This window comes from Variovorax soli (assembly GCF_031454625.1).
GTDB classification, from domain to species: domain Bacteria; phylum Pseudomonadota; class Gammaproteobacteria; order Burkholderiales; family Burkholderiaceae_C; genus Variovorax; species Variovorax soli_A.
This window is the reverse complement of the sequence record NZ_JAVDRF010000006.1, coordinates 55751-166917: the sequence shown is the minus strand read 5'-3', so window position 1 is coordinate 166917 and position 111167 is coordinate 55751. Positions and strand designations below refer to the sequence as shown.

General features: G+C 68.1%; 114 protein-coding genes and 1 tRNA gene (2 of these 115 running past the window's edge). 51 read left to right on the top strand and 64 right to left on the bottom strand.

Annotation, left to right across the window (positions count from 1 at the left end):
- From lysS to J2739_RS15970, 8 genes are all read left to right on the top strand, one after another.
- Positions 1 to 84, top strand: the 3' portion of a protein-coding gene (lysS, locus tag J2739_RS16005) for a lysine--tRNA ligase (protein WP_309903354.1). 1449 nt of this gene lie to the left of the window's left edge; the window shows 84 of its 1533 coding nt (coding positions 1450-1533); its start codon lies beyond the left edge, outside the window; its stop codon occupies positions 82 to 84.
- Positions 85 to 178: 94 nt separating this feature from the next.
- Positions 179 to 874 carry an amino acid ABC transporter permease gene (locus J2739_RS16000; RefSeq protein WP_309903352.1) on the top strand — a complete coding sequence of 232 codons (696 nt, stop codon included), beginning with the start codon at positions 179 to 181 and terminating at the stop codon, positions 872 to 874.
- A 16-nt stretch (positions 875 to 890) separates the two neighbouring features.
- The gene (locus tag J2739_RS15995) at positions 891 to 1601 is read left to right on the top strand and encodes an amino acid ABC transporter permease (protein WP_309903350.1); all 711 of its coding nucleotides are present in this window, start codon (positions 891 to 893) and stop codon (positions 1599 to 1601) included.
- On the top strand, positions 1598 to 2341 hold the full coding sequence (locus J2739_RS15990; RefSeq protein ID WP_309903348.1) for an amino acid ABC transporter ATP-binding protein: 744 nt from the start codon (positions 1598 to 1600) through the stop codon (positions 2339 to 2341). Before J2739_RS15995 ends, J2739_RS15990 begins: the two co-directional genes overlap by 4 nt.
- Positions 2342 to 2354: 13 nt before the next feature.
- A complete protein-coding gene (locus J2739_RS15985) occupies positions 2355 to 3371 on the top strand; it encodes an isopenicillin N synthase family dioxygenase (RefSeq protein WP_309903346.1) in 1017 nt (338 codons plus the stop codon).
- Positions 3372 to 3505: 134 nt separating this feature from the next.
- Entirely contained in the window at positions 3506 to 3928 is a 423-nt protein-coding gene (locus J2739_RS15980; RefSeq protein ID WP_068680194.1) for a rubrerythrin family protein, read from the top strand.
- 79 nt (positions 3929 to 4007) lie between these two features.
- Positions 4008 to 5360: a (Fe-S)-binding protein gene (locus J2739_RS15975; protein WP_309903344.1), complete on the top strand. Its 1353-nt coding sequence runs from the start codon at positions 4008 to 4010 to the stop codon at positions 5358 to 5360.
- 5 nt (positions 5361 to 5365) lie between these two features.
- Positions 5366 to 5947, top strand: a complete 582-nt coding sequence (locus J2739_RS15970) for a DUF3501 family protein (protein WP_309903342.1) — start codon at positions 5366 to 5368, stop codon at positions 5945 to 5947.
- A 92-nt stretch (positions 5948 to 6039) separates the two neighbouring features.
- On the opposite strand, the gene J2739_RS15965 is transcribed toward J2739_RS15970, so the two are convergent.
- From J2739_RS15965 to J2739_RS15835, 27 genes are all read right to left on the bottom strand, one after another.
- Complete coding sequence (locus J2739_RS15965; RefSeq protein ID WP_309903340.1) at positions 6040 to 7230, bottom strand: trans-sulfuration enzyme family protein; 1191 nt, start codon at positions 7228 to 7230, stop codon at positions 6040 to 6042.
- A complete protein-coding gene (locus tag J2739_RS15960; protein WP_309903338.1) occupies positions 7227 to 8600 on the bottom strand; it encodes a cystathionine beta-synthase in 1374 nt (457 codons plus the stop codon). The genes J2739_RS15965 and J2739_RS15960 overlap by 4 nt, the downstream gene beginning before the upstream one ends.
- A gap of 37 nt (positions 8601 to 8637) precedes the next feature.
- On the bottom strand, positions 8638 to 11157 hold the full coding sequence (locus tag J2739_RS15955; RefSeq protein WP_309903336.1) for an ABC transporter permease: 2520 nt from the start codon (positions 11155 to 11157) through the stop codon (positions 8638 to 8640).
- Between the two features lie 99 nt (positions 11158 to 11256).
- Positions 11257 to 11721 carry a hypothetical protein gene (locus J2739_RS15950; protein ID WP_309903334.1) on the bottom strand — a complete coding sequence of 155 codons (465 nt, stop codon included), beginning with the start codon at positions 11719 to 11721 and terminating at the stop codon, positions 11257 to 11259.
- A 58-nt stretch (positions 11722 to 11779) separates the two neighbouring features.
- On the bottom strand, positions 11780 to 12631 hold the full coding sequence (locus J2739_RS15945; RefSeq protein ID WP_309903332.1) for a formate dehydrogenase accessory sulfurtransferase FdhD: 852 nt from the start codon (positions 12629 to 12631) through the stop codon (positions 11780 to 11782).
- On the bottom strand, positions 12628 to 13017 hold the full coding sequence (locus J2739_RS15940; RefSeq protein ID WP_309903330.1) for a hypothetical protein: 390 nt from the start codon (positions 13015 to 13017) through the stop codon (positions 12628 to 12630). Before J2739_RS15940 ends, J2739_RS15945 begins: the two co-directional genes overlap by 4 nt.
- Positions 13014 to 14234, bottom strand: a complete 1221-nt coding sequence (locus J2739_RS15935) for a formate dehydrogenase subunit gamma (RefSeq protein WP_309903328.1) — start codon at positions 14232 to 14234, stop codon at positions 13014 to 13016. The genes J2739_RS15940 and J2739_RS15935 overlap by 4 nt, the downstream gene beginning before the upstream one ends.
- 16 nt (positions 14235 to 14250) lie before the next feature.
- Positions 14251 to 14505, bottom strand: coding sequence for a hypothetical protein (locus tag J2739_RS15930; protein WP_309903326.1), 255 nt, complete (start codon positions 14503 to 14505; stop codon positions 14251 to 14253).
- Positions 14502 to 15122, bottom strand: coding sequence for a formate dehydrogenase FDH3 subunit beta (fdh3B, locus tag J2739_RS15925; protein WP_309903324.1), 621 nt, complete (start codon positions 15120 to 15122; stop codon positions 14502 to 14504). Before fdh3B ends, J2739_RS15930 begins: the two co-directional genes overlap by 4 nt.
- A gap of 97 nt (positions 15123 to 15219) precedes the next feature.
- Positions 15220 to 18225, bottom strand: a complete 3006-nt coding sequence (locus J2739_RS15920; RefSeq protein ID WP_309903322.1) for a formate dehydrogenase subunit alpha — start codon at positions 18223 to 18225, stop codon at positions 15220 to 15222.
- A gap of 13 nt (positions 18226 to 18238) precedes the next feature.
- Complete coding sequence (locus J2739_RS15915; protein WP_309903320.1) at positions 18239 to 18463, bottom strand: formate dehydrogenase; 225 nt, start codon at positions 18461 to 18463, stop codon at positions 18239 to 18241.
- 113 nt (positions 18464 to 18576) lie between these two features.
- A complete protein-coding gene (locus J2739_RS15910) occupies positions 18577 to 19194 on the bottom strand; it encodes a TorD/DmsD family molecular chaperone (RefSeq protein ID WP_309903318.1) in 618 nt (205 codons plus the stop codon).
- 55 nt (positions 19195 to 19249) lie between these two features.
- On the bottom strand, positions 19250 to 21364 hold the full coding sequence (locus tag J2739_RS15905) for a 4Fe-4S binding protein (RefSeq protein WP_309903317.1): 2115 nt from the start codon (positions 21362 to 21364) through the stop codon (positions 19250 to 19252).
- A complete protein-coding gene (locus tag J2739_RS15900) occupies positions 21288 to 21890 on the bottom strand; it encodes a DUF3306 domain-containing protein (protein ID WP_309903314.1) in 603 nt (200 codons plus the stop codon). The genes J2739_RS15905 and J2739_RS15900 overlap by 77 nt, the downstream gene beginning before the upstream one ends.
- The gene (locus J2739_RS15895) at positions 21883 to 22470 is read right to left on the bottom strand and encodes a DUF3305 domain-containing protein (protein WP_309903312.1); all 588 of its coding nucleotides are present in this window, start codon (positions 22468 to 22470) and stop codon (positions 21883 to 21885) included. The genes J2739_RS15900 and J2739_RS15895 overlap by 8 nt, the downstream gene beginning before the upstream one ends.
- A gap of 68 nt (positions 22471 to 22538) precedes the next feature.
- Positions 22539 to 22958 (bottom strand): FHA domain-containing protein, encoded by a 420-nt coding sequence (locus J2739_RS15890; protein ID WP_309903311.1) that lies wholly within the window; start codon positions 22956 to 22958, stop codon positions 22539 to 22541.
- A 143-nt stretch (positions 22959 to 23101) separates the two neighbouring features.
- Positions 23102 to 24031: a ChbG/HpnK family deacetylase gene (locus tag J2739_RS15885; RefSeq protein WP_309903309.1), complete on the bottom strand. Its 930-nt coding sequence runs from the start codon at positions 24029 to 24031 to the stop codon at positions 23102 to 23104.
- A complete protein-coding gene (locus J2739_RS15880) occupies positions 24028 to 25590 on the bottom strand; it encodes a glycosyltransferase family 39 protein (protein WP_309903307.1) in 1563 nt (520 codons plus the stop codon). The genes J2739_RS15885 and J2739_RS15880 overlap by 4 nt, the downstream gene beginning before the upstream one ends.
- A complete protein-coding gene (locus J2739_RS15875) occupies positions 25587 to 26636 on the bottom strand; it encodes a glycosyltransferase family 2 protein (RefSeq protein WP_309903305.1) in 1050 nt (349 codons plus the stop codon). The genes J2739_RS15880 and J2739_RS15875 overlap by 4 nt, the downstream gene beginning before the upstream one ends.
- A gap of 195 nt (positions 26637 to 26831) precedes the next feature.
- Positions 26832 to 29069, bottom strand: a complete 2238-nt coding sequence (locus J2739_RS15870) for a LamG-like jellyroll fold domain-containing protein (RefSeq protein WP_309903303.1) — start codon at positions 29067 to 29069, stop codon at positions 26832 to 26834.
- A gap of 205 nt (positions 29070 to 29274) precedes the next feature.
- Entirely contained in the window at positions 29275 to 32169 is a 2895-nt protein-coding gene (fdhF, locus tag J2739_RS15865) for a formate dehydrogenase subunit alpha (protein ID WP_309903301.1), read from the bottom strand.
- Positions 32166 to 33965, bottom strand: a complete 1800-nt coding sequence (locus tag J2739_RS15860; protein WP_309903300.1) for an NADH-ubiquinone oxidoreductase-F iron-sulfur binding region domain-containing protein — start codon at positions 33963 to 33965, stop codon at positions 32166 to 32168. The genes fdhF and J2739_RS15860 overlap by 4 nt, the downstream gene beginning before the upstream one ends.
- Before the next feature lie 90 nt (positions 33966 to 34055).
- Positions 34056 to 35012 carry a LysR family transcriptional regulator gene (locus J2739_RS15855; protein WP_309903298.1) on the bottom strand — a complete coding sequence of 319 codons (957 nt, stop codon included), beginning with the start codon at positions 35010 to 35012 and terminating at the stop codon, positions 34056 to 34058.
- Between the two features lie 10 nt (positions 35013 to 35022).
- Complete coding sequence (apbC, locus tag J2739_RS15850; RefSeq protein ID WP_309903296.1) at positions 35023 to 36114, bottom strand: iron-sulfur cluster carrier protein ApbC; 1092 nt, start codon at positions 36112 to 36114, stop codon at positions 35023 to 35025.
- 101 nt (positions 36115 to 36215) lie between these two features.
- A complete protein-coding gene (locus tag J2739_RS15845) occupies positions 36216 to 36755 on the bottom strand; it encodes a DUF1697 domain-containing protein (RefSeq protein WP_309903294.1) in 540 nt (179 codons plus the stop codon).
- Positions 36756 to 36773: 18 nt separating this feature from the next.
- Entirely contained in the window at positions 36774 to 37241 is a 468-nt protein-coding gene (locus J2739_RS15840; protein WP_309903291.1) for a GNAT family N-acetyltransferase, read from the bottom strand.
- Between the two features lie 46 nt (positions 37242 to 37287).
- Positions 37288 to 37956 (bottom strand): YceH family protein, encoded by a 669-nt coding sequence (locus J2739_RS15835; RefSeq protein ID WP_309903289.1) that lies wholly within the window; start codon positions 37954 to 37956, stop codon positions 37288 to 37290.
- 114 nt (positions 37957 to 38070) lie between these two features.
- On the opposite strand from J2739_RS15835, the gene metG reads away from it, so the two are divergent.
- The 3 genes from metG to J2739_RS15820 are packed head-to-tail and all read left to right on the top strand — an operon-like array spanning position 38071 to position 42106.
- Positions 38071 to 40161, top strand: a complete 2091-nt coding sequence (gene metG, locus J2739_RS15830; protein WP_309903287.1) for a methionine--tRNA ligase — start codon at positions 38071 to 38073, stop codon at positions 40159 to 40161.
- Positions 40162 to 40189: 28 nt separating this feature from the next.
- On the top strand, positions 40190 to 40405 hold the full coding sequence (locus J2739_RS15825) for a hypothetical protein (protein ID WP_309903285.1): 216 nt from the start codon (positions 40190 to 40192) through the stop codon (positions 40403 to 40405).
- A gap of 27 nt (positions 40406 to 40432) precedes the next feature.
- Positions 40433 to 42106, top strand: a complete 1674-nt coding sequence (locus tag J2739_RS15820; RefSeq protein ID WP_309903283.1) for a SulP family inorganic anion transporter — start codon at positions 40433 to 40435, stop codon at positions 42104 to 42106.
- A 3-nt stretch (positions 42107 to 42109) separates the two neighbouring features.
- On the opposite strand, the gene J2739_RS15815 is transcribed toward J2739_RS15820, so the two are convergent.
- Entirely contained in the window at positions 42110 to 42583 is a 474-nt protein-coding gene (locus J2739_RS15815) for an outer membrane protein assembly factor BamE (RefSeq protein ID WP_309903281.1), read from the bottom strand.
- 238 nt (positions 42584 to 42821) lie between these two features.
- Between J2739_RS15815 and J2739_RS15810 the strand changes: the two genes are divergently transcribed.
- From J2739_RS15810 to J2739_RS15775, 8 genes are all read left to right on the top strand, one after another.
- Entirely contained in the window at positions 42822 to 43028 is a 207-nt protein-coding gene (locus tag J2739_RS15810; RefSeq protein WP_309903279.1) for a DUF3460 family protein, read from the top strand.
- A 108-nt stretch (positions 43029 to 43136) separates the two neighbouring features.
- Positions 43137 to 43934 carry a segregation and condensation protein A gene (locus tag J2739_RS15805; RefSeq protein ID WP_309903620.1) on the top strand — a complete coding sequence of 266 codons (798 nt, stop codon included), beginning with the start codon at positions 43137 to 43139 and terminating at the stop codon, positions 43932 to 43934.
- 23 nt (positions 43935 to 43957) lie between these two features.
- Positions 43958 to 45535: an L-aspartate oxidase gene (nadB, locus tag J2739_RS15800; RefSeq protein ID WP_309903277.1), complete on the top strand. Its 1578-nt coding sequence runs from the start codon at positions 43958 to 43960 to the stop codon at positions 45533 to 45535.
- A gap of 142 nt (positions 45536 to 45677) precedes the next feature.
- A complete protein-coding gene (gene panD / locus J2739_RS15795) occupies positions 45678 to 46079 on the top strand; it encodes an aspartate 1-decarboxylase (RefSeq protein ID WP_309903275.1) in 402 nt (133 codons plus the stop codon).
- Positions 46080 to 46162: 83 nt separating this feature from the next.
- A complete protein-coding gene (gene panB / locus J2739_RS15790) occupies positions 46163 to 47047 on the top strand; it encodes a 3-methyl-2-oxobutanoate hydroxymethyltransferase (RefSeq protein ID WP_309903273.1) in 885 nt (294 codons plus the stop codon).
- A gap of 12 nt (positions 47048 to 47059) precedes the next feature.
- Positions 47060 to 47890, top strand: a complete 831-nt coding sequence (gene panC / locus J2739_RS15785; RefSeq protein WP_309903271.1) for a pantoate--beta-alanine ligase — start codon at positions 47060 to 47062, stop codon at positions 47888 to 47890.
- A 9-nt stretch (positions 47891 to 47899) separates the two neighbouring features.
- Positions 47900 to 48538, top strand: a complete 639-nt coding sequence (gene queE, locus J2739_RS15780) for a 7-carboxy-7-deazaguanine synthase (protein ID WP_309903269.1) — start codon at positions 47900 to 47902, stop codon at positions 48536 to 48538.
- A 40-nt stretch (positions 48539 to 48578) separates the two neighbouring features.
- The gene (locus J2739_RS15775; RefSeq protein ID WP_309903267.1) at positions 48579 to 48962 is read left to right on the top strand and encodes a 6-carboxytetrahydropterin synthase; all 384 of its coding nucleotides are present in this window, start codon (positions 48579 to 48581) and stop codon (positions 48960 to 48962) included.
- 18 nt (positions 48963 to 48980) lie between these two features.
- Here J2739_RS15775 and nadA read toward each other — a convergent pair whose 3' ends face one another.
- The 6 genes from nadA to J2739_RS15745 form a co-directional block, all read right to left on the bottom strand.
- Positions 48981 to 50105, bottom strand: coding sequence for a quinolinate synthase NadA (nadA, locus tag J2739_RS15770; protein ID WP_309903265.1), 1125 nt, complete (start codon positions 50103 to 50105; stop codon positions 48981 to 48983).
- Positions 50106 to 50108: 3 nt separating this feature from the next.
- Positions 50109 to 50987 carry a carboxylating nicotinate-nucleotide diphosphorylase gene (nadC, locus tag J2739_RS15765; RefSeq protein WP_309903263.1) on the bottom strand — a complete coding sequence of 293 codons (879 nt, stop codon included), beginning with the start codon at positions 50985 to 50987 and terminating at the stop codon, positions 50109 to 50111.
- A 40-nt stretch (positions 50988 to 51027) separates the two neighbouring features.
- The gene (locus J2739_RS15760) at positions 51028 to 52023 is read right to left on the bottom strand and encodes an NAD(P)H-dependent glycerol-3-phosphate dehydrogenase (RefSeq protein WP_309903261.1); all 996 of its coding nucleotides are present in this window, start codon (positions 52021 to 52023) and stop codon (positions 51028 to 51030) included.
- 28 nt (positions 52024 to 52051) lie between these two features.
- Positions 52052 to 52516, bottom strand: a complete 465-nt coding sequence (secB, locus tag J2739_RS15755; protein ID WP_309903259.1) for a protein-export chaperone SecB — start codon at positions 52514 to 52516, stop codon at positions 52052 to 52054.
- A gap of 110 nt (positions 52517 to 52626) precedes the next feature.
- On the bottom strand, positions 52627 to 52887 hold the full coding sequence (gene grxC / locus J2739_RS15750) for a glutaredoxin 3 (RefSeq protein WP_309903257.1): 261 nt from the start codon (positions 52885 to 52887) through the stop codon (positions 52627 to 52629).
- Positions 52888 to 52906: 19 nt separating this feature from the next.
- Positions 52907 to 53314: a rhodanese-like domain-containing protein gene (locus tag J2739_RS15745; protein ID WP_309903255.1), complete on the bottom strand. Its 408-nt coding sequence runs from the start codon at positions 53312 to 53314 to the stop codon at positions 52907 to 52909.
- Between the two features lie 73 nt (positions 53315 to 53387).
- Here J2739_RS15745 and gpmA point away from each other — a divergent pair, with 73 nt between their 5' ends.
- The 3 genes from gpmA (at position 53388) to J2739_RS15730 (ending at position 56483) form a co-directional block, all read left to right on the top strand.
- The gene (gpmA, locus tag J2739_RS15740) at positions 53388 to 54131 is read left to right on the top strand and encodes a 2,3-diphosphoglycerate-dependent phosphoglycerate mutase (RefSeq protein ID WP_309903253.1); all 744 of its coding nucleotides are present in this window, start codon (positions 53388 to 53390) and stop codon (positions 54129 to 54131) included.
- A gap of 103 nt (positions 54132 to 54234) precedes the next feature.
- Positions 54235 to 55677, top strand: coding sequence for a S41 family peptidase (locus J2739_RS15735; RefSeq protein ID WP_309903252.1), 1443 nt, complete (start codon positions 54235 to 54237; stop codon positions 55675 to 55677).
- A gap of 44 nt (positions 55678 to 55721) precedes the next feature.
- Positions 55722 to 56483, top strand: coding sequence for a HesA/MoeB/ThiF family protein (locus J2739_RS15730; protein WP_309903250.1), 762 nt, complete (start codon positions 55722 to 55724; stop codon positions 56481 to 56483).
- 78 nt (positions 56484 to 56561) lie between these two features.
- On the opposite strand, the gene J2739_RS15725 is transcribed toward J2739_RS15730, so the two are convergent.
- On the bottom strand, positions 56562 to 56768 hold the full coding sequence (locus J2739_RS15725; protein ID WP_309903248.1) for a hypothetical protein: 207 nt from the start codon (positions 56766 to 56768) through the stop codon (positions 56562 to 56564).
- A gap of 299 nt (positions 56769 to 57067) precedes the next feature.
- Here J2739_RS15725 and J2739_RS15720 point away from each other — a divergent pair, with 299 nt between their 5' ends.
- Positions 57068 to 57472, top strand: coding sequence for a response regulator (locus J2739_RS15720; protein WP_309903246.1), 405 nt, complete (start codon positions 57068 to 57070; stop codon positions 57470 to 57472).
- Between the two features lie 74 nt (positions 57473 to 57546).
- On the opposite strand, the gene J2739_RS15715 is transcribed toward J2739_RS15720, so the two are convergent.
- On the bottom strand, positions 57547 to 58179 hold the full coding sequence (locus J2739_RS15715; RefSeq protein ID WP_068680104.1) for a response regulator: 633 nt from the start codon (positions 58177 to 58179) through the stop codon (positions 57547 to 57549).
- Positions 58180 to 58286: 107 nt separating this feature from the next.
- On the opposite strand from J2739_RS15715, the gene J2739_RS15710 reads away from it, so the two are divergent.
- From J2739_RS15710 to J2739_RS15685, 6 genes are all read left to right on the top strand, one after another.
- Positions 58287 to 59663, top strand: a complete 1377-nt coding sequence (locus J2739_RS15710; RefSeq protein ID WP_309903244.1) for a CHASE3 domain-containing protein — start codon at positions 58287 to 58289, stop codon at positions 59661 to 59663.
- Positions 59664 to 59834: 171 nt separating this feature from the next.
- Positions 59835 to 59996, top strand: a complete 162-nt coding sequence (locus J2739_RS15705) for a DUF1328 domain-containing protein (protein ID WP_083944504.1) — start codon at positions 59835 to 59837, stop codon at positions 59994 to 59996.
- 56 nt (positions 59997 to 60052) lie between these two features.
- Complete coding sequence (locus tag J2739_RS15700) at positions 60053 to 60427, top strand: hypothetical protein (protein ID WP_309903242.1); 375 nt, start codon at positions 60053 to 60055, stop codon at positions 60425 to 60427.
- Between the two features lie 38 nt (positions 60428 to 60465).
- A complete protein-coding gene (locus tag J2739_RS15695) occupies positions 60466 to 60846 on the top strand; it encodes a hypothetical protein (RefSeq protein ID WP_309903240.1) in 381 nt (126 codons plus the stop codon).
- Entirely contained in the window at positions 60836 to 61285 is a 450-nt protein-coding gene (locus J2739_RS15690; RefSeq protein ID WP_309903238.1) for a hypothetical protein, read from the top strand. Before J2739_RS15695 ends, J2739_RS15690 begins: the two co-directional genes overlap by 11 nt.
- A gap of 11 nt (positions 61286 to 61296) precedes the next feature.
- Positions 61297 to 61845 carry a ferritin-like domain-containing protein gene (locus tag J2739_RS15685; RefSeq protein WP_309903236.1) on the top strand — a complete coding sequence of 183 codons (549 nt, stop codon included), beginning with the start codon at positions 61297 to 61299 and terminating at the stop codon, positions 61843 to 61845.
- A 135-nt stretch (positions 61846 to 61980) separates the two neighbouring features.
- Here the strand turns inward: J2739_RS15685 and J2739_RS15680 are convergent, their stop codons facing one another.
- The 17 genes from J2739_RS15680 to serA all read right to left on the bottom strand — a co-directional run bounded on the left by J2739_RS15680 (position 61981) and on the right by serA (position 79881).
- The gene (locus J2739_RS15680; RefSeq protein WP_309903619.1) at positions 61981 to 62745 is read right to left on the bottom strand and encodes a DUF429 domain-containing protein; all 765 of its coding nucleotides are present in this window, start codon (positions 62743 to 62745) and stop codon (positions 61981 to 61983) included.
- Positions 62746 to 62822: 77 nt separating this feature from the next.
- The gene (locus tag J2739_RS15675; RefSeq protein ID WP_309903234.1) at positions 62823 to 63245 is read right to left on the bottom strand and encodes a BLUF domain-containing protein; all 423 of its coding nucleotides are present in this window, start codon (positions 63243 to 63245) and stop codon (positions 62823 to 62825) included.
- A gap of 5 nt (positions 63246 to 63250) precedes the next feature.
- Positions 63251 to 63982 (bottom strand): GTP cyclohydrolase I, encoded by a 732-nt coding sequence (folE, locus tag J2739_RS15670; protein WP_309903233.1) that lies wholly within the window; start codon positions 63980 to 63982, stop codon positions 63251 to 63253.
- Positions 63983 to 64052: 70 nt separating this feature from the next.
- Positions 64053 to 64811, bottom strand: a complete 759-nt coding sequence (locus J2739_RS15665; RefSeq protein WP_309903231.1) for an endonuclease/exonuclease/phosphatase family protein — start codon at positions 64809 to 64811, stop codon at positions 64053 to 64055.
- Entirely contained in the window at positions 64808 to 65275 is a 468-nt protein-coding gene (nudB, locus tag J2739_RS15660; RefSeq protein ID WP_309903229.1) for a dihydroneopterin triphosphate diphosphatase, read from the bottom strand. Before nudB ends, J2739_RS15665 begins: the two co-directional genes overlap by 4 nt.
- 18 nt (positions 65276 to 65293) lie before the next feature.
- Positions 65294 to 67099, bottom strand: coding sequence for an aspartate--tRNA ligase (gene aspS / locus J2739_RS15655; protein ID WP_309903227.1), 1806 nt, complete (start codon positions 67097 to 67099; stop codon positions 65294 to 65296).
- A 30-nt stretch (positions 67100 to 67129) separates the two neighbouring features.
- Positions 67130 to 67750 carry a DUF502 domain-containing protein gene (locus J2739_RS15650; RefSeq protein WP_309903225.1) on the bottom strand — a complete coding sequence of 207 codons (621 nt, stop codon included), beginning with the start codon at positions 67748 to 67750 and terminating at the stop codon, positions 67130 to 67132.
- A 15-nt stretch (positions 67751 to 67765) separates the two neighbouring features.
- Positions 67766 to 68119, bottom strand: a complete 354-nt coding sequence (locus J2739_RS15645) for an FmdB family zinc ribbon protein (RefSeq protein WP_309903224.1) — start codon at positions 68117 to 68119, stop codon at positions 67766 to 67768.
- Positions 68120 to 68234: 115 nt separating this feature from the next.
- Positions 68235 to 69683, bottom strand: coding sequence for a high affinity choline transporter 1 (locus J2739_RS15640; protein WP_309903222.1), 1449 nt, complete (start codon positions 69681 to 69683; stop codon positions 68235 to 68237).
- 16 nt (positions 69684 to 69699) lie between these two features.
- Positions 69700 to 71265, bottom strand: coding sequence for a ubiquinone biosynthesis regulatory protein kinase UbiB (gene ubiB, locus J2739_RS15635; RefSeq protein ID WP_309903220.1), 1566 nt, complete (start codon positions 71263 to 71265; stop codon positions 69700 to 69702).
- Positions 71262 to 71816, bottom strand: a complete 555-nt coding sequence (locus tag J2739_RS15630; RefSeq protein WP_309903218.1) for a ubiquinone biosynthesis accessory factor UbiJ — start codon at positions 71814 to 71816, stop codon at positions 71262 to 71264. The genes ubiB and J2739_RS15630 overlap by 4 nt, the downstream gene beginning before the upstream one ends.
- Positions 71817 to 71863: 47 nt before the next feature.
- Positions 71864 to 72913: a Tim44 domain-containing protein gene (locus J2739_RS15625; protein ID WP_309903216.1), complete on the bottom strand. Its 1050-nt coding sequence runs from the start codon at positions 72911 to 72913 to the stop codon at positions 71864 to 71866.
- Between the two features lie 47 nt (positions 72914 to 72960).
- Positions 72961 to 73692 (bottom strand): bifunctional demethylmenaquinone methyltransferase/2-methoxy-6-polyprenyl-1,4-benzoquinol methylase UbiE, encoded by a 732-nt coding sequence (gene ubiE / locus J2739_RS15620; RefSeq protein ID WP_309903214.1) that lies wholly within the window; start codon positions 73690 to 73692, stop codon positions 72961 to 72963.
- A gap of 92 nt (positions 73693 to 73784) precedes the next feature.
- Positions 73785 to 74198, bottom strand: coding sequence for a gamma-butyrobetaine hydroxylase family protein (locus tag J2739_RS15615; protein ID WP_309903212.1), 414 nt, complete (start codon positions 74196 to 74198; stop codon positions 73785 to 73787).
- A 9-nt stretch (positions 74199 to 74207) separates the two neighbouring features.
- A complete protein-coding gene (locus tag J2739_RS15610) occupies positions 74208 to 74648 on the bottom strand; it encodes an HIT family protein (protein ID WP_309903210.1) in 441 nt (146 codons plus the stop codon).
- A complete protein-coding gene (locus tag J2739_RS15605) occupies positions 74645 to 78565 on the bottom strand; it encodes a DUF3683 domain-containing protein (protein WP_309903207.1) in 3921 nt (1306 codons plus the stop codon). Before J2739_RS15605 ends, J2739_RS15610 begins: the two co-directional genes overlap by 4 nt.
- An 86-nt stretch (positions 78566 to 78651) precedes the next feature.
- Positions 78652 to 79881: a phosphoglycerate dehydrogenase gene (serA, locus tag J2739_RS15600; protein WP_309903205.1), complete on the bottom strand. Its 1230-nt coding sequence runs from the start codon at positions 79879 to 79881 to the stop codon at positions 78652 to 78654.
- A gap of 234 nt (positions 79882 to 80115) precedes the next feature.
- Between serA and ugpB the strand changes: the two genes are divergently transcribed.
- The 6 genes from ugpB (at position 80116) to J2739_RS15570 (ending at position 87602) form a co-directional block, all read left to right on the top strand.
- On the top strand, positions 80116 to 81426 hold the full coding sequence (gene ugpB, locus J2739_RS15595; protein ID WP_309903203.1) for a sn-glycerol-3-phosphate ABC transporter substrate-binding protein UgpB: 1311 nt from the start codon (positions 80116 to 80118) through the stop codon (positions 81424 to 81426).
- Positions 81427 to 81586: 160 nt separating this feature from the next.
- Positions 81587 to 82468, top strand: coding sequence for a sn-glycerol-3-phosphate ABC transporter permease UgpA (gene ugpA / locus J2739_RS15590; RefSeq protein ID WP_309903201.1), 882 nt, complete (start codon positions 81587 to 81589; stop codon positions 82466 to 82468).
- Positions 82469 to 82519: 51 nt separating this feature from the next.
- Positions 82520 to 83368, top strand: coding sequence for a sn-glycerol-3-phosphate ABC transporter permease UgpE (ugpE, locus tag J2739_RS15585; RefSeq protein ID WP_309903200.1), 849 nt, complete (start codon positions 82520 to 82522; stop codon positions 83366 to 83368).
- Positions 83369 to 83387: 19 nt separating this feature from the next.
- On the top strand, positions 83388 to 84395 hold the full coding sequence (gene ugpC / locus J2739_RS15580) for a sn-glycerol-3-phosphate ABC transporter ATP-binding protein UgpC (RefSeq protein WP_309903198.1): 1008 nt from the start codon (positions 83388 to 83390) through the stop codon (positions 84393 to 84395).
- Positions 84392 to 85126, top strand: coding sequence for a glycerophosphodiester phosphodiesterase (ugpQ, locus tag J2739_RS15575; RefSeq protein WP_309903196.1), 735 nt, complete (start codon positions 84392 to 84394; stop codon positions 85124 to 85126). The genes ugpC and ugpQ overlap by 4 nt, the downstream gene beginning before the upstream one ends.
- 61 nt (positions 85127 to 85187) lie before the next feature.
- On the top strand, positions 85188 to 87602 hold the full coding sequence (locus tag J2739_RS15570) for a DUF3772 domain-containing protein (protein ID WP_309903194.1): 2415 nt from the start codon (positions 85188 to 85190) through the stop codon (positions 87600 to 87602).
- Positions 87603 to 87609: 7 nt separating this feature from the next.
- Here the strand turns inward: J2739_RS15570 and J2739_RS15565 are convergent, their stop codons facing one another.
- Positions 87610 to 87888 (bottom strand): hypothetical protein, encoded by a 279-nt coding sequence (locus J2739_RS15565; protein WP_309903192.1) that lies wholly within the window; start codon positions 87886 to 87888, stop codon positions 87610 to 87612.
- Positions 87889 to 87968: 80 nt separating this feature from the next.
- Here J2739_RS15565 and hemA point away from each other — a divergent pair, with 80 nt between their 5' ends.
- The 7 genes from hemA (at position 87969) to paeA (ending at position 94734) form a co-directional block, all read left to right on the top strand.
- On the top strand, positions 87969 to 89240 hold the full coding sequence (gene hemA / locus J2739_RS15560) for a glutamyl-tRNA reductase (RefSeq protein WP_309903190.1): 1272 nt from the start codon (positions 87969 to 87971) through the stop codon (positions 89238 to 89240).
- Positions 89241 to 89415: 175 nt separating this feature from the next.
- Positions 89416 to 90504 carry a peptide chain release factor 1 gene (gene prfA, locus J2739_RS15555; RefSeq protein WP_309903188.1) on the top strand — a complete coding sequence of 363 codons (1089 nt, stop codon included), beginning with the start codon at positions 89416 to 89418 and terminating at the stop codon, positions 90502 to 90504.
- Positions 90501 to 91355, top strand: coding sequence for a peptide chain release factor N(5)-glutamine methyltransferase (gene prmC / locus J2739_RS15550; RefSeq protein ID WP_309903185.1), 855 nt, complete (start codon positions 90501 to 90503; stop codon positions 91353 to 91355). The genes prfA and prmC overlap by 4 nt, the downstream gene beginning before the upstream one ends.
- A gap of 29 nt (positions 91356 to 91384) precedes the next feature.
- Positions 91385 to 91711, top strand: a complete 327-nt coding sequence (gene grxD, locus J2739_RS15545) for a Grx4 family monothiol glutaredoxin (RefSeq protein ID WP_309903183.1) — start codon at positions 91385 to 91387, stop codon at positions 91709 to 91711.
- Positions 91712 to 91733: 22 nt separating this feature from the next.
- Entirely contained in the window at positions 91734 to 92234 is a 501-nt protein-coding gene (locus J2739_RS15540) for a cupin domain-containing protein (protein WP_309903180.1), read from the top strand.
- A 97-nt stretch (positions 92235 to 92331) separates the two neighbouring features.
- The gene (locus J2739_RS15535) at positions 92332 to 93339 is read left to right on the top strand and encodes an AAA family ATPase (protein ID WP_309903178.1); all 1008 of its coding nucleotides are present in this window, start codon (positions 92332 to 92334) and stop codon (positions 93337 to 93339) included.
- A 75-nt stretch (positions 93340 to 93414) separates the two neighbouring features.
- Positions 93415 to 94734, top strand: coding sequence for a polyamine export protein PaeA (gene paeA / locus J2739_RS15530; RefSeq protein WP_309903176.1), 1320 nt, complete (start codon positions 93415 to 93417; stop codon positions 94732 to 94734).
- Here paeA and J2739_RS15525 read toward each other — a convergent pair.
- Positions 94731 to 95375 (bottom strand): lytic transglycosylase domain-containing protein, encoded by a 645-nt coding sequence (locus J2739_RS15525; RefSeq protein ID WP_405053895.1) that lies wholly within the window; start codon positions 95373 to 95375, stop codon positions 94731 to 94733. The genes paeA and J2739_RS15525 overlap by 4 nt on opposite strands.
- 58 nt (positions 95376 to 95433) lie before the next feature.
- Positions 95434 to 97179, bottom strand: coding sequence for a proline--tRNA ligase (locus tag J2739_RS15520; protein WP_309903174.1), 1746 nt, complete (start codon positions 97177 to 97179; stop codon positions 95434 to 95436).
- A 121-nt stretch (positions 97180 to 97300) separates the two neighbouring features.
- On the opposite strand from J2739_RS15520, the gene J2739_RS15515 reads away from it, so the two are divergent.
- Both J2739_RS15515 and J2739_RS15510 read left to right on the top strand, forming a co-directional pair.
- Positions 97301 to 97960, top strand: coding sequence for an RNA pyrophosphohydrolase (locus J2739_RS15515; RefSeq protein WP_309903617.1), 660 nt, complete (start codon positions 97301 to 97303; stop codon positions 97958 to 97960).
- Positions 97947 to 98495 carry a CNP1-like family protein gene (locus J2739_RS15510; RefSeq protein WP_309903172.1) on the top strand — a complete coding sequence of 183 codons (549 nt, stop codon included), beginning with the start codon at positions 97947 to 97949 and terminating at the stop codon, positions 98493 to 98495. The genes J2739_RS15515 and J2739_RS15510 overlap by 14 nt, the downstream gene beginning before the upstream one ends.
- A gap of 12 nt (positions 98496 to 98507) precedes the next feature.
- Here J2739_RS15510 and proB read toward each other — a convergent pair whose 3' ends face one another.
- From proB to rplU, 4 genes are all read right to left on the bottom strand, one after another.
- On the bottom strand, positions 98508 to 99638 hold the full coding sequence (gene proB / locus J2739_RS15505; RefSeq protein ID WP_309903616.1) for a glutamate 5-kinase: 1131 nt from the start codon (positions 99636 to 99638) through the stop codon (positions 98508 to 98510).
- Between the two features lie 16 nt (positions 99639 to 99654).
- Positions 99655 to 100707, bottom strand: a complete 1053-nt coding sequence (gene cgtA / locus J2739_RS15500; protein WP_309903170.1) for an Obg family GTPase CgtA — start codon at positions 100705 to 100707, stop codon at positions 99655 to 99657.
- A 68-nt stretch (positions 100708 to 100775) separates the two neighbouring features.
- Positions 100776 to 101033: a 50S ribosomal protein L27 gene (gene rpmA, locus J2739_RS15495; protein WP_309903168.1), complete on the bottom strand. Its 258-nt coding sequence runs from the start codon at positions 101031 to 101033 to the stop codon at positions 100776 to 100778.
- A 12-nt stretch (positions 101034 to 101045) separates the two neighbouring features.
- On the bottom strand, positions 101046 to 101357 hold the full coding sequence (gene rplU, locus J2739_RS15490; protein WP_309903166.1) for a 50S ribosomal protein L21: 312 nt from the start codon (positions 101355 to 101357) through the stop codon (positions 101046 to 101048).
- Positions 101358 to 101544: 187 nt separating this feature from the next.
- Between rplU and J2739_RS15485 the strand changes: the two genes are divergently transcribed.
- From J2739_RS15485 to J2739_RS15470, 4 genes are all read left to right on the top strand, one after another.
- Positions 101545 to 102537, top strand: a complete 993-nt coding sequence (locus tag J2739_RS15485) for a polyprenyl synthetase family protein (RefSeq protein ID WP_309903164.1) — start codon at positions 101545 to 101547, stop codon at positions 102535 to 102537.
- Between the two features lie 50 nt (positions 102538 to 102587).
- Positions 102588 to 102664, top strand: a tRNA-Pro gene (locus tag J2739_RS15480).
- 125 nt (positions 102665 to 102789) lie between these two features.
- Positions 102790 to 103089 carry a DUF2277 domain-containing protein gene (locus J2739_RS15475; protein WP_309903162.1) on the top strand — a complete coding sequence of 100 codons (300 nt, stop codon included), beginning with the start codon at positions 102790 to 102792 and terminating at the stop codon, positions 103087 to 103089.
- Between the two features lie 43 nt (positions 103090 to 103132).
- Entirely contained in the window at positions 103133 to 103540 is a 408-nt protein-coding gene (locus J2739_RS15470) for a PaaI family thioesterase (RefSeq protein WP_309903160.1), read from the top strand.
- A 46-nt stretch (positions 103541 to 103586) separates the two neighbouring features.
- Here J2739_RS15470 and J2739_RS15465 read toward each other — a convergent pair whose 3' ends face one another.
- The gene (locus J2739_RS15465) at positions 103587 to 103793 is read right to left on the bottom strand and encodes a hypothetical protein (RefSeq protein WP_309903158.1); all 207 of its coding nucleotides are present in this window, start codon (positions 103791 to 103793) and stop codon (positions 103587 to 103589) included.
- Positions 103794 to 103980: 187 nt separating this feature from the next.
- Here J2739_RS15465 and pbpC point away from each other — a divergent pair, with 187 nt between their 5' ends.
- The 3 genes from pbpC to J2739_RS15450 all read left to right on the top strand — a co-directional run bounded on the left by pbpC (position 103981) and on the right by J2739_RS15450 (position 108927).
- Complete coding sequence (gene pbpC / locus J2739_RS15460) at positions 103981 to 106176, top strand: penicillin-binding protein 1C (RefSeq protein WP_309903157.1); 2196 nt, start codon at positions 103981 to 103983, stop codon at positions 106174 to 106176.
- A 147-nt stretch (positions 106177 to 106323) separates the two neighbouring features.
- Complete coding sequence (locus J2739_RS15455; protein WP_309903155.1) at positions 106324 to 107481, top strand: alpha-hydroxy acid oxidase; 1158 nt, start codon at positions 106324 to 106326, stop codon at positions 107479 to 107481.
- 120 nt (positions 107482 to 107601) lie between these two features.
- Positions 107602 to 108927 carry an MFS family transporter gene (locus tag J2739_RS15450; protein ID WP_309903153.1) on the top strand — a complete coding sequence of 442 codons (1326 nt, stop codon included), beginning with the start codon at positions 107602 to 107604 and terminating at the stop codon, positions 108925 to 108927.
- 16 nt (positions 108928 to 108943) lie between these two features.
- On the opposite strand, the gene J2739_RS15445 is transcribed toward J2739_RS15450, so the two are convergent.
- The 3 genes in view from J2739_RS15445 to J2739_RS15435 are tightly spaced (at most 7 nt apart) and all read right to left on the bottom strand, a layout consistent with a single transcriptional unit that may run on beyond the window.
- The gene (locus J2739_RS15445) at positions 108944 to 110173 is read right to left on the bottom strand and encodes an AI-2E family transporter (RefSeq protein WP_309903151.1); all 1230 of its coding nucleotides are present in this window, start codon (positions 110171 to 110173) and stop codon (positions 108944 to 108946) included.
- On the bottom strand, positions 110170 to 110919 hold the full coding sequence (locus J2739_RS15440; protein WP_309903149.1) for a LytR/AlgR family response regulator transcription factor: 750 nt from the start codon (positions 110917 to 110919) through the stop codon (positions 110170 to 110172). The genes J2739_RS15445 and J2739_RS15440 overlap by 4 nt, the downstream gene beginning before the upstream one ends.
- A 7-nt stretch (positions 110920 to 110926) precedes the next feature.
- A protein-coding gene (locus J2739_RS15435) for a sensor histidine kinase (RefSeq protein WP_309903147.1) crosses the window boundary here: on the bottom strand, positions 110927 to 111167 show its final stretch. 824 nt of this gene lie beyond the right edge of the window; 241 of the gene's 1065 nt are visible here — the last part of the coding sequence; its start codon lies off the right edge, out of view — the gene reads right to left on this strand; it ends in the stop codon at positions 110927 to 110929.

The following is a 111167-nucleotide window of genomic DNA, read 5'->3' as shown; positions in this document are numbered from 1 at the left end:
ATCGACCGATTGATGATGCTGCTGACCGATTCGCCCAGCATCCGCGATGTGATCCTGTTTCCTGCATTGCGCCGGGAATCCTGAACGAGCCGGCGCCCGTCCCCGGCATCGGCTCCAGGTCCAGTTCCGCGGTCGCATCGCCAAGGACAACCCGGCAGGTCCAGCAGCGTCGCCGTTCATGCCGCTCTTCGACTACACCCTGCTTCTCACCGGGAGGTACCACGACATGCTGGTCGCGGGCTTCCTGCTCTCGCTGCAGTTGCTGGCCGCCTCGCTGATGCTGGCCCTGCCCATCGCGCTGGCGGTGGCGCTCCTGCGCCTGGCGCCGGTGGCCGCGCTGCGGGGGCTGGGCTTCGCCTATGTCGAGTCGATCCGCAACATCCCGCTGCTCGCGCACATGCTGTTCTGGTATTTCGGCGCGCCCGAGCTGCTGCCCGTGCCGATCAAGCAGCGCCTCTACGCCGGCCATATCGAGGCCATGAGCGCGGTGGTGGCGCTGGGCCTCTACACCGCGGCCTACATGGCCGAGGACATCCGCAGCGGCATCAGCGCCATTCCCGCCGTGCAGATGGAGGCCGGCCGCGCCCTCGGCTTCGGCTTCCTCGCGACCATGCGCCGTGTCATCCTGCCGCAGGCGCTGCGCGTCACCATCCCGCCGCTGATCTCGCAGAGCCTCAACCTCTGGAAGGGCACCAGCGTGGCCACCGTGATCGGCGTCGCCGAGCTGATGTACCAGGCCGGACAGGTGGAGAGCGCCACCTTCCGCAGCGCCGAGTCCTTCGCCTTCGCCACCGCCGCCTACATCACGGTGTCGATGCTGATCACCGGTGCGGCCAGCTGGTACCAGCACCGCTTTCCGCCGAGGGCGCTGTGAGGACCGGAGCCCCATCGTGATCGAGCTCGTCCGCGACTACTGGGTCTACTTCCTCATCGGCCAATACCCCAACGGCCCGCTGGGCGGCCTGGCGCTGACCGTGCTGCTGGCCGCGATGGGCCTGGTGCTCGCCCTGCCCTTCGGCCTGGTCCTGGGCCTGGCGCGCGTGAGCCCCTGGCGCTGGCTGCGCTGGCCCGTGACGGTGGTGGCCTTCGTGGTGCGCGGCACGCCGCTCCTGATGGTGGTGTTCTGGGCCTACTTCTTCCTGCCCAGCGTGACCGGCGTCAAGACCGACCAGTTCAGCACCATGCTGATCGCGCTGGTGGTCTTCGACGGCATCTACATCGGCGAGATCGTGCGCGCCGGCATCCTCGGGCTGCCGCGCGGCCAGCTCGAGAGCGCGCGCTCCCTCGGCCTGGGCTGGGGCCGCACCATGCGTTTCGTGGTGCTGCCGCAAGCGCTGCGCAGCATGCTGCCCTCGCTGGTGAACCAGTTCGTCTCCACCATCAAGGAGACCTCGCTGGGCTACATCATCGGGCTGTCGGAGGTGTCCTTCATCGCCTCGCAGATCAACACCCAGGTCTTCACCAAGCCGGTCCAGGTCTACCTGGTCCTGGGCCTCAGCTATTTCGTGATGTGCTTCGGGCTCTCGCGCTTCGCCTACTGGCTGGAGCGGCGCAGCAGCCGGCGCAGCACGGTCCGAACAGCACCGAAAGCACCCGCATGATCGAATTCGACAAGGTCGACAAGTGGTATGGCGACTATCACGCGCTGGTCGACGTGAGCGAGACCATCGCCCGCGGCGAGGTGGTGGTGGTCTGCGGCCCCTCGGGCTCGGGCAAGTCGACGCTGATCCGCACCATCAACCGGCTGGAGCCGATCCAGTCCGGCCGCATCGTGGTCGACGGCAAGGACATTCATGGGCGCGGCATCGATCTCAACGAGTTTCGCTCGCACATCGGCTTCGTGTTCCAGCAGTTCAACCTGTTCCCGCATCTCACGGTCATCGGCAACTGCACGCTCGCGCCGATCCAGCTGCGCGGCCTCTCGCGAGCGCAAGCCACGGAGCGCGCAATGGCCTTGCTCGAGCGCGTGGGCCTGGCGAACAAGGCCGATGCCTTTCCGTCGGAGCTCTCCGGCGGGCAGCAGCAGCGCGTGGCGATCGCGCGGGCGCTGGCCATGCAGCCGCCGCTGATGCTTTTCGACGAACCCACCAGCGCACTCGACCCCGAGATGGTGGGCGAGGTGCTGCTGGTGATGCGCGACCTCACGCGCGAAGGCATGACCATGGTGGTGGTGACGCACGAGATGGGCTTCGCGCGCGACGTGGCCGACCGCGTGCTCTTCATGGACGCCGGTCGCGTGCTGGAGCGCGCGACGCCCGACGACTTCTTCAATCGCCCGCAACACCCGCGCGCGCAACAGTTCCTTGCCGATATCCGCACGCCCTTCGCCCACGCGGTTTGATACGCTGGCTCGGATGAGCACACCGACGCCGCCTTCGCTTCCCGTGATCGACATCGCGCCGCTGGTCGCGCGGGCGCCCGAGCGGGCCGGGGTCGCCGAACGGATCGGCGAGGCCTGCCGTGCGCACGGCTTCTTCTATGTCACCGGCCATGGCATCGAGCCCGCACTCACGCGCCGCCTCGAGGATCTCAGCCGAGCCTTCTTCGCGCTTCCCGAAGCCACCAAGATGCAGTGGCGGATGGAACTGGGCGGCCGCGCTTGGCGCGGTTACTTCCCGACCGGCGGCGAGCTCACCTCCGGCCGGCCCGACTGGAAGGAAGGCCTCTACCTCGGCACCGAGCTGCCCGAGGACGATCCCCTGGTGCTGGCGCACACGCCGGTGCACGGGCGCAATTTGTTCCCGGACATCCCCGGCTTCAGGCAGACGGTGCTCGACTACATGGCCGCGGCCACGCGCCTGGGCCATCGGCTGATGGAAGGCATCGCCCTGAGCCTGGGCCTGGAGGCCTCGTACTTCGCCGACCGCTACACGGCCGACCCGCTGATCCTGTTTCGGATCTTCAACTACCCGACCCAGCCGGTGCCCCCCGGCCTGGACGTCGCATGGGGCGTGGGCGAGCACACCGACTACGGCCTGCTCACCCTCCTGCGCCAGGACGAGATCGGCGGCCTGCAGGTGCGCACCGGCGAGGGCTGGATCGACGCGGCGCCCGTCCCCGATGCCTTCGTGATCAACATCGGCGACATGCTCGACCGCATGACCGGCGGGCTCTACCGCTCCACGCCGCACCGCGTGATCCGCAACAGCTCGGGCCGCGACCGGCTGTCGTTCCCGCTCTTCTTCGATCCCAACTTCCATGCGCGCGTGAAGCCCATCGAGGCACTGCCCCGGCCTGCCGAGGTCGACGACAGTGCCACGCGCTGGGACCACGCCAACGTGCATGCCTTCGACGGCATCTACGGCGACTACCTGCTCGCCAAGGTGGCCAAGGTGTTCCCGCAGTTGCGCGAGGCCGTGCTGCCCGGCTGAACCCATTGCCTGCCTCAATGACCCTTATTGAGGCTTTGTATGGCGCGCCCCGCCGCATGGTGTAGATTGCAGGGGCGCCGCTGCCTCGCAGCGACGGTTCCACTTGCATGCCTAGCCAATCCCAGGAGACAGCCATGGACTTGAAAGGATCGAGAACCGAGCAGAACCTGAAGGACGCCTTTGCAGGCGAATCCCAGGCCAACAGACGCTACCTGTACTTCGCGAACAAGGCCGACGTCGAAGGCCAGAACGATGTCGCAGCGCTGTTCCGCTCCACCGCCGAAGGCGAAACCGGCCATGCACACGGCCACCTGGAGTTCCTCGAGCACGGCTCGGGCGACCCGGCCACCGGGCTGCCGATCGGCGACAGCCGCCTCAACCTGAAGGCCGCCGTCGCCGGCGAGACCCACGAGTACACCGACATGTACCCCGGCATGGCCAAGCAGGCCCGCGAAGAGGGCTTCGACGAGATCGCCAACTGGTTCGAGACCCTGGCCAAGGCCGAGCGCTCGCACGCCAACCGCTACACCAAGGCGCTCGAGGCGCTGGTCGACTGAGGCGCGCCGGCGCTCGCCGGGCAAGGGTTCTTCGCGAACTCCCCGCCCGTCGACGCCGCGCGTGCGGCCGCAGGCATCCATGACAAGTCGAGAAGGCAATCTCGAGGCACCGACGCGCCACCCGGTGGACTGGAAGAACCCGGAGTTCTACGACCAGGCCGCTTGCGAGCGCGAGATGACGCGCATCTTCGACATCTGCCACGGCTGCCGCCGCTGCGTCAGCCTGTGCCAGGCCTTCCCGAATCTCTTCGACCTGGTGGACGCGACCGAGGACGGCGAGGTCCACGGCGTCGATCCCAAGCACTACGGCAGCGTGGTCGACCAGTGCTATCTGTGCGACCTCTGCTACATGACCAAGTGCCCCTACGTGCCACCGCACCCCTGGAACGTGGACTTCCCGCACATCATGCTGCGGGCCAAGGCCATCAAGTTCAGGAACGGCGGGGTTCCAGCGGGCGAGAGGCTGCTCGCTTCCACCGATGTGCACGGCAAGTTCGCCGGCATCCCGGTGGTGGTGCAGACGGTCAATGCGCTGAACAAGACCAGGCCGATGCGCAAGCTGCTGGACAGCGCGCTGCACGTGCACCCGGATGCCTGGCTGCCCGACCTGGCCACCCAGCGCTTCCGCTGGAGCGCCCCCAAGGACGACGAGGCGCCGCCGGTCGTCGACGGCGAGCGTACGCCCGGCAAGGTCGCGATCTTCGCGACCTGCTACGTCAACTACAACGAGCCCGGCATCGGCTTCGACCTGATCAAGCTGCTCAGGCACAACGCCATCCCCTACACCATCGTCTCGAAGGAGAGCTGCTGCGGCATGCCCAAGTTCGAGCTCGGCGATCTCGAGGGTGTGGCCAGGCACAAGGAAGCCAACATCCCGGTGCTGGCGAGCTACGCGAAAGAGGGCTTCGCCATCCTCTCCGCCGTGCCGTCCTGCACGCTGATGTTCAAGCAGGAACTGCCCTTGCTGTTCCCCGACGACGCGGACGTCAAGCTGGTGCAGCAGGCCATGTACGACCCCTTCGAATACCTGGTGGCACGCCACAAGGACGGCCTGCTCAAGACCGACTTCAAGACTCCCCTGGGCAAGCTCAGCTACCACATCCCCTGCCATGGCCGAGTGCAGAAGATCGGCCGCAAGACCGAGGAGATGTTCAAGCTGATCGGCCAGATCGTTCCGCTGCAGCTCAACACGGTCGAACGCTGCTCCGGCCACGCCGGCACCTATGGCGTGAAGACGCCCTATCACCCGGTGGCAATGAAGATCGGCAAGCCGGTGTTCAAGGCCATGGGCAAGAACGAGCCCGACTACATCAGCTCGGACTGCGCGCTGGCCGGCCACCACATCGCGCAGGGCATGGCCCAGGAGGGGCTGCCCGCGGCCAGGCTGCAGCACCCGCTGAGCCTGGTGCGCATGGCCTACGGCCTGGAATAGCGACGATGACGATCACCCCCGACAGCCTGATGACGCTGGAGGCCTACGCGAAGATCCGCAAGTCCAGTGCCCCGGCGTTCATCGCCCACCGCAAGCTGCGCACGGTGCGCCTGGGTGAGCATGTGAGCGTGCAGTTCGAGGACGAAACCACCGTCCGCCGCCAGATCCAGGAGATGCTGCACATCGAGAAGATCTTCGAGGAGGACGGCATCCGCGGCGAGATCGACGCCTACCTTCCGTTGGTCCCCGACGGGAGCAACTGGAAGGCGACCATGCTGATCGAGTACACCGACGTGCACGAGCGCAAGCGCGAGCTCGCGCGGCTGATCGGCGTGGAGGACCGCATGTTTGTCGAGGTCGAGGGCCATGCGCGCGCCTACGCCATCGCCGACGAGGACCTCGACCGCGAGACCGACGAGAAGACCTCGGCCGTGCACTTCCTTCGCTTCGAGTTCGACGATGCCGCGCGCGCGGCGGTGCGCGCGGGAGCGCAGGTCAAGCTGGGCTGCGATCACACCCACTACCCGGCGATGACCGTCATCGCGCCCGAAACGCTGGCGAGCCTGGCGGGCGATCTGAGCGCCTGAACCTGCGTGGAGCCGAGCCGGCCGGAAGCGCCGGCTCAGGGCCGTCTGTGGGATAGCAGCGCCTGCTTTTCTTGGACGGCCCGTCGACGGCTTCAGACCTTCGCCAGCGCCTGCGCCAGATCGGCCTGCAGGTCCGCCAGGTCCTCGACGCCCACCGACAGGCGCACCAGCCCATCCCCGATGCCCAGACGCGCGCGCGTCTCGGCCGGGATGGTGGCGTGCGTCATGATGGCCGGATGCTCGATCAGGCTTTCGACGCCGCCCAGGCTCTCGGCCAGCGCGAAGATGCGCACCGCCTCCAGGAAGCGACGCGTGCCCGCGAGGTCGGTTCTCAGGTCGATGGAGATCATGCCGCCGAAGCCTTGCTGCATCTGCTGCTTCGCCAGCTCGTGCTGCGGATGCGAAGCCAGGCCCGGGTAATGCACCCGCGCGACCTGCGGCTGCGCTTCCAGCCACTGCGCCAGCGCCAGCGCACTGCTGCAGTGGCGCTCCATGCGCAGCGCCAGCGTCTTCACGCCACGCAGCGTGAGAAAACTGTCGAAGGGCCCGGCGATCGCGCCCACCGAGTTCTGCAGGAAGCCGAGGCGCTCGCGCAAGGGCGCGTGGCGCTCCTCGCGGCCCACCACGGCCACGCCGCCGATCACGTCCGAATGGCCGTTGAGGTACTTGGTGGTCGAGTGCACCACCACATCGAAGCCCAGTTCCAGCGGCCGCTGCACCCAGGGGCTCGCGAAGGTGTTGTCGGCCACGCAGAGGATGCCGCGCTCGCGGCAGATCGCGGCGATGGCGCGCAGGTCGGCCAGGCGAAGCAAGGGATTGGTCGGCGTCTCGACCCACACCATGCGCGTGTCGGGCCTGAGCGCCTCCAGCAGTCGCACGGGATCGGTCAGGTCGACGAAGCTGAAGCGGTGCCCCGCGCTGCGCGCCCGCACGCGTTCGAACAGGCGGAAGGTGCCCCCGTAGACATCGTCGCCCGAGACGATGTGGGCGTTGGCGTCCAGCAGCTCCAGCGTGGTCGAAATGGCGGCCAGCCCCGAGGCGAAGGCGAAGGCCGCGGAGCCGCCTTCGAGGTCCGCCACGCAGCGCTCCAGCGCCCAGCGCGTGGGGTTGTGCGAGCGGCCGTAGTCCAGGCCCTTGTGCACGCCGGGACTCTGCTGCACGTAGGTGGAGGTGGCATAGATGGGCGGCATGATCGCGCCGGTCGAGGGGTCGGGCGCCTGGCCGGCGTGGATCACGCGGGTGGCGAAGCCGAGGGCTTCGCGGGGGTCCTTGTCATGGCTCACTTCAGCTTTCTCCGCAGGTGATTGAGAAGGTCGGTGCGGGTGATGAGGCCGTGGAAGCCCGCTTCGTCCGAGATCATCGCGACCAGGCCGCGGTCGAGCACGGCTTCGAGCTCGGCCAGGCTGGCGCCGGAAGGCAGCGTCTCGGGCAGATCGGTCATCGCGCTCTTCACGTTCGATCGGAAGCGGCCGGCGTCGGCATGGACACTGAGCAGCAGATCGGACTCGTCGATCACACCGACGAGCTGCGTGCCCTCCAGCACCGGCAGCTGCGACACGTCCGCCAGGCGCATGCGCTGGAAGGCCGTGAGCAGCGTGTCCTCGGGCCCGACGCTGATCACGCTGCCGTCCTCGAATCGGCGCGAGACCACGTCGCGCAGATCGCCGAAGCGCTCGCGTGCGAGCAGGCCCTGGTCGAGCATCCACTGGTCGTTGTAGACCTTGGAAAGATAGCGCGTGCCGGTGTCGCAGACGAAGCTCACGACCCGCAGCGGCTTCGTCTGCTCGCGGCAGAAGCGCAGCGCCGCCGCCAGCAGCGTACCGGTCGACGAGCCGCCCAGGATGCCCTCGGCCCGCAGCAGCTCGCGCGCGGTGCCGAAGCTTTCCTCGTCGGTGATCGAATAGGCCTTCTTCACGCCGGAGAGATCGGCGATGCCCGGAATGAAGTCTTCGCCGATGCCCTCGACAGCCCAGGACCCGGCCTCGCCCACCGTGCCGCTGCGCGTGTATTCCGCCACCACCGATCCCGCCGGGTCGGCCAGCACGAAGAAGAGCGCGGGCTGCACCTCGCGGAAGTAGCGCGTGAGGCCGGCGATGGTGCCGCCGGAGCCCACGCCGACCACGATCGCATCCACGTCGTGCCCGCACTGCTGCCAGATCTCGGGCCCGGTGCTGGAGGCATGCGCGAGCGGGTTGTCGGGGTTGTTGAACTGATCGGCGAAGAAGGCGCCGGGGATGTCCTTCGCGAGCCGCGCCGCATAGTCCTGGTAGTACTCGGGATGGCCCTTGCCCACATCCGAGCGCGTGGTGTGGACCTCGGCGCCCAGGGCCTTGAGGTGCAGCACTTTCTCGATGGCCATCTTGTCGGGCACCACGAGCACCACGCGGTAGCCCTTGGCGCGCGCCACCAGCGCCAGGCCCAGGCCGGTGTTCCCGGCCGTGGCCTCGACCACCGTGCCGCCGGGTTTCAGGCGCCCGTCGCGTTCGGCGGCATCGATCATCGCGAGGCCCACGCGGTCCTTGATCGAGCCGCCGGGATTCTGCGACTCGAGCTTGAGCAACAGCGTGCAGGGGCCGGTGTCCAGGCGCGTGACGTGGACCAGCGGTGTGTTGCCGATCAGGTCCAGCACGGCGGGGCGCGTCTCGTTCGTCATGCGATCACCTCTGGCGACGATCGTAGCCCCGTCAGGCCTATTCCGCCGCGCGCCTGAGCGTATCGACCACCGGCCGCCGCAGCACCTCGCGCAGCCCCCACCAGCCGGCCGCCAGCGCCAGCACGGCACCCGCGAGCGAGCCGGCAAGCGGCACCAGGGGCGACGCGGTCCAGGTGAAGTCGAACACATAGCGCGCCAGGCCCCAGCCGATCAGCGAGGCCACGATGCTCGCCAGGAAGCCGGCGAGCAGCCCCACGCCTGCGAGCTCGGCGCGCTGCACCTGGCGCAGCAAGCTGCCGCGCGCACCCACCGCGCGCATCACCGCGAACTCGCGCGCCCGCTCCTCGCGCGTGGCCGTGACGGCGGCGAACAGCACGACCAGGCCCGCGGCGAGCGTGAAGCCGAACAGGAACTCCACCGCGCGGATCACCTGGTCGAGCACGCGCTGGACCTGGCCGATGGTCGCGCTCATGTCCACGTTGGTGACGTTGGGGAAGGTGCGCACCAGGGCGTTGTCGAAGCCGGGCCTGTCGGGCGCCCGGAAAGCGCTCAGGTACGTGACGGGCACGTCGCTGCCGAGCGAACTCACGGTGTACATCACGAAGAAGTTCGCATGCATCGAGCCCCAGTCGACCTTGCGCACGGAGGTGATGCGCGCCTCGTTCAGCTGGCCGCCGATGTCGAAGCGCAGCTGGTCGCCGAGCTTGAGGCCCAGCGTCTCCATCAGGCCCTGCTCGACGCTGATTTCGCCCTTCTTCTCGGATGCCCAGCTGCCGGCCACCACCTCGTTGTGTGCGGGCGGCTCGGCGGCGTTGCTGAGATTGAACTCGCGGTCGACCAGGCGCTTGGCGCGGTCGTCCGCATAGTCGTCGGGCGAGACCGGCTTGTCGTTGATGGCCACCAGCCGGCCGCGGATCATCGGGTACCAGTCGTACTTCTTCACGCCGCCGGCCGCGAGCGCCTGGCGGAAGGCCTCGCTCTGGTCGGGCATCACGTTGATCACGAAGCGGTTGGGCGCATCGGGCGGCGAGGCGCGTCGCCAGCTCGCGACCAGGTCGGTGCGCAGCAGCACCAGCAGCACCAGCGCGAGCAGGCCGACGGCCAGCGCGCTGACCTGCACCACCGTGTACGCAGGCCGCGCCGAGATCTGACGCGTCGCCAGCACCAGCCAGCGCGGCGCGGTGGTCTCGTTGACGCTCCGGCGCAGCACCAGCACGGCGACCCAGCTGAGCAAGGCGAACACCGCCACCGCGCCGGCGAAGCCGCCCACTGCGATCAGCCCCAGCTTGAGGTCGCTGCTGGCCGCGAGCAGCAGCGCCGCGAAGCCGGCCACGCCGAGCCCCAGCACCGCGAGCGATGCCGGCTTGAGGTTGCCCACGTCTCGCCGAATCACGCGCAGCGGCGGCACCTGCGCGAGCTGCAGCACCGGCGGCAGGCCGAAGGCGAACAGCAGCGTCAGCCCCATGCCGAGGCCGAAGGCCACCGGCCACAGGCTGGGCGCAGGCAGCGAGGCATCGACGAGGCCGGCGAGCAGCACCACGAAGACGTAGTGCACGCCGAAGCCGATGGCCACGCCCAGCCCGCTCGCGACCAGCCCGATGGCGGCGAACTCGAAGCCGTAGGCCTGCGCAATGGTGCGCTGGCTCTGGCCCAGCACGCGCAGCATGGCGCAGTCGTCGAGGTGGCTGGCAGCGAAGCCGCGCGCCGCGAGCGCCACGGCCACTGCGGACAGCAGGGCCGCGAGCAGGGCCACCAGGTTGAGAAATTTTTCTGCGCGGTCCAGGGTCTGGCGCATCTCGGGGCGGCCGCTCTCGAAGGAATCGAGGCGGATGCCGCGCAGTTCGCCCTTCTTGATGGCGGCGTCGGCCCAGTCGCTGAAGCGCTTGACGGCAACGGCGTCGCCCGCCACCGCGAAGCGGTAGCTGACGCGGCTGGCCGGCTGCACGAGCCCCGTGCGCGGCACGTCGGCCTGGTTGAGCATCACGCGCGGCGCGAAGCTCATGAAGCCGGCGCCGCGGTCGGGCTCCAGCGTGATCACGCGCCCGATGCGCAGGCTGGCGTCGCCCAGCAGCAGCGTGTCGCCCACCTTCAACGCCAGGGCTTCCAGCAGCGAGGCGTCGACCCAGGCCTCGCCGGGCGCGGGCACCTCGCGCGTTGGTGAGCCGGGGCCGGTGGGCGCGGTGCTCACCTGCAGGCTACCGCGTAGCGGATAGCCGGCCTCCACTGCCTTGAGCGCGACCAGCCGGCTCGCGCCGCCCTGCTCCTCGCTGGCGCGGGCCATGGTCGGAAAGCCGTAGGTGGCGGCGGTCTGCAGTCCCAGCGAGCGGGCGCGTTCGAGGAAGACGGGGGGCGTCGGGTTGTCGCTTGCCACCACCGCGTCGCCGCCGATCAGCTGGCGCGCATCGCGCTGCAAGCCGCCTTTGAGCCGGTCCGCGAAGAAGCCGACGGCCGTCAGTGCCGCAACGGCGAGCAAGACGGCCACGATGAGCAGGCGCAGTTCGCCGGCGCGCAGGTCGCGCCAGAGCGTGCGCCAGCCGAGACGGATGGAGGCATTCATGGGGCCCACGATAGCCGATGCGCAGGCCGGTGCGCGCGGCCAAGGAGAATGGCGCCGTGGGCTGGCGAGCCTTCTTCGAGCGTGGCGCTCGATTGCCGATCAAGGATTCGCGCCGCCCTCCTCCTGCGGCACCTGCACCCAGTCCCGGTTGCAATCGCGGACTTCCGGGAAGTAGCCCGCCGGGTCCGGGCAGTACAGCCTCATCACGGGTCCAGGATCGACCGGAACCGCATAGGCGGGATAGGCACCATAAGCCGGGTAGTACGCGACGCCATAGCCGGCCGGGTAATAGCCCGGGTAGTAGTAGTAGGCCGGGACACCGAAGCCGAAGCCGGCGCCGATGAAAACGGCGGAGCGGTGATGGTGCCCCGGGAAGAACCCGCGATGCGCCGGGAAGCCGGCGACGCCAAAGGGCGCCGATCGCGCGAAGCCTGGGCCGTGGAAAGCGCCGCCGTGGAAACCACCGCCATGGAAACCGCCGCCGTGCCCACCTCGTTGCGCGAAGCCGGGCACGGCGATGGCCGCCGCAGCGGCGAACAGGGCAGCCAGGATGGATCTCTTCATGGCAAGCTCCTCGAAGGAGACCCGTTGGATCCCGGGCTGCCCAACCGAGTTCGCAGCTTTACGGAAGCGCCAGCTCCGGCTGCAGCGCCAGCCGCTCGACGCCTGCATAGCAAACGAAGCGCTTGTGGGTCGCCCGCCCGATGGCGCACAGGCCGACCTTGGCGGCCACCTCGTGCCCCATCTGGGTGATGCCGCTGCGCGAGACCACGATCGCCACGCCCATCTGGGCCGACTTGATCACCATCTCGCTGGTCAGGCGGCCGGTGGTGTAGAACACGCGTCCGCCTTCGAGCCGCCCGACCGGCTGCATCGCGATCCAGCCGGCGATGGTGTCGATCGCGTTGTGCCGGCCGACGTCCTCCACGAAGCACTGCATGTGCGCTTCGTCCTCGCCCGGGCCGAGGGTGAACAGCGCGCAGCCATGCACAGAACCGGCGGACTTGTAGGTGCTCTCCTGGAGCCGGATCGCATTGACCAAGGCATAGAGCTGCGACTGCCGCATGCGTGTCGCCGGCAATGCCAGCCGCTCGATGCCGGCCATCAACTCGCCGAACACGCTGCCCTGGCCACAGCCGGTGGTGACCACCTTCTTCGCGGTGCGCTCCTCGATGCGGTCGATGCCGGCATGGGTTTTCACCGCAGCGGCGTTGACCTCCCAGTCGACGGTGACCGACTCGACGTCGGCCGCAGACTCGATCAGCCGCTGGTTCAGCAGATAGCCCAGCACCAGCAACTCGGGCTGGGCGCCCAGCGTCATCAGCGTGACCAGCTCGCGGCGATCGACGTAGACCGTGAGGTCGCGCTCGGCCGGGATCGAGACGAGGCCGCGCTGGCCATGCTCGTCGACGATCTCGACCTGGCGCGTGAGCGGCGCGCGTGCCGAACTCAGGCGCGGGAGCCTGCGGGTCACTGCTTGGGCGTGGGATTCGCAGCCGCCGCCGGCTGCGGCGTGCTGGGCGGCGAACTCGCCGTGCCCGGCGGCGAATGGGCGCCGGAGGCCTCGATCGGCTTCTGTTCCGGGGGCGTGTACGCGAAAGGCCCGGGGTCGACGCAGGGCGGCGTGGCCGGTGCCGGCGGCAGTTGCTTGCCGGCGGCGGCAGCGCCCGCACGGTAGAGGGCGACCACCTTGTCCTGCGCCTGACACAACTGGTAGGCGTCGACCTTGCCGCTCCACGCCGTCCGTGCCGCGGTTTCGGCCGCCTTGGCCTTCGCTTCAGGGGTGTCGGGCGGAGGAGGCAGCTTGGCGAATGCGCCGCCGGCCAGGGCCATGCCGCAAACGATGACGATCTTCTTCATGAGGGGGTTCCTTCGACGCGGACGCTGCCCAACCGTGCTTCGGCCCGCGCCTCCCTGCTGCGCTGGGCGGGGATCTTGCCGGCGACGATGTCCTCGTACCAGAGCTCATGGTGCTCGCGCGCCCAGGTCTCGTCCACGTAGCCATGGCGCATCGCGTCGTAGGCGCCGGTCATGCCCAGCGTGCCGATGTAGATGTGGCCCAGGATCAGCGCCATCATCAGGACCGTTGCCACCGCATGGACCATGTGCGCCACCTGCATCTGGCCGCGGGTGTAGACGAAGCCCGGCAACAGCTTGTCGAGGAACAGGCCCGAGGCGGCAATGATGCTGCCCAGCACCAGCACGCCGGCCCAGAACACCACCTTCTCACCGGCGTTGAAGCGGCCCGAAGGCACTTCCCTGCCGCTGAACAGGCCGCCGAACTTCGCCAGCCACTTCAGGTCCATCACGCTCGGCAGGTTGTCGCGCACGAAGGTGACGAACATCAGCACCAGCGTGACCACGAACAGCGGCCCGACGAAGTTGTGGAGGGTCTTGAGCGCGTAGGTGAGCCAGCCGAACAGCGCCGCACCGATCACGGGCAGCAGGAAGAACTTGCCGAAGGCCATCACCAGCCCCGACACGGCCAGCACGACGAAGGCGATCGCGTTGGACCAGTGGGTGGCGCGCTCGAAGGGCGTGAAGCGCTCGATCACGCGCCCCGTGGGCGCGCCGTGCAGGCGGATCGGCCCGCGCGTGAAATAGAAGATCGCGATCGCCAGCAGCACCACGAAGAGCAGCGCCGCGCCGTACGGGATGATCCACGCGTTGCGCACCTGGCGCCAGGCCTCGCCGGCATTGGTGAGCCGTGAGCCCGGGTACTTCACGAAGGGCTGGATCAGGTTGCCGGCCTCGGGCGCCTCCGACGGCGGCAGGCTGCTGTAGCCGGTCACGCCCTGCCTCACCTGGCGCCACATGGGCGCGTTGTTGCCGGGCTGCACCTTGGCGCGCTCGCCATTGCTCTGCGCCATGTAGTTCGGATCGGCGCTCGCCTCCGGCTTGACCTCGAAGATGTTCTGGCTCTGGATGCCGCCAGGCGCCGGCGCCGGCGCCGCGGCAGCAGGCGCGGCCGGTGCCTCGGCGACCGTGCCGCCGGCCGCCGGATTCTGCGCCTGGGCCATGGCCAGTCCGCAGGCGAGGCCGGCCGCGAGGACCAGCGCATGCAGGGCTTTGTTCATGCTGGCTCCTTCGCCCTCAGTTGTCGCGGGTGTAGTCGTTCTGGCCGTTCTGCGCGCGCGTCTTGAGCTGCTGCTCCCAGGCCGTCCGATTCCCCGCCTGCCAGCCGGGTGCGGTGAACGCGGTGCCGGTGTTGGGCTTGTCGCCGGTACCGCTCCAGGGCACGGCGTCGACCTTCACGCCCTCGGCGTTGGTCTGCGGCTTTTCGCCGCAGGCGGCCAGAAGCGCCGCGGCCGGAAGCAGAAGCGCCGCGATGGCTGCGGCGCGCTTCACTTCGTGCCTCCGTTGGTCGGGGTACCCGCCTGCCTGGAACCGTAGGCCGTGCCCCAGCCCCAGACCTCGGCGCCCTTGCCGCGGTGCAGCACGCGGGTGCGGAAGATGTCGGCCACCACGTCGCCGTCGCCGGCCAGCAGCGCCTTGGTCGAGCACATCTCGGCGCAGGCCGGGAGCTTGCCCTCGGCCAGGCGGTTGCGCCCGTACTTCTCGAACTCGGCCTGCGAGCCGTTGGCCTCCGGCCCGCCGGCGCAGAAGGTGCACTTGTCCATCTTGCCGCGCGCGCCGAAGGTGCCTTGCGCGGGGAATTGCGGCGCGCCGAAGGGGCAGGCGTAGGAGCAGTAGCCGCAGCCGATGCACACGTCCTTGTCGTGCAGCACCACGCCTTCTTCCGTGCGATAGAAGCACTGCACCGGGCACACCGCCATGCAGGGCGCGTCGGAGCAATGCATGCAGGCGACCGAGATCGACTTCTCGCCCGGCACGCCGTCGTTGAGCGTGACGACCCGGCGGCGGTTGACGCCCCAGGGGACCTCGTTCTCGTTCTTGCAGGCGGTGACGCAGCCGTTGCACTCGATGCAGCGCTCGGCGTCACAGACGAATTTCATTCTTGCCATTGCTATGCCTCCTGCCGAGCCGTCTCAACGGCGGCATACGCCCCCTCCGGGGGCAGCGGATACGCGAAGTGATGAGCGTGGGTGTCCATTTTTTTCTTTATGCCTTTTCGATATTGCAGACCGTCGTCTTGGTCTCCTGCATCATCGTCACGCTGTCGTAGCCGTAGGTGGTCGAGGTGTTGATCGCCTCGCCGCGCACCACCGGCGCTGCGCCCTGCGGGTAGTAGGGCAGCATGTCCATACCCTGCCAGTGTCCCGAGAAATGGAAGGGCATGAACACGGTGTCGGGCGCCACCCGCTCGGTGACCAGCGCCTGCACGTTGAGCCTGGCGCCGGTGGGCGTGTGAACCCAGGCGCGCTCGCCGTTGCGGATGTTCTTCTCGGCCGCGACCTTGGGGTTGATCTCGATGAACATCTCCTGCTGCAGTTCGGCGAGCCACGGGTTGGAGCGCGTTTCCTCGCCGCCGCCCTCGTACTCGACCAGCCGGCCGGAGGTCATGATGTAGGGGAACTTCTCGGCCACCTTGTCCGCGATGTTCTTCTGCTGCACGCTCTTGTACAGCGTGGGCAGGCGCCAGAAGGCCATCTTGTCGTCGTGCGTCGGGTACTTGGCCACCAGGTCCGGCCGCGTGCCGTAGAGCGGCTCGCGGTGCTGCGGGATGGCGTCGGGGAAGTTCCACACCAGCGCCCGCGCCTTCGCGTTGCCGAAGACATGGCAGCCATGGTTCTTCATGGTCACGCGGATGATGCCGCCCGAGTTGTCGGTCTTCCAGTTCTTGCCTTCCGCCTTGGCCTTCTCGGAATCGGTGAGCTCGTCCCACCAGCCGAGCTTCTTGAGCAGCAGGTGGTCGAACTCCGGATAGCCGGTGGTGATCTCGGCGCCCAGCGAATACGAGCCGTCCTCGGCCAGCAGGTTCTTGCCGTTGCGCTCCACGCCGAAGTTGGCGCGGAAGTTGCCGCCGCCGTCCATCACGTGCTTGGAGGTGTCGTACAGGTTGGCGCTGCCCGGATGCTTGAGTTCCGGCGTGCCGTAGCAGGGCCAGGGCAGGCCGAAGTAGTCGCCGGCCAGGTCGTAGCCGTTGACCTTGTCCTTGCCGGACTTGGCGCGCAGCGTGCGAACGTCGAAGGCCCCCATGTTGCGCATGTGGGCCTGCAGCCGCTCGGGGCTCTGGCCGGTGTAGCCGATGGTCCAGCAGCTCCTGTTGATCTCGCGCAGGATGTCGTCGGGAAGGGGCTCGTCCATGCCCTTGACCTTCTGCATGCGGAAGTTCTTGCTGAGCTCCTTGCCGAAGCCGAGCCGGTCGGCGAACTGCTGCATGATCATGTGGTCGCTGCGGCTCTCCCACAGCGGCTCGATGACCTTCTCGCGCCATTGCAGCGAACGGTTCGAGGCGGTGACCGAGCCACTGGTCTCGAATTGCGTGCAAGCCGGCAGCAGGTAGACCGCGCGCTTGGGATTCAGGTCCTCGGGCCGGCCCGGCATGGCGGCCATGGCCGCGGTCGCCGAGGGGTACGGGTCCACCACCACCAGCAGGTCCAGCTTGTCCATGGCCCGCTTCATTTCGAGGCCGCGGGTCTGCGAGTTGGGCGCGTGGCCCCAGTAGAAGACGCCGCGCAGGTTGGAGTCCTGGTCGATCAGCTCGTTCTTCTCGAGCACGCCGTCGATCCAGCGCGACACCGTGATGCCGGGCTTGCTCATCATCGCCGGCGAAGCGAACTGCTTCTTGATCCACTCGAAGTCCACGCCCCAGACACTGGCGAAGTGCTTCCAGGCGCCCTCGGCGATGCCGTAGTAGCCGGGCAGCGAATCGGGGTTGGGGCCGACGTCGGTCGCGCCCTGCACGTTGTCGTGGCCGCGGAAGATGTTGGTGCCGCCGCCCGACTTGCCCACGTTGCCCAGCGCCAGCTGCAGGATGCACGAGGCGCGCACGATGGCGTTGCCGATGCTGTGCTGGGTTTGGCCCATGCACCAGACGACGGTGCCCGGGCGGTTCTCGTTGAGCCAGGTCGCGACCTTCAAGACCTGGGCCTCCTTGACGCCGCAGGCCTCCTCGACCTTGTCGGGCGTCCACTTGGCCATCACGTCGGCACGCACCTCGTCCATGCCGTAGACGCGGTCGTTGATGTACTTCTTGTCTTCCCAGCCATTCTTGAAGATGTGGTACAGGATGCCGAACAGGAAGGGAATGTCGGAGCCCGACCGGATGCGCACGTACTCGTCGGCCTTGGCCGCGGTGCGGGTGAAGCGCGGGTCGACCACCACCACCTTGCAGCCGTTCTCCTTGGCGTGCAGCAGGTGCAGCATGCTCACCGGGTGGGCCTCGGCCGCGTTCGAGCCGATGTACATCGCCACCTTGGAGTTGCGCATGTCGTTGTACGAATTGGTCATGGCGCCGTAGCCCCATGTGTTCGCCACGCCCGCCACGGTGGTCGAGTGGCAGATGCGCGCCTGGTGGTCGCAGTTGTTGCTGCCGAACAGGCTCACGAACTTGCGCATCAGGTACGACTGCTCGTTGTTGTGCTTGCTCGAGCCGATCCAGTAGACCGAGTCGGGGCCGCTGGCCTGGCGCAGCTCCTTGAGCCTGGCGGTGATCTCGTCGAGCGCCTGGTCCCAGCCGATGCGCTGGTACTTGCCGTCGACCAGCTTCATCGGGTAGCGCAGCCGGTATTCGCCGTGGCCATGCTCGCGCAGCGCGGCGCCCTTGGCGCAATGCGCGCCCAGGTTGAGCGGCGAGTCGAACACCGGCTCCTGCCGGACCCAGACGCCGTTCTCGACCACGGCGTCGGAGGCGCAGCCGACCGAGCAGTGGGTGCAGACGGTGCGCCGGACCTCGATCTTGCCGGCGCCGACGGCGGCCGGCCTGCCCTCGGCCGCCTGCGACTTGCGCATCAGCGTGAGCTGGCCGGCGGCCAGGCCGACGCCGACCCCCAGTCCCGAGCGCCGCAGGAAGGCGCGCCGGTCCATGGTCGGCAAGGCGTTCGCGAGGCCGCGCCTCAAGCTGTGGACGAAGGGCGAGGCGGACGAAGAAGAGGAAGAAGAAGAAGAAACGTTCAGCGGTGCGCCGTCGCGCGGGGCAACGGTCGACTTGCGGGTCAGCAGCATGGTGGTGTCGTCCTCAGGCCGAGGTGGTCTGGTAATAGCGCTTGACGTGTTCGCTCAGCGTGTAGCCGCCGCCCTTCTCGGGCGCGGGCTTGGGAGCGGAAATGGCGGCGGAGGCCGGTGCCTCGACGACCTTGGGCAGCACCGTGACGGCTGCTGCGGCTGCGCCGACGGAGGCGGCGCCCATGAAGAAACCACGACGCGATGCCGGCTTGATGCCGGCGACTTGGCTGTCCTGCATATCGACTCCAGGAATGGCTCGGTGAGAACCTGATATGAAACCAGTTACATATGTTTGGATACTAGTCCAGACCCTAATTCCGGGGCCGGAAGGCCTCGGAAAAAACCCTGACGCTAGTTCAGCATGTCGAAGCCTTGCGCCTCGACCTCGATGAAGGCGCGGGTCAGCGTGGCCAGAGCGGCGTAGAAATGCGCCTTCGGATGCATGCCCACCGCATCGCACATCGCAGGCAGCCAGGGCTGCACGTGACTCGCGAAGAAGGCCTGCTGCTGGGTCAGGTTCGCGACCGCGGCGTCGTTGCCGGCAATCAGGTAGCGCATGGCCTCGAACACGCAGGCGACGTGGTCCTCGGTCTCCGGGACTGCCTGCTCGCGCGCCAGGCCCAGCCGTTCCAGGTCGCCGCGCAAACGCGCCAACGGCTTGTCGTTGAGGAAGCCGCTCAGGTAGTGCGAGCCGAACAGGTAGACCTCGGGCTTGCCGATGCCGCCGAAGAGCGCGTCGTATTCGTCGCTCGCGGCCCGCACGCCGATGCCGCGCGCCACGCCCACCAGCTGGCGCCAGGGCTCTTCCAGAAAGGCACCGGCGGCCGGCGCCTCGGTCGGCGCGACCTGGAAGGCGGCGAGCAATTCGTCGTCGGGCGGCGCATACCAGAGCCGGGCCAGCAAGCCGTAGAGCTCGGCGCGCGCGAGCTCCTCGTCGAGCGCCGAAGTGGCGGGGAAGCTGTCGCTCATCAAGAAACCTCCGCGCAAAACGCTGCGGTATTCGCCTCGGGAACGGCTCGGCGACTCATAGCTGCGTGATCTTCAGTTCGTTGGAGGCGCTGTACAGGTCGATGACCCGGCAGTCGCTGCACATCTTGAGCCGCTCCAGCGCCTCGCCCTGGAACATCGCATGGCCCGCCAGCTTGCCGAGCATGGCCTCGATCGCCTTCTGCGTGCCGAAGGGCTTGTCGCAGCGGATGCAGCGCCAGGGCTTGGCCTCGTTGAGCACCACCGGCTGGCTACGTTCGGGGGCGACGAGCAGCCGGGGCACGAGCGAGATCGCGTCCTCGGGACAGGTGCTTTCGCACAAGCCGCACTGCACGCAGTTCTTCTCGATGAAACGCAGCTGCGGCGCGTTCGGGTTGTCCTGCAACGCGCTCGCCGGGCAGGCACTCACGCAGGCCAGGCACAGGGTGCACGCGTTCTTGTCGACCTCGATGGCACCGTAAGGCGAGGCTGCGGGCAGCGCGATGGCCAGCGGCGCCTCACGGGCCTCCTTCATCGCCGGCGCCGCATCGATCAGGTGGTCGAGTGCCAGCTCGAGCGTGCTGCGCTTCTCGGCGCCGACCGCGAAGCGCGCTGGCACCGCCGGCCTCTGCGGCTGCGGGCCGCGCAGCGCGGCCAGCGCGCTGTCGAGCGCCGCGGTGTGGTCGGCTTCGATCAGCCGGAAATGCGTGCCGGCATAGCCCAGCCCCGCGAGCACGGCCTGCGCGACCGCCATCTGCGCACGCAGGGCCTCGATGTAGGCCGGCGCTTCCTCGCCGGTCGCCAGCACCGCGATCTGCGAGGCGCCGAAGGCGATGGCGCTCAGCCACAGGTCGATGCCGGTGCTCGCCGCATGCCAGAGGCCGACCGGGATCACCTGCGCGGGCACGCCTTCGGCGCGGCCGAGCCGCGCCTCGCGCCCCAGCCGTTCGATCAGGGCCTGACCGCCCTCGTGGCCGTGCAGCAGCAGGACCGCATCGCGCCCGCCCGCCGCGGCATAGGTGGCGAGCAGCGTGCGCAGCTTCGTGCCCTGGTCGGGCGCATGCGGGTAGGCGTAGGCCAGCGCGCCGGTCGGGCACACGGTCGTGCAGGCGCCGCAGCCCACGCAGAGATTCGGGTTGACGACGATGCGCTGGAGCGCCTTGTCGCTGCTCACCGCGTGGGCCGAGCAGACGTCGATGCAGGCCCTGCAGCCCACCTGCTCGTTGCGGCTGTGGGCGCAGAGCTTCTGGCGGTAGTCGAAGAACTTCGGCTTCTCGAACTCGCCCACCATCTCGCGCAGTTGCAGCAGGGTCGAAGGCGCCTGCGCATTCGCCAGACCGCCGCGCAGGTGGAAGTAGCCCTGGGGCGGCGCGTGCCAGTCGATCAGCGGCGCCTCGCCCAGGTCGAGCACCAGGTCGAAGCCCGCCTCGAGCGCCTCGGCAGGGCGGGCGAAGTCGATCGCGCCGGCGACGCTGCAGGCCCGTTCGCAGTCACGGTGCGACTGGCACTTCGCGTTGTCGATCTGGTAGTCCAGGCCGATGGCCTGCTCGGGACAGGCCACCAGGCAGGCATTGCAGCGGGTGCAGAGGTCGAGGTCGATCGCGTTGTCGCGTGTCGAGCGCAGCTGGAAGGCGCCGAGCCAGCCGGCGAGCGCATCGATCCGGCCGGCGACCACCGGCCAGCGGCGCTCCTGCGCGCCGCCCGCGCTGCCGGGACCGCGCGAGAAGATCGTGACCTCGAGCGTGTCGGCCAGCAGCGCGGCCACGCGCTCCGCCTCGTCGAGTGCGCCGACGATCAGCAGCCGCCCCTGGCTCTTGTAATTCACGATGCCGACCGGCTCGGGCTCCGGCAGCCGCGCCTGCGCGAGCAGCGCGGCGATCTTCGGGCTGGCGCCCGCCGCATCGCGGCTCCAGCCGCCGGTCTCGCGGATGTTGACGAAGCGGATCGGCGACTCGGCCCCGGGCGTCTGCTGCGCGAGCTCGCCGAACAGGCGTTTCTCCTGCGTGCAGGCCACCACCACCTCGTCGCCGGACTGGATCGCGCGCTGGAAGGCCGGTGCCTCGCGGCGACACAGGGTGGAATGCAGGGGCAGCGTTTCAGCCAGCGCCGCGCCGAGGGTCTTCGGCTCGAGCGGCATCGTCCTGTTGCAGTCGCAGATCAGCGTGGTGGTCATCGGTTTCTTGGCGGGCCGGCTGCGCATCGGCGGCAACCGGTTGGCTGGGAACGGGGTCCGTGGAGACCGACTCTGCCACGTCCGCACTTGCGTCGGCCTCAGGGTCTTTGTCAGTCTGCTCGTCGAACAGCTTCATGAACTTCGCGCTGGCCATCTGGCGCAGCACGCTCTCGGGCACGGGGGTCGAAACGGAGTAGTCGTCGATGTAAGTATCGAGACCATCCATGACATTGAAGTGCGGATCGGCAAACAGCTTCTTGAGGGCCGCGTTCTTGACCTCGGGCGCGACGTTGGCGGCGAGGAAGGGCTTGAAGTCGGAGTCGGGCGTGAGCGCCCGGGCATCGTCCAGCGTCGGCGGAGGCGGTACCGCTGCTTCGCCATGCGAGGGGAGGTCTGGCTGGGCGCGCTCGGCCCCCGCGACGGGCAGCGCCTCCGGAGGCGCCGCCGTCGCCTCGTCCGGCACCACCTCCCCTTCCTTCACCTTCTGCTTGCGCCGCGCCCACCGCTCGAAGAATCCTTCAGACATCGCCGGCCCCCCGTCCGCGCTTCTTCTCCGTCGTGACGCTGGCGGCGTTGCCGAAGCGATCCACCAGCGGCTTGAAGCTCTGCGGCCGCTGGCGTCGCCGGGGCTCGGCCTCGTAGTGCTCGTCGACCCAGGTGCGCAGCCATTCGACCACCTCGGGCGGCGCGGGCACCTGTTCGACCGTCTCCTGCGCATCGAGCCAGCGGCCCGCCTCGCTGTAGCTCAGCGTCACCACCACCGGGCGCGCGATTGGTTCGGCGGCGACGGTGGCCTCTTCCTCGAGGCGCCACAGCACGAACCAGCCGGGCTGGGGCGTCGTTGCGTTGAGTCGGTAACCGTCCGTGTCGTCGCGAAACAACTCGACCTTGAAGCCGGGGTGCAGCCAGCGCTGCGTTTCCTCGTCCTGCCGCAGCAGGCGCGGGGCATTGCCGAAGGCGGGCTCGTCGGGCACCACGTCCTCCAGCGTCCAGCGCCAGGGTTGCCAATGGCTGGAGGGTCCGTGCAAGCGCTCGCGCCGCATCAGGACCGCGACGTCGAGCGAGGGGCGCGCGCCGTCGTCGGCGGGGCTGGAGGACGGGTTCATGCGCCGGACGATAGCCGAAGCGGAATGCGGACACGCCGCCACGGCTATTGGCGCGAGGCGCGTGCGCTTCAAGGCAGCAAGGACGGCGTCTCTCGCCCGCGCTCGCCGCCCCACGCTGCGGGCGCCAGTGCGTCGAGCTGAACCAGGCCGCCCGCCACGGTCACCAGCCGCAGGGCCTCGGCCGTCGGCAGCATGCGGGTGCTGTAGAGAAAGCGCAGTTGGCAGTCGCCCACCGTGATCGCATCGCCGTTGCCGAGCGGCCGGCTGTCGAGCACCCGTTCGTTGTTGACGCAGGTGCCGTTGCGGCTGCCCAGGTCGGTGAGCAGGTAGCGGTCGCCCGTCCATTCGATGAGCGCGTGCTGCCGGCTCACCTTGTCGCTGTCGATGCACACGCGGTTGCCGGCGGCGCGTCCGATGCTCGTGGACGGGCCGTCGATGTTGATCTGCCGCACGCTGCTGTTGCGTGCCAACACGATGAGTCTGGGCATTCCTCTTCCTGCATTCAATGAACTGCAAGGAGCTTAGCGACGCAGTGCGTGTCCCATGCCTGCAAACAGAAGGATCAATATCCGCCAGTTCCAGCCTCGTCCGCCGCCGCGTGAAGAAGTTGGCACGGCGCCGGCGCGACCCTTCAGCCGGCGTCTTCCAGGCGATCGGTGCGCAGCAGCTGCAGGTTGTCGTTCGCAATGGCGTCCATCGAGCGCGCGGAGTCGACGGACGGTTGGCGCGAAAAAGGACGAAGCAAGACCCTGCCCGCATCCGTCTCCGCCGGAAAGGCCAGCGTGCGCAAGACGGCGTACTCGTGGCGCCGGGCTGCCTCGTGCGGGACCGGCGCCGCATCGCCGAGCGAGGGGTGGCACAACAGCACGTCGCCGCTGCGGCAGGTGGCGATCCATTGCTGCAGCCGTCGCCGATAGGCCTCGGCGCCGCCATCGAAGCCATACACGCCGAGCAGGGCACGGCTGGTCGCGATGCCGCGCTGGGCGGCCAGCGCGCGCAGCCGCCGGCCGCCCAGCGCGAAGATCACGTCGGCTTTCGTCCTCGGCAACGAGTGCGGCGCCGCAGGAGCGGTGGTGCGAAGCCAGGGCGCCGCGATGCCGTATCGCACCGCCAACTCTTCGACCAGCGCCTCCCGCACGACCGGCAACTGGTGCACGTGGCGGTGCCCGTCCACGAAGGCCGGCGGCCGGCCGATCGCGTCCTCGAATCGCGCCAGCTGTTCCCGGATCTGCGCCCGCACCGCGCCGGGACGCAGCAGGCCCAGGTACCCGGCGGCGATCAGGCCCGAAAGCGCAGGTTCCGACGGCGAATCCGAGGGCGGGCGGTTCAGCTCGAGGTGGAGCCCGATGTCGGCGGCGGCCGGGTCGACCTGTCGCGCCTCTGCGGCACCGGACGCCCATGCACCGCGCAGGACCATGCAGGAAGCGGCGCAGATCGCGGCCCGCGCGACGAGATCGAGCACGGCCGCATTGATGCCCTCGCTCATGCCGAAGTCGTCGGCGCAGATGCAGAGGAAGCGATCGCCGCCTGCGTTCACTGCAAGCTCCGCGCTGCGGCTCATGGCAAGACGCGCTCGGTCGGCTGCAGGCAGGCCGGGTCGCCTGTCGCACTGCCGGCAAATTGCCAGACGGCCGTGTCCCCTTCCACCGCCACGAGGCGCGCCTGCGCCAGCCAGGGGAGGACCGCGGGCGCGCCCGACGCGCCGATGAGCCAGGTCGCTTGCGGCACGCACAGCGCTGCAGGGAGCCGGCGCACGTCGACCAGCAAGGCCGCACTGCGCTCGGGGTCGAAGCGGCCAGCCTCGTAGAGCTCCTTGCGCCAGTCGTCGTGCAGGGCCACGGTCGCGGGCGTCCAGTCGGCCGACACCTGCACCGGTTGCTGCAAGCGCCAGTAGAAAGGCAGCTCGTAGTAGTAAGCGCCCAGCATCAGCACCCGGTCCGCCGGCCCCACCGCCTCGCCCGCCGGCAGCCGCAGGCGCTGGCCGGACGGCGCGCTCTGCAGGCCGAGCCACGCGACGCCGGCAATGCAAGCCAGGCCCGCAACGATGGCCGTCGCGCGCGGCGCGGCGGCCCAGCGGCCGCCCTTGCGGCTTGCAGCCAGGGCGGCCGTCGCGATCAGGTACGCGAGCGGCGGCAGCGCCGGCAGCACATAGCCGATCAGCTTGGAGCGCGGCAGCGAGAAGAAGAGGACGATACCGGCGCACCAGGCCCACATCAGCCAGTCCACCTCGGACAGCGGCGCACGCGGGCCGCGCGAGGGGCGCAGCGCAGCGGCCGCCCAGGCGATCCACGGCAGCGTGAGCACCCCGATCACCGGCAGGTAGAACCAGAAGGGATGCTCGCCGTTGAAGCCCCCGCTCGCGAAGCGACGCACATGCTGCGTGAGGACGAAGTAGTCGAGGAAGCCGGGATGGCGCAGCTCCACCGCCGCGAACCAGGGCACCATGATCGCCAGCAGCAGCGCCCACCCCGGCGGCCAGGCCATCAGCCCGGCGAGCCGCGGCCGCCGGATCGCCGCGCACCAGGCCAGGAAGATCAGCCCCGGCAGCACCAGGCCGATCAGGCCCTTGGCCAGCACGCCCAGCGCAGCGAAGACGAAGGCGCCGGCGAGCGCCGAGCGCCAGGCCCCGCCCTGCCCCTTCGACAACGCCGCATGCGCCGCCAGCAGCAGCGTGGCCGAGATGCAGCCCGCGACCAGCATGTCCAGGTTGGCGAACTGCGCCCCGACGTAGAAGAAGGGCATGGTGGCCAGCACCAGGGTGGCCAGGTTTGCGCGGGCCGGGTCGGACCAGCGGCGCAGGAACAGGAAGAGGCCGCCCGACGCCAGCATGGCGCCGACCATCGAGGGCAGGCGCGCCGGCCATTCGGAGGTGCCCAGCAGCCCCATCGCGGCGGCGCTGATCCAGTAGAAGAGCGGCGGCTTGTGGAAGAAGGGCATCCCGTCCAGCCGCGGCACGAGCCAGTCGCCGGAGCGCAGCATCTCGAAGGCGACGCCGGCATAGCGCCCTTCGTCCGGCGACATCAGGGGACGCAGCCAGGCGGTGGCGGCAAGCCAGGAAAAGAGGCAGACCAGGGCCACGCCGGCCTGTGCCCGGCCGAGCGATTCGCGCGCCGCCTTCATGGCTGAGGCGCGTCCAGCCCCTGGCCGAGCACCTTCTTCACCACGTAGAGCGGACGGCCCTTCACCTCTTCGAAGATGCGCGCGACGTACTCCCCGACGATGCCGGTAGAGATCATCTGGATGCCCATGAAGAACATCAGGCTCACCACGATGGTGGTCCAGCCCGACACCGGGTTGCCCACCAGCATGTGCTCGACGACCAGGTAGATGCCATAGAGCAGGGCCGGCAGTGCCAGCAGCAGGCCCACCACACTGACCAGGCGCAACGGCCAGGTGCTGAAGGAGGTCAGACCGTCGATCGCGAGGCTGACCAGGCGCGCGGTGTTGAAGCTGCTCTTCCCCTGCGCCCTCGGGCTCGGGGTATAGGGCAGCGCCACCGCCTTGAAGCCGACCCACGCATACAGGCCCTTCATGAAGCGCGTGCGTTCCGGCAGGCTCAACAGGGCATCGACCACCCGGCGATCCATCAGGCGGAAGTCGCCCGCGTCCTCCGGCAGCTCGAAGCGCTGCGAGGCGTTCACCAGCTTGTAGAAGAGGCGCGTCCCCATGCGCTTGAACGCATGCTCATCGTTGCGCTCCTGCCGCACGGTGTAGACCACCTCGGCTCCGTCCTGCCAGCGCTCCAGCATTTCCGCGATCAGCGAAGGCGAATGCTGCAGGTCGCCGTCGAGCAGCACGACCGCATCGCCGCGGGCCGCCTGCAGGCCCGCGGTGAGCGCGGCCTCCTTGCCGAAGTTGCGAGACAGGCTGATGCAGCGAAATCCCGAGAGCTGGCACCAGGCCTCCGCCACGGCGACGGTGTTGTCGGTGCTGCCGTCGTCGACCACGATGATCTCCCAGTGGAAATGCGTGGCCCACAGCGTCTCCTCCAGGCTCGACAGCAGCGCGTTGAGGTTGGCGCCTTCGTTCAGGCAGGGGATGACGCAGGAGATGCTGCGCACGGTCGGCGCATGCGCCGGCTGCGCGTGAATCGGCGCGTCGGCGCTGGTGCGCGCGACGCTGGCGAGCTCCACGGGGGCACGCGTCACTTTCAGCGGACTGTTCATGGTGCAGCGCTCCTCGCGGCGTCGGGAGGCTCGAAGCCTGCGGCCCTCCGAGGGAAAAGAAACAGGTCGAGGGCCTTCATGCGGAAAGGGGGCCAAATCGCGGGATCGGTCGCATGGCCGCGACTCTAGGTGGCGCTTGTGAAGCCAAGCTGAACGCTGCTTTCAGCTTTGGCAGCGCCTTTGCCGCCGCGCTCCTCAGGCGGCGAGCGTCGCGATGTCGGAGGCGCTCAGTGCGCCGCTGTAGATGCGCAGGTCCTGCATGCGCCCGTTGAAGCGGGGGTCGGCCGCGTACTGCGAGCGGCCGAGCCAGTTCTGGGTGGTGTCGCCGAGCTGGTAGGGCGCGAGCGCGATCGCGTTGTTGCTGCCGGCGGAAACGCCGTCGACGTAGAGCGTGCCGGTGGTGCCCGAGAGCGTCACCGCGAGATGCACCCAGCGGCCGGTGGGCAAGGCGCTTGTCACGACGTTCTGCTCGCCGTACCAGGTGGTGCCGGTGACGGTGAAGCGCATCGAGCCGCCGCTGTCGCGCGGCAGCAGGGCGAGGTAGGCGATGTCGCTGGAGCCGAAGTCGAACACCCGCGCGTTGGTGGCGGCGGCATTCCAGTAGACCCACAGCGCGATGGTGAAGTCGCCGAGCTCGGAGAGAACGCCGGTGGGCAGCGCGAGGTGCCCGCTGCTGCCGTCGAGCGCCAGCGCGCTGCCGCCGCTGCGGCCCGCGCCCCAGCCGGCGCCGCCTTGCAAGCTGCCGTTCTGCCCATGGCCGCTGGCATCGGCAGCTGTGATTCCGCCGGCCGCATCCAGCGGCAGCTGCACGCGCAGCTCGGTGGGCAAGGCCACGCGCGCCACGTTGGACACGGCCGTCTCGCCGCTGCCGCTGACCGCCGTGACGACGTAATACCAGGTGCCATTGCCGGGCGTGTCGGTGCAGGTGCGCGGATCGGTGACGCTGGCGATGGTCGCGAAAGGCCCGCTCGCCGAGCTGCCGCGCTTGACCTTGTAGCTCGTCGCGCCTGCGCTGCCCCACCACGACATCAGCACCTGGCCGGCCGTGGCATAGGCAGTGAGGCCGCTCGGCGGCGTGCCCGCGGCGGCCGGGTCGCGGCTGAAGGTCAGTGTGCCGAAGCTCGGCTGGTCGCCGCCCCATTCGCTGCGCTCAGGACGAATCTGGGCGGCGATGGCGGCCACCCAGGGCGCCGACAGGCCCTTGCGATGGACGTAGTGGTTGTAGATCGATTCCCAGCACGGACGCAGGTTGGGCTGCCCGCCCGTCGACACCACGGTGAAGGTGCCCTGCCTGTTGACGTAGGTGGAAAACGGCGGCGAGTAATACTGGCCGTTGCCGTCCTGCAGGTTCGACTTGGCCACGTACTCGGCGCCTGCGAGGAAGCGGTTGTTCCGGTAGCCGTACAGGTCCTCGCCCTGGTTCCAGGCCATTTCGCACAGCAAGCCGGTCAGGGCCATGCCGAGCGTGGCGTGGCCCTGGTCCCGGCCGCTTTCCTGCCACTGGCCCAGGTAGCCGGGGTGAAGCAGGTAGACGTTGTGCGCCGCTGCGCCGTTGCCGCGACCGGTCTTGTAGTAGGCGATGGCCTCGTCATAGAGATCGATGCGATCGCAGAAGACACCGATGGCCAGGATGCCGCAGACGTTGCAGAGATCCCAGTTGGCCCAGTAGTTGGTGATGTTGGCGCCGTTGTGGTCGCGCAGGAAGCTGTGGCACAGCGGATAGAACACGTCCAGCAGCAGCTTCTGGAAGCGTGCCACGCCCGCGGCCGACCAGCCGGCGTAGCCGCGCATCATCTCGGCCGCATTGGCCCACTGGTAGCCGTAGATGCCGGCGGCGAGGAAGCGGTCGGCATTGCCCGTCAGCGTGGTCATGGTCGAGGACCAGGCATCGAGGTAGGTCACGGCCAGGTCCGCATAGGCGGTGTCGCCGGAGACCTTCCAGCGCAGCGCGAACTGGTAGGCACGCTCCATGTCCTCGACCATGGTGCGGAAGTTCTCGCCATCGCCACCGCGCACCACCGTTGCCAGCGGCACGGGCGCGCGGCCCAATTGGGCGCGGCTGCTGGCGGTCAGCGCATTCCAGCCGTCGAGCCAGGGCTGCGCGCCGGCCGCCACCTGGGTCCGCATGCGCTCGAAGTCGGCGTCGGTGTGCAGCAGGCCGGGATGGGTGAACTTGCGCACCTGTACGCCCGATGCGCTGGCGGGCTCGGATGCGGCGGTTGTGGCATTGGCGACGGCATCGCCCGACGCCGCCGCCGGGGAGGCCGCAGCCGGCGTACCGGTGCCGGTCGCCGTGGCGTTCAGGCTGCCGAATCCGCCTCCGCCGTCTCCGCAGGCCGTGGTCCCCAGGGCCAGGAGGCTCGCCGCGCCAGCGCAGAAAAGGCGGCGATCCAATGAAATCCGCGGGTCGTCGTCGTTCTGCTTGTCCGGCATGTGCTGTGTTCGAGAGGCCCGATGGGCAAAAAGAAACGATCAGCAACATATATGCCAGTCCGCCGAGCCGCAGCGCCCGCCGGTGCACGCATGGGAGCGCGCGCGAATGTGCCGCGAAATGTCGGTCACGGCTCGCAGAAAGCGACGCTGAACGTGGCCTAAGTCGCGTTCCGCGACGGAAATGTCAGCCCTTCGCTGCGCGGCCTCAATGCGCGACCGCGTTTACCGCTCCCGTCCCATAGTCCGCCGCCGGCACCGGGGCGCCGCCCGGCAGCACCTGTACCGCGCAGTACTTGAACTCGGGAATCTTGCCCATCGGATCGAGCGCGGCGTTGGTCATGAGGTTGGCGGCCGCCTCGTAGTAGGCGAAAGGCACGAACACCGCGCCCGCCGGGGTGCCGTCGTCACGGCGAACGTGGATCGCGACTTCGCCGCGGCGGGAGCGGATGGTGATCACGTCGCCGGCCTGCAAGCCGAGCGCATCCAGGTCGCCCTGGTTCATCGAGGCCGTGGCCATGGGCTCCAGGGCGTCGAGCACCGTCGCGCGCCGCGTCATGCTGCCGGTGTGCCAGTGCTCCAGCTGGCGACCGGTGATCAGCACGAAGGGGTACTGCGCATCGGGCCGCTCGTCGGCCGGGATGATGTCGGCGGGCACCAGCTTCACGCGGCCGTCCGCGGTCGGGAAGGTGTCGATGAAAACGGTCGGCTGGCCCGGGTCTTCCTCGCTCAGGCAGGGGTAGGTCACGCTGGACTCGCGCTGCAAGCGCTCCCAGCTGATGCCGCTGATGGCGGCGTGCATGGCCTGTCGCATCTCATCGTAGACCGCGGCGACACCGCACTCCTCGCCTTCGTAGTTCCACGGCAGGCCCATCCTTTGCGCGATCTGCTGAACGATCCACAGATCGGGCTTCGCATCGCCCGGCGGATTCAGCGCACGCTTGCCCAGCTGCACCATGCGATCGGTATTGCTCACCGTGCCGGTCTTCTCCGGCCAGGCGCTGGCGGGCAGCACCACGTCGGCCAGCCAGGCGGTCTCGGTCATGAAGATGTCCTGCACCACCAGGTGCTCCAGGCTTCCCAGCGCATGGCGGGCATGGTTCAGGTCCGGGTCGCTCATCGCCGGGTTCTCGCCCATGATGTACATGCCGCGGATCTTGTGCGGATCGTCATCGGGCGCGAGCGCCTTGTGCATGATCTCGACCACCGTGTAGCCGGGCTTCTCGTCGAGCGGCACGCCCCAGAAGTTCTCGAACCAGGCATGCGCGCCCGGTTCGTCCACCCGCTGGTAGTTGGGGAACATCATCGGGATCAGCCCCGCATCGCTCGCGCCCTGCACGTTGTTCTGGCCGCGCAGCGGATGCAGGCCCGAGCCGGGCTTGCCGATCTGGCCGGTGACCGTGACCAGCGCGATCAGGCAGCGCGCGTTGTCGGTGCCGTGCACATGCTGGCTGATGCCCATGCCCCACAGCACCATGGCGCCCTTGGCGGTGGCGAAGGCCCGCGCCACCTCGCGCAGCGTCTCGGCCGGGATGCCGCAGATCGGCGCCATGGCCTCGGGGCTGTAGCCCTTGACGTTCTCGCGCAGCGCCTCGAAGTTGCTCGCGCGATCGCGCACGAACGCCTCGTCGACCAGGCCCTCTTCGATCACCACGTGGATCAGCGCGTTGAGCATGGCCACGTCGGTGTCGGCCTTGAACTGCAGCGTGCGCCAGGCGTGCCGCCCGATGTCGGTGATGCGCGGATCGGCCAGCACGATCTTCGCGCCGCGCTTGGCGGCGTTCTTCATCCAGGTGGCGGCCACCGGATGGTTGGCCGTGGGGTTGGAGCCGATGACGAAGATCAGCTCCGCGTGCTCCACGTCATTGACCTGGTTGCTCACCGCGCCGGAGCCCACGCCCTCGAGCAGGGCCGCCACGCTGGACGCATGGCACAGGCGCGTGCAGTGGTCGACGTTGTTGCTGCGAAAGCCGGTACGAACGAGCTTCTGGAAGAGGTAGGCCTCCTCGTTGCTGCCCTTGGCGGAGCCGAAGCCGGCCAGGGCCTTGTTCCCGTGCGTGTCGCGCAAGTCCTTGAGCTTGCCGGCCGCGAACGCGAGCGCCTCTTCCCAGCTGGCCTCGCGGAAGGCGTCTTGCCAGTCGCCGGGACGCGGCGCATCGCTGAAGTCCTTGGGCACGCCGGGCTTGCGGATCAGCGGCACGGTCAGGCGCTGCGGATGATGCGCGTAGTCGAAGCCGAAACGGCCCTTGACGCAGAGCCGGCCGTGATTGGCCGGGCCGTCGCGGCCGTCGACGCTGACGATCTTCTCGTCCTTGACGTTGTAGGTGATCAGGCAACCCACGCCGCAGAAGGGGCAGACCGAATCGACCTTGCGGTCGACCTGCTGCGAGCCGATCTGGGTCTTCGGCATCAGGGCGCCGGTGGGGCAGGCCTGCACGCATTCGCCGCAGGCCACGCAGGTGCTGTCGCCCATCGGGTCGTCGAGGTCGAAGACGATCTTCGAGTCGGCGCCGCGCATCGCGTAGCCGATGACGTCGTTGACCTGCTCCTCGCGGCAGGCGCGCACGCAGCGGTTGCACTGGATGCAGGCGTCGAGGTTGACGGCCATGGCGGGGTGGGAGACGTCGGGGGCCGGCTGTTCGCGGCGCAACGCCGCGAGGGCGGGACGGACTTCGACGCCGAGGCGTTGTGCCCAGTCGCTGAGTTCGCCGTGCTGGCCGACGGCCGGCGTGCGCTCGCCCGGGGCCATCTGCCCATCGTTCCACTTGTAGCCCGCCTCCGGCATGTCCGACAGCAGCATCTCGACCACCATCCGCTGGCTCTTCAACGCCCGCTCGCTGTTGGCCTCCACCTCCATCCCGGCGGTGACGTTGCGGCAGCAGCTCGGCGCCAGCACGCGCTCCCCCTTCACCTCGACCACGCAGGAGCGGCAATTGCCATCCGGCCTGAGCCCTTCCTTGTAGCAAAGCCGCGGGATCTCCACCCCGTGCCGCTGCGCCGCCTGAAGAATGCTCTCTCCCTCGAAGGCCTGGACGGCGCGGCCGTCGAGCGTGAACTCGACCGTCTGCGGCATCAGTTCGTTCAGCTTGGCGGGCGCGTTCATTCGATTTCCTGCGGAAAGTATTTCTGGATGCAGCGGATCGGGTTGGGCGCGGCCTGCCCCAGCCCGCAGATCGACGCATCGCCCATCACCTGCGCCAGGTCTTCCAGCGTGGCCTGGTCCCAGACCGGCGCCTCCATCAGCGCCGCGGCCTTGGCCGTGCCGACCCGGCAGGGCGTGCACTGGCCGCAGCTCTCGTGCTCGAAGAAGCGCATGACGTTGCGCGCGGCGTCGCGTGCGCGGTCGTGCCGGCTCAGCACCATGACCGCGGCCGATCCGATGAAGCAGCCATGGGGCTGCAGGGTGTCGAAGTCCAGCGGGATGTCGCCCATGCGGGCCGGCAGGATGCCGCCCGAAGCGCCGCCCGGCAGGTAGGCGTAGAGCTCGTGGCCGTCGAGCATGCCGCCGCAGTATTCGTCGATCAGCTCCCGCACCGTGATGCCCGCGGGCGCGAGCTTGACGCCGGGCTCCTTCACGCGTCCGCTCACGCTGAAGCTGCGCAGCCCCTTGCGCCCGTGGCGGCCGAAGCCGCTGAACCACTGGGGGCCCTTCTCGACGATGTCGCGCACCCAGTAGAGCGTCTCGAAGTTGTGCTCCAGCGTGGGCCGGCCGAACAGGCCGACCTGTGCGATGTAGGGCGGGCGCATGCGCGGCTCGCCGCGCTTGCCCTCGATGCTCTCGATCATCGCGGACTCCTCGCCGCAGATGTAGGCGCCGGCGCCGCGCCGGAGCTCGATGCGCGGCAGCTCGCACGGCGGATCGGCCTTCAGCTTTGCCAGCTCGGCCTCGAGCAGCGAGCGGCAATCGTGGTACTCGTCCCGCAGGTAGATGTAGACGGCTTCGGTGCTCACCACTTGCGCCGCGACCAGCACGCCCTCGAGGAAGCGATGCGGATCGCGCTCCAGGTACACGCGGTCCTTGAAGGTGCCCGGCTCGCCCTCGTCGATGTTCACCGCCATCAGCCGCGGGGCGGGCTGCTCGCGCACGATGCGCCACTTGCGCCCGGCCGGAAAGCCCGCGCCGCCGAGGCCGCGAAGGCCGGAGTCTTCCATGGCCTGGAGCACCGCGTCGGCGTCCTGCTCGCCGTTGACCAGCGCGGCCGCCAGCGCATAGCCGCCGTTGGCCCGGTAGGTGGCGTAGTCGGTGAAGGCGGGCAGCGCCTGCACGGCGTTCGGCGGCGGGGTCACGCTTTTCTCGGTGAAGGCCGCAGGCACGAACGGGCCGGTCTCGCGCGGCGCCGTGGCCGATTCCAGCGCCTGCAGGATCTTGTCCGCGTCGGCCATCGGCACGGCGCGCTGGTGCACCGCCGCGGCGGGTGCCTGCTCGCAGCGGCCGATGCAGGGCGCCGCAACCACGCGCACGTCCTCGCGGCCCGCCGCGCCCAGCAGCGCGGGCAGCCGCGCCAGCAGGTCCTGCGCGCCCGCGAGTTCGCAAGCCAGGCCGTCGCACACGCGCACCGTCAGACCGGGTGCCTGTTCGTCGCCGCGCAGGATCTCGAAGTGGTGATAGAAGGTCGCGACCTCGTAGACCTCGGCCATCGGGATGTTCGTCAGCGAAGCCAGCGCCACCAGGTGGCGGTCGTGCAGGCCGCGGCAGGCGTCGTTGAGCCGGTGCAGGTGCTCGATGAGCAGATCGCGCCGGTACCCGTCGCCGGGCCTCGGGCCGATGAGTGCGCGCACTTCCTCCAGTGCTGCAGCCTCGGGCTGGCGCCCCTTGAGCTTGCTCTTGCGGCGGATGCGCTCGCGCAGCTGCTCAGGGGTGGCGAGAGGGATCGCCGCGATCGTGTGGGGAGAATTCATTGCCTGGTCCGTGGCGACGGAGTGGGTGTGCTTGCCCGACTGTGGCGCGCCTCGCGGTTTTCGGCAAATTGAATCGCCGCATCGGGTGATTCAAGAAAGAAATGAGGGGGTGCCGCGAAGCGCCCCGCTGTGCGCCGCGACTTCCTGCTGCCATTCGGGGCTCTGGATCAGCGCCAACGCTGCCTCGAGGGCGCGCGAAGGCCGTACCGCCGTCTGGGTCATGAAGCCGATGGGCGTGCGCACCTCCGGTGCCACCAGCGGCAGCGCCTCCAGCTGGCCGTGGCTGCGGATGGCATCGACCATGGCGCCGGGCAGCACCGCGCAGACCTCCCCGGTGCCGACGCTGAGCGCCAGGGTCAGCACCGAATTGGTCTCGATGGCAGGCGCCACCGCCACACCCGCCGCCGCGAAGGCCTGGTCGAGGATGGCGCGGTTGTGCATCTCCGGCGTCAGCAGGCACAAGGGCAGCCGGCCCGCCTCGGCCCAGCCGATCGGCTCGCCGATCTGCAGCGCCTGCGTGTGCGCCGAGCGGCGCACCAGGAAGTAATGCTCGATGCTCTGCGGCCAGGCCGTGAGCTTGACCTCGCGCACGTGCATGCGCTCCGTGTAGCCGAGCGCGATGTCCAGCGACAGGCTCTCCAGCCCGGTCTCGAGCTCGACGGAACTCATCGACAGCACGGTCGGCGCGATGCCCGGGTGGCGCGCCTGCAGCCGCCCGGCGAAGCGGGTGAGGATCGGGATCGCCGTGGGCACCGCCGCCATGCGCAGGCTGCCGCGCGGGTGCGCCTCCTCGCTCTTGAGCAGCTGCTGCAGCACCTCGTTCTCGTGCAGCATGCGGTGTGCGGCTGCCAGCACCGCCTCGCCCTCGTGCGTGAGGCCGGCATAGGTGCGCCCGCGCTTGACGATCACCACGCCGAACTCGCCTTCGAGGGCACGCAATGCGTTCGACAGCGCCGGCTGCGTGATGTAGCAGGCCTGCGCGGCCCGGCCGAAATGGCGGTGCTCGCTCAGCGCGACCAGATAGCGCATCGAGGCGAGCAGGTTCATGCGGCGGCGTTCAGGTGTTCTTGCTGACCGTGATGGTCGGGAACTTGGCAGAGAAGTCCTTGGCCTTCTCGGCGATGCCCACTGCGACGCGGCGCGCCACCGCCTTGTAGATGCCGGCCACTTCGCCGTCGGGATCGGCCACCACGGTCGGCTTGCCGCTGTCGGCCTGCAGCCGGATGTTGATGTCCAGCGGCAGCGCCCCGAGGTAAGCCATGTCGTACTGCGCCGCCATCTTCTTGCCCCCCTCGGCGCCGAAGATGTGCTCCACGTGGCCGCAGTTGGAGCACACGTGCACTGCCATGTTCTCGACGATGCCGAGGATCGGCACGCCCACCTTCTCGAACATCTTGATGCCCTTCCGGGCATCGAGCAGCGCGATGTCCTGCGGCGTGGTCACGATCACGGCGCCGGTCATCGGCACGCGCTGCGACAGCGTGAGCTGGATGTCGCCGGTGCCGGGCGGCATGTCGACGATCAGGTAGTCGAGGTCCTTCCAGTTGGTCTGGCGCAGCAGCTGCTCCAGCGCCTGCGTGGCCATGGGGCCGCGCCAGATCATGGCCTCGTCCTGGTCGACCAGGAAGCCGATGGACATCACCTGCACGCCGTGGTTCTCCAGCGGCTCCATGGTCTTGCCGTCCTCGCTCTCGGGCCGGCGCGAGATGCCCAGCATCATCGGCTGGCTGGGGCCGTAGATGTCGGCATCGAGCAGGCCGACGCTGGCGCCTTCGGCCGCCAGCGCGAGGGCAAGATTGGCCGCGGTGGTGCTCTTGCCCACGCCGCCCTTGCCGGACGCCACGGCGATGATGTTCTTGACGTTGGGCATCAGCTGCACGCCGCGCTGCACGGCATGGCTGATCACCCGGGTCGCGATGTTGGCCGAGACGTTCTCGACGCCCGGCACCGCCTTGGCCGCGGCCACCAGCGCCTTGCGCAGCGCGGGAATCTGGCTCTTGGCGGGGTAGCCGAGCTCGATGTCGAAGGAGACCTCGCCCTCGTGGATCTGCAGGTTCTTCAGCGCCTTGGTGCTGACGAAGTCCTTGCCCGTGTTGGGGTCGAGGACGGTCTTGAGCGCTTCGGTGAGCGCCTGGGGTGTTGCTGTCATGGGGACTCCTGATGGAGGTAGTCTAGTGCGGCGCCGAGGCGCGCCCCGCGGGTCGCGGGCTTGACCCCGCGACGAACCTGCAGAGCGCATCGCCACGCGTCTCAGGCGTGCTTGTCGACCAGCCGCACCACCGTGTTCCAGGCGCGCGTGCTCGACGGCGTGCCCAGCAGCCGCTCCAGGAAGGCGTTGGGGCTGCCCGGTGTGTTGCCGACCACGCGGCTGAGACTGAAGGCCTCGCCCGCGGTGGCGCCGAGAACCTCCACGTCCTCCCGCTTCGAGACCAGCGGCAGCGCGGGCAAGGCAGGACGCTTCCCGCCCAGGAAAGTGATGCAGACCTCGTAGACGCCCGCCCTGTCGACGCCGGCGAAAGGATCGGACGCGACAAGCTCGGCCAGGTGGTCCACGCTGCGCAGGAAGCCCGGCTCGCGCAGCCCGCACTCGGCCGCCATGATCTGCGAGGCCTGCGCGAGCACCCGGCGCGCGGCCGTCTTGTTTCGGGCCTCGAAGACCAGCGTGCCGTTGGTCAGGAAGGAAGAGGCGGCGTCGGCGCCTGCCGCGAGAAACGCCGCCTCGAATTGCCCCCGGGTCGGGCAGCGCGGCCGGCCCAGGTTGAGGTTGCGGAAGAAGGCGGCGTGCTTCACGGTTGCCCGTCCCCCGCCTCAGGGCCGAGGCCCCAATTCCTTGAGCAATCGCACGGCGTCTTCCGCGCCTTCGTAGTACCCCGGACTGGAGCCCGACTCCACGAAACCGTGGCGTCTGTAGAACGATCTGGCGGCGGCATTCCCGGCCCTCGCCTCGAGCCGTATCCTGAGGATGCCCGCCACCTCCGCCGTCGCCTCGAGCCACGACAGCAGCGCGGCGCCCAAACCGGCCCGGCGGTGGGTGGCGCGCACCGCGAACAGCAGGATGTGCGCCTCGTCGTCCCCGTATTTCATGAGGGCGAAGCCGAGCAGGCTGCCGCCATGACGGGCCACGACCACGTTGGTCGACGCGTCCCGGATGCACCGCATCACCCGCGCCTGCGTCCAGCGCCACGGGAGCCCGTACTCCACGGCATCGCGGGACAGCTCGGCGATGGCCGGCGCGTCGGCGGCTTGCGCGAGGGTGATGTCGTAGGCGGTGATCACAGGGGGCGGGCACCTTTGCGAAGACTATAGCCTCGCCCGAACGCGCTCAGCCCTCCGGCGCGATGCCGAGCTCCGAGCAGATCCGCGCCGTCAGGGTTCGGAGCGCGGCGACCTCGGCCTCGAGCCGCGCGACATTGAGCTTCAGCGCGGCCACTTCGCCCAGCGAGGCGTCCGCGGTGCCCGCCTCCCGCAGCTCCTGCACGGTCTCGGCCGGCGCGCCGGAAAGAAGATGTGCCCAGCGGCTTTCGCGCGCACCCGGAAGCCGGGCCAGCTTCACGACGAGCGCGCCGGCGGGCCGCTCGGCCAGCTCGTCGAGAAAGGCCTCGACCGAGGAGATATCGGCGAAGTTGTGCATGCGCTCGCTGGCGATGCGCAGTTCGCCGGCAGTCTGCGGGCCGCGCAGCATCAGCACGGTCAGCAGGATGGCCGACTGGGAGGGCACGCGCAGCACGCGCTCGATGTTGTGCTCATAGCGTGAGACGCGCCCGCCGCTGGATTCCATCACCAGGCTGTAGCCCTTCAGGCTGTCCAGCGCGGCCTGCGCATCCGTCTCGGACAGCTCCATCAGCGGATTGCGGCTGGTCTTCTGGTTGCAGCCGGCCACCAGGGTGTTGAGGGTCAGCGGGTAGCTGTCGGGCACGGTGCGCTGCTTCTCGGCCAGCACGCCGAGGACACGGGTTTCGACGGCGGACAGGATCGGCAGGGCGGAGGTCATGGCAGCGGCTCGAAAGGGGGGCCAAAGTGTAAGGCGCCGGGCGCCGCCTAAAATGCCCCTCCCCCACGCCCCACGGCCGCGGCTCCTGTCCGATCCCCCAGAAAGCGCCTCTCGATGTCACAGCGCAAGCTCTTCGTCACCACCGCCCTGCCGTATGCCAACGGCAAGTTCCACGTCGGCCACATCATGGAGTACATCCAGGCCGATATCTGGGTGCGGTTCCAGCGCATGCAGGGGCACATGGTGCATTTCGTGGGCGCCGACGATGCGCACGGGGCGCCGATCATGATCGCGGCCGAGAAGGCGGGCAAGACGCCGCAGGAATTCGTCGGCGAGATCGCGGCCGGCCGCAAGCAATACCTCGACGGCTTCCACATCCGCTTCGACAACTGGCACTCGACCGACAGCGCCGAAAATACCGAGCTGGCCCAGGGCATCTACAGGAAGCTCAAGGCCGGCGGCATGATCGCCACGCGCACCATCGAGCAGTTCTACGACCCGGTCAAGGGCATGTTCCTGCCCGACCGCTACATCAAGGGCGAATGCCCGGTGTGCCACGCCAAGGACCAGTACGGCGATTCCTGCGAGGTGTGCAGCAGCGTGTACGCGCCCACCGAGCTGATCAGCCCCTATTCCACCCTCACCGGCGCGGCGCCCGAATTGCGCAGCTCCGAGCACTTCTTCTTCAAGCTCTCCGACCCGAAGGTGGTCGACTTCCTGAAGCGCTGGACGCAGGACGGCAAGCTGCAGCCCGAGATGGCGAAGAAGGCGAGCGAATGGTTCGAAGCCGGCATGGCCGACTGGGACATCTCGCGCGAGGCGCCCTACTTCGGCATCGAGATTCCCGACGCGCCGGGCAAGTACTTCTACGTCTGGCTGGACGCGCCCGTCGGCTACCTCGCCAGCCTGAAGAACCATTTCGACAAGGGCCAGGCTGCGGCCCACTGGCACGAGCCCTCGCGCACCACGCAGAGCTTCGACGCCTTCGTGGCCGATCCGGCCGTGGAACAGGTGCACTTCATCGGCAAGGACATCGTCTACTTCCACACGCTGTTCTGGCCCGCGATGCTGGAGTTCAGCGCGCGCAAGACACCCAGCCAGGTGAACGTGCACGGCTTCATCACGGTCTCGGGCGAGAAGATGAGCAAGAGCCGCGGCACCGGCATCGACCCGCTCAAGTACCTCGCCATCGGCATGAACCCCGAATGGCTGCGCTACTACATCGCGGCCAAGCTCAATGCCAAGGTGGAGGACGTCGACTTCAACCCCGACGACTTCATCGCCCGCGTGAACGCCGACCTGATCGGCAAGTACATCAACATCGCGAGCCGCGCGGCCGGCTTCATCGCCAAGCGCTTCGGCGGCCGGCTGGGCATCGTGAGCGCCGATGGCGCCGCGCTGCTGGTCACGCTGCAGGAAGCCGCACGGCCGCTCGCCGCGCTCTACGACGGGCGCGACTTCGCGCGTGCGCTGCGCGAGATCATGGCGCTGGCCGACAAGGTCAACGAATACGTCGACCAGAACAAGCCCTGGGAGCTGGCCAAGCAGGCCGGCATGGAGGCGCGCCTGCATGACGTGTGCACCACCTGCATCGAAGCCTTCCGCCTGATGACCATCTACCTGAAGCCGGTGCTGCCGTCGCTGGCGGCGCAGGTCGAGGGTTTCCTGCGCAGCGAGCCGCTGGTGTTCGCCGATGCGGCGCGGCTTGCCGGCGAAGGCCATGCCATCAGCGACTACAAGCACCTGATGCAGCGCATCGATGCCAAGCAGATCGACCAGCTGTTCGAAGCGCCCGAGCCTGCGACCGAAGCCGCAGCCGAATCCGAAGCCGCCACCGTCCTTCCGGGCGGCGAAGGCATCGCGCCCACCATCACCATCGACGACTTCGCCAAGATCGACCTGCGCATCGCTCAGATCGTGGCCTGCCAGAAGGTCGAGGGCTCCACCAAGCTGCTGCACCTGACGCTCGATGCCGGCGAGGGCCGCACGCGCAACGTCTTCTCCGGCATCGCCTCGGCCTACCAGCCCGAGCAGCTGGTGGGCAAGCTCACGGTGCTGGTCGCCAACCTCGCGCCGCGCAAGATGAAGTTCGGCATTTCCGAAGGCATGGTGCTGGCCGCCAGCCATGCCGACGAGAAGTCCGAGCCCGGCATCTACGTGCTCGAACCCTGGCCGGGCGCCAAGCCCGGCATGCGGGTACGCTGACGCGCCGCCCATCGCACCGGATCCATCGATGAAACCCAACTTCCCTGCCGCCGCGCTCGTCCTCGCCCTGGCCTTCCCATTGGGCGGCTGCGCCGTGGTCACGGTCGCGGGCACCGCGGTCAGCGTGACCGCCGGCGCGGTGGGCCTGGCCGCCGACGCGGCGATCGGCACCGCGCGCATCACGGGCAAGGCGGTCGGCGCCGCCGCCGATGCGGTGCTGCCGGGCGACGGCGAATCGCGCTGACCCGGAAGGCGCGCCCACAATAGCGCCATGAGTTCGCCCCCGCCGATCGCCCGCTTTCGCCCTCGATTGATCGACGCGCTGGCAGGCTACGACAGGCAGCGCTTCCTCAAGGACCTCGGCGCCGGTGTCACGGTGGGCATCGTGGCGCTGCCGCTGGCCATGGCCTTCGCGATCGCCTCCGGGCTCAAGCCCGAGGCCGGCATCTGGACCGCGATCATTGCCGGCTTCCTCATCGCGGCCCTGGGCGGTTCGGCCGTGCAGATCGGCGGGCCGGCTGGCGCCTTCATCGTGATCGTCTACGGCATCGTCGAGCGCTACGGCGTGGCCAACCTGCTGATCGCCACCGCCTGCGCCGGCCTGCTGCTGTTCCTGATGGGGCTGTTCCGGCTCGGCACGCTCGTGCGCTACGTGCCCGTGTCGATCGTGATCGGCTTCACCAACGGCATCGCGATGCTGATCCTGATCTCGCAGATCAAGGACTGGCTGGGGCTCGCGATACCGAAGATGCCGGCGGACATGTTCTCGCAGCTGCACATGCTGGCCACCAACCTCGACAGCTTCAATCCCTACGCCTTCGGGCTGGGGCTGGCCTGCCTGGTGGGCTTGTTCCTCTGGCCGACGCTGCTGCACGACAAGACGCGGTTCGGCTATGCGGTGCACCTGGTGCTGGGCCGCATGGCGGATCTGCGCGCCGTGCGCGCCGGCTCGCGCGTGCCGGGACCGATCGTCGCGCTGGTCACGCTGACGCTGGTGTCCTGGGGCTTCAGCCTGCCCGTGGAAACCATCGGGACGCGCTTCGGCGGCATTCCCGAGGGCGTGCCGTCCTTCGCGCTGCCCGACTTCTCGTGGGAAACGGTCAAGCAGTTGGTGACCCCCACCCTCACCATCGCGCTGCTCGGCGCGATCGAGTCGCTGCTGTGCGCGCGCGTGGCCGACCAGGCCAGCGGCCAGCCCCGCCACGACCCCAACCAGGAGCTGATGGCGCAGGGCATCGCCAATCTCGTCACGCCCTTCTTCGGCGGCATGCCGGCCACCGGCACCATCGCGCGCACGGTGACCAACGTGCGCGCCGGCGGCAGCACGCCCGTCGCAGGCATGCTGCATGCGCTGACGCTGCTCGTGGTCGTGTTGGCGGCCGCGCCGCTGGCCCGGCATGTGCCGCTGGCGGTGCTGGCCGGCATCCTGATCTTCGTGGGCTGGAACATGGGCGAGTGGCGCGAGTTCTCGCCCTACATGCTGCGCCGTTTCAGCCGGCACTACCGGCTGCTGATGCTGGGCACCTTCTTCCTCACCGTGGTGTTCGACCTCACGGTGGCGGTGCAGGCGGGCATCGTGCTGGCCTGCGCGCTGTTCATCCGGCGCATGAGCACCCTGTTCAGTGTCGAGATGGTGTCGCTGGAGCCGCCGGTGCTGACCTTCAAGCTCTACGGCACGCTGTTCTTCGGCGCCGCGGCCAAGCTCGACCCGACCGTGCAGGCCATCGAGCGGGCGCCGCGGGGCATGACGGTGGTGTTCGACGCGATGCACCTGATCTCGCTCGACGCCACAGGGCTGGACGCGCTGCGGCAGGTGCACAGGGCGGTGCTGGCGCGCGGTGGCGCGCTGCGCATCGAGTCGGTGCAGGCGCAGCCGCTGGAGGTGATGGAGCGCTCGGGCTTTGCGCAAGAGCTGCGGACCGGCGCGGCCGCAGCGGCCGAATAGGCCCTAATTGGCGTTCGCCTCGGTGCTGCGATCGGGCGAGGAGCCCGCGCGCACCACGCGCTGGTCGTCGTTCAAGGTGGCGATGAAGACCATCGGCGAGTTGGGCGGCTGCGTCCAGCGCCATTCCCATTCGGTCTCGTTCCTGAGCGGATAGGGCATGCGCCGCGCCGGCTTGCCCAGCAGCTTGCGCAGGTCCTCCATCGCCATGCCCCGCTGGACCTTGGCGAAGTTCTCCGGCGTGAGCACCTGACGCAGCGCGGCCATCTTGCCGTCGGGGCCGATGGTGATCATGTAGTTCTTCCGGCCCTGCGGCTGGCGGTTGTATTCGAAGACCCGGCCGGCCGGCGAGTCCCAGATGTTCTCGGGCTCGCCGAAGCGCGCCCGCACGTCGGCCTCGGTCGAGACGCCTTCTTCCAGCTCGCTGATGCGCTGCGGGTCGCAGGCCGCCAGACCCAGCACGAACGCCATTACCGCCATTCCATGAACACCGCGGAACCGGCTTTGCCCGGCCGCGGATGTGGCCATCGGAAGGAGGTTGGCGAAGGCGGCGCGAAGTGCGCGGAGCCTGGCTGAAAGCAACATCGTCGGCAGTCTCCTTGGGGTCGTTGGAGCAGGCACGCTAACGCATGGCGCCGGCCGCAACAAGAAGGAATCCGCCGCTTCCGGCGGTCGGGGATGGGGCCCCGGTAAAATTCGCCCCCAAAGGTCCAACGCCATGTCCATCTTCGCCCGTCCCCACTACACCTCCGAGATCACGAACTTCATCGAGGAGATGAAGCAGAAGAAGCCCACGCTCGAGGCCGAGCAGCGCGCCGGACGCGCCCTGCTGTGGGACAAGCACCTCGACCGCAGCGCGCTCGAGGAGTACCGGGCGGCCCGGGTGCCGCAGCAGCCCTACGTGTACCAGACCCGCGTCAAGTAAGTGCCTATCCGGCCCGTCGCGAGCCACCGGGATGCAGGCCCGAGCGAGGAAACCCGCTCGGCCGGCCCCGAGATCGTCGTGGACGAGGACGCGCCATCGATCGCCGCGATGCCCGAGGTGATCGACCAGGTCGCGCTGGCCCGGCTTTATGGCGAACCGCTGTTCGCGCTGCCGAACGACCTCTACATCCCGCCCGAGGCGCTGCAGGTCTTCCTCGAGGCCTTCGAGGGGCCGCTGGACCTGCTGCTCTACCTGATCCGCAAGCAGAACTTCAACATCCTCGACATCCCGATGGCCGGGCTGACGCGCCAATACCTCGCCTACGTCGACCAGGTGCGCCAGACCAACCTCGAGCTGGCGGCCGAGTACCTGTTGATGGCGGCGATGCTGATCGAGATCAAGTCGCGCATGCTGTTGCCGCCCAAGAAGACGGCCGAGGGCGAGGAGGTCGAGGACCCGCGGGCCGAGCTGGTGCGCCGCCTGCTCGAATACGAGCAGGCCAAGCTGCAGGCCGCCGCGCTCAGCGCGATGCCGCAGGCCGGCCGCGATTTCTGGAAGGGACAGGTCTACATCGAGCAGTCGCTCAAGCCCCGCTTCCCAGACGTGAACGTGGTCGATCTGCGCGACGCATGGGCCGACATCCTGCGCCGCGCCAAGCTCGTGCAGCACCACAAGATCTCGCGCGAGGAGCTCAGCGTTCGCGAGCACATGAGCATCGTGCTGCGCCACCTGCAGGGCCGGCAGTTCGTCGAATTCGAGAAGCTCTTCGATCCCAGCCGCGGCACGCCGGTGATGATCGTCACCTTCATTGCGATGCTCGAACTGGCGAAGGAGACGCTGATCGACATCACGCAGGCCGAGGCCTTCGCGCCCATCTATGTCCGGCTGGCCTACGCGCCGGCCTGAGTTCTTCACCTTCCCCGTCTCCCATGGCATCACTGGACTTCGACGTTCTCATCGTCGGCAGCGGGCTCGCCGGTCTCAGCGCCGCGCTGCACCTCGCGCCGATCCACCGCGTGGCAGTCGTCACCAAGCGGGCGCTGGCCGACGGCGCCAGCCAGTGGGCGCAGGGCGGCATCGCCGCGGTGCTCGGCGAAGACGACAGCCTGCAGTCCCATGTCGACGACACACTGGTCGCCGGCGCGGGCCTTTGCGACCTCGCGGCCACGCGCTTCGTGGTCGAGCACGCACCCGCGGCCATTGCCTGGCTGCGCGAGCTCGGCGTGCCCTTCTCGCTCGAGAACGGCGCGCTGCACCTGACGCGCGAAGGCGGCCACAGCCAGCGCCGCATCGCCCACGTCACCGACGCCACCGGCGCCGCCGTGCAGCGCACGCTGATCGACACGGTGCGCCGCACGCCGAACGTCACGCTGTTCGAGCAGCACACCCTGGTGGACCTGATCACGGGCCGCAAGCTGGGCCTGAAAGAGCCGGCCTGCCTGGGCTTCTACGCGCTCGACGAGGCCACCGACGAGGTGCTCACCTTCCGCGCCCCCCACACGATCCTGGCCACCGGCGGCGCCGGCAAGGTCTATCTCTACACCACCAACCCCGACACGGCCACCGGCGACGGCATCGCCGCGGCCTGGCGCGCAGGCTGCCGGGTGGCGAACATGGAGTTCATCCAGTTCCATCCCACCTGCCTGTACCACGCGCAGGCGAAGTCCTTCCTGATCAGCGAGGCGGTGCGGGGCGAAGGCGGGCTGCTCAAGCTGCCCGATGGCACCCGCTTCATGCCCGCGCACGACGAGCGCGCCGAGCTCGCGCCGCGCGACGTGGTGGCGCGTGCCATCGACTTCGAGATGAAGAAGCACGGACTGGACTGCGTGCACCTGGACATCTCGCACCAGAGCCCGGCCTTTCTGCGCGAGCACTTCCCCAACATCCTGGCGCGCTGCGCCGAGCTGGGCATCGACATCACACGCGACCCGATCCCGGTGGTGCCGGCTGCGCACTACACCTGCGGCGGCGTGCTGACCGACCTGGCCGGCCGCACCGACGTGCCGGGGCTGCACGCCATCGGCGAGACCGCCTGCACCGGGCTGCACGGCGCCAACCGGCTGGCCAGCAACTCGCTGCTGGAATGCATGGTGTTCGCCCGCGCGGCCGTCCAGGCCATCGCCGCAGCGCCCCGGCGCGCGCTCGGCGCACTGCCGGCCTGGGACGACAGCCGCGTCACCGATGCGGACGAGACGGTGGTCATCTCGCACAACTGGGACGAGCTGCGCCGCTTCATGTGGGACTACGTGGGCATCGTGCGCACCAACAAGCGGCTGGAGCGCGCGGCCCACCGCATCGCGCTGCTGGAGCGCGAGATCCAGGAGTTCTACGCGCATTTCCATGTCACGCGCGACCTGCTCGAGCTGCGCAACCTGGTTCAGGTGGCCGAGCTCATCGTGCGTTCGGCGCAGGCGCGGCGCGAAAGCCGCGGCTTGCACTTCAGTCGCGACTATCCGGCGCTCGCCGCCCCGGCGGCGCCGACCATCCTGGTGCCGCCCGCGGCCTGAGCTGTAGGACATCGCGCAAAGTACCGGGCCGCAATTTTTCTCAGGGTAGATCTCCACTAGCATGCGGCGGTCCGTCCATGGCCTGCGCGGACGCCGACGGCGCGGCGCAGGGTCTTCTTCTCCACCCCCTCATCTCATCCTCATGTTCCGTACCCTGCTCAAGTCCAAGATCCATCGCGCGACCGTCACCGACTGCGAACTGCACTACGAAGGCTCGTGTGCCATCGACGAAGACCTGCTGGAGGCCGCCAACCTGGCCGAGAACGAGCAGATCCACGTCTGGAACATCAACAACGGCGAGCGCTTCGTGACCTATGCGATCCGCGGCCAGCGCGGCAGCGGGATCATTTCGCTCAACGGCTCGGCCGCGCGACGGGCTTCGGTGGGCGACCTGGTCATCATCGCGGCCTTCGGGCTGGTGCCCGAGGACCAGGTGCGCGGCCACCAGCCCAAGCTGGTGTTCATGGACGAGTCCAACCGCATCAAGGAAGAGCGCGCCCACATCCCGGTGCAGGCTGCATCGGGCGAAGCCGTCCCGGCCTGAAGCAGCGCCAACGCAGCTGCCGCGGCGTCGCCGCATCCCACACCCGACCCGGCCTGCGGCCGACCCACGGAGAAAGCACGACCATGCCAACCACGCCGGCCGCCAGCGCGGCCACGCCCTACGGCACCCTGCCGCCTGCCTCGCCGCCCGCGCAGCGCAAGCCGCTGAGCCTGCCGCGCCTGGCCGACATGCACGCGCGCGGCGAGAAGATCGCGATGCTGACCGCCTACGACGCCACCTTCGCCGCCATGGCCGACGCGGCGGGCGTCGAATGCATTCTGGTCGGCGACTCGCTCGGCATGGTCTGCCAGGGCCTGCACAGCACGGCCGGCGTGACGCTGGAGACCATGCGCTACCACACGGAGAGCGTGTTCCGCGGACTGCACCGCGTGCAGGGCACGGCCTGGCTGATTGCCGACCTGCCCTTCGGCAGCTACCACGAGTCGCGCGAGCAGGCGCTGCGCAGCGCCACGGTGCTGATGCAGGCCGGCGCCCACATGGTCAAGCTCGAAGGCGGCGGCTGGACCACCGACACGGTTCGCTTCCTGGTCGAGCGCGGCATCCCCGTCTGCGCCCACCTGGGCCTGACGCCGCAGACGGTGCACGCGCTCGGCGGCTACCGCGTGCAGGGCAAGGGCGAGGAGGCCGCGGCGCGGCTCAGGCGCGAGGCCCATGCCTTGCAGGACGCCGGCGCTGCGATGCTGGTGCTCGAGATGGTGCCGGCCGTGCTGGCGACCGAGCTCACCGGCGAGCTGAAGCATTGCGCCACCATCGGCATCGGCGCTGGCCGCGGCACCGCCGGCCAGGTCCTGGTGCTGCACGACATGCTGGGCATGAACCTCGGACGGATGGCGAAGTTCGTGCGCAACTTCATGCACGGCGCCGACGGCATCGCGCAGGCCATCGAGGCCTATGTGCGGGCGGTGAAGGACGGCAGCTTTCCCGACGACCGGCTCCACGCCTGGTAGGAAGACATCCCCATGCTCATCGCACGCACTGTCCCCGAACTGCGCGAATTCCTCGGCCGCTACCGCCGTCCCGCCTTTGTCCCCACGATGGGCAACCTGCACGAAGGCCACCTGGCACTCGTGCAGCAAGCCAGGCCGCTGGGCGACGTCACCGTGGCCAGCATCTTCGTCAACCGGCTTCAGTTCCTGCCGCACGAGGACTTCGACACCTATCCGCGCACTTGGGACAGCGACTGCGAGAAGCTGCGTTCGGTGGGCTGCGACCTGCTGTTCGCGCCCGACGAGCATGCGCTCTACCCTGAGCCCCAGACCTGCAAGGTGCATCCCGATCCGGCGCTGGCCAACATCCTCGAAGGGCATTTCCGGCCGGCCTTCTTCGTCGGCGTCTGCACGGTGGTGATGAAGCTCTTCGCCTGCGTGCAGCCGCGCTTCGCGCTGTTCGGCAAGAAGGACTACCAGCAGCTCATGGTGATCCGACACATGGTGCGGCAGTTCGCGCTGCCCATCGAGATCATCGGCAGCGAGACGCGGCGCGCCGAGGATGGGCTGGCGCTGTCCTCGCGCAACGGCTACCTGAGCGAGGCCGAGCGGGCCGAGGCGGTGCAGCTGTCGAAGGCCTTGCGCGCCATGGCCGATGCGCTGCGCTCGGGCGAGCGCGACTTCGCGGCGATCGAGGCGCGCGCGATGCGCTCGCTGGACGCGCGAGGCTGGAAGCCCGACTACATGCTGCTGCGACGCCGCGCCGACCTGCAGCCCCCTGCACCAGGCCAGCCGCTGGTCGCGTTGGGTGCAGCCCGGCTCGGCATGACCCGCCTGATCGACAACCTCGAAATAGACGCCTGACCCCTTTCGATGAGCTACAGCGTCAAGGAAATCTTCTACACCTTGCAGGGCGAAGGCGGTCAGGCCGGCAGGCCGGCCGTGTTCTGCCGCTTTGCCGGCTGCAACCTGTGGAGCGGCCGCGAACGTGACCGCGAAAGCGCCGTCTGCCGCTTCTGCGACACCGATTTCGTGGGGACCGACGGGACGCTGGGCGGCAAGTTCGCGAGTGCCGGATCGCTCGCCGACGCCATTGCCGCGCAATGGCCGGCCGGGTACGCGGAACATCGGCTGGTGGTGCTCACCGGCGGCGAGCCCTTGCTCCAGGTGGACGCCGAGCTCATCGACGCATTGCATGTGCGCGGTTTCCGGATCGCCGTCGAGAGCAACGGCACCATCGCCGCGCCCGAGGGCATCGACTGGCTGTGCATCAGTCCGAAGGCTGGCGCGCCCTGGATCCAGCGCGCGGGGCAGGAACTCAAGGTGGTGTGGCCGCAGCCTGGCCTGGCGCTCGACGCGCTCGAGGTGGAAGGGCAGTTCGCCCATCGCTTCCTGCAACCCATGGACGGCCCGGCACTGTCCGAGAACACGGCGCTTTGCATCGACGTCTGCATGCGCCGCCCCGGCTGGCGGCTGAGCCTGCAGACCCACAAGCTGACCGGGATTCGTTGAAGCCGATCCCCCGGGGCGCGCCGCGCCCCACCTGAATCCGATGGCCATTCCGCAACTCACCCTCAGCCAACGCTTCTTCTTCGACGCCGCCCACACGCTGCGGCGCGAGATCGAGGCCGAAGGCAGCCGCCGCATCCACGGCCATACCTATCACGCGGAGGTCTCGGTCCGCGGCCCGCTCGATGCCGCCACCGGCATGGTCATCGACCTCGGCCTGCTGCGCGAACGCCTGCAGGCGGTGCGCGCGCAGCTCGATCATCATCTGCTCGATGACGTGCCGGGCCTGGGCATCCCGACCCTGGAGAACCTCTGCCTGTTCATTTCCCGCGCGCTGGCCGACCTGCGGCCGCCGCCTTCGCGGGTACGGGTGTGGCGCGATGCGCTGGGCGACGAGTGTCTGCTGGAGCCCGCGCCTGAGCTTTGAGCGCGGAGATCGGCGCGATCAGGCCGCGCCGATGCCGGCGACGAGACTGCCCGCCGGCTGGCCGCTGCGCAGCCCGGCGGTGAAGGCCAGCATGCGATCGATCGGCACGCGCGCACGCAGGCCCAGCGCCGGATCGACGTGCACCTCGCCCTCGCCCGTCTCCAGCGCGCGGGCCAGATCGGCCAGGCCGTTCATCGCCATCCAGGGGCAATGTGCGCAGCTCTTGCAGGTGGCGCCGTTGCCGGCGGTGGGCGCTTCGATGAAGGTCTTGCCCGGGTTCAGCGCGCGCAGCTTGTGCAGCAGGCCGGTATCGGTGGCGACGATGAATTCGCGCGCATCCATGCGCTGCGCGGCAGCAAGAATGCCCGAGGTGGACCCCACGGCGTCTGCCAGCGCGATCACCGACGCCGGCGACTCCGGGTGCACCAGGACCTTGGCGCCAGGATGGGCCTCGACCAGCAGTTCCAGCTCGAGCGCCTTGAACTCGTCGTGGACGATGCAGGCGCCGTCCCAGCTCAGCATGTCGGCGCCGGTCTCGCGCCGTATGTAGTCGCCCAGGTGCCGGTCGGGCGCCCAGAGGATCTTGCGGCCCTGCGCGTGCAGGGCGCGCACCACATCGAGGGCGCAGCTGGAAGTGACCAGCCAGTCGGCGCGCGCCTTCACGGCGGCGCTGGTGTTGGCGTAGACGACCACCGTGCGGTCCGGGTGCTGGTCGCAGAAGGCGCTGAAGGCGTCGGCGGGACAGCCGAGGTCGAGCGAGCAGGTGGCCTCCGGGTCGGGCATCAGCACGCGCTTTTCGGGCGACAGGATCTTGGCGGTCTCGCCCATGAAGCGCACACCGGAGACGACCAGGGTCTGCGCCGCATGGTCGCGCCCGAAGCGCGCCATTTCCAGCGAATCGCTGACGAGGCCGCCGGTCTCCTCGGCCAGGTCCTGCAGGTCGGGATGCACGTAGTAGTGCGAGACCATCACCGCATTGCGCTCGCGCAGCAGGCGGCGGATGCGCGCCTTGAGCGCTTCGCGCACGGCGGGCGTGGGCTCGGGTGGCACGCGGGCCCAGGCATGGCGCGTGTCGCAGACGGCGCCGGAAAGCGGCTGCAGCAGTGGCTGCTCGTAGTCGACGCTGATGACGTTGGATGTCATGGATCAGGCTTCCTGAAAGCGCATCGAAAAATCGGTGGCCTTGACGTCCTTGGTAAGTGCCCCGACCGAAATGCGGTCGACGCCCGTCTCGGCCAGGGCGCGCACGCTGTCGATCGTGACGCCGCCCGAGATCTCCAGCACCGCGCGGGCGTCGCCCGCGGCATCGTTGCGCCGCACGGCCTCGCGCAGGGTGGCCAGGTCCATGTTGTCCAGCAGGATCATGCGGGCGCCCCCGGTCAGCGCCTCGTCGAGCTGGGCCAGGGTTTCGACCTCGATCTCGACGAACTTCGCCCGGCCGCCCGCCTGCGCGGCGGCGCGCAGCGCGGCACTGACGCCGCCGGCCGCGGCGATGTGGTTTTCCTTGATCAGAATGGCGTCGTAGAGGCCGATGCGGTGGTTGGTGCCGCCGCCCGTGCGCACCGCGTACTTCTGGGCCAGGCGCAAGCCGGGCAGGGTCTTGCGGGTGTCGACGATGGCGGCGCGGGTGCCGCGCACCGCCTCCACGTAGGCGGCGGTGCGCGTGGCCACGGCGCTCAGCAACTGCAGGAAGTTGAGCGCGGTGCGCTCGGCGGTCAGCAGGGACCGGGCGTCGCCTTCGATCTCCAGCACCACCTGCTCGGCCGCGCAGCGCGCACCTTCGGTGCCATGCCACGTGATGCGTGCCTGCGGCTCGAGTTGCCGCACGACGGCCTCGGCCCATGGCGCGCCGCACAGCACGGCGGACTCGCGCAGCAGGACGCGGGCGGTGGCGCGGCTGCCGGCGGGCACGAGCGCCGCCGTGAGGTCGCCGTCGCCGGCATCTTCGCGCAGGGCCCGTGCGGCATCGGAGGCAGCCATCTCGGCGATGAGGCGCGGCGAAAAATCGAAGAAGTTGTTGTCCATTCCGTCTTGTTCTGTGTGTCTTCGAGCGCGGCGCCGGGCTTCAGGGCGCTTCCACGCCGGGCTCGCGTTTCATCAGTTCGGCCACCGCTTCGGCGGGCCTCACGCGGCCGTCGAGCAGCGCCACCACGCTCTCGGCGATGGGCATCTCGACGCCCAGGTGCCGCGCACGCTGCACCACCGTGCGCGCGCAATAGACGCCCTCGGCCACGTGGCCCAGCGAGGCGACCGCCTGCGCCAGGGTTTGCCCTTGAGCGAGGAGCAGCCCGACCTTGCGGTTGCGCGAGAGATCGCCGGTGGCGGTCAGCACCAGGTCTCCGAGGCCCGAGAGCCCCATGAAGGTGTCGGCGCGTGCACCCAGGGCCAGGCCCAGGCGCGTCATCTCGGCCAGGCCGCGCGTGATCAGCGCGGCGCGCGCATTGAGCCCGAGGGCCAGACCGTCGGCCAGGCCGGTGGCGATGGCGAGCACGTTCTTGACGGCGCCGCCGACCTCGACACCCACGATGTCCTCGTTGGCGTAGACGCGCAGGCTGGGGCCGTGGAAGGCATCGACCAGCGCGTCGCGCAGGCCGGCGTGGGGACTGGCGGCGACCAGCGCCGTCGGCCGGCCTTGTGCGACCTCCTGCGCGAAGCTGGGGCCGCTGAGAACGCCTCCCACGAGGCCGGGCGCTACCTGGGCCTGGATCTCATGGGCCAGCAGGCCGTCGGCGCCGGCCAGGGCCGGCTCCACGCCCTTGCAAAGCCAGGTCACCGGGCATGCCGCATTGCGCAGGAGCAGGAGCTGTTCGCGCAACGCGGCCATGGGGGTGGCGACGATCACCAGCTCCGCATCGGCGACTGCGGCGAGCGCAGGGCCCCCGCGCACGACGAGTGCAGCCGGGAGCGCGATACCCGGCAGGTAGCGCGCGTTTTCACGCGCCGCCGTCATGGCTTGCACCTGGGCCGCGTCGCGTGCCCAGAGGCAGACCGCATGGCGGCCCGCCGCATTGACCGCCAGCGCCGTTCCCCAGGCGCCGGCGCCGAGCACGCAGATCTTCATCGGCGGCTGCGCAAATGGCGTGTGGGGCTTACTGCGTCACGATTGGCGAAGCCTGGCCGGCCGCCTGGGCCTGCTGCTGCTCGAACATGGCCTGGAAGTTGATCTCGGCCAGGTGCACCGGCGGGAAACCGCCACGCTGGATCACGTCGGCGACGTTGCCGCGCAGGTAGGGATAGACGATCTGCGGGCACGCGATGCCGAGGATCGGGCCCATCTGGTCTTCGGGAAGGTTGCGGATCTCGAAGATGCCGGCCTGCTTGGCTTCGACCAGGAACACGGTGCGGTCCTGGATCTTGGTCTGCACGGTGGCCGATACGGTGATCTCGAAGATGCCCTCGGCCACCGGCTGGGCGTCGACGCCCAGCTGGATGTCCACGGTGGGCTGCTCCTGCTCCAGCAGGATGGCCGGCGAGTTCGGCTGCTCGAGCGACAGGTCTTTCAGGTAGACGCGCTGGATCTGGAAGACGGGGTCTTGGGCTTGCTGGTCGGCCATGCTGGACTTTCGAAGGTCAAAACAACGCCCACCGGGGAGAGAAGTGTCCCGACGGCGGGCTGAAGCGTTTGGATGAATGAGGGAGAGGGGGCGATTATCGCCCCGCGGCATCAGGCGCCCTGCAACAACGGCACCAGGCCGCCGCGTCCGTCGAGCGCGATCAGGTCATCGCAGCCGCCCACATGGGTCTCGCCGATGAAGATCTGCGGGACGGTGCGCCGCCGGGTGATGTTCATCATCGTGATCCGCGCCTGCGGATCGCTGTCGATGCGGATTTCCTCGATCTGTTCGACGCCCTTGGCTTTGAGAATCTGCTTCGCTCGAATGCAATAAGGGCAAACGGCGGTGGTGTACATCTTGACGGCTTGCATCGTGCTCATGTCGGGGAGTTCAGGCCTTTTCAACCGGCAGGTTAGCCTCTTTCCAGGATTTCAGCCCACCGGCCACGGCTTGGGCTTGCTCGTAGCCCAGTTTCTTGGCCCTGCCGACCGCACGCTGGGCTCGCGCGCCATTGGCGCACACCAGCAGCAGCGGCACCGTCTTGTTCTTGACCGCGGCGGCGAGCTTCTCCTCGAGCTGGTTGAGGGGCACGTTCTTGGCGCCGATCATGTGGCCGGCGGCGAATTCCTCCGGCTCGCGCACATCGACCACCACGGCACGCTGGCGGTTGATCAGCTGCACCGCGCCCTGCGCCGTCAGTGATCCGGAATTGGCTCCGCGCAGCAGCGGCCAGGCCAGCATGCCGCCGGAGCTGAGCGCGATCAGGATCAGCATCCAGTTGTCGAGGATGAATTTCACGGTGTTCTCTTGAGTGGCAAATCGCGGATTTTAGAATGTCGGGTTTTGGCAAGCGTTCCCAAAGGCCTCCCCCATGCACAAACTGGTACTGATTCGCCATGGCGAGTCGACCTGGAATCTCGAAAACCGCTTCACCGGCTGGACCGACGTCGACCTGACGCCCCTCGGCGTCGAGCAGGCCAAACAGGCCGGCCGCCTTCTCAAGGCCGAGGGCTACGATTTCGACGTGGCCTACACCAGCGTGCTCAAGCGCGCCACCCGGACACTCTGGCACACGCTCGACGAGCTGGACCGCACCTGGCTCCCGGTGGTGCACTCGTGGCGACTCAACGAGCGCCATTACGGTGCGCTGCAGGGACTCAACAAGGCCGAGACCGCCAAGAAGTACGGCGACGAACAGGTGCTGATCTGGCGGCGCAGCTACAGCGTGCCGCCGCCGCCGCTCGAGCCCAATGACCCCCGCAGCGAGCGCGGTGATCCTCGCTACGTGAAGCTGGCGGCGGAGCAGGTGCCGCTGACCGAATGCCTCAAGGACACGGTGGCGCGCGTTCTGCCCTTCTGGAACGAATCGATGGCGCCGGCCATCCGCGCCGGACGGCGGCTGGTGGTGGCGGCGCACGGCAATTCGATTCGGGCGCTGGTCAAGTACCTGGACGGCATCTCGGACGACGACATCGTCGGCCTCAACATCCCGAACGGCATCCCTCTGGTCTATGAGCTCGACGACGAGCTCAAGCCGCTGCGGCACTACTATCTCGGCGACGCGGCCGCAGCCGAGAAAGCGGCCGCCGCCATCGCCGCACAAGGCAGGGCCTGAAGCCCAGAAAATTTGCCCCCGCGTCCTCGGGTACACGGAACAACGGCAGACAACCTCCTTCCAAGCTGTGTATATTCGTTTGACAGGCGACAAGGACATTTACATGGGCCAGAAACTCAAGATCACCGGCTGGGTCGCAGCCGGCGCCGTTGCCGGCGCGCTGACCACCGTCTCGTTGCAAACTGTTGCACGAGGTTCACTGGCTCCCCTCCCACTGGAAGAACTGCAGCAGCTCGCCGCCGTGTTCGGCATGGTGAAGAGCGACTACGTCGAGCCCGTCGACGAGAAGAAGCTCATCTCGGATGCGATCTCGGGCATGGTTGCCGGGCTCGATCCGCACTCGCAGTATTTCGACAAGAAGTCCTTCAAGGAATTTCGAGAGGGCACCACCGGCCGCTTCGTCGGCGTGGGCATCGAGATCTCGCAGGAAGACGGTCTGATCAAGGTGGTGTCGCCGATCGAAGGCTCGCCCGCCTTCCGTGCCGGCCTCAAGCCGAACGACATGATCACCCGCATCGACGACACGGCCGTGCGCGGGCTCTCGCTCAATGAAGCGGTCAAGCGCATGCGCGGGGAGGCCAACACCAAGGTGCTGTTGACGATCTTCCGCAAGGACGAGAACCGCACGTTCCCGGTGACCATCACGCGCGAGGAGATCCGCACGCAGTCGGTACGCGGCAAGGTGATGGAGCCGGGCTACGGCTGGATCCGCCTGTCGCAGTTCCAGGAGCGCACGGTCGACGACTTCGTCAAGAAGGTCGAGGAGATCTACAAGCAGGATCCCAACCTCAAGGGCCTGGTACTGGACCTGCGCAACGATCCGGGCGGCCTGCTCGACGCGGCAGTGGCCATCTCTGCCGCGTTCCTGCCCGAGAACGTCACGGTGGTATCGACCGACGGCCAACTCGCCGAGAGCAAGTCGGTCTACAAGGCCTCGCCTGAGTACTACCAGCGGCGCGCCGGCAGCGATCCGCTGCGCAACCTGCCCGCCGGGCTCAAGACGGTGCCGCTGGTGGTGCTGGTGAACGAAGGCTCGGCCTCCGCCAGCGAAATCGTGGCCGGGGCGCTGCAGGACCACAAGCGCGCCATCGTGATGGGCAGCCAGACCTTCGGCAAGGGCTCGGTGCAGACGGTGCGCCCGCTCGGCCCGGACACCGGCCTCAAGATCACGACGGCACGCTACTACACGCCGAGCGGCACTTCGATCCAGGCCAAGGGCATCGTCCCCAATGTGCTGGTCGACGAGAGCGCCGAGGGCAGCCCCTTTGCGGCGCTGCGCATGCGCGAGGCCGACCTCGAGAAGCACCTGGCGAGTGGCCAAGGCCCCGAGGCCAAGGACCCCGAGCGCGAGAAGGCCCGCGACGAAGCCCGCAAGCGCCTCGAGGAAGAAGCCAAGAAGCCGCCGCAGGACCGCAAGGTGCCCGAGTTCGGCAACGAGAAGGACTTCCCGCTGGTGCAGGCGCTGAACCGGCTCAAGGGCCAGCCCGTGCTGGTGAGCAAGACCCAGGTGATCGTCGAGAACAAGGAAGAGAAGAAGGAGAACTGATCCCGGCTCCCGTTCGGGAAGTTCGAGATCGGCCCGGGCGGCGCATGGAAGACCAGGACCTGCTGCGCTACTCGCGCCACATCCTTCTCGAGGAATTCGGCATCGATGGCCAGGCACGCGTCAGTGCCGGCCATGCGCTGCTGATCGGCGCCGGCGGGCTGGGCTCGCCGGTGGCGCTCTATCTCGCGGCGGCCGGCGTCGGCCATATCACGCTGGTCGACGATGACGAGGTCGACCTCACCAACCTGCAGCGACAAATCGCCCACAGCACCGCCCGCGTGGGCCGGGCCAAGGTCGAATCGGCGGCGGCAGCGATGCGCGACATCAACCCCGAGATCCATATCGAGACCCATGTGCAGCGCGCCGGCGAGGCGCTGCTGGACCGCCTGGTGGCCATGGCGGATGTGGTGGTTGACTGCAGTGACAACTTCGCTACGCGGCATGCGGTGAATCGCGCCTGCGTGGCGCACGCGAAGCCCCTGGTCGCCGGCGCGGCCATCCGATTCGACGGCCAGTTGAGCGTGTACGACACGCGCGATGCCGCCTCCCCCTGCTACGCCTGCCTGTTTCCGTCCGATGCCGACTTCGAGGAAACGCGCTGCGCCGTCCTCGGCGTGTTTGCGCCCGTGGTCGGCACCATCGGCACGCTGGAGGCCAACGAGGCCCTCAAACTCCTTGCCGGCATCGGCCCCTCGCTGGCGGGCAGCCTGCTGATGTTCGACGGCCGGCGCACGGCCTTCGATACCATGCGGGTGGCGCGCGATCCGGGCTGCAGCGTTTGCGGCCACCGCCCTGCTGCGGGCTGATCCCCCTCATCTGAGCCCCTGCTGCCTCCTGGACTTGGACGCATCGGGACTCGCCTCGTGCAGGGCCGGCCAACCGGGTCAAGGCGCTTTGGTCGATCGATCCGGCATGGCGGCGACGGAAGCGGGGGATATGAGGAAACACAGGGCCGTGGCACCGACGCCCGAGACGGCGGAGGCGGCTTCGGCCAGCTTCAGCTCGGCGCTCGCCGGCTCGCCCATTGCCACGACCGCGGCAGCGGCCAGCGTCAACAGGCCGATGGCCCCGTAGTTCCACATTATTTTCATCTCGGCACCTCGATGGCGGGAGTCGGAGCCATGGCGGGGAATCCGCAGTGGCTCCATGTAACCGAGCGTAGGGGGCACCGCTTGATGCCGGGGTCGGCGCCAGACAGCAGCCACTGTGAGGCGCCGCCTACGGGCAGTCAGACCACAAAGGTCGTAAGAACAAGCCTACAACTGCAACGCGGCGCACCGGGCATGATGCCGCCTGATCGTTCACGGGAGCATTTCCAGCAATAGCTTTCGTCGCGGTCATCCGCTAAGGTCGCGAAGTTTCCATTGCCCGGCAGAACGCGCGGTTCTCCATGGACCCCAGATTGAAAACCTACATCGTCGAAGACAACGTCACGATCCGCGAGAACCTCGTCGGCACTCTGGAAGAACTCACGTGCATCTCGGCCGTCGGCTTTGCTGAAACCGAGGCCGAGGCCGTCCACTGGCTCGCAGAGAACAGCGACCAGTGGGAACTGGCGATCGTCGACCTTTTCCTCAAACAGGGCAGCGGCCTCGGCGTGCTGCAGGCCGTCAGCACGCGCCGACCCGACCAGAAGATCGTGGTGCTCAGCAACTACGCGACGCCCGACATCCGCAAGCGCTGCGCCCAGTTCGGCGTGGATGCGGTCTTCGACAAGTCCAACGAAATCGACGCGCTGATCGACTTCTGCATCGAGCAATCCTCGACGCTGCGCCAGACCTCGGGCTCGAGCTGACGCCATCCACCCCCATCGCCGCGATGGCCCCTTTCATGCGGCGCCCTCGCCCCAGCAAGGGCGCCTCGCGCGGCTCAATCGATCAGCTTGTTCTTCAGCGCGTAGTACGTGAGGTCGCTGTTGGAGGAGAGATTCATCTTTTCCATCAGCCGCGTGCGGTAGGTGCTGACCGTCTTGACCGAGAGCGACAGGGTCTTGGCGATGTCCCCCGCCGTCTCGCCCTTGGCGAGCTTGAGGAAAACCTGGAACTCGCGTTCGGACAGCTGCTCATGCGGGGCTGCGTCGTCCTTGCGGTCGAGCTGCCGCGCCAGCAGCTCGGCCACGGCCGGCGTGATGTAGCGACGGCCCAGGGAAATGGTGCGGATCGCGTTCACGATTTCCATCGGATCGCATTCCTTGTTGAGATAGCCGCTCGCGCCCTGCCGGATGAGGTTCATCGCGTAGTGCTCTTCGGGGTAGCCGCTGAGGATGAGGATACCGACATCCGGCGCCTTGGCGCGGATCATCGCCAGTGCGTCGATGCCGCTTTGCCCCGGCATCGACAGATCCATCACCAGCACATCCAGCTCCGTGGTGCGCACCAGTTCGATGGCCTCGCGCCCACTGGCAGCCTCTCCCACCACACGCAGATCGACATGCTCAGAGAAGAACTGGCGCAGGCCGGAGCGCACGATGGCATGGTCATCCACAATTCCGATTTTGATCATCTGGTACCTTCTTTGTCGTGTCGCGGCCTTTTGCGTCGCAGCAAACTGCCCCCTGATTCACATCGATTATTCCTGAATTTGTACAGTTCGCGCCCCGCGGAGACCCCATGCGCTGGTTAGCTTTCCCCAAGATGGCCGCCGGCCTCGCACTTGCGATGCTGGCGGCGCTCGCGCTCGTTGGCATCAACGAGGCAGGCTACCGCCAGTCGACGCAAGCGCTGACCGAGGTCGGCGAGGCGCAGCGCATACGCCTCGCACTCAACCTGCTGCTGCAGAGCATCGTCGATGCCGAAACGGGGCAGCGCGGCTACCTGTTGACGGGAGAAGCCCGCTATCGCGAACCCTACGACAGCGCGGTCAAGAAAGTCGATGGCCAGTTGGCCGCCCTGCAGACGCTGTACGCCAGCCGCCCTGCCGAGGCTGCGCGCCTGGCCCAGCTCGCCAAGCACGTCTCGCGCAAGCTGGCCGAGATCGACATGAGCGTGCGCCTGCGCCAGGAAGGCAACGACGACGCCTGGAAGTTCGTGATCACCACCGATGTCGGCCGCGAGGAGATGGAAGCGATCCGCCAACAGGCCGGCGAGCTGATCTCGCTCAGCAACGAAGCCTTGATGCGAGGGCAGGCGCAGATCTCGAAATCGCTGCGCTTCGCCCGCCTCGGCATCGGGCTGGTGGCACTGGCTGGACTGGCCGCCTTCTATCTCTACCTGCGGCAGACGCATGCGCTGCGATCGGCCGGCGAGCGCCAGCAGGAGGCCCTGCAGCGGGAGCGCAACGCGCTGGAGAAGGAAGTGCGGGAGCGGACCGCGACGCTGGCCGAGCTCGCCACCCACTTGCAGGAGGTGCGCGAGAGCGAGCGCGGCTTCCTGGCCCGCGAGCTGCATGACGAGCTGGGCTCGCTGCTGACCGCCGCCAAGCTCGATGTCGCGCGGCTGAAGTCGCGCCTGGTCGATTCCCCGGACGCCATACAGCGACTGCAACACCTGAACGAACTGCTCAACAGCGGCATCGCGCTCAAGCGCCGCATCATCGAGGACCTGAGGCCGTCTTCGCTCTCCAACCTGGGGCTCATCGCCTCGCTGGAGATCCTGGGCCGCGAGTTCGCCGAGCGCTCCGGCGTCGAGATCGAAATGGTGCTGGAACCGGTCACGCTCGACGAGGCCAACGAGCTCACCGTCTATCGCATGGTCCAGGAGAGCCTGACCAACATCGGCAAGTACGCGCAGGCGACCGAGGCCAGCATCGTGATGAAGAACTACGGCAACCACGTGGTGGTGGAAGTCAGCGACAACGGCAAGGGTTTCGATGTCCAGGCCATGCGCGTCTCCTCCCATGGCCTGGCAGGCATGCGGCACCGGGTGGAGACCGCCAAGGGCAAGCTGACCATCTCGTCGGCGCCTGGCGAAGGCACGCGCCTGAGCGCCAGCCTGCCCGCCTCCGCAGTCTCGCCGGTCGCCTCGGCGCCCGCGAGACAACGGGCCTGAGCGAAGGGCCCGCCCAGGGGCCGACCGCGATTCGGCCCTCTCCTACGCCCCCAGACCTCGGCTGCTGACAGGGGCGCGCAGGGCGCTCAACTAATGTGCACCCCATGCTCTTCGCGCCGAGCGCAGGGCAGCGATCCTCAGCCTCGAGGCACGCTCGAAAAGGAGTTCAACATGTTGTACTACGCAGTCGTGTTCCTGGTCATCGCCCTGATCGCCGCTGTCTTCGGCTTCGGCGGCATCGCGGCCAGCGCCGTGGGCATCGCGAAGATTCTCTTCGTCATCTTCATCGTGCTGGCGCTCGCCAGTTTCATCGCGGGCTTGATGCGACGATGACAGCCTCGTTACGATGAGCGGGCCCTCGCACCATTTCTTCCGGAAGGACTTTTTTCATGAGCACGATCAAGACTCCATCGCAGCTGGCTGAAGACGCACGCCAGACGGCCAGCGATGCCATCGACAGCACCCGCGCCTATGCGCAGAACGCGGTGAACGCCGCCGGCGAGAAGGTTCGCGACCTGCGCCGCGAGGCCGAGCCCACCGTCGAACAGCTGGCGGCCCGCGTGCAGCAGGCGGTGCAGCGAGGGCTGGACGCCGCCTCGACGACCAGCGCCCGTGCCCAGCGCCGCCTGGAGCAGGCGGCCGACGTGACCGGCCGGTACATCGCGGACCAGCCGGTGCGCTCAGTGCTCATCGCCGCAGCGGCCGGCGCGGCCATCACCGCGCTGATCGTGCTGGCCAGCCGCCGCAGCCGGGACGACTATTGATCTGAAGCCGCCCCGTCCCGGTCGCCGCCTGCAGCACCATGCTTCATCCCATTTTTTACACGGTGCTCAGGCATCCGGAACTGATCGCCGAACATGCCTCGAACTATGCGGCACTGATCAGGCTCGAGACGGCGGAGGCCAGCAAGGGGCTCGTGGCACGCCTCATCGCAGGCGTGCTCGCCGCGGTGAGTGCAATGCTGGCTCTCGGCCTGACCGGCACGGCCGTCATGCTGGGCACGCTGCAGGGCAGTTTTCATTGGGTGCTGGTCGCTGTTCCCGGCGTTTCGGCAGTTATCGCGCTGATCGCCGGCTATGTGGCAGCGCGACCCGTCGAATTTCACGGTTTCAACGAGTTGCGCGCGCAGGTGGATGCCGACATCGATGCGCTCCATGCGGCAGGAGAAGCCCGTGGACATTGAATCCCGAGGCCTCACGCCTCAGCAGCGGCTCGCCGTCTCGCGCCGCGCACTGGTCGCGCAGTTGCAGGGCCGCGAGCATCCGCACGATGCCGCGGGGCCTTTCGAGGCATCGGAGCCGGAGCCACAGAGTGCACGGCGCGAAACGGTCCTCGACCGCATCGCCTGGGTGGCAGTGGCGCGCCGCGTGGCGCAGCGCTGGTGGCGGCGGCATCCGGCCAACGCGGCAGGGCAGCTGGCCCGGCCACTGATCGAACGCTATGCGCGCGAACGGCCGGCGCAGCTGATGGTCGCGGCGGCCGGGGCCGGAGCGCTGATCGTGCTGATCAGGCCCTGGCGCCTGCTGTCCATCACGGCCGTGCTCGCCGCGGTGCTCAAGACCTCCGACGTGGCCGATCTCGTGACCACGCTGATGCACAAGAACCAGGACAGTCCCCCTTGAAAGGATCCCCCATGACGAATGCAACAGCCGAAATGCCCCAACGCCTGATGCTGGACCAGGCCAAGATCGATGCCGCGGCCTCCCAAGACCTGAGCGACGGCGCAGTAACGCCGGGCTATGGGCCTTGGCGAGACGACATCGTCAAGCTGCTCAACGATGCGCTCGCCACCGAACTGGTCTGCGTTCTTCGCTACAAGCGCCACTACTTCACCGCCAGCGGAGAGGCCTCGCCGGCGATCGCCGACGAATTCCTGGTGCACGCCAACGAGGAGTCCGCCCATGCGGACAAGATCGCCGAGCGCATCGTGCAGCTGGGCGGCGACCCGGACTTCAATCCGCAGACGCTGCTCGAGCGCAGCCACGCCGATTACAACGAGGCCAAGGATCTGCAGGCCATGGTGCGCGCCAACCTGGTGGCCGAACGCATTGCGATCGAGAGCTACCGCCAGATGATTTCGCTCATCGGCGACAAGGACCCCACCACCCGGCGCATGCTGGAAGAGATCCTGACGGACGAGGAAGAGCACGCCGACGAGCTGAAGGACTGGCTCGGCCACTGACACGGCGTGGGCTCCGCGCCCATAAAAGCCCGGCGAGTGCGCCGGGCTTTTTTTTGCGGGACGCCGACGTGTTGCGCTCGCATCGCCCGGCGCGCATCCGCGCATCGGCGAAGCCTTGCTCTGCCGCAGAAAACATCAGGCCGTGACGATCCAGCCTTCCAGCGGGTCCATCGCCTCGGGCAGCCCATAACCCGGACCTGCGCTCGTGCAGCGGGCCGCGCCCCAGGCGGCCTGGACCAGGCAGAGCGCCGCATCCAGGCAGTCGCCACGCGCATCCGCCACCAGCAGTTCGCGCTGGGCATCGTCGAGCGCCAGCCTGAGGCCCAGCCGCGTGGCACCGCCGTCGAGTGCGGCCAGCAGCTCGGCACGCGCCTCGCGCCGCGGTGTCGTCTGAAGCGCCGCCTCGTCGCTCTTGTAGCTGCGACGTCCGATCAACTCGCGCGCCAGCAAGCCCGGATAGCCTTCCAGCGCAATTCGGGTCGCAGCGCCCGGCAGATGGAGCCCAGGGAACGCCGCACCGGCCTTCAGCAAGCGCGGAACACCCGCATGCAGCATGAGCGCCACCGGCGGATTGACCCATTTCATCGAGGGGCTGGACCCGGCCGGCGCGTCGGTGGCGCGGTGGGCGAATTTCCCACCGATCGGTCGCGCAGCGCAGAAGGCGGCGAAAGTCTCGCGGATCACGGCGCGATCGAGGCCGGCATAGTGCGCGATCAGCGGCAGCCACTCCATCGGCCAGCCGAGATGCGCGACCAGCTCACGCGGCAAGCCGAAAGGAAAGTCGAAGGCGCCGACCCAGGCGGGCTGCTCGGCCAGCCACTCGCGCCAGACTTCCAGCGAGGGAAAGCGCTCGAGCCTGCGCAGCGCGACGCCGCCAGGCACTGCATGGCCGAGGGCCATCACGATGGGCTTGCGCGCACTGGGCGCGCTGGAGAAATCGCAGCCCAGCAGCAGCGGCGGGTGCACCGCGGAAGGCTTCAGTGGCGGCCGACGATGGCGGCGGTCGCCATCAGCTCTTCCAGCAGCGCCAGGGAGACCTTGCCCGAGACCGAATAGGGATCGAGCTCCGGCTTCTCCGAGTACTTGAGCAGGGTCGAGACGTTGAGCTTGGACAGGTTGACCTGCCCCATCGTCCAGCCGCCGAAGCGGCGCTCCGAGATTTCCTCGTAGTGCAGCAGCACCACGTCCTTGTGCCGCGGGTCCCTCTGGATATGGCCGTAGAGCTCGCTGATCGCGTTCCGGCCGCCCTCGATGGCCTGGAGAAACACACCGGCGCCATAGCAAAGGATGCCGGTGATGCCGCAGGCGGTGTTGTGCGAGCGCGATTGCGTGAGGATCGCCTCGACCGCCCCGGGACTGGTATCGACGGCGCGGCTGACATAAAGCAGGCGTACGAGCATGGCAGTCAGCTCCGGCGCGGGATCAGCGCGAGGAATTCGCGCCGCAGGTTGGAATCCTTGAGGAAGACGCCGCGCATCACGGAGTTGATCATCTTGCTGTCCATCTCCTTGACGCCGCGCCACTGCATGCAGAAATGCTCCGCCTCGACCACCAGCGCCAAGCCATCAGGCTGGGTGCGCTCCTGAATCAGGTCGGCCAGCTGCACCACGGCTTCTTCCTGGATCTGCGGACGGCTCATCACCCACTCCGCCAGCCGTGCGTACTTGGACAAACCGATCACATTGGTCTTCTCGTTGGGCATGACGCCGATCCAGAGCTTGCCGATGATCGGACAGAAGTGATGCGAGCAGGCGCTGCGCACCGTGATGGGCCCGACGATCATGAGCTCGTTCAGGTGCTCGGCATTCGGGAATTCGGTGAGAGACGGCTGGGCCACGTAGCGGCCCTTGAACACCTCATTCAGGTACATCTTGGCGACGCGGCGCGCGGTGTTCTCGGTGTTGTGGTCGTTGTCGAGATCGATCACCAAGGCCTCGAGCACATGCTTCATCTTGTGCTCGACCTCGTCGAGCAGGCCTTCGAGCTCGCCGGGCTCGATGAACTCGGCGATGTTGTCGTTGGCATTGAAGCGCCTGCGCGCAGCGAGCAGGCGCTCGCGGATCTTCACGGAGACGGGCGTGCCCTCATTCTCGTTATCCGGCTGGGGGGGCTCGGCGGTGTCGATTTTCCTAAGCATCAGCGCATCCTAACAGCGATTGAACAGCAGGCGGATACCCCTGCGAAGCGCTTGCCGCCTGAGCGAAAAGCTATTGTTTTGATAGCACGAAGTCCGCCACCAGCGGCAGGTGGTCGGACATGCGGGCCCAGATCGGGCCGCGCGGCACAGTGGTGGCGACCACTTCGACCTGACGGCCGTAGATGAAGTCGAGCTGCGTGACCGGCAGGCGCGACGGATAGGTGAGCGTGCGCGCTCCGCGCAGATCGCTGGTGTCGCGCAGACCCATGGCGTTCATCGCGTAACGCATGCGAGCGCCCCAGTCGTTGAAGTCGCCGGCCACCACCAGCGCTTCGCTCGACGGGATCTCGCGCTCGATGAACTCGCGCAGCAGTGCGACCTGGCGCATGCGGCTGCCCCGGATCAGCCCCAGGTGCACCACGATGGCGTGCACGGGCCGGCCTTCGACCTCGATCGCCACGTGCAGCAGGCCGCGCTGCTCGAAGCGGTGATCCGAGATGTCCTGGTGGGTCTTGCGCAACACCGGCCAGCGGGTCAGCAGCGCGTTGCCATGCTCGCCATGGCGCGTGATGGCATTGGTCTCGTAGACGGCGGTGTAGCCCTCGGGAGCGAGGAAGTCGGCCTGGGGCAGCTCGGGCCAGTGCCTGAATCGGGCGGCGGCCTGGCGATTCATCTTGCGCACTTCCTGCAGGCAGACGATGTCGGCGTCGAGCTGCTCGATGGCGTGGCCCAGGTTGTGGATCTCGAGCCGCCGCGTCGGCCCAATGCCTTGCACCCCCTTGTGGATGTTGTAGGTGGCGACCCGGAAGGTGCTGCTCGGCGCGTTCATTTCACAAATTTTGGCAGCAGCAAGATCGCTTCTGCATTCGAAGGGGAAAAGCAGGCGTCCGCGGCCTCTTGGTAGGGCAGCCAGCGCCAGTCCGTGTGCTCGCGCGGGTCGAGCCGCGGGGTCAGGCGCTCGGGCACGCACAGGCCGAAAAGGTGCTCGGTGTTGTGGGTGACGCCCGGCGCGTAGCGGGACCGCCACCGCGGGTAGATTTCGTACACGTTCTGCAGGTGCCAATCCTGCAAGTGGCAGGCCAGTGCACTGCCCTCGCGGCAATCGATGCCGGTTTCCTCGGCGACCTCGCGCACGGCGGTCAGCGCCAGCGGCTCGTCGACGTCATCCTTGCTGCCGGTGACGGACTGCCAGAAATTCTCGGCGTCGGCACGCCGGATCAGCAACACCTCGAGGGCCGGCGTATGGATCACGACCAACACCGATTCGGGGATCTTCCAGGGCCGCCCGCTCATGCCTGCGTCCCTGGCAGTTCAAGCTGCCGAGATCGGATTGCGCAAGCGGATATGCAGCTCGCGCAGCTGCTTCTCGTCGACGGGGCTCGGCGCCTGCGTCAGCAGGTCCTGGGCGCGCTGGGTCTTGGGGAAGGCGATCACGTCGCGGATCGATTCGGCACCGGTCATCAGCATCACGAGCCGGTCCAGGCCGATGGCAATGCCGCCGTGCGGCGGCGCGCCGTACTGCAGCGCGTCCAGCAGGAAACCGAACTTGGTCTGCGCATCCTCGGGGCTGATCTTGAGGGCGCGGAACACCTTGCTCTGCACCTCTTCACGGTGGATACGCACCGAACCGCCGCCCATCTCGATGCCGTTGAGCACCATGTCGTAAGCCTTGGCGATGCATTTCTCGGGCGCGGTGTCCATGAGGTCCTCATGGCCGTCCTTGGGGGAGGTGAAGGGATGATGCACCGCCGACCAGCGCTGGCCTTCCTCGTCGAATTCGAACATCGGGAAGTCGACCACCCACAACGGCGCCCAGCGATCCTCGAACAGCCCGTTCTTGCGGCCGAAGGCGCTGTGGCCGATCTTGACGCGCAACGCGCCGATGGCGTCGTTGACGATCTTCTCCTTGTCGGCGCCGAAGAACAGGATGTCGCCGTTGCGCGCGCCGGTGCGCGCGATGATCTCGGCCAGCGAGGCGTCGTTGAGGTTCTTGACGATCGGGCTCTGCAGGCCATCGCGCCCCTGCGCGGCATCGTTGACCTTGATGTAGGCCAGGCCCTTGGCGCCGTAGATCTTGACGAACTCCGTATAGGCGTCGATGTCGCTGCGCGACAGGCCGCCCTCGGCGCCGCCGCCCGGCACGCGCAGCGCCACCACGCGGCCGCCCGTCATGCCTGCCGCCTGCGCGAACACCTTGAACTCGACGTTGCGCATCACGTCGGTCAGCTCGGTGAACTCCATCTTCACGCGCAGGTCGGGCTTGTCGGAGCCGTATTTGAACATCGCATCCGCATAGCTCATGACCGGGAAGGGCGGCAGCTCGACCTGTGCCGCGCCGCGGAACACCTTGCGGATCATGCCTTCGAACATCTCGCGGATCTCCTCCTCGGCCATGAAGGAGGTCTCGATGTCGATCTGCGTGAACTCGGGCTGGCGGTCGGCGCGCAGGTCTTCGTCGCGGAAGCATTTGACGATCTGGTAGTAGCGGTCGTAGCCGGCCACCATCAGGAGCTGCTTGAACAGCTGCGGCGACTGCGGCAGCGCGAAGAAGCTGCCGTCATGCACGCGGCTGGGCACCAGGTAGTCGCGCGCGCCCTCGGGCGTGGACTTGCCGAGCATCGGTGTCTCGATGTCGATGAAGCCGTTCGCGTCGAGGAACTTGCGCACCTCCATCGTGACCTTGTAGCGCAGCATCATGTTGCGCTGCATCGCCGGGCGGCGCAGATCCAGCACGCGGTGCGTGAGCCGGGTGGTCTCCGACAGGTTGTCGTCGTCGAGCTGGAAGGGGGGCGTCACCGACGGATTGATCACCTTCAGTTCGTGGCTGAGGACTTCGATCTTCCCGCTCTTGAGGTTCTCGTTGACTGTGCCCTCGGGCCGCGCGCGCACCAGGCCGGTGACCTGCACGCAGAATTCGTTGCGCAGGCCCTCGGCCGTCGCGAAGGTGGCGGCGCGGTCGGGGTCGCACACCACCTGGACGTAGCCCTCGCGATCGCGCAGGTCGATGAAGATCACGCCCCCGTGGTCGCGGCGGCGGTTGACCCAGCCGGAGAGGGTGACGGTTTGGCCCAGCAGGGCTTCGGTGACGAGACCGCAATAGTGAGTACGCATGGCCATGGTGGATTCCGGCGCCTTCGGGGCGCGTGTTTATCTGTTCGCGATGGTCGCGGGGCCGCCGGGAACGACCACGCCCATCGACACGATGTACTTGAGCGCGTCGTCCACGCTCATCCTGAGTTCGATGCAGTCGCTGCGCCTGAGCATCACGAAGTAGCCGCCCGTGGGATTGGGCGTGGTGGGCACGTAGACGCTGAGATAGTCGCCGCCGCCCAGTTCAGAGAGCACCTCGCCGCCGGGAGCGCCGGTCACGAAGGCGATGGTCCAGACGCCGTCGCGCGGCCACTGGACCAGCACCGCGGTGCGAAAGGCATTGCCGTTCTCGGAGAACAGCGTGTCCGACACCTGCTTGACGCTGGAATAGATCGAGCGCACCACCGGGATGCGGCGCACCACCGCATCGCCCCAGCCCAGCAGCCGCTTGCCGATGAAGTTGCTGGCGGTCGCGCCGACGACCAGCAGGATCGCCAGCGTCAGCAGCACGCCTAGGCCGCGCACCTTGTGCGCGTAGAGCCATTGCTGCCAGGCCTCAGGCAGCAGCCACAGCGTCTGGTCCAGTGTGCCGATGATCCAGTTCAGTACGCCCAGCGTGATGGCCAGCGGCACGATGACCAGCAGGCCGGACAGCAACCATTTGCGCAGGGCGAGCATGGGAAAGGGTATCGCTCAGTCGCTCTTGGGGGCAGCCGGCGCGGGCGCCTGGGCCGGCGCGGGGGATGCGGCCGCTGCCGGCGCATCCGTGGTGCCGGTCGAGGCGGCGGCGCCTTCGGCCGGCGCCGCGGTCGCCGTGTCGGCACTGCCCTTCTCGGCCCCCTTCTCGCCTGCCTTCTTGCCCCCGCCGTCCCGGAAATCGGTCACGTACCAGCCCGAGCCTTTCAGCTGAAACCCGGCGGCAGTGACCTGTTTGCTGAACGTGCCGGCGCCGCACTGCGGGCAGTCGGTCAGCGGCGCATCGGACAGTTTTTGCAGAACGTCCTTGGCAAAGCCGCAGGCGCTGCACTTGTAGGCGTAGATTGGCATGTGGAGGAGAGAGGGAAAAAGCTGCTGGCGGCCGCTCGCAAAGCCTTTGATTATAGGTTGGCCCTCCCACCCTTCGCACCTCCGCGACCGGCTCCAGCGGCGTACTTCACACCTTTCAGACAGGATCGACCGCCAGCGACCGGTGCGGCGTGCGCCGGTTGGCCACCCACTGCGGCGCCAGCGAGCCCGCGAACATGCCCGCGAAGGAGGCCAGCACGCCGGCCAGCTGCGCCGGGAACTGCTCGCCCCATGGCATCGCCAGGAACAGCAGCCAAACCCCGATGCCGAGCACCACGGACGCCACCGCGCCTTGCGTGGTGGCCCGTGGCCAGTACAAGCCGCAGACCAGCGGCACGAAGGCGCCCACCAGCGGCACCTGGTAGGCGCCGGAGACCAGCTCGTAGATCGACGTGCCCTGCATGCGGATCGCGTAGGCGAGCACGGCGGCGCTGAACAGCAGCACGGTGATTCGCATGGTTCGCAGGTTCTCGCGATCGCTGCCGGCCGGGCGGAACTGGCGCCAAATGTTCTCCGTGAAGGTGACGCTGGGCGCCAGCAGCGTGGCCGAGGCGGTGGACTTGATGGCCGACAGCAGCGCACCGAAGAAGAACACCTGCATGACGAAGGGCATCTTCTCCAGCACCAGCGTCGGCAGCACCTTCTGCGGATCTTCCTTGAGCAGCGTGGCGGTCTGCTCCGGCATGATGAGCAGCGCGCTGGCCACCAGGAACATGGGCACGAAGGCAAACAGGATATAGCAGATGCCGCCGATCACCGGCCCGCGGGTCGCGGCCTTGACGCTGTCGGCAGACATCACGCGCTGGAACACGTCCTGCTGCGGGATCGAGCCGAGCATCATGGTGATGGCCGCGGCGAAGAAGAAGATGATGTCCTTGAAGGTCGGCTCGGGCCAGAACCTGAACAGGTCCTTGCTGGCCACGAGCGTGATCACCTTGTCGGCGCCGCCGGCCATGTTGCCGGCGAACATCGCGATCACCGCGAGGCCCGCCACCAGAATGATCATCTGGATGAAGTCCGTCACCGCCACCGACCACATGCCCCCGAACAGCGTGTAGGCCAGGATCGAGGCCACGCCGATCGTCATGCCGACCGGGATGCTGATGACGCCGCCCGACAGCAGGTTGAACACCAGCCCCAGCGCCGTGACCTGCGCCGAGACCCAGCCCAGGTAGCTCAGCATGATGATCAGCGAGCAGGCGATCTCGATGGTGCGGCCGAAGCGCTCCCGGTAGTAATCGCTGATGGTCAGCAGCGTCATCCGGTAGAGCTTGCCGGCGAAGAACAAGCCGACCAGGATGAGGCAGGTGCCGGCGCCGAAGGGGTCTTCGACGACGCCGTTCAGGCCGCCCCCGATGAACTTGGCCGGGATGCCCAGCACGGTCTCGGAGCCGAACCAGGTGGCGAAGGTGGTGGTCACGATCATGTAGAGCGGCAGGTGCCGCCCCGCGATGGCGAAGTCGGTGGTGTTCTTCACGCGCTTGGCCGCATAGAGGCCGATGGCGATCGTGACGAGCAGATAGACGATGACCAGGGTCAGCAACACGGAAGAGTCCTCCTATTCAGAACAGACGCACCCGCACCAGCAGCTGCATCGCGATCAATCCCAATACAAAACCTATGCCACCGTAGATGATGGCCTGCAGGAGCCGGTTGGTCCGCTTCTGGGCGGCCAGCAGCTCCAGCATTTCACGGCGGTGGTCGGCCGGCCGATTTTCGAGAAAGTCGTGCATGAGGCGCGGCAGCTGAGGCAGCAGCTTGGCGTAGCGCGGCGCCTCGGCGCGCAGTTGCTCCAGCAGCTTGCGCGGGCCGATCTGGTCGCTCATCCACTTCTCCAGGAAAGGCTTGGCGGTGTGCCAGAGATCCAGCTCCGGGTCGAGCTGGCGGCCCAGCCCCTCGATGTTGAGCAGGGTCTTCTGCAGCAGCACCAGCTGCGGTTGGATCTCGACGTGGAAGCGGCGCGAGGTCTGGAACAGGCGCATCAGTACCATGCCCAGCGAGATCTCCTTGAGCGGGCGGTCGAAGTAGGGCTCGCAGACGGTGCGGATGGCGGCCTCGAGCTCGTCGATCCGCGTGCCTTCAGGCACCCAGCCGCTTTCCAGGTGCAGCTCGGCCACCCGCTTGTAGTCGCGCCGGAAGAAGGCGGCGAAGTTCTGCGCCAGGTACTCCTTGTCGGACTCGGTCAGCGTGCCGATGATGCCGAAGTCCAGCGAGATGTAGCGTCCGAAGGTGGCCGGGTCGAGGCTGATCTGGATGTTGCCCGGGTGCATGTCGGCGTGGAAGAAGCCGTCGCGGAACACCTGCGTAAAGAAGATGGTGACGCCGTCGCGCGCCAGCTTGGGGATGTCGACGCCGGCGGCGCGCAGACGGTCCAGCTGGGCGATCGGTACGCCCTTCATGCGCTCCATCACGATCACCTCGCCATGGCAGAAGTCCCAGAACATCTCGGGGATCAGCACCAGGTCGAGCTTGGTCATGTTGCGTCGCAGCTGCGCTGCGTTGGCAGCCTCGCGCACAAGGTCGAGCTCGTCGTGCAGGTACTTGTCGAACTCGGCCACCACCTCGCGCGGCTTGAGGCGCTTGGCATCGCTCGACAGGTTCTCGACCCAGGCGGCCATCATGGCCATCAGCTCCAGGTCCTTCTCGATCACGCCGCGCATGCCGGGCCGCAGCACCTTGACCGCCACTTCGCGCACCAGGCCGCCGGGCTCGCGCAGGGTCGCGAAGTGCACCTGCGCGATCGAGGCGCTGGCCACCGGCGTCTCGTCGAACTCGACGAAGACCTCGCCCACCGGCCGGCGGAAGGCCCGCTCGATGGTCGCGATCGCAATCTTGGAGTCGAAGGGCGGCACGCGGTCCTGCAGCCAGGCCAGCTCGTCGGCGATGTCGGCCGGCAGCAGGTCGCGCCGCGTCGACAGCACCTGGCCGAACTTGACGAAGATCGGCCCGAGACTTTCCAGTGCCTCGCGCAGGCGCTGGCCACGGGGTGCATCGAGCTTGCGGCCGAAGGACACGACGCGCGCCAACATGCGCAGCCCCGGCTTCTGGAAGCTGGAGAGCACGAGCTCGTCGAGCCCGTAGCGCAGCGCGACCAGGACGATGAAGATGCCGCGGTAGAAGCGCCTCATTCGTCGCCTGCGGAGCCGGCGGGCTTGCCGCCGCGCTCACCGACGAACTGCCGCAGTCCCTCCACCACGCGCCGTGCGCCGGTCGCGACGGTGTGCGCCGGCACGTCGCCGATCAGCCGCGCGAGGTCGTCCTCCACATCCCAGCGCACATGATCGACCAGCCAGTTGACCTCGGCCGCCAGCTGCACGTCGCCCTCGATGCGCACTGCCGGCTTCTCGCCGCGGACGGCAGCCCGCGCCAGGCCGAAAGGCGAGGTCTCGGCGAGCACGAGCATGAGCTCGGGGGCCACGCCCTCGGGCGCCAGGTCGAGCAGGCCGGCAGGCGTGGCGACGACTCTCATGGTCACGAAGCGCCATTCGAACTCCACCACCCTGCCCTGCTGGCGCGCCAGGCGCTGCTGGGCCTCGGGCTCCTGCTGCAGCACGTGGTTGAGGAAGAGCACGGCGCGATGCTGGACCTCGTGAATCACCCAGTCCGGCGGCTGCAGCCGGCTGCCGACGCGGTTGATGAAATCGTCGAGAAAAGAAAAAGGGGACGATGGTGTAACCATGTCCCCATTATCCCGGTCTTGCGACCGGCTTCGAAGCGTCCCGGACCTTACTGCAGGGCTTGCACACCGGCCACCAGCCAGCCGCTCGAGCCGCTCGCGGGCTTGGTCATGTTCCAGACCTCACGGAAGGGGCTGGGCCCCGAAGACAGGTCCTCGCGGATCATGCCGGAGAACTCCACGCTCGCCAGGTAGGCATCGGGCAACTCCTCGATGCCCAGGAGCTTGGCGTCCAGCATCACGACTTCGGTCTTGTTGGGCTGGCCGCCGGTGTGGTCCTCGCGCTCGGCCAGCTGCTGGCGGATCTCGCCGACCATGCCGTCGGTCATCATCGATCGCAGGGTGTTGATGTCGGCACGGTCCCAGGCGTCCTGCAGGGTCACGAAGTTGCGCTTGGCCGCGGAGAGGAAGCCATCGACGTCGAAGCCGGCCGGGATGCCCCATGACTGCGCGCCGCTCAATGCCGAGCCGATCAGGCTGCCGCCGCTGGCCGCTGCCGCGCCCGCCATCGACGAGCCGCCGGCGTGGTGCTCGAGTTGCGCCGGGCTGGCATCGAAGGCAGCGGTGTTGCGCTCCCAGGGACGGGCCGAGGCGTCGTTGCCGACATTGTTCGGGCTGTACTGCACGGGCGAAGCGGCGTTGGCAGGACCGCCCGCGCCCTGGAAGGCCAGGCCGCCGCTGCGCTGAGCGCCGTTGGCGCGCGAACGAGCCGCGAAGATGCGCCACACCACGACCGCTGCAACCGCCAGGAGGGCGATCAACAGGATGTTGCCGAAGGCCGCGCCCAGGCCGAGCGAATGAGCGAGCCAGGCCAGGCCCAGGCCTGCGGCCAGGCCGCCGAGCATCGCGCCCCAGGGCCGCTTGGGCGCTGCGGGCGCAGCCGCCGGCGTTGCTGCGGTCGCGGGCTTCGCCGCCGTGCTGTTCACGTTGCTCTGCGCGGGCGTGCCGGGTGCGGCCGGCGCGGTGGGCGTCGCCTCGCGCTGCGTCACGTTGCTCGACTGCTTGCCGATGGACTTCCCGCCAGCCAGGCGGCGCGCGTCGGCATTCATGCTTCCGACAGCAAGCGCGCATACCAGCAGGACGGACAACAAACTTTTCATGACGTCTCCTCTAACGGCAAAGAAATCTCTCGCAACTCTTCTGATCATCAGCACTTGATTCCAACATGCAGGGCGACGACGCCACCGGTCATGTTGTGATAGTCCACATGTCCGAAACCGCCCTCTTTCATGAGGGTCTTGAGCTCCTCCTGCGAGGGGTGCATCCGTATCGATTCGGCCAGGTAGCGATAGCTCGCATCGTCGCCTGCCACTGCCTTGCCCAGGCGCGGCAGCACGCTGAAGGAGTACCAGTCGTAGATCTTCGACAGCGGCTTGGCGACCTTCGAGAACTCGAGCACCAGCAGCTTGCCGCGCGGCTTGAGCACGCGGTTCATCTCCTTGAGCGCCAGGTCCTTGTGCGTCATGTTGCGCAGGCCGAAGGCGACGCTCACGAGGTCGAAATGGTTGTCGGGGAAGGGGAGCTTCTCGGCATCGCAGACCACCGTCGGCAGCGCGACGCCGGCATCGAGCAGCCGGTCGCGGCCGGTGCGCAGCATGGCCTCGTTGATGTCGGTGTGGATCACTTCGCCGCTGGCGCCGACCTTCTTCGCGAAAGCGAGGGCGAGGTCCCCCGTGCCGCCCGCGATGTCGAGCACCTTCGAGCCCTCGCCCACGTTGGCGACCATCACGGTGTAGGCCTTCCAGGCCCGGTGCAGCCCGCCCGACATCAGGTCGTTCATCAGGTCGTAGCGATTGGCGACCGAGTCGAACACGCCGCGCACGCGCCGCGCCTTGTCGCCTTCCTCGACCGTCTCGAAACCGAAATGGGTGCTGCTCATGCGTCCGATGTTAGGTCGGAAGCGTTCATGTCAAGCCGACGACCCCGCAAGGACGCCGGGCATTCGTTGCTTTTGCGGCCAGGGGCTCGGTGTCAGTGGCTGCCGCAGGCGTGGCCACCCTTTGCGGCCATCGGCGTGTCGCGGTCGACACCGGCGGCGGCAAGGCGCCGCTCGTACTCGGCCCACAGTTCGTCCTGCTTCGCGCCCAGCTCGTACAGAAGATCCCACGAGTAGATGCCGGTGTCGTGGCCGTCGGAGAAGCTGGGCTGCACCGCGTAGTTGCCGACCGGCTGCAGGTCCAGCAACTCGACCTGGCGCTTGCCGGTCTGCAGCACTTCCTGGCCGGGCCCATGCCCCTGCACCTCGGCCGACGGCGAATAGATCCGCATCAGCTCGAAGGGGATGCGAAAGCTGGCGCCATCGGAAAAGCTCACCTCCAGCACGCGTGACTGGCTGTGCACGGTGATCGACTGGGGCGTCGGCGCGCCCGTTTGCAAACCTGCCATCAGGAACTCCTATCGGGTTGCCAGGCGCTCGGCCATGGTCTGCTCCAGCGCCGGCAATCGACGCTCGATGGCCGCTTCGCGCTTGGGCTCGCGTTCACGCTGTACCTCGGCCCAGACCGAGCCCGGGAAGCGGGGATCCCAGTCGAAGCGCGCGATCACGTGCCAGTGCAAGTGCGGCACCATGTTGCCCAGCGCCGCGATGTTGATCTTGGTCGGTGCCAGTGCCTCGCGCAAGCATTGCTCCACGGCCACGACCGCGTCCATGCACAGTCGCCGATCTTCCGGCGCGAGATCGGACCACTCGGCCACATGATCTTTCCAGACCACGCGGTAGAAGGCGGGAAAGCCTTCCTCGGCCGCGCGGACGACGCGAAAGGCCGGCGCCTCGAAGACCACGCGGCCGCCGGGCGCTTCGCACAGGGGACAGCCCGCCACATGCGTCGTCGTCATACCAGCACCCGCTCGATCCCGCCCTGGTTGGCGGCCGCCACGTAGTCAGGCATCCAGTCCTTGCCGAGAATCTTGTTGGCCATTTCGACCACGATGTAGTCGGCCTCCAGCAGGCCGTTGTCCAGGTCCTTGCCGTAGCGGCTCAGGCCCTGCAGGCAGCTCGGGCAGCTGGTGAGGATCTTGACGTTGTCCTTGGGCGCGACCAGGCCGCGACTGCGCAGCGTGGCCTCGCCTTTGCGCAGCTCCTCTTCCTTGCGGAAGCGGATCTGCGTGGAGATGTCCGGCCGTGTGACGCCCAGGGTGCCGGATTCGCCGCAGCAGCGGTCGTTCTTGAGCACCTGGTCGCCGACCAGCGCCTTCACCGTCTTCATCGGGTCCTGCAGCTTCATCGGGCTGTGGCAGGGGTCGTGGTACAGGTAGGCCGAGCCGGAGGCCCCATCGGCCGAGCTCTCCAGCGTGATGCCCTTCTCGAGCAGATACTCGTGGATGTCGATGATCCGGCAGCCGGGGAAGATCTTCTCGAACTGGTAGCCCTGCAGCTGGTCGTAGCAGGTGCCGCAGCTCACCACCACGGTCTTGATGTCCAGGTAGTTCAGCGTATTGGCGACGCGGTGGAAGAGCACGCGGTTGTCGGTGATCATCTTCTCGGCCCGGTCATATTGGCCGCTGCCGCGCTGCGGGTAGCCGCAGCACAGATAACCCGGCGGCAGCACCGTCTGCACGCCCGCGTGCCAGAGCATCGCCTGCGTGGCCAGCCCCACTTGCGAGAACAGGCGCTCCGAGCCGCATCCCGGGAAATAGAACACGGCCTCGGTGTCGGACGTGGTGGCCTTCGGGTTGCGGATGATGGGCACGTAGTCCGCATCCTCGATGTCGAGCAGTGCGCGCGCCGTCTTGTTGGGCAGGCCCCCAGGCATCTTCTTGTTGATGAAGTGGATCACCTGTTCCTTGATCGGCGCCGGACCCACCGTCGCCGGCGGTGCCGCGGTCTGCTTCTTGGCCAGGCCGCGCAACAGGTCGTTGGCCAGGCGCTGGGCCTTGAAGCCGATGTCCACCATGCCGGTACGCATGGCCTTGATGGTCTGCGGGTTGGTAGCGTTCAGGAACAGCATCGCCGCCGCATTGCCCGGACGGAAGGATTTCTGGCCCATCTTGCGCAGCAGGTTGCGCATGTTCATGGAGACGTCGCCGAAGTCGATGTTGACCGGACAGGGCGTGACGCACTTGTGGCAGACCGTGCAGTGGTCGGCGACATCCTCGAACTCCTCCCAGTGCTTGATGCTGACGCCGCGCCGGGTCTGCTCCTCGTAGAGGAAGGCTTCGACCAGCAGCGAGGTCGCGAGGATCTTGTTGCGCGGCGAGTAGAGCAGGTTGGCGCGCGGCACGTGGGTGGCGCAAACCGGCTTGCACTTGCCGCAGCGCAGGCAGTCCTTCACGCTGTCGGCGATGGCGCCGATGTCGCTCTGCTGCATGATCAGCGACTCGTGGCCCATCAGGCCGAAGCTGGGCGTGTAGGCGTTGGTCAGGTCCGCATAGAGCCCCGGTCCGGCGTGCATCGAGGGCCGCAGCAGCTTGCCCTTGTTGAAGCGACCCTCGGGGTCCACGCGCTGCTTGTAGTCGGCAAAGGGCCGCAGCTCGTCATCCGACAGGAACTCGAGCTTGGTGATGCCGATGCCGTGCTCGCCCGAGATCACGCCATCGAGCTTGCGCGCGAGCACCATGATCCGCGCCACCGCGGCGTGGGCAGTCTGCAGCATCTCGTAGTTGTCGCTGTTGACCGGGATGTTGGTGTGCACGTTGCCGTCGCCGGCGTGCATGTGCAGCGCCACCCAGACCCGGCCCTTGAGCACGCGCTGGTGGATCGCCTTGCATTCGGCCAGGATGGGCGCGAACTCGGCGCCGGCGAAGATCGCTGTGAGCGGCTCGCGGATCTGCGTCTTCCAGCTGGCACGCAGCGAATGGTCCTGCAGCTGCGGGAACAGCGCGTCGATCCGGTCCGACCAACCCTGCCAGAGGGCGCGCACCTCGCGCACCAGCGCCACGGCCTGCGCCACGCGGTCCTCGAGCAGTTCGGCCGAAGAGATCTCGCTGGCGTCGTCGCTCTTGCCCAGCGGCAGGTGGCCGCGCAGGAAGAAGGCCTCCAGCTCGTCGGCGAGCGCCAGCTTGTTCTGCAGCGAGAGCTCGATGTTGATGCGCTCGATGCCGTCCGTGTATTCGGCCATGCGCGGCAGCGGGATCACCACGTCCTCGTTGATCTTGAAGGCGTTGGTGTGGCGGCTGATCGCGGCCGTGCGCTTGCGGTCCAGCCAGAACTTCTTGCGCGCCTCGGGACTGATGGCGATGAAGCCCTCGCCGCTGCGCGAGTTGGCGATGCGCACGACCTCCGACGTCGCGCGCGCCACGGCATCGGCGTCGTCGCCGGCGATGTCGCCGAACAGGACCATCTTCGGCAGCCCGCCGTGCTTCTTCGATTTGGTGGCGTAGCCCACGGCCTTCAGGTAACGGTCGTCCAGGTGCTCGAGGCCCGCCAGCAGGACCGGGGACGGAACCGGTCCATTCCCCTCTTCGCTCGGGCGCTTCTGCAGGGAGAACATGAAGTCCTTGATCTCGACGATGCTGGGCACCGCGTCCTTGGCGTTGCCGAAGAACTCCAGGCACACCGTGCGGGTGTGGGCCGGCATGCGGTGCACCACCCACCGGCAGCTGGTGATCAGGCCGTCGCAGCCCTCCTTCTGGATGCCGGGCAGCCCGGAGAGGAACTTGTCCGTGACGTCCTTGCCCAGGCCCTCCTTGCGGAACGTCTTGCCGGGGATCTCGAGCCGCTCGCTGCGCAGCCGGGTCCGACCGTCGGCCGCGAAGTACTGCAGCTCGAAGACGGCGCTTTCGGCGTCGTGGATCTTGCCCAGGTTGTGGCCGATGCGCGTGACCTCCAGCCACTCGGCGTCGGGCGTCACCATGCGCCAGGAGGCGAGGTTGTCGAGCGCCGTGCCCCACAGCACCGCCTTCTTGCCGCCCGCGTTCATCGCGACATTGCCGCCCACGCAGGAGGCCTCGGCCGAGGTGGGATCGACCGCGAACACGAAACCCGCGCGCTCGGCCGCATCCGCCACGCGCTGGGTGACCACGCCGGCTTCGGTCCAGACCGTGGGCACGGGCTGCTCGAGACCGGGCAGCGAGACCAGCTCGACCTCGGTCATGGCCTCGAGCTTCTCGGTGTTGATGACGGCGCTGTTCCAGGCCAGCGGGATCGCGCCGCCGGTGTAGCCGGTGCCGCCGCCACGCGGGATGATGGTGAGCCCCAGCTCGATGCAGCCCTTGACGAGCACGGCCATCTCGGCCTCGCTGTCCGGCGTCAGCACGACGAATGGGTACTCGACCCGCCAGTCGGTCGCATCGGTCACGTGCGAGACGCGCGAAAGACCGTCGAACTTGATGTTGTCGCGGGCCGTGAGCCGGCCCAGGGTGCGCATGGCCTTGCGTCGCAGGGCGGCGATGTCGCGGAACAGGGTATCGAAGGACTGCACCGCCTGCGCCACGAGCGCCGTAAGCTCGCCCACCAGCGCATCGCGCTGCGCGGCCGCCTCGGGGGTGCGGCGCTTCTGCACCTCGGACAGGCGGTGGTTGAGCGCGTCCACCAGCTGGCCGCGCCGGCGCGGGTTGTCCAGCAGGTCGTCGACCAGATAGGGGTTGCGCTGCACCACCCAAATGTCGCCCAGCACCTCGTACAGCATGCGGGCGGAGCGACCTGTGCGGCGTTCGGCGCGCAGGGTCTGCAGCAGCTCCCAGCCGCGCTCGCCCAGCAGGCGGATCACGATCTCGCGGTCGGAGAAGCTGGTGTAGTTGTAGGGGATCTCACGCAATCGCACAGGCTCTTCGGCCTGCGACAACAACGCCGTCAACGCGGTCGGTGCATTCATCGGGGGAACGGGCCTCGGTCGGGCGCTGCGCGCCTCTGAACCAGGGGCGTGAATTTTAAGTCAGGCCCGGCTCTGCTGCCCGGCGCTCAGAACAGAACCCGGCTGCGGATCGTCCCCGGCACCTGGGCCAGCTTCTCCAGCGCGAGGTCGGAAGAGGCGGCATCGATGTCGGTGACCACGTAGCCGACCTTCTCGTTGGTCTGCAGGTACTGGGAGGCGATGTTGATCTTGTTGTCGGCGAACACGCGGTTGACGTCCGACAGCACGCCCGGCACGTTGCGGTGGATGTGCAGCAGCCGGTGCTTGCCGGGATGCGCCGGCAGTGCGACCTCGGGGAAGTTGACCGAGGAGGTGGAGGTGCCGTTGTCGCTGTACTTGACCAGCTTCTCCGCCACCTCCAGCCCGATGTTGGCTTGCGCCTCCATGGTCGAGCCGCCGATGTGCGGAGTGAGGATCACGTTGTCCAGCCCGCGCAGCGGCGACTGGAACTCGTCCTTGTTGCTGCGCGGCTCGATGGGGAACACGTCGATCGCGGCACCCAGCAGCTTCTTGTGCTTGAGCGCCTGGGCCAGCGCCTCGATGTCGACCACGGTGCCGCGCGAGGCATTGATCAGGATCGAGCCGGGCCGCATGGCCGCGATCTCCTTGGTGCCGATCATCCACTGCGTGGCGGGGGTCTCGGGCACGTGCAGGCTCACGATGTCGCTCTGCAGCAGCAGCTCGTCGAGCGTGCGCACCTGGCGCGCATTGCCCAGCGGCAGCTTGGTGACCACGTCGAAGAAGGCCACCTGCATGCCCAGCGCCTCGGCCAGCACCGACAGCTGCGCGCCGATCGATCCGTAGCCCACGATGCCCAGGGTCTTGCCGCGGATCTCGAAGGCGTTCTCGGCCGACTTGAGCCAGCCGCCGCGGTGCGCCACGGCGCTCTTCTCGGGAATGCCGCGCAGCAGCAGGATGGCCTCGGCCAGCACCAGCTCGGCGACGGAGCGCGTATTGGAGAAAGGGGCGTTGAAGACGGCCACGCCGTGCTCGCGCGCGACATCGAGGTCGATCTGGTTGGTGCCGATACAGAAGGCGCCGACCGCCACCAGCTTCTGGGCGGCGGCGAACACGTCGGCCGTCAGCTGCGTGCGGGAGCGGATGCCGAGGAAATGCACGTCTGCGATGCGCTTGCGCAGTTCCTCTTCGGGCAGGGCCCCCGCCAGCGTTTCGACGCTGGAGTAGCCCGCGCCGCGCAGCACCTCGACGGCCGAAGGGTGGATGCCTTCGAGCAGAAGAAACTTGATCTTGCTCTTGTCGAGAGAGGTCTTGCTCATAAGCGTCACGGTTAACCCTGGTCTGGCCATCCGGCTCGAACAGGGCCTGGAAGATCGGAAGACGATGCTAGCATGCTGCAGCGCAGCAAGACGATTAGGGTCGGCCCGGGCGACCCGGCGTGAAAAGGGTTTCCCCGGCTGGAGACGTACCCTGAGGGTGCGACAAAATGTGACGCAGCCGTGTCATACGTACGGCCTAGCATCCGCGCTTTTGTTCTCTCCCTAGGAGTCTTCATGCGATTCAAGACGTTCGCCGTGGCATCGGCGCTTGCGGCAACGCTCTCGGCGCCAGCCATGGCGCAGACCGAGATCCAGTGGTGGCATTCCATGAGCGGCCCGCTCGGCGAATGGGTCAGCGACCTGGCCAAGCAATACAACGAGAGCCAGAAGGACTACAAGGTCGTGGCCACCTACAAGGGCCAGTACGATGAATCGATGACGGCCGCGATCGCTGCCTTCCGTTCGGGCAATGCGCCCGACATCCTGCAGGTGTTCGAAGTGGGCACCGCGACCATGATGGCTTCCAAGGGCGCCATCAAACCGGTGGGCGAGGTGATGAGCTCGGGCGGGGCCAAGTTCGACCCCGGCGTCTACGTGCCCGCGGTGGCTGGCTACTACACGGCCCCCAATGGCCAGATGCTGAGCTTGCCGTTCAACAGCTCGACCACGATCTTTTATTACAACAAGGACGCCTTCAAGGCGGCCGGCCTGGACCCGGAGAAAGCACCCATCACCTGGCCCGAAGTCATCGCGGCGGCCGACAAGCTCAAGGCCAGCGGCCACAAGTGCCCCTTCACGACGAGCTGGATGAGCTGGACGCAACTGGAAAGCTTCTCGGCCTGGCACAACACCCTGTTCGCGACGCAGAACAACGGCTTCGGCGGCCCCAGTGCGCGGCTGGCATTCAACTCGCCGCTGCAAGTGCGCCATTTCGAGAACCTGGCCAAGATGGCCAAGGACGGCACCTTCGTCTACAAGGGCCGCAACAACACGGCCGACGCCGCCTTCCCCTCGGGCGAGTGCGCCATGATGACCGGCTCGTCGGGCCTGTACGCCCGCGTGGCGAAGGACGCCAAGTTCAAGTACGGCATCTCCACCCTGCCCTACTACCCCGACGTGAAGGGCGCACCGCAGAACACCGTGATCGGCGGCGCCAGCCTGTGGGTGATGTCCGGCAAGCCGGCCGACCATTACAAGGGCGTGGCCAGCTTCTTCAACTTCCTGTCGGACACCAAGGTGCAATCCGAGAGCCACAAGCGCACCGGCTACCTGCCCATCACCACGGCCGCCTACAAGCTGACAGACGCCTCGGGTTTCTACAAGGAGCACCCGGGCACCGATGTCGCGGTGACGCAGATGATCCGCAAGACCACCGACAAGTCGCGCGGCGTCCGCCTCGGCAACTTCGTGCAGATCCGCACCATCGTCGACGAGGAAACCGAGCAGATCTGGAGCGGCAAGAAGACCGCCAAGGAGGCACTCGACACCGCCGTCAAACGCGGCGACGAGCAGCTCGAGCGCTTCCAGAAAGCGAACAAGGGCTAGAGCCTCTCTGTTCGCTTCGCGGCAAGATTGACGCCCCACCTTGCCCTCCTCGCCACGCGGGAAGGGTGCCTGGCGGTGAGGTGTGGCAGCAGTAGACTCGAACGCCCGCCCCCATCGAGAACCGAGGGCGGGCTTCTTGTTTTGAGGGACTTGGAGGGGTATGGAAAAACGCGTTCTTTTCCGGTCGGCATGGCTGCCGTGGCTGCTGATCGCGCCGCAGATGGCAGTGATCCTGGTGTTCTTCTTCTGGCCGGCCAGCCAGGCCATCTGGCAATCGATGCAGTCGGAAGACGCATTCGGCACCTCCACCGCCTTCGTCGGACTGGAAAACTTCCAGACCCTGTTCGATGACCCCGCCTACATCGAGTCCTTCAAGGTCACGGCGCTGTTCTCGGCGCTCGTGGCGGGCATCGGCATCGCGCTGTCGTTGATGCTGGCCATCTTTGCCGATCGCATCTTGCGAGGCGGCCTGGTCTACAAGACCTTCCTGATCATTCCCTACGCCGTGGCACCGGCCATTGCGGGCGTGCTGTGGGTCTTCATGTTCTCGCCCAGCATCGGGGTGGTGTCGTATTTCCTGCGCTACCTGGGAATCGACTGGAACCACCTGCTCAATTCCAACCAGGCGCTCACGCTGATCGTGGTGGCCGCCGTGTGGAAGCAGATCTCCTACAACTTCCTGTTCTTCCTGGCCGGCCTGCAGTCCATTCCCAAGGCACTGATCGAGGCCGCCGCCATCGACGGCGCCGGGCCGCTGCGCCGCTTCTTCACCATCCAGTTTCCGCTGTTGTCGCCCACCACCTTCTTCCTGCTGGTGATCAACGTGGTGTACGCCTTCTTCGACACCTTCGCGATCGTGCATGCGACGACCGAAGGCGGGCCGGGACGCGACACCGCGATCCTGGTCTACAAGGTCTGGCACGACGGCTTCAAGGCGCTGGACCTGGGCGGTTCAGCCGCGCAGTCGGTGGTGCTGATGGCGATCGTCGTCGTGCTGACGGTGATCCAGTTCCGCTACGTCGAAAAGAAGGTCCAGTACTGATGGCTGCCTCCTGCCCCGCTTCTTCTCCCGCTTTTTCACGGAGGCAGCGCCATGGTTGAACGCCGACCCGGCCTCACCCTCCTGTCGCACGTGGTGCTCATCCTGGGCATCGCCATCGTGGCCTTTCCCATCTACCTGGCCTTCGTCGCGTCCACCCACACGCGCGAGGAGATCCTGCGGGTCCCCATGCCGATCGTGCCGGGCACCCACATGCTCGAGAACTACAAGGCGGCCCTGCTGGGTGCCGACACCCAGGGTGCACGTGTGGTGGTGGGTCGCATGATGTGGATCAGCCTGGTCACGGCGCTGGTCATCAGCATCGGCAAGATCGCGATCTCGCTGCTGTCGGCCTTCGCCATCGTGTACTTCCGCTTTCCGTTCAAGAAGATCGTCTTCTGGCTGATCTTCGTGACCTTGATGCTGCCGGTGGAGGTGCGCATCCTGCCCACCTACAAAGTGCTGGCGGACCTCGGCATGCTCAACACCTATGCGGGGCTGACGATTCCGCTGATCGCCTCCGCGACCGCCACCTTCCTGTTCCGGCAGTTCTTCCTCTCCGTGCCCGACGAGCTGGTGGAAGCGGCCCGCATGGACGGCGCAGGGCCGATGCGCTTCTTCAAGGACATCCTGGTGCCGCTGTCGCAGACGTCCATTGCGGCACTGTTCGTGATCCAGTTCATCTACGGCTGGAACCAGTATTTGTGGCCGCTCCTGGCCACCACTACCGAAGACATGTACCCGGTGGTGATCGGCATCAAGCGAATGATCGCCTCAGGCGATGCCGCGGTCGACTGGAACCTGGTGATGGCGACCGCCATCCTGGCGCTGGTGCCACCGGCCATCGTGGTGGTGCTGATGCAGCGCTGGTTCGTCAAGGGCCTGGTGGATACCGAGAAATAACAAACGAGCAAACGACGCAATGGCTGCCATCTCTCTTCGCAACGTCATCAAGCGCTACGGCCACGGCGCCAAGGCCAACCAGGTCATCCACGGCGTCTCGGCCGACGTCAAGGACGGCGAGTTCGTCGTCATCGTCGGGCCCTCGGGCTGCGGCAAGTCGACGCTTCTGCGCATGGTCGCCGGCCTGGAAGAAATCAGCGCCGGCGAGATCGCCATCGGCAACCGCGTGGTGAACAACATCGAGCCGGCCCAGCGCGACATCGCAATGGTGTTCCAGAACTACGCGCTCTATCCGCACATGTCGAACTTCGACAACATGGCCTACGGGCTCAAAATCGCGAAGGTGCCGAAGGAAGAGATCAAGGCGCGCGTCGACAAGGCGGCCAAGATCCTCGAGCTCGGCCACCTGCTGCAGCGCAAGCCGCGCGAACTCTCCGGCGGCCAGCGCCAGCGCGTGGCGATGGGCCGCGCGATCGTCCGGCAGCCGCAGGTCTTCCTGTTCGACGAGCCGCTCTCCAACCTCGATGCGAAGCTGCGTGCCCAGACCCGGCTCGAAATCCAGAAGCTGCACCGCGAACTCGGCATCACCTCGCTCTTCGTCACGCACGACCAGGTCGAGGCCATGACGCTCGCGCAGCGCATCATCGTGATGAACGCGGGCGTCATGGACCAGTTCGGCACACCCGAGGAGGTGTACGCCCGTCCTGCCACCACCTTCGTCGCCAGCTTCATCGGTTCGCCGCCGATGAACCTGCTCAGGCACGCGCCCGGCGTGCGACCGGGGATGATCCTCGGAATCCGCCCGGAGCATCTCACGCTCGACGCCAATGGCTGGTCGGTGCAGGTCGAGTACGTCGAGCTGCTGGGCGCCGAGCGGCTGATCTACGGCCGCGTCGGCGACGAGCAGCTGGTGGTGCGCGCCGACGAAGGCCTGGCGGCGCCGGTGGCCGGAGACACGGTGAAGATCGCGGCACGGCAGGACAAGCTGCACTGGTTCGACGCCGGTTCGGGCAAGCGCGCCGCATGAAGCACTGGCCCTATCCCTTCTGGATCGCGCATCGCGGCGCCGGCAGACTGGCGCCGGAAAACACCCTGGCCGCCTTTCGCCTGGGCGCCGCGCACGGCTACCGCATGATCGAGTGCGACGTCAAGCTCAGCGCCGACGGCGTGCCCTTCCTGCTGCACGACAGCACCCTCGAACGCACCAGCAATGGCCATGGCATTGCGGGCGAGCAGCCGTGGAGCGCGCTCGCCCAGCTCGATGCCGGCGCCTGGCACTCGCGCGGCTACGCCGGCGAGCCGCTGCCCACACTCGAAGCGGTGGTCCGCTTCTGCCTGGCCAACCGTCTTCTGCTCGACATCGAGATCAAGCCCACGCCCGGCGTCGAGCGGCGCACCGGCGAGATCGTCGCGGAGCAGGTGGCCAGGCTCTGGACGGCCACGGATCTCGCACCGCCCTTGCTCACCTCCTTCTCCACCGAGTCGCTCGAAGGCGCACGCGCGGCCCAGCCCGGGCTGCCGCGCGGGCTGCTGCTCGACGCCCTGCGGGAGGGCTGGCTCGCGGCCGCGCAGGGCCTGGACTGCGCGTCGATCATCTGCAACTACGCGCTGTGGAACGCCGACGCCGTGGACCGCGTGCATGCCGCCGGAATGCGCGCGCTGAGCTACACCGTCAACGACGAAGCGGTGGCGTCCTGGCTGTCCGGCCTGGGCACCGACGGGATCGTCACCGACCGCGTCGACCGCTTCCCCGCCTGAGACGCGGTGAGCGAACCTGCGGGCGCCCGTACCCGCGGCAGCGCCCTTCTATGATCGGCCCATGAGCTGGATGCCCCGCCTCGCGGCCCTGCTGCTGGCCGCTGTCCTCGGCAGCGCCGTCTTCGCGCAAGGCGCCGCTGCCCCGCCGGAAGCAACGGTGGCCGAGCTGCGAAGCCGCCTCGACGCCATGCCCGCCTCGGTCGAGAGCAACGCCGAGGTGCGCGATCTTCTTGCCCGCCTCAATGCCATCGGCGCCGAGGCCGACAAGTTCGTCGCCTCGCGCACCACCCAGCTCAACGACCTCAATGCGCGCCTGGGCGAACTGGGCAACCCGCCGGCTGCCGGCGCGCCGCCCGAAGACCCGGACATCACCCGCCAGCGCGCCGCCCTGCTGAAGGAACGCAACGCGCTCGACGCAGACATCCGGCTGGCGCGCCTGATCACGGTCGATGCACAGCAGCGCGGCAGCGATCTGCTCGCCAAGCGCCGCAAGCTGTTCGAGGCCCAGCTCACCGAGCGCGCCCCTTCGCCGCTGGGCCGCCAGTTCTGGTTCGACATCAGCGACGCCTGGCCCGCCGACGTGGAGCGCCTGGCGAGCCTGGGCGAGGAGCTGCGCGCCGGCCTGGACACCGCACTGGAACCGGCGCATCGCATGTCGGTGTTGGCCAGCCTGGCCGCGGCGCTGCTGCTCGCACTCCTGGGCAACTGGGCGGCCGAGCACGGCCTGGTGCGGCTTGCCGCACGCGTGCTGCCGGCCGGCAGGCTGCGCCGCTCGCTGCTGGTGATCGCGGTAGTGGGCGTCAACGTGGTGCTGATCGCGCTGGCGGCGCAGGGCGTGTTCGCGACGCTCGACCGCCACGGCATCCTCGGGCCGCAGATCCGCAAGCTGGGCCAGGCGGTGGTGCAGTCCATCATCTTCATCGCCTTTGTGGTAGGGCTCGGCCGGGCGCTGCTTTCCAACAGGCGGCCGTCCTGGCGCCTTCCGCCGATTCCCAACTCGATGGCCCGGCGCCTCGCGCCCTTTCCGTGGCTCACCGCACTGATCGCGGTGCTGGTCTGGGTCCCGAGTCAGATCAATGCGATCGTGGACGCCAGCTTCGCGGCGGTGGTCACCACCCACGTGGTCACGGCGCTGGCCCTGACGGCGCTGATCGGCACGATGCTGCTGCGCCTGCACGAACCGGCCGGCGCCCTGCCCGCCGATGCCGCGGGCACCGAGGGGGTCGAGCCGCCTGCCGCCGAGCCCGAGCGCCCGCTGTGGATCAGCTTCCTGCTGAGCGCCGTGGCGCTGGCGGTGATCGTGATCTGGGTGCTGGTGGCCATCGGCTATGTCGCGCTCGCCAGCTTCCTGGCCAACCAGCTGACCTGGACCGGCATCGTCGCCTCGGCCTTCTACCTGCTCTTCAAGTTCGCCGACGACCTGTTCATGGCCACGGTGGCCTCGAAGAGCGATCTCGGCCAGAAACTGCAGAAGAGCTTCGGCTTCGCGCCGCGCACCCTGGACCAGGCGGCCGTGGCGCTCTCGGGCCTGGCCCGGGTGGCGCTCTTCTTCTACATGCTGATCGCGCTGGCCACGCCGCTGGGCACCAGCCCGGGCGAAGTATTCCAGCGCAGCGGCCAGTTCGGCACCGGCTTCAAGATCGGCGAATTCCAGCTGGTGCCCGGCGCCATCTTCACCGCGGTCGCGGTGCTGGCGGTCGGCTTCATCGTGCTGCGGGTCTTCAAGAAGTGGCTGGAAGCGCGCTACCTGCCCGAGACCGCGCTCGAACCCGGCATGCAGAGCTCGATCACGACGCTGCTCGGCTACGTGGGCGGCATCGTGGTGATCGCGGTGGCCATGTCGGCGCTGGGCATCGGCATCGAACGCATCGCCTGGGTCGCCAGCGCGCTGTCGGTGGGCATCGGGTTCGGCCTGCAGGCGATCGTGCAGAACTTCATCTCGGGGCTGATCCTGCTGGCCGAGCAGCCGGTCAAGGTCGGTGACTGGGTGGTGCTGGGCACGACCGAGGGCGATGTGCGGCGCATCAACGTGCGTGCGACCGAGATCCAGCTGGCCGACCGCTCCACGCTGATCGTGCCGAACTCGGAGTTCATCACCAAGACCGTGCGCAACATGACCCTCACCAATGCCGAGGGCCGCCTCCTGATCCGCCTGCCGATGCCGCTGTTCACCGACGCCAAGCGCACGCGCGAGCTGATGCTGTCGGCCTGCGCCGACCACGGCGGCGTGCTGGTCGCGCCGGCGCCCTCGGTCACGCTCGAGGGCATCGAGAACGGCATGCTCATCTTCCAGGCCATCGCCTTCGTGCAGAGCCCGCGCCTGGCCGGCGGCGTGCGCAGCGACGTGCTGTTCACGATGCTGGAGCGCTTCAAGGAGGCCGGGCTGCCGCTGGCGGCGCCGACCGGGGTGGTGTCGCAAAGCGAACCGCCGGCATCGCCAGCCCCGGCGCCGCCGACGCCGCCGCTCACGCAGTGAGGCCGACTCACCCGCGCCAGCCGCGCAGCAGCCACCACTGCGCGCTGCCGCAGACCACCACCAGCGCGGCATAGCTCGCCATGCGCCCATCGCGGCCGAACCAGGCCAGGCCGGTGACCAGCACGACCAGCCCGGCCGCGAAGGTGACCCCTACCTGCACCCAGAAGCCGACCGCCGCGCTGCGCCTGTGCAGGGCAACGCGGGACAGCAGGGCGAGCAGGAGGGCCACGAAGAAGGCCGGCGCCGCGAAGTTGAGCAGGTGGAACAGCAGGTCGAGCGCGGACATGAAAGGCAAGAATGCGGCAGTCCAGGGTCATCCCTGAGGCGGGCGACTGCTGCCGGTCGCGGATTTTATAATCCAGGGTTATGTCAGTCTGGGCTCTCGGCTTGAACCACACGACCGCGCCGCTGGATCTGCGCGGTCGCTTCGCGTTCGCCATCGACCAGATCGCACCCACGCTGCAGAGCCTGCGCAGCTCCTTCGGCGCCAACCGGCATCCCGATGTCGAAGCGGCGATCATCTCGACCTGCAACCGCACCGAAATCTACTGCGCCGCCGACCACCTGGCCCTCGATCACACGGTCGAATGGCTGGCCCAGAGCGGCGGCGTGGCACCGGCCTTGCTGCGTTCCCACGCCTATTCCCTGCACGACGACGATGCAGCGCGCCACGCCTTCCGGGTCGCCAGCGGGCTCGATTCGATGGTGCTGGGCGAGGCCCAGATCCTGGGCCAGATGAAAGACGCCGTGCGCGCTGCCGAGACCGCCGGCGCGCTCGGCAGCACGCTGAACCAGCTGTTCCAGCGCTCCTTCGCGGTCGCCAAGGAAGTGCGCACCGCCACCGAGATCGGCGCGCATTCCATCAGCATGGCCGCCGCCGGGGTGCGCTTGGCGGCCCAGCTGTTCGAGGACCTGAAGCAGACGCGCGTGCTCTTCGTGGGCGCGGGCGAGATGATCGACCTGGCGGTGACGCACTTCGCGGCCAAGGAGCCCACGTCCATCGTCATCGCCAACCGCACGCTGGAGCGCGGCGAGAAGCTGGCCTCGCGCTTCGGCGGCGAGGCGATGCGGCTGGCGGACTTGCCGGCGCGCCTGGCGGAATTCGACATCGTCGTGAGCTGCACCGCCAGCACGCTGCCGCTGATCGGGCTGGGTGCGGTCGAACGCGCGCTCAAGCTGCGCAAGCACCGCCCCATGTTCATGCTCGACCTTGCCGTACCGCGCGACATCGAGCCCCAGGTGAAGGCGCTGGAGGACATCTATCTCTACACCGTCGACGACCTGGAAGGGGTGGTCCGGCAAGGCCATGCCAGCCGCCAGGCCGCGGTGGCCGAGGCCGAGGTGATCATCGATGCCGGCGTGCGCAGCTTCATGCACTGGCTGGACCAGCGCGGCAGCGTGCCGCTGATCCAGCAGCTCAATGCCCAGACCGACGAGTGGCGCGCCATGGAGCTCGCCCGCGCGCGCAAGCTGCTGGCCAAGGGCGAGCCCGTCGAGGCGGTGCTGGAGGCGCTGTCGCGCGGGCTCACGCAGAAGATGCTGCATGGCGCCATGGCCGAGCTGCACGCAGGCGACGTGACGGCCCGCGAGCACATGGCGCAGGCCATCTCGCGGCTGTTCCTGCGCAAAGAGCGTTAGCGACGCTGTCCTGACGCCGGCCACCCGATGCCGGACAGCCGAGCGCAGAAGACGCAAAGGTCTTGTACAGGGCGCAAGAAAGCCTTCCGAGCATCTTCCTTGTCTCCTCTGCGTCTTCTGCGGAACCTTTGAGCCCTCTGGCTTCGGTACCCGCCCCGAATTCGAAGACCTTCCAGTGAAACCCTTCCTCCGTCACCAGCTCGAGCGCTATGCGCAACGTCTCGGCGAACTCGACTTCCTGCTTTCGCGCGAGGACATCATGTCGGACATGACCCAGTACCGCAGCATCTCGCGCGAGCATGCCGAAGTGACGCAGGTGGCGGGCCGCTACCAGCGCTACCTGCAGCGCGAGTCGGACCTGGCGGCGGCGCGCGAGATGCTGGACGACCCGGACATGGCCGAGATGGCGCGCGAAGAGATCGCCGGCGCCGAGGCCGAGCTGGCCTCGCTCGAGGACGAGCTGCAGCGCCTGCTGCTGCCGAAGGACCCGGAGGACGCGCGCAACGCCTTCCTCGAGATCCGCGCCGGCACCGGCGGGGACGAATCGGCGCTGTTCGCCGGCGACCTGCTGCGCATGTACACGCGCCATGCCGAGCGCGCCGGCTGGCGCTGCGAGATCGTCAGCGCCAGCGAGAGCGAGCTGGGCGGCTTCAAGGAAGTGGTGGTGCGAGTGGTCGGAGACGAGGTCTTCGGAAGGTTGCGCTTCGAGTCCGGCGGCCACCGGGTGCAGCGCGTGCCCGCGACCGAGACCCAGGGCCGCATCCACACCAGCGCCTGCACGGTGGCCGTGCTGGCCGAGCCGGACGAGGCCCAGGCGGTGCAGATCAACCCGGCCGACCTGCGCATCGACACCTACCGCGCCAGCGGCGCCGGTGGCCAGCACATCAACAAGACCGACTCGGCGGTGCGCATCACCCACATCCCGACCGGCATCGTGGCCGAGTGCCAGGACGATCGCAGCCAGCACCGCAACAAGGCCAAGGCCCTGCAGGTGCTGTCGGCCCGCATCCAGGAGAAGGAGCGCAGCGAGCGCGCCGCCAAGGATGCGGCGCTGCGCAAGGGCCTGATCGGCAGCGGGGACCGCAGCGACCGCATCCGAACCTACAACTTCCCCCAGGGGCGGCTCACCGACCATCGCATCAACCTCACGCTCTACAAGCTGCAGGCGATCATGGAAGGCGACCTGCGCGAGGTGCTGGACGCCCTGCGCGCGGCGCGCGAGGCCGAGCAGCTGGCCGAGCTGGAAGCCAGCCTGCCGGCATGAAGCCCGAGGACGGCCAGCCGCCCTCGAACGCGGCGCAGATGCTCGCCGCAGCGGCCGCGCTGGGCGTGGAGCGGCTCGACGCCCAGTTGTTGCTGCTGCACGTGCTCGGCCGGCGCTCGATCGAGCGCGCCTGGCTGCTCGCGCACGACACCGACGCCCTGGCCGATGCCGTTTGGCCGGCCTTCGCCCGCCTGTGCGCGCGGCGCGTGGCGGGCGAGCCCGTGGCCTACCTGGTGGGCGAGAAGGAATTCCACGGACTCGGCCTTCGGGTCGACGCCCGCGTGCTGGTGCCTCGGCCCGACACCGAGACCCTGGTCGAGTGGGCGCTGCACTGCCTGCTGGGCCGAACGGCGCCCACGGTGCTCGATCTGGGCACCGGCAGCGGCGCCATCGCGCTTGCGGTCCGGCATGCCCGCCCCGACGCGCAGGTCACGGCGGTCGACCGCAGCGCCGACGCCCTGGCGGTGGCTCGCGCCAATGCGCAGCAGCTGGGGCTGACCGTCCGATTCGCCGAGGCCGACTGGCTGGAAGGCGCGAGAACGGACCTGGACCTGATCGTTTCCAACCCGCCCTACGTCGCCGCCGGCGACCCGCATCTCGCCGCCCTGCGCCACGAGCCCCTGGGCGCACTGGTGTCCGGCAAGGACGGCCTGGACGACATCCGCCGCATCGTGGAGGCCGCGCCCGTGCATCTGCGCGAGGGCGGCTGGCTGCTGCTCGAGCACGGGTACGACCAGGCGCCGGCGGTGCGCGCCCTGCTGGCGCGCCGCGGCTTCCTCGAGGTGCAAAGCCGCGACGACCTGGCAGGCATCGCGCGTTGCTCGGGCGGGATCTGGCGCGCGGTGAAATAATCCGCCCAACTCATTTTTTGGAGAGGCCCATGTCCGAAGTCCAGCAGCGCATCGACGATCTCGTCAAGACCAATGAGCTCGTGCTTTTCATGAAGGGCAACGCCAGCTTTCCGATGTGCGGCTTTTCGGGCCGCGCGATCCAGATCCTCAAGGCGGTGGGCGTCGACACCCGCACCCTGAAGACCGTCAATGTGCTCGAGGACGAGGGCATCCGCCAGGGCATCAAGGAATACAGCAACTGGCCGACGATCCCGCAGCTCTACGTCAAGGGCGAGTTCGTCGGCGGCTCGGACATCCTGATGGAGATGTACGAATCGGGCGAGCTCCAGCAGATGCTCAACGGCAGCCCCGCCTGAGTCCCTCCCCCGCTGCGCCGTAATGAGCCACGATCACGCCGATCACGGCCACGCGGACGACACCCCCGCCTGGAAGCACGACGGCGTGCGGGTGATCCCCGGCAACCAGCTCGACACCCACACCGCGCAGACGCCGGGCATGAACCGGGCGGCGGCCATCAACTTCGCGCGCGTCGGCGCGCGGAAGCTCTGGGCCGGCACGGTAACCATCCACCCGGATGCGAAGACCGGCGCGCATCACCACGGCCACCTCGAATCCGTGATCTACGTGGTGCGCGGGCGCGCCCGCATGCGCTGGGGCGAGCACCTCGAGTTCACCGCGGAGGCCGGCCCGGGCGACTTCATCTACGTGCCGCCGTACGTGCCGCACCAGGAAATCAACGCGAGCCCGACCGAAGCGCTCGAGTGCGTGCTGTGCCGCAGCGACGGAGAGGCCGTGGCCATCAATCTCGACATCGAGCCGGTCGAGAAGCCGGAGTCGGTACTCTGGGTCGACCCGACCCATCCGGAAGGCGGCGTTTGAGAGCTTCTTTCAAAAGCCTGCGAAGCGAGAAAACATAGACAAGCGCCGACACCGGGCACGGCTTATGCTGTGCCAAAGTGCTCGATCGGAGGTCTACATGGATTCCCGCCCGTCCCACGACCTGGTCCCCACGTCCACGTCGTCCTTCCAGCTGCCGGTGGCGCATCTGCGCAGCGTGTTCCGCACGCACGATGTCGAGCGCAAGCTCGCCAAGCTCCCGGAACGCGATCACGAACACCTGCGGACCACCTACGAGCGCATGCTCGAACGCGGCCCCGACCGCTTCCAGGTCAAGCCCAGCGGCGTGCCCGAGATGGCCGGGCTCTACGCCGAGCTGCCCAACTTCACCGAGGTACTCGACGACGTGCGTCGCCATGTCGCGCTGGCGCAGGACAGCCGCGATGGCCTGGAGGTCACGCCCATGCTCCTGCTGGGCCCGCCCGGCATCGGCAAGACCCATTTCGCCAAGCGGCTGGCCGAGCTGCTGGGCACCGGCATGTCGCTGGTGCCCATGAGCTCGATGACCGCCGGCTGGCTGCTCTCGGGCGCGTCCTCGCAGTGGAAGGGCGCCAAGCCAGGCAAGGTGTTCGAGGCCCTGGTCGACGGCCAGTACGCCAACCCGGTGATGGTGATCGACGAAATCGACAAGGCCGGGGCCGACGTGCAGTACGACCCGCTGGGCGCGCTCTACAGCCTGCTGGAGCACGACACCGCGCACGCCTTCGTCGACGAATTCGCCGAGGTGCCGATCGACGCCAGCCAGGTGATCTGGGTGACGACGGCGAACGACGTTCGCGGCATTCCCGAGCCGATCCTCAACCGGATGAACGTGTTCGAGATCGACGCGCCCTCGCCCGAGGCGGCGCGGCAGATCGCGCGCCAGCTCTATGCCTCGATCCGCGGGGCGCACGACTGGGGCCGCCGGCTGGCCGAGGAGCCTTCGGCCGACGTTCTCGACCACCTCGCCACGCTGGCGCCGCGCGAGATGCGGCGCGCGCTCATGACCGGCTTCGGCAATGCACGCCTGGACGGGCGCGACGAGGTACGCGTCGAGGACCTTCCGCGCACCGGCCCCGGCCGCAGCAGGATCGGCTTCGTGCAGTAGCGCAAACCGGGCGAGACCGGTGGCGGCAGGGCCTGGTGCTGCGCATGGCACCATGTCGGTGTTCTCGACCGACCCATGACGCTGACCCAAAGCCTCCTCATCATTGCCATCCTGATCGCCACCAGCGCGTTCTTCTCCCTGGCGGAAATTTCCCTGGCTGCCTCGCGCCGCCTGCGGCTGCGGCAGATGGCCGACGAGGGCGATGCGCGCGCGGAGCGCGTGCTGCGCATCCAGGAGCAGCCGGGCCATTACTTCACCGTCGTCCAGATCGGGCTCAATGCGGTGGCGATCCTCGGCGGCGTGGTCGGCGAAGGATCGCTCAGCCCGTACTTCGCGCGGCTCTTCGAGCTCTGGTTCACCGTCGAGACGGCGCAGACCGCCGCCTTCCTGGCTTCGTTCGTGACCATCATCGCGGTCTTCCTGGTGTTCGCCGACCTGTTCCCCAAACGGCTGGGCATGAACGATCCGGAGCGCCTGGCCATGCGCATGGTCGGGCCGATGCAACTGCTGATCACCGTGCTGAAGCCGCTGGTCTGGCTTTTCACGCAATGCACCGACCTGCTCTTCAAGTTGCTGGGCATGCCCATGCAGCGCGACGACAAGATCACCTCGGCCGACATCCTCGCCATGACCGAGGCCGGCGCGCGCGCCGGCGTGCTGGCCCTGCGCGAGCAGCAGGTGATCGCCAATGTGTTCGAGCTCGACACGCGCCTGGTGAGCAGCGTGATGACTTCGCGCGACCGCATCGCCTGGTTCCAGAAAGACGACCCCGAGGCGGTGCTGCGCGCCCGCATCGTGGCCGAGCCCTTCTCGGCCTATCCGGTGTGCGAGGGCGACATCGACCACGTGCTGGGCTACGTGGACGCCAAGGACATGTTCCAGCGCGTGCTCAGCGGCCAGCCCCTGGCCTTCGGCCAGGGCCTGCCGCTGCACAAGGCGCTGATCATTCCCGACCGGCTCTCGCTCACCGAGGTGCTGGAGCAGTTCCAGCAGGCGCACGAGGACTTCGCGATCATCGTCAACGAGTACGCGCTGGTCGTTGGCGTGATCACGCTCAACGACGTCATGAGCACGGTGATGGGCGACCTGGTCGGCGTTCAGGACGAGGAGCAGCAGATCGTCCGCCGCGACGAGAACTCGTGGCTGATCGATGGCGTCACGCCGATCCAGGACGTGCAGCGCGCCCTCGACATCGATGAGCTGCCGCACGCCGACGAGTACGAGACACTGGCCGGGTTCTTGATGGTGATGCTGCGCCGCGTGCCGAAGCGCACCGACAGCGTGAGCTGGGGCGGCTTCACCTTCGAGGTGATGGACGTGGACAGCCACCGCATCGACCAGGTGATGGTCACGCGCGGCGGCGCCGTGGCGGCCACGCCGGCGGCCGGAGCCTAGCCTCGGTCGTCGCGCCGGTCGTTGAAGGCCCAGAGCCGCTGGTTGGCGAACACCGCGTTCGGATAAGGCGCCCGGCCGCGGCTGCCGTTGTAGCGGCCCAGCGTCATGAACAGATCGCCGGCCTCGCGATCGAGGTAGTGGCGCAGGATCACGCAGCCGAAGCGCAGGTTGGTCTGCATCCGGAAAAGCGTGGATGAGTCGCCGTCGCCGATCACCCGCGTCCAGAAGGGCATCACTTGCATGAGGCCGCGCGCACCTGCGCTCGACACGGCGAACTTGCGGAAGTTGCTTTCGACCTGGACAAGACCGAGCACCAGGCTGACTTCCAGGCCTGCGCGCTTGCTCTCGTACCACGCGGTCTGAAGAAATTCGATGCGCTCCTGGTGCCCTGGAATCTTCTTCTTCAGGCGCTCGCTCATTTCACCCAGCCAGCGCAGATAGGCGAGACGCGAGTCGGTGTCGCTGAACTCGGGCTTCGGTGGAGCACTGCTCCGGATCGCCGCACTCAGGGCATTGCGCACCGAGTCGATCAACGGCTCCTCGATCTGCGCACCGGCATGGGCCGTGCGCGGGAGCAGCGCGAGCGGCAGCGTTCCGGCGGCGGCGCCCGCCAGCAGGCACGAGCGCCGGGACAGGGTCACAAGACAGCCTTCGCGCTGCGCGCTGCGGTGCTGTTCGGCTTGGCAACGGGCCGGCGTCTCATGCAGCCAGCTTGCCCTTGATGAAAGCCGCGACCTCGGCCACCGGCACCTTGGTCGCCGCCGTGTCCCGGCGGTGCTGGTACTCGAGCTGTCCTTCCTTGATCCCGCGGTCGGAGATGACCACGCGATGCGGGACGCCGATCAGTTCCCAGTCGGCGAACATGGCGCCGGGCCGCTCGCCGCGGTCGTCGAGCAGCACGTCGACGCCGGCGGCCAGCAACTCGCCGTGGAGCGCCTCGGCCGCTTCCCGGACGTCCGCGCTGCGGTCCATGCCGATCGGGCACAGCACCACGGTGAAGGGGGCGATGGCATCGGGCCAGATGATCCCGCGCTCGTCGTTGTTCTGCTCGATCGCGGCCGCCGGGAGGCGCGTGATGCCGATGCCGTAGCAGCCCATCTCGAGGAACTGCGGCTTGCCGGCCTCGTCGAGGAAGGTGGCGTTCATCGGCTTGCTGTACTTGGTGCCGAGCACGAACACGTGGCCGATCTCGATGCCGCGCTCGATGGCCAGCACGCCTTTTCCGTCGGGCGAGAGGTCGCCGGCCACCACGTTGCGGAGGTCCGCCACCAGCTCGGGTTCAGGCAGGTCGCGGCCCCAGTTCACGCCGGTCATGTGGAAGTCGATCTCGTTGGCGCCGGTGATCCAGTCGGCCATCACCGCCACCTCGCGATCGGCCACCAGCTTCACGGGCCGCTTCAGGCCGAGCGGGCCGAGGTAGCCGGGCTGGCAGCCGAAATGCTCGTCGATCTCGGCGTTGGTCGCGAAGCGGAAACCCTGGTCGAGCCCCGGCACCTTGCTCACCTTGATCTCGTTCATGTCGTGGTCGCCGCGCACCAGCAGGAGCCAGACTTGCGAGCTCTCGACCTGGCCGTCGGCGCCCAGCTTGTCGGTGGCCAGCACCAGCGACTTGACGGTAGTTGAGAGCGGCACGCCCAGCAGCTCGGCCACCTCCTCGCAGGTGGCCTTGCCGGGCGTGGGGGTCTTGGCCAGCGCCTGGGTGGGGACGGGCCGGGCGCCGGCCGGTGCCAGTGCCTCGGCCTTCTCCATGTTGGCGGCGTAGTCGCTCTCGGGGCAGTAGACGATCGCGTCCTCGCCGGTGGCCGCGATCACCTGGAATTCCTGGCTCACGTCGCCACCGATCGCACCGCTGTCCGCGGCCACCGCACGGTAGCGCAGGCCGAAGCGGTCGAAGATCCTGCGGTAGGCGTCCGCCATGATCTTGTAGCTGGCCTTGGCGCTCTCCAGGTCGCGGTCGAAGCTGTAGGCGTCCTTCATGATGAACTCGCGCCCGCGCATCAGTCCGAAGCGCGGACGGCGCTCGTCGCGGAACTTGGTCTGGATCTGGTAGAGGTTCCGGGGCAGCTGCTTGTAGCTGCGGATCTCCTGGCGGGCAATGTCGGTGACGACCTCCTCGCTGGTGGGCTGCACGACGAAGCTGCGCTCGTGCCGGTCCTTGATGCGCAACAGCTCGGGGCCGTAGCCCTGGAAGCGGCCGCTCTCCTCCCACAGCTCGGCCGGCTGGACCACCGGCATGGTGAGCTCGACGGCGCCGGCGCGGTTCATCTCCTCGCGCACGATGGCCTCGACCTTGCGGATCACGCGCAGCCCCATGGGCATGTACGTGTAGATGCCGGTGCCCAGCTTCTTGATCATGCCGGCGCGCATCATGAGCCGATGGCTCGCGACCTCGGCGTCGGCCGGTGCTTCCTTGAGGGTGGAGATAAAAAATCGGGAAGCTTTCATCGGTCGAGAAAAGGAATCCAGGTAGGGGGAGGAACGCGCGGCGGCGGCCCGGAACCGGTCGCTTTGCCGAGGGCGACCCGGCATGCATAATCGACTCAGTTCAAAAAATTGGGGTTTGATTATGCTCGACCGCGACGGCTTCAGGCCCAACGTCGGCATCATCCTGCTCAACCAGAAGAACCAGGTTTTCTGGGGCAAGCGCATCCGGACCCATTCCTGGCAGTTCCCGCAAGGCGGCATCGATCGCGGCGAGAGTCCCGAACAGGCCATGTTCCGGGAGCTGCACGAAGAAGTCGGACTCCAGCCGGAGCATGTGCGCATCGTGGCCCGTACCCGCGACTGGTTGCGCTACGAGGTGCCGGACCGGTTCATCCGCCGTGACGCACGGGGCCACTACAAGGGCCAGAAGCAGATCTGGTACCTGCTGCAGCTGACCGGCCACGACTGGGACCTCAACCTTCGCGCCACCGACCACCCCGAATTCGACGCCTGGCGCTGGCACGACTACTGGGTCCCGCTGGACGTGGTCGTCGAATTCAAGCGCGGCGTCTACGAAATGGCGCTGACCGAACTGGCCCGCTACCTGCCCCGGCAGGACTTTCGCAACCGTTTCCTGCGCAGCAACGTGCGCGCTCGCGAGTTCGAGCGCCATCCGTCCGGCGCAGGCCATGAAACCAACTTCGAATTGCCTCCCGGGGCGAGCTTCGACCCGAACCCCAATGCCTCTCACACCGCGCCCGACCCGTCTTCGACCAACGACCCTCTTCATGCGCCGCGCTAGGCCGGCGCTCGTGCTGGCGCTCGTGGGCGCACTGGCCGCCTGCGGCTCTACCCCCAGGGACACGGACAATCCCGACTGGGCGCAGGCCGGCATGCCGCCGGCGCCCAAGGTGACTGCCCAGGCCGACGAATGGAAGGAGGCCGAAGTGCCCCCGGCTCCCGCCTTCAGTGAAAGCCGGCTGATCCCGATCGAGATGCCGCCCTATTCGACGCTCAAGTTCGGCGTCGACCCGGCCACCCTCAGCGTGACGGGCGATGGCGTGGTCCGCTACGTGGTGGTGGCCAGCAGCAAGACCGGCGGCGGCACCAATGCCTTTTACGAAGGGATCCGCTGCGCCTCGGAGGAGGTCAAGCAGTACGCCCGCTACACCCAGGGAGCCTGGCAGATCGCGAAGACGGCGGAATGGAAGCGCTTCGACAACGCACGCTATGCCAAGGAGCTGGCGCTGCAGGGCGTCTGTCGCGGCCATGCGCCCCGCGCCTCGGTGCAAGAGATGCTCCAGCAGATGAAGAACCCGCTGCGCGAGCTCCCTTGAGAAGCTAAGACTTCAGCCGGGCATCAGGACCATGTTGTCCCGGTGCACCATCTCCGGCTCAGCCGCGTAGCCCAGCAGGCGCTCGAACTCGCCCGATGGCTTGCGGCACAGCAGCCGCGCCTCGGCGCTGGAATAGTTGGCCAGCCCGCGCGCCAGCTCGAGGCCCGCGGTGTCCCGCACGGCGATGACGTCGCCCCGCGAGAATTCGCCCTCGACGCTCGTCATGCCGATCGGCAAAAGGCTCTTGCCCTCGCCCCGCACCTTGGCAGCGGCACCGGCGTCCACGGTGACCGAGCCGCGCAGCTGCAAGTGGTCGGCCATCCAGCGCTTGCGCGCCTGGTGCTTGGCAGTCTGCGCCACGAGCAGGGTGCCGATGGACTCGCCTCGCGTCAGGCGCAGCAGGGCGTCGTGCTCGCGTCCCCAGGCGATGACGGTGGATGCGCCCGAGCCCGCAGCCCGCTTCGCGGCCAGGATCTTGGTGATCATGCCGCCGCGGCCGATGCTGCTGCCCGCACCGCCGGCCATGGCTTCCAGCGCGGGATCGCCCGCGGCAGCTTCGTCCACGAAGCGCGCGTCCGGATCCTTGCGCGGATCGGCGGTGTAGAGGCCCTTCTGGTCGGTCAGGATCACCAGCGCATCGGCCTCCACCAGGTTGGCGACCAGCGCGCCCAGCGTGTCGTTGTCGCCGAACTTGATCTCGTCGTTGACCACCGTGTCGTTCTCGTTGATGACCGGCACCACGCCTAGGGCGAGCAGGGTCACCAGCGTCGAGCGGGCGTTCAGGTAGCGCTCGCGATCGGCCAGGTCCGCATGCGTGAGCAGCACCTGCGCGCTGCCCAGGCCGTTCTCGCGCAGCTTGGTCTCGTAGATCTGGGCCAGACCCATCTGCCCGACGGCGGCCGCGGCCTGCAGCTCGTGGACCTCGTGCGGGCGCGTGCGCCAGCCCAGCCTCTTCATGCCCTCCGCGATGGCGCCGCTGGACACCATCACGACCTCGCGGCCATCGCGCACCAGGGCCGCGAGCTGGCGGCACCACTCCCCGATGGCCTGGTCGTCCAGGCCCCGGCCCTCGTTGGTGACCAGACTGGAACCCACCTTGACCACGAGGCGGCGGGCATCGCGCAGAACGGGAGAGGCAGTCATCGGCGTGGAGCTCATGTCAGGCGAAACGTGGATCGATCTCGGCGGGAGGCTGCTCGGCCACCTGCTGCGCCTTGACGTGCTGATAGACCGACTGCACCAAGGGTTCGCAGCCTTCACGGGTCAACGCGGAAATTTCGAACACGGGGCCCTTGAAGCGCAGGCGCTTGACGAAGTCCTTCACCTTTGCGGCCCGCTCTTCGACCGGAATCATGTCCAGCTTGTTGAGCACGAGCCAGCGCGGCTTCTCGTAAAGCGCCGGGTCGTACTTCTTCAGCTCGCCGACGATGGCCTTGGCCTGCGCCACCGGATCGGTATCGTCGAAAGGCGCGAGGTCCACCACGTGCAGCAGCAGCCGCGTGCGCTGAAGATGGCGCAGGAACTGGTGGCCCAGGCCGGCGCCCTCGGAGGCGCCTTCGATCAGGCCCGGCAGGTCGGCGATCACGAAACTCTGCTCCGGCCCCACGCGCACCACGCCCAGGTTCGGATGCAGCGTGGTGAAGGGATAGTCTGCGATGCGCGGGCGCGCATTGGAGACCGCACTGATGAGGGTGGACTTGCCCGCATTGGGCATGCCCAGCAGGCCGACGTCGGCCAGCACCTTGAGCTCGAGCTTGAGGCTTTTGCGCTCGCCGGCCCAACCCGGCGTCTTCTGGCGCGGCGCGCGGTTGATGGCGCTCTTGAAGCGCAGGTTGCCGAAGCCGCCGTCGCCACCCTTGGCGATGATGGTGACCTCGCCGGGCTTGAGCAGCTCGAACAGCACCTCGCCGGTCTCGGCGTCGCTGATGATGGTGCCCACCGGCATCTTGAGCGTGATGTCGTCGCCCGCCGCGCCGAACATGTCCGAGCCCATGCCGTGCTGGCCGCGCTTGGCCTGGTGGCGGCGCGAAAAGCGGAAGTCCACCAGCGTGTTCAGGTTGGGGTCCGCCACCGCGAAGACATGGCCGCCGCGGCCGCCGTCGCCGCCGTCCGGGCCGCCGAATTCCTTGTACTTCTCATGGCGGAACGACACACAGCCGTTGCCGCCATCGCCGGCGGCGATGTCGATGAAGGCTTCGTCGACGAACTTCATGAGATGTCCAGTTTACAAATGAAGAAGCCCCGGCAAAGCGGGGCTTCGAGCGGATCGAAGTGACGGGCTCAGGCCGGCGTCACGTTGACCGTGTGCTTGTTGAGCGCGCCCTTGGTGCCGAAGGACACGTGGCCGTCCACCAGGGCGAACAGCGTGTGGTCCTTGCCCACGCCGACGTTGGCGCCGGGGTGGAACTGGGTGCCGCGCTGGCGCACGATGATCGAGCCTGCGCTGATCAGTTCGCCGCCGAAAGCCTTCACGCCGAGCATCTTGGGCTTGGAATCGCGCCCGTTTCGCGTTGAGCCGCCGCCTTTTTTCTGTGCCATGGTGTCAGCTCCTTAGCCGGCGATCGCGCCGATTTGCAGTTCGGTGAACTGCTGGCGATGGCCTTGACGTTTCTGATAGTGCTTGCGACGGCGCATCTTGAAGATGCGGACCTTGTCGTGCTTGCCGTGAGACAGCACGGTGGCCATGACCGTTGCGCCGGACACCAGGGGCGTACCAACCTTGAGAGCGCTGCCGTCGCCGACTGCGAGCACCTGGTCGATCACGATTTCCTGGCCTACGTCCGCAGCAATCTGTTCTACTTTAATTTTCTCGCCGGAAGCAACGCGATACTGCTTGCCGCCGGTTTTTATGACCGCGTACATGTAAACCTCTTGAGGAAGATGGCTCCGCGGCGAATTCCGCAGAGCCCAAGATTCTAGCACGCAGGGCGGTTTCCGCCATCCCTGCCGCTCCGAGAGGCCGCTCGGAAGGCCCTCCTCCCTATAATCTGCGCGTTCCGGCCCCGGCCGGCCGTTCGTTCTCCCCAAGCAGCGCACGAGCGCCCCCGCCTTGTCAGTTCCCCCCGCCGATAACTCCCCCGCCGCCGCCGTGCTCAGCCTGATCGCCGAGGACATGGCCGAGGTCGATCTCGTGATCGCCCGCCGCCTCGACACCGGCGTTCCACTGGTGCGCCAGGTGTCGCAGTACATCATCTCGGCCGGTGGCAAGCGGCTGCGGCCGGCGCTGCTGCTGCTCATGGCGGGTGCACTCGGCTACCGCGGTACGCAGCGCTTCAACCTCGCGGCCGTGGTGGAGTTCATCCATACCGCAACCCTGCTGCACGACGACGTGGTCGACGAATCCACGCTAAGGCGCGGCCGCCCCACCGCCAACGAGTCCTTCGGCAACCCCGCCAGCGTGCTGGTGGGCGACTTTCTTTATTCGCGCGCCTTCCAGATGATGCTGGATGCCCACGACATCCGAGTCATGGAAATCCTGGCCGAGGCGACCAACGTGATCGCCGAGGGCGAGGTGCTGCAGCTGATGAACATGCACGATGCCTCGCTGGACGAGGAGGCCTATCTCCGCGTGATCCGCTCGAAGACAGCCAAGCTGTTCGAGGCCAGCACGCGCCTGGCCGCAGTGCTCGCCGGTGCCTCGCCGGAAACGGAAGAAGCCTGTGCCGCGTACGGCCAGGCCCTTGGCACCGCTTTCCAGGTGGTCGATGACGTGCTCGACTACGCCGGCAATGCCAGCGAGACCGGCAAGAACGTCGGCGACGACCTTCGCGAAGGCAAGACCACCCTGCCGTTGATCCTTGCCATGCAGCGCGGCACGGCGGCACAGAGCGATCTCATTCGCGCCGCCATCGAGGCCGGCGATACGACGCAGCTGTCGCAGATCGTCGCCATCGTGCGCGAAACCGGCGCGCTCGATGCCACGCGCGCCGCCGCCGCGGCCGAGGCGCAGCGCGCGATCGATGCGCTTGCCGCCTTCCCCGCGAATTCGCACTCCGCGGGTTTGCTACAATTGGCGGCTCAGTTGCTTGAGCGGCGCGCCTGACACCTCACGACAGTGGGCCACAAAGGTCGAATCTCTTTTCTCGCAACCATCGGGGTGTAGCTTAGCCTGGTAGAGCGCTACGTTCGGGACGTAGAGGCCGGAGGTTCGAATCCTCTCACCCCGACCAGATTGATTGCCGAGCCCGCCATCCGCGCGGGACTTCGGCAAAGGCAGCGGAGTCGCAGTTGCGTCGAACCGAGACTCCCGCCCAGCATGACGAACGTCTCCTTTTTCAGCAGATTTGGAGCGCCCATGTGCCGAAACATCAAGACCCTGTTCAATTTCGAACCGCCTGCGACCGATGAGGAAATACGGTCCGCCTCGCTGCAGTTCGTGCGCAAGCTCAGCGGTTTCAACCACCCGTCGAAGCTCAACCAGGAGGCTTTCCAGCGCGCCGTGGAAGACGTCGCGAGTGCGGCACGGGTGCTGATCGATTCGCTGGTGACCACGGCCGATCCGCGCGACCGCGAAATCGAAGCCGAGCGCGCGCGGGCCAAGTCGGCGAACCGGTTCGCAACGCAGCCCTACCGGCCCTTGAAGGCAGACGTATGAGTTGTTCTGCCGTCGAGTGAACACCACGAAAAAGGCCCGACCCATGACCCTCCCTTCCCCCCGGGCTGTCCAGCAAATCCTGGACCCTCTCTTCCCCGGTCTCATGGGGGTTCGCCTGGTCACGCTCGAGCCGGAACGCGTGGTCGCGGAGCTGGTCGTGCGCCCCGATCTCTGCACCGCCGGCGGCATCCTGCACGGCGGCGCCTACATGGCTTTCGCCGACACGCTCGGTGCCGTCGGCACCGTCATCAACATGCCGCAGGGCAAGCGGACGACGACCACCGACTCCAGCACCAAGTTCATCGGCGGTGCGCGCGTCGACACCACGGTCACCGGGGAGTGCGTCGCACTCCACCGGGGACGGACCACCATGGTGTGGCAAACCACCATTCGTTCGGACGAAGGCAAGCTGTGCGCCGTCGTCACGCAAACGCAGCTGATCCTGGATTAGCAGATCCGGTCTGCCACAGCGGAAACGCGCGCGGCGTTTTCGATCCTCAGTAGCGATACGGATTGTCGGGTCGCCTGTCGTAGCGGTTGGGCACGCCGTCGTTGTCACGGTCGCGGTCGTAGCGGTTGGGCACGCCGTCTCGATCGCGGTCGGCGTAGCCGGCGCGCGGCGGCGGTCGGCCGCTGTCGTAGGGTACGGCCACGCAACCAGCCAGGGCGGCGCAAGCGGCAAGCAGGGCGATAAGTGTTTTCATCCGTTCTCCTTGGTACACGTGGTGCATCCACGATGCCCGGCCTGCGCCAGCCGCCAACCGGCACGCGGGCCCGTTCGAAAGTAGGTCCGGACCGCTTTCGTGTGCCCGTCGTGGATGATTTGGGCAGCGCTGCTTGCAGGGCCGCGTCCGTCTTGATGACTGACGCCTGTGGCAAGCTAGCGGCCCCATGCCGCGCACCCTGAACGCCCTCCTGGCGCTGAGCCTGCTTGTCGCCCTGGCCAGCCCAGCGCAGGCGCTGCCGGCCTTCGAAGAGGTGAAGCGCGGCTTCCGCCCCTCCGACATCCAGGTGCTCGACCGCGATGGCGAGCTGCTGCAGCGCGTGCGCACCGACGCCCGTGCGCGCCGAGGTCGGTGGACCCCGCTGGCCGAGGTCTCGCCGGCCCTGCGCACCGCCATGCTGCTGAGCGAGGACAAACGCTTCTACGAGCACAGCGGCGTCGATTGGCGGGCCGTATCAGCCGCCGCCTGGGGGAATCTGTGGAACACACGCACGCGCGGCGCCTCCACCATCACCATGCAGCTCGCCGGCCTGCTCGACGATGAGTTGCGCCGCGGCAGCGGCGGGCGCGATCTGGCGCAGAAGCTGGGGCAGACGGTGGCGGCGCGGCAGCTCGAACGCCAGTGGCGCAAGGACCAGATCCTCGAGGCCTATCTCAACACCGTCCCCTTCCGCGGCGAGATCGTCGGCATCGATGCACTCTCCCGCACGCTCTTCGGCAAGGCCCCGCATGGCATGGATGCGCGCGAGGCCGCGGTGGCGGCGGCGCTGGTGCGCGCGCCCAATGCGAAGCCGGCCCTGGTCGCGCAGCGCGCCTGCGAAATGATGCGCGCCATGGAGACCGGGGCCAGGGTCGATTGCGAGGCGCTGGAGATGTTCGCGAGCGCAGCCCTGCAACGCAGGGCCTTCGAAGCGAGCGAAGGCATCGCGCCGCACCTTGCGCGACAGGCGTTGAAAGAGCTCGAGGTTTCGTCGAGCGCCCATGCCCCCGCTCCGGACCTCGTCCGCACCACGCTGCGGGCGCCGCTGCAACGCTTTGCGCTCACGACCTTGCAGCGTCATTTGAAGGAGCTGCGCGGCCGCAATGTCGAAGACGGCGCGCTGGTCGTGCTCGACAACGCCAGCGGCGAGGTGCTGGCCTGGGTCGGCTCCTCCGGCGCGCTGAGCCGCGCGGCCGAGGTCGACGGCGTGCTGGCGCCACGCCAGCCGGGCTCCACGCTCAAGCCCTTTCTTTACGCGCAGGCGATCGCCGAGGGCAGGCTCACCGCGGCTTCGCTGCTCGACGATTCCTCGGCGCAAATCAGCACCGCCAGCGGTCTCTACATTCCGCAGAACTACGACCGGCAGTTCAAGGGCCGCGTGTCGGTGCGCACCGCGCTGGCAGCCTCGCTCAACGTGCCCGCGGTGCGCACGCTGGTCATGGTGTCGCCCGAGGCATTCGCGCACCAGTTGCGCGCGGCGGGCATGGGGCTGGCTCAGAACGGGGACTATTACGGGTACAGCCTGGCGCTGGGGAGCGCGGAAGTGTCGCTGCTGGGGTTGGCGAACGGGTATCGGACGCTGGCGAATGGAGGGACGTTCGGGGCGACCCGACTCCTGGAGCCGCGCATGCCGCCATCCCGACCTTCTCCCGATGGGCGAAGGAGCAACGCCCCGGCGATCGATCCGCGTGCGAGCTTCATCGTCGGCGACATCCTGAGCGATGCCAATGCGCGCGCCCCCACCTTCGGCCTCGACAGCGTGCTCGGCACGCGCTTCTGGAGCGCAGTGAAGACCGGCACCAGCAAGGACATGCGCGACAACTGGGCGGTCGGCTGGTCCGAGCACTACACGGTGGGCGTGTGGGTGGGCAATGCGAGCGGCGCGCCGATGTGGGACGTGAGCGGCACCAGCGGCGCCGCGCCCGTATGGGCCGAGCTGATGGGCTTCCTGCACCGCCGCGAAGCCAGCCATGCGCCCGTGGCGCCGCCGGGCTTGGTGCGCATGCACGTGCGTTTCGGCGACGAACTCGAGGCGGCGCGCGACGAATGGTTCATCGCCGGCACCGAGCAGGCGCGCTTCGAGCTGCCGGCCGTCCCGGCCGGCGCCGAGCAAGCACCGCGCATCATCGCGCCCGCGGACGGGACCATCGTCGCGCTCGACCCCGACATCCCCCCGCGCCACCAGCGCGTGCGATTCGAGGCCCAGGGCAGCGGCCTCGCCTGGCGCATCGACGGCAAGCCCTTCGCCCGCAGCGCCAGCGCGCAGTGGCTGCCATGGCCCGGCCGGCATGTGGTGGAGCTGCTCGATGCGCGCGGCCGGGTGATGGACCAGGTCAGGCTCGAAGTGCGCGGCGCGGGCGTGAAGAGCGCCGGGGCACGGTAGCGGCGCAGCACGCACGCCATTCAGCCGCACGACCTGCCCGGTCTCCAGCGAAATGCAATAGCAATGGAGTCGGGCGGACAACACGCCTGCCGATTGGATGCGCCCCGATAATCGGGACCCCCAGTGCACCCCAGAAGGAGACCTCGCGTGCCCGACCTTTCCCGGATCACTTGCATCGAAGACCTGCGAGTGATCGCCCAGTCGCGCGTGCCGCGCATGTTCTACGACTACGCCGACTCCGGCGCCTGGACCGAAGGCACCTACCGCGCGAACGAAGCCGACTTCCAGAAGATCAAGCTGCGCCAGCGCGTCGCCGTGAACATGGAAGGCCGCTCGACCCGCAGCACCATGATCGGCCAGGAAGTCGCGATGCCGGTGGCCATCGCGCCCACCGGCCTCACAGGCATGCAGCACGCCGATGGCGAGATCCTGGGCGCGCGCGCGGCCAAGGCCTTCGGCATTCCCTTCACGCTCTCGACCATGAGCATCTGCTCGCTGGAGGACATCGCGGAACACACCGGCGGCCATCCGTTCTGGTTCCAGCTCTACGTGATGCGCGACCGCGACTTCATCGAGCGGCTGATCGAGCGCGCCAAGGCCGCCAACGTCTCGGCGCTGCAGCTCACGCTCGACCTGCAGATCCTGGGTCAGCGGCACAAGGACATCAAGAATGGCCTGACGGCGCCGCCCAAGCCCACGCTCAGGAACCTCATCGACCTGGCGACCAAACCGCGCTGGTGCATGGGCATGCTGGGCACCAGGCGGCGCAGCTTCGGCAACATCGTCGGCCATGCCAAGGGCGTGGGGGACCTGTCGTCGCTGTCCTCGTGGACGGCCGAGCAGTTCGACCCGGCATTGAGCTGGGCCGACGTGGAATGGATCAAGAAGCTGTGGGGCGGGCCGCTGATCCTGAAGGGCCTCATGGACGTGGAAGATGCGCGCCTGGCGGCATCCAGCGGGGCCGATGCACTGATCGTGTCCAACCACGGCGGGCGCCAGCTCGATGGCGCGCCCTCCTCCATCGACGCGTTGCCGGCGATCGCAGAGGCGGTGGGCACGGAGATCGAGGTCTGGATGGACGGCGGCATCCGCAGCGGGCAGGACGTGCTGAAGGCACGCGCGCTGGGCGCGCGCGGCACGCTCATCGGGCGCAGCTTTCTCTACGGCCTGGGCGCCTTCGGCGAGGCCGGCGTGACGCGCGCGCTGCAGATCATCCAGAAGGAACTCGACCTCACGATGGCCTTCTGCGGACGCACGCAGATCGACGAGGTGGATTCGAGCATCCTGGTGCCGGGGACCTTCTAGAGGTCCGATCCCTTCCGTGTGACCCGGGCCGAGGCGCGGGTAAGCCCTCGACCGACAGCGAGATGGCACGCCACGACGCAGAATCGATCGGGCCAAAAACAACACGCCCAAGACCCGATCATGAGTGCAGTCACACCCGTCCCCGGGCCATCCCGGCAGCCCGCAAGCCACTACACCTCCGAAGAAAAACGACGCAGGATCTTCGCCATCGTCGGCGCCTCCTCCGGCAACCTGGTCGAGTGGTTCGACTTCTACGTCTACGCCTTCTCGGCCATCTACTTCGCCTCTTCCTTCTTCCCGAAGTCCAACCCCACGGTCCAGCTGCTCAATACCGCGGGCGTGTTCGCCGCCGGCTTCCTGATGCGGCCGATCGGCGGCTGGCTGTTCGGCCGCATTGCCGACCGCAAGGGACGCAAGACTTCGATGGTCATCTCGGTCACGATGATGTGCGCGGGCTCGCTGGCCATCGCCTGCCTGCCGACCTACGAACGCATCGGCGCCTGGGCGCCGGCGCTGCTGCTGGTCGCCCGGCTGTTCCAGGGCCTCTCGGTCGGCGGCGAGTACGGCACCACCGCCACCTACATGAGCGAGGTCGCGCTCAAGGGGCAGCGCGGCTTCTTCTCGTCCTTCCAGTACGTCACGCTGATCGGCGGCCAGCTGCTTGCGGTGCTGGTGATCGTGGTCCTCGAGCAATTGCTGAGCGAGGCCGAGCTCAAGGCCTGGGGCTGGCGCATCCCCTTCGTGATCGGCGCCTTCACTGCCGTGGTGGCGATGCAGCTGCGCCGCCAGTTGCACGAGACCTCGAGCTCCGAGAGCCGCGGCAACAAGGAGGCCGGCACGCTCGCCGGCCTGTTCCGCCACCACAAGGCGGCCTTCTTCACGGTGCTGGGCTTCACCGCCGGCGGTTCGCTGATTTTCTACACCTTCACGACTTACATGCAGAAGTACCTGGTCAACACGGTGGGGCTGCCGATCAAGACCACCAGTTACGTGATGACCTGCGCCCTGTTCGTCTACATGTGCCTGCAGCCCGTCTTCGGCGCGCTGTCGGACCGCATCGGCCGGCGCAACAACATGCTGCTGTTCGGCGCGCTGGGTGCTCTTTCGACGGTGCCCATCCTCACGGCCTTGCAACGCGTGACGAATCCGGTGGCGGCCTTCGCGCTCATCATCTTGGCGCTGGCGATCGTCAGCTTCTACACCTCGATCAGCGGCATCGTGAAGGCCGAGATGTTCCCGACCGAAGTGCGTGCCCTCGGCGTGGGCCTGGCCTACGCGGTGGCCAACGCGATCTTCGGCGGCTCGGCCGAGTACGTCGCGCTGGGTCTCAAGGCGCTGGGCTATGAGACTGCCTTCTTCTGGTACGTCACGGCGATGATGGCGATCGTGTTTCTGGTGAGCTGGCGCTTGCCGCCGGAGGCGCGTTACCTGCATCACGACCATTGAATCCCGATCCGGCCTCCTAGTCGCCCAGCAGCTCCCCGATCGGCTGCAGGTCCTCCACACGATCGCAGACGGCCTTCACGACCATCATGATCGGGATGCCCAGCAGCAGGCCCCAGATGCCCCAGAGCCAGCCCCAGAAGATCACGCCCACGAACACCGCCACCGGGTTCATGCGGCTGGTGCGGCTGGTGAGCCAGGGCACCAGCAGATTGCCGACCAGGGTATGGATCAGCAGCGAGATGCCGCCGACCAGAAGCGCCATGTGGATGGTGTTGAACTGCAGAAAGGCGACCAGCCCGGCGGTGGCCATGACGATCACCGAGCCGATGTAGGGAATCAGGTTGGTCAGCGCCGCGAGAATGCCCCACACGGCCGCGTTCCCCAGTCCGAGGGCCCAGAAGGCCAGGCCGGTGGCCACGCCGACCACGGCGCTGGTGAAGATCTGCACCAGCAGGTAGCGCTCGATCTGTTGCGTGATGTCGTCCAGCACATGCACCGTGATCCTCTTCTTCTGCAGGCTGGGCCCCGTGATCTTCACCAGCTTGCGCCTGAAGGTGTCGCCCGAGCCGAGCGCGAAGTACGTGAGGAAGGCCACCAGCGTGAGCTGCCCCGCGGCGGCGATCAGGCCCACGGTGCCGCTCAAGAGGTAGTCGCGCACGTCGAAGGGCGGCCGCTCGATGACCACGCGCGCCACGCCGCGGCGGGAGGCCACCTTGGCCGAGTTCTCGTCCGCCGCCTGCTCCAGCTGCTGGGCCGCCTTTTGCACCGTGTCGAGCGCGCTGGGATCACTGGCCCGGGTGCCGCTGCGCATCGCCATGCGCAGCTTCTGCGCCGCGACCGGTAGCGAATCGAGCAGCTCGGTCGCGCTGCCGGAGAGCGTGTAGCCGGTCCATCCGACCCCGCCGCCGAGCCCGATGAGGATCACCGCAGCGCCGATCCAACGGGAGATCCTCCAGCGCTCCAGCAGGTCGACCAGCGGCTCGAGGGCGTAGGTCAGGAGCAGGCTCAGCATCAGCGGCACGAACACGGCCTTGGCCCAGTGCAGCGTGAACACCACGCCGAGCACGCTGAGCACGACCAGCGCGGCGCTGCGCACGTCGACCGGCATTTCAAGCAGCACGCGCTCCGGCTCGGGGGCGGCCTCCGGCGGCTCCGGCTCGAGCGTCGGCTCCTGCTTCGCCTCGGGCTCGGGCTCGGTTGGCGGCTGGGGCCGCTCGACCTTCTTCTGCTCGACGTCTTCGTTCATCGCGGATCCTTGAGCACCTCGCGCACCGCCGCCAGCTGGCGCCGTGATACCACCACCGGCTCCGGGATGGCGTCGAGTCGCAGCGCCCAGCCCTCGGCGTCTTCGCCGTCGTCGTACTTCTCGAGGGCGCGGATCGCGTGGCGCGCCACCAGGGCATTGCGGTGCACGCGCACGAAGCGCGCCGGATAGCGTTCCTCGAACTCGGCCAGCGAGCCATCGTAGATATGGCTGCGCGCCGCCGTGCGCACCGTGAGGTACTTGAACTCGGACTTGAGATAGAGCACCTCGGACAGCAGCACCCGCTCGGTCCGGCCGCGGTCCTGGATCAGCAGCACCTCCTGCTGCACGTCGGCCAGAGGACCGCGCTGCTCCCGAAGCCAGCGCTCCACCTTCTGCAGCGCCTGCTGCAGCCGCTCGGCCCGCACCGGCTTGGTCAGGTAGTCGACGGCCTCGAGGTCGAAGGCGGTCACGGCATGGGCCGCGTGGGCGGTGACGAACACCACCGCCGGCGCAGCGGCGCGCTGGCGCAGGCTGCGCGCCAGCTCGATACCGTCGATTCCGGGCATGTGGATGTCGAGCAGCACCAGGTCGAGGTCCTGGGTGAGCAACTGCGCCTGCGCGTCGGCGCCGTTGGAGGCCTCGGCCACCACCTCCGCCCCCGGCGCGCGGCAATCCGCCAGCAGCGTGCGCAGGCGCGACCGGGCCAGCGTTTCGTCGTCGACGATGAGGGTGCGAAGAAGATGCATGGACTTCTCAGGTTCCGACGGGAATGGCAATGCGTACGCGGTAGGCCTTCTGGTCCATGCCGGCGCTGAACTGCGCCTGCACGTCGTGCAGCAGGCGCAGCCGGTCGCGCACGTTGTCCAGGGCGATGCCGTGGCCGCGCGGCAGGGGCTCGTCGGCCCAGCGCAGGGGCGGCAGGCTGTTGACCACCTCGATCACCGCCATGCCGCCACGGCGCTCGGTGCGGATCCGCACCTTCGCGCCCTCTGGA

Bases quoted from the DNA above. Each gene is read 5' to 3' on its own strand.
- folE (WP_309903233.1), bottom strand. From the start codon at position 63,982: ATGCTTAGGAAAATCGACACCGCCGAGCCCCCCCAGCCGGATAACGAG.
- ugpA (WP_309903201.1), top strand. From the start codon at position 81,587: ATGGAAAAACGCGTTCTTTTCCGGTCGGCATGGCTGCCGTGGCTGCTG.
- J2739_RS15875 (WP_309903305.1), bottom strand. From the start codon at position 26,636: ATGAACAGTCCGCTGAAAGTGACGCGTGCCCCCGTGGAGCTCGCCAGC.
- nadC (WP_309903263.1), bottom strand. From the start codon at position 50,987: ATGGACAACAACTTCTTCGATTTTTCGCCGCGCCTCATCGCCGAGATG.
- J2739_RS15645 (WP_309903224.1), bottom strand. From the start codon at position 68,119: ATGCCAATCTACGCCTACAAGTGCAGCGCCTGCGGCTTTGCCAAGGAC.
- J2739_RS15445 (WP_309903151.1), bottom strand. From the start codon at position 110,173: ATGAACGAAGACGTCGAGCAGAAGAAGGTCGAGCGGCCCCAGCCGCCA.
- ugpQ (WP_309903196.1), top strand. From the start codon at position 84,392: ATGAAGCACTGGCCCTATCCCTTCTGGATCGCGCATCGCGGCGCCGGC.
- paeA (WP_309903176.1), top strand. From the start codon at position 93,415: ATGACGCTGACCCAAAGCCTCCTCATCATTGCCATCCTGATCGCCACC.
- apbC (WP_309903296.1), bottom strand. From the start codon at position 36,114: ATGACAGCAACACCCCAGGCGCTCACCGAAGCGCTCAAGACCGTCCTC.
- J2739_RS15570 (WP_309903194.1), top strand. From the start codon at position 85,188: ATGAGCTGGATGCCCCGCCTCGCGGCCCTGCTGCTGGCCGCTGTCCTC.
- ugpE (WP_309903200.1), top strand. From the start codon at position 82,520: ATGGTTGAACGCCGACCCGGCCTCACCCTCCTGTCGCACGTGGTGCTC.
- J2739_RS15470 (WP_309903160.1), top strand. From the start codon at position 103,133: ATGACCCTCCCTTCCCCCCGGGCTGTCCAGCAAATCCTGGACCCTCTC.
- J2739_RS15950 (WP_309903334.1), bottom strand. From the start codon at position 11,721: ATGAAGAGATCCATCCTGGCTGCCCTGTTCGCCGCTGCGGCGGCCATC.
- nudB (WP_309903229.1), bottom strand. From the start codon at position 65,275: ATGAGCGGGCGGCCCTGGAAGATCCCCGAATCGGTGTTGGTCGTGATC.
- J2739_RS15565 (WP_309903192.1), bottom strand. From the start codon at position 87,888: ATGTCCGCGCTCGACCTGCTGTTCCACCTGCTCAACTTCGCGGCGCCG.
- rpmA (WP_309903168.1), bottom strand. From the start codon at position 101,033: ATGGCACAGAAAAAAGGCGGCGGCTCAACGCGAAACGGGCGCGATTCC.
- J2739_RS15665 (WP_309903231.1), bottom strand. From the start codon at position 64,811: ATGAACGCGCCGAGCAGCACCTTCCGGGTCGCCACCTACAACATCCAC.
- J2739_RS15895 (WP_309903312.1), bottom strand. From the start codon at position 22,470: ATGAACCCGTCCTCCAGCCCCGCCGACGACGGCGCGCGCCCCTCGCTC.
- fdhF (WP_309903301.1), bottom strand. From the start codon at position 32,169: ATGAACGCGCCCGCCAAGCTGAACGAACTGATGCCGCAGACGGTCGAG.
- J2739_RS15625 (WP_309903216.1), bottom strand. From the start codon at position 72,913: ATGAAAAGTTTGTTGTCCGTCCTGCTGGTATGCGCGCTTGCTGTCGGA.
- J2739_RS15685 (WP_309903236.1), top strand. From the start codon at position 61,297: ATGACGAATGCAACAGCCGAAATGCCCCAACGCCTGATGCTGGACCAG.
- J2739_RS15935 (WP_309903328.1), bottom strand. From the start codon at position 14,234: ATGAACAAAGCCCTGCATGCGCTGGTCCTCGCGGCCGGCCTCGCCTGC.
- cgtA (WP_309903170.1), bottom strand. From the start codon at position 100,707: ATGAAGTTCGTCGACGAAGCCTTCATCGACATCGCCGCCGGCGATGGC.
- J2739_RS15860 (WP_309903300.1), bottom strand. From the start codon at position 33,965: ATGAATTCTCCCCACACGATCGCGGCGATCCCTCTCGCCACCCCTGAG.
- secB (WP_309903259.1), bottom strand. From the start codon at position 52,516: ATGGCCGACCAGCAAGCCCAAGACCCCGTCTTCCAGATCCAGCGCGTC.
- J2739_RS15760 (WP_309903261.1), bottom strand. From the start codon at position 52,023: ATGAAGATCTGCGTGCTCGGCGCCGGCGCCTGGGGAACGGCGCTGGCG.
- J2739_RS15720 (WP_309903246.1), top strand. From the start codon at position 57,068: ATGGACCCCAGATTGAAAACCTACATCGTCGAAGACAACGTCACGATC.
- grxD (WP_309903183.1), top strand. From the start codon at position 91,385: ATGTCCGAAGTCCAGCAGCGCATCGACGATCTCGTCAAGACCAATGAG.
- queE (WP_309903269.1), top strand. From the start codon at position 47,900: ATGAGCTACAGCGTCAAGGAAATCTTCTACACCTTGCAGGGCGAAGGC.
- nadA (WP_309903265.1), bottom strand. From the start codon at position 50,105: ATGACATCCAACGTCATCAGCGTCGACTACGAGCAGCCACTGCTGCAG.
- panD (WP_309903275.1), top strand. From the start codon at position 45,678: ATGTTCCGTACCCTGCTCAAGTCCAAGATCCATCGCGCGACCGTCACC.
- J2739_RS15905 (WP_309903317.1), bottom strand. From the start codon at position 21,364: ATGACCACCACGCTGATCTGCGACTGCAACAGGACGATGCCGCTCGAG.
- J2739_RS15450 (WP_309903153.1), top strand. From the start codon at position 107,602: ATGAGTGCAGTCACACCCGTCCCCGGGCCATCCCGGCAGCCCGCAAGC.
- ubiB (WP_309903220.1), bottom strand. From the start codon at position 71,265: ATGAGGCGCTTCTACCGCGGCATCTTCATCGTCCTGGTCGCGCTGCGC.
- J2739_RS15630 (WP_309903218.1), bottom strand. From the start codon at position 71,816: ATGGTTACACCATCGTCCCCTTTTTCTTTTCTCGACGATTTCATCAAC.
- J2739_RS15650 (WP_309903225.1), bottom strand. From the start codon at position 67,750: ATGCTCGCCCTGCGCAAATGGTTGCTGTCCGGCCTGCTGGTCATCGTG.
- panB (WP_309903273.1), top strand. From the start codon at position 46,163: ATGCCAACCACGCCGGCCGCCAGCGCGGCCACGCCCTACGGCACCCTG.
- J2739_RS15915 (WP_309903320.1), bottom strand. From the start codon at position 18,463: ATGCAGGACAGCCAAGTCGCCGGCATCAAGCCGGCATCGCGTCGTGGT.
- J2739_RS15775 (WP_309903267.1), top strand. From the start codon at position 48,579: ATGGCCATTCCGCAACTCACCCTCAGCCAACGCTTCTTCTTCGACGCC.
- J2739_RS15515 (WP_309903617.1), top strand. From the start codon at position 97,301: ATGCTCGACCGCGACGGCTTCAGGCCCAACGTCGGCATCATCCTGCTC.
- hemA (WP_309903190.1), top strand. From the start codon at position 87,969: ATGTCAGTCTGGGCTCTCGGCTTGAACCACACGACCGCGCCGCTGGAT.
- nadB (WP_309903277.1), top strand. From the start codon at position 43,958: ATGGCATCACTGGACTTCGACGTTCTCATCGTCGGCAGCGGGCTCGCC.
- J2739_RS15520 (WP_309903174.1), bottom strand. From the start codon at position 97,179: ATGAAAGCTTCCCGATTTTTTATCTCCACCCTCAAGGAAGCACCGGCC.
- J2739_RS15910 (WP_309903318.1), bottom strand. From the start codon at position 19,194: ATGAGCGACAGCTTCCCCGCCACTTCGGCGCTCGACGAGGAGCTCGCG.
- J2739_RS15855 (WP_309903298.1), bottom strand. From the start codon at position 35,012: ATGAACCTGCTCGCCTCGATGCGCTATCTGGTCGCGCTGAGCGAGCAC.
- grxC (WP_309903257.1), bottom strand. From the start codon at position 52,887: ATGCAAGCCGTCAAGATGTACACCACCGCCGTTTGCCCTTATTGCATT.
- rplU (WP_309903166.1), bottom strand. From the start codon at position 101,357: ATGTACGCGGTCATAAAAACCGGCGGCAAGCAGTATCGCGTTGCTTCC.
- pbpC (WP_309903157.1), top strand. From the start codon at position 103,981: ATGCCGCGCACCCTGAACGCCCTCCTGGCGCTGAGCCTGCTTGTCGCC.
- J2739_RS15705 (WP_083944504.1), top strand. From the start codon at position 59,835: ATGTTGTACTACGCAGTCGTGTTCCTGGTCATCGCCCTGATCGCCGCT.
- J2739_RS15890 (WP_309903311.1), bottom strand. From the start codon at position 22,958: ATGCCCAGACTCATCGTGTTGGCACGCAACAGCAGCGTGCGGCAGATC.
- proB (WP_309903616.1), bottom strand. From the start codon at position 99,638: ATGACTGCCTCTCCCGTTCTGCGCGATGCCCGCCGCCTCGTGGTCAAG.
- J2739_RS15940 (WP_309903330.1), bottom strand. From the start codon at position 13,017: ATGAAGAAGATCGTCATCGTTTGCGGCATGGCCCTGGCCGGCGGCGCA.
- J2739_RS15920 (WP_309903322.1), bottom strand. From the start codon at position 18,225: ATGCTGCTGACCCGCAAGTCGACCGTTGCCCCGCGCGACGGCGCACCG.
- J2739_RS15815 (WP_309903281.1), bottom strand. From the start codon at position 42,583: ATGGCGGTAATGGCGTTCGTGCTGGGTCTGGCGGCCTGCGACCCGCAG.
- J2739_RS15980 (WP_068680194.1), top strand. From the start codon at position 3,506: ATGGACTTGAAAGGATCGAGAACCGAGCAGAACCTGAAGGACGCCTTT.
- J2739_RS15540 (WP_309903180.1), top strand. From the start codon at position 91,734: ATGAGCCACGATCACGCCGATCACGGCCACGCGGACGACACCCCCGCC.
- J2739_RS15825 (WP_309903285.1), top strand. From the start codon at position 40,190: ATGAAACCCAACTTCCCTGCCGCCGCGCTCGTCCTCGCCCTGGCCTTC.
- J2739_RS15975 (WP_309903344.1), top strand. From the start codon at position 4,008: ATGACAAGTCGAGAAGGCAATCTCGAGGCACCGACGCGCCACCCGGTG.
- J2739_RS15605 (WP_309903207.1), bottom strand. From the start codon at position 78,565: ATGAATGCACCGACCGCGTTGACGGCGTTGTTGTCGCAGGCCGAAGAG.
- J2739_RS15900 (WP_309903314.1), bottom strand. From the start codon at position 21,890: ATGTCTGAAGGATTCTTCGAGCGGTGGGCGCGGCGCAAGCAGAAGGTG.
- J2739_RS15805 (WP_309903620.1), top strand. From the start codon at position 43,137: ATGCCCGAGGTGATCGACCAGGTCGCGCTGGCCCGGCTTTATGGCGAA.
- J2739_RS15985 (WP_309903346.1), top strand. From the start codon at position 2,355: ATGAGCACACCGACGCCGCCTTCGCTTCCCGTGATCGACATCGCGCCG.
- aspS (WP_309903227.1), bottom strand. From the start codon at position 67,099: ATGGCCATGCGTACTCACTATTGCGGTCTCGTCACCGAAGCCCTGCTG.
- J2739_RS15970 (WP_309903342.1), top strand. From the start codon at position 5,366: ATGACGATCACCCCCGACAGCCTGATGACGCTGGAGGCCTACGCGAAG.
- gpmA (WP_309903253.1), top strand. From the start codon at position 53,388: ATGCACAAACTGGTACTGATTCGCCATGGCGAGTCGACCTGGAATCTC.
- J2739_RS15465 (WP_309903158.1), bottom strand. From the start codon at position 103,793: ATGAAAACACTTATCGCCCTGCTTGCCGCTTGCGCCGCCCTGGCTGGT.
- J2739_RS15835 (WP_309903289.1), bottom strand. From the start codon at position 37,956: ATGACCTCCGCCCTGCCGATCCTGTCCGCCGTCGAAACCCGTGTCCTC.
- J2739_RS15960 (WP_309903338.1), bottom strand. From the start codon at position 8,600: ATGACGAACGAGACGCGCCCCGCCGTGCTGGACCTGATCGGCAACACA.
- J2739_RS15440 (WP_309903149.1), bottom strand. From the start codon at position 110,919: ATGCATCTTCTTCGCACCCTCATCGTCGACGACGAAACGCTGGCCCGG.
- J2739_RS15870 (WP_309903303.1), bottom strand. From the start codon at position 29,069: ATGCCGGACAAGCAGAACGACGACGACCCGCGGATTTCATTGGATCGC.
- prmC (WP_309903185.1), top strand. From the start codon at position 90,501: ATGAAGCCCGAGGACGGCCAGCCGCCCTCGAACGCGGCGCAGATGCTC.
- J2739_RS15680 (WP_309903619.1), bottom strand. From the start codon at position 62,745: ATGGCCCTCGGCCATGCAGTGCCTGGCGGCGTCGCGCTGCGCAGGCTC.
- ugpB (WP_309903203.1), top strand. From the start codon at position 80,116: ATGCGATTCAAGACGTTCGCCGTGGCATCGGCGCTTGCGGCAACGCTC.
- ubiE (WP_309903214.1), bottom strand. From the start codon at position 73,692: ATGAGCAGCACCCATTTCGGTTTCGAGACGGTCGAGGAAGGCGACAAG.
- J2739_RS15885 (WP_309903309.1), bottom strand. From the start codon at position 24,031: ATGAGCCGCAGCGCGGAGCTTGCAGTGAACGCAGGCGGCGATCGCTTC.
- J2739_RS15695 (WP_309903240.1), top strand. From the start codon at position 60,466: ATGCTTCATCCCATTTTTTACACGGTGCTCAGGCATCCGGAACTGATC.
- J2739_RS15615 (WP_309903212.1), bottom strand. From the start codon at position 74,198: ATGGCAGGTTTGCAAACGGGCGCGCCGACGCCCCAGTCGATCACCGTG.
- panC (WP_309903271.1), top strand. From the start codon at position 47,060: ATGCTCATCGCACGCACTGTCCCCGAACTGCGCGAATTCCTCGGCCGC.
- serA (WP_309903205.1), bottom strand. From the start codon at position 79,881: ATGAGCAAGACCTCTCTCGACAAGAGCAAGATCAAGTTTCTTCTGCTC.
- J2739_RS15735 (WP_309903252.1), top strand. From the start codon at position 54,235: ATGGGCCAGAAACTCAAGATCACCGGCTGGGTCGCAGCCGGCGCCGTT.
- J2739_RS15475 (WP_309903162.1), top strand. From the start codon at position 102,790: ATGTGCCGAAACATCAAGACCCTGTTCAATTTCGAACCGCCTGCGACC.
- J2739_RS15990 (WP_309903348.1), top strand. From the start codon at position 1,598: ATGATCGAATTCGACAAGGTCGACAAGTGGTATGGCGACTATCACGCG.
- J2739_RS15715 (WP_068680104.1), bottom strand. From the start codon at position 58,179: ATGATCAAAATCGGAATTGTGGATGACCATGCCATCGTGCGCTCCGGC.
- J2739_RS15710 (WP_309903244.1), top strand. From the start codon at position 58,287: ATGCGCTGGTTAGCTTTCCCCAAGATGGCCGCCGGCCTCGCACTTGCG.
- J2739_RS15820 (WP_309903283.1), top strand. From the start codon at position 40,433: ATGAGTTCGCCCCCGCCGATCGCCCGCTTTCGCCCTCGATTGATCGAC.
- J2739_RS15675 (WP_309903234.1), bottom strand. From the start codon at position 63,245: ATGCTCGTACGCCTGCTTTATGTCAGCCGCGCCGTCGATACCAGTCCC.
- J2739_RS15955 (WP_309903336.1), bottom strand. From the start codon at position 11,157: ATGAATGCCTCCATCCGTCTCGGCTGGCGCACGCTCTGGCGCGACCTG.
- J2739_RS15810 (WP_309903279.1), top strand. From the start codon at position 42,822: ATGTCCATCTTCGCCCGTCCCCACTACACCTCCGAGATCACGAACTTC.
- J2739_RS15880 (WP_309903307.1), bottom strand. From the start codon at position 25,590: ATGAAGGCGGCGCGCGAATCGCTCGGCCGGGCACAGGCCGGCGTGGCC.
- J2739_RS15730 (WP_309903250.1), top strand. From the start codon at position 55,722: ATGGAAGACCAGGACCTGCTGCGCTACTCGCGCCACATCCTTCTCGAG.
- J2739_RS16000 (WP_309903352.1), top strand. From the start codon at position 179: ATGCCGCTCTTCGACTACACCCTGCTTCTCACCGGGAGGTACCACGAC.
- J2739_RS15610 (WP_309903210.1), bottom strand. From the start codon at position 74,648: ATGACGACGACGCATGTGGCGGGCTGTCCCCTGTGCGAAGCGCCCGGC.
- ugpC (WP_309903198.1), top strand. From the start codon at position 83,388: ATGGCTGCCATCTCTCTTCGCAACGTCATCAAGCGCTACGGCCACGGC.
- J2739_RS15510 (WP_309903172.1), top strand. From the start codon at position 97,947: ATGCGCCGCGCTAGGCCGGCGCTCGTGCTGGCGCTCGTGGGCGCACTG.
- J2739_RS15725 (WP_309903248.1), bottom strand. From the start codon at position 56,768: ATGAAAATAATGTGGAACTACGGGGCCATCGGCCTGTTGACGCTGGCC.
- J2739_RS15535 (WP_309903178.1), top strand. From the start codon at position 92,332: ATGGATTCCCGCCCGTCCCACGACCTGGTCCCCACGTCCACGTCGTCC.
- J2739_RS15700 (WP_309903242.1), top strand. From the start codon at position 60,053: ATGAGCACGATCAAGACTCCATCGCAGCTGGCTGAAGACGCACGCCAG.
- metG (WP_309903287.1), top strand. From the start codon at position 38,071: ATGTCACAGCGCAAGCTCTTCGTCACCACCGCCCTGCCGTATGCCAAC.
- fdh3B (WP_309903324.1), bottom strand. From the start codon at position 15,122: ATGGCAAGAATGAAATTCGTCTGTGACGCCGAGCGCTGCATCGAGTGC.